Origin of the sequence: Streptomyces sp. NPDC056160, assembly GCF_042268205.1 — a bacterium.
Classification (GTDB): domain Bacteria; phylum Actinomycetota; class Actinomycetes; order Streptomycetales; family Streptomycetaceae; genus Streptomyces.
On the sequence record NZ_JBHJUW010000022.1, the window covers coordinates 1 to 84,843 of the forward strand.

An 84,843-nucleotide genomic window follows, 5' to 3' on the forward strand; every position below is an offset into this window, starting at 1 on the left:
ACCGGGGCCGGGGGTTATCGGTGTGCCCCCGGGGTGCGGGCGGGGGCTCGGACCGACGGGGGGGCCCCGGGGGCGCCCACCCCCCGGGGCCCACCCGTGTCACCACCGTCCTGGCGAGGTCACGCCGCGTTCTCCGCGCGGGCGACCAGGTCCAGGGCGATGTCCGTGATCATGTCCTCCTGTCCGCCGACCATGCCGCGGCGCCCGGCCTCGACAAGGATGCTGCGGGTGTCCAGGCCGTAGCGCGCGGCAGCGGCCTCGGCGTGGCGCAGGAAGCTGGAGTACACGCCGGCGTAGCCCAGGCTGAGGGTCTCGCGGTCGACGCGGACCTCGCGGTCCTGCAGGGGGCGGACGATGTCATCGGCGGCGTCCATCAGCGGGAACAGCTCGCAGCCGTGCTTCCAGCCCATCAGGTCCGCCACCGCGATGAAGGCCTCCAGCGGGCAGTTGCCCGCTCCGGCGCCCTGACCGGCAAGGGACGCGTCCACGCGCCGGACGCCCTCCTCCACCGCGACGACGGAGTTGGCCACTCCGAGGGCGAGGTTGTGGTGGGCGTGGATGCCCAGTTCCGTGGCCGGGTCGAGGACGTCGCGGTATGCGCGGAGGCGGTCCCGGACGCCGTCCATGGTCAGGCGGCCGCCGGAGTCGGTGACGTACACGCAGGTGGCGCCGTAGGACTGCATCAGCTTGGCCTGACGGGCGAGTTCGGCGGGCTCGGCCATGTGGGACATCATCAGGAACCCGGCGACGTCCATGCCCAGCTCGCGGGCGGCGGCGATGTGCTGGGCGGAGATGTCGGCCTCGGTGCAGTGGGTGGCGACGCGCACCGAGCGGATGCCGAGCGCGTACGCCTGCTTGAGGTCGTGGAGGGTGCCGATGCCGGGCAGCAGCAGCGTGGTCGGCACCGCGTGGCGGGTGGCGTCGACGACGGCCTCGATCCACTCCCAGTCGGTGTGGGCGCCGACGCCGTAGTTGATGCTGGAACCGGACAGGCCGTCGCCGTGGGCGATCTCGACCGCGGCCACCCCGGCGGCGTCCAGGGCCGCGGCGATGGTGCGGGCCTGCTCGACGGTGTAGCGGTGCCGGACGGCGTGCATGCCGTCGCGCAGGGTGACGTCCTGGATGTACAGGGCGGGCGGGGTGGCGGAGGTGCCGTTGGTCTCCGTCGCGGTCATCGTGCGGCCCCCTCGGTGGAGCGGTGTGCGGCCATGCGCTCCGCGAGACGCAGCGCGGCCGAGGTCATGATGTCGAGATTTCCGGCGTAGGCCGGAAGGTAGTGGGCGGCGCCCTCGACCTCGAGGAACACCGACACCTTCAGCGCGCCGGCACCGGCGGCCTCGGCGGGCAGCAGGGACCGCAGCGGATCGTCGTCCCCCACCCGGTCGAACTGCACCTTTTGCTTCAGCCGGTAGCCGGGCACGTACGCCTGGACGCGGCCGACCATCTCCTCGATGGAGGCCGTGACCGCCTCGGTGTCGCAGTCGGAGACCAGGCAGTGCACGGTGTCGCGCATGATCAGCGGCGGCTCGGCGGGGTTGAGGATGATGATCGCCTTGCCGCGGGCGGCGCCGCCGACCTGCTCGATCGCCGAGGAGGTGGTCTCGGTGAACTCGTCGATGTTCGCCCGGGTGCCGGGGCCCGCGGAACGGGAGGAGATCGAGGCGACGATCTCACCGTAGTGCACGGGGGTGACGGCGCTGACCGCGGCGACGATCGGGATCGTGGCCTGGCCGCCGCAGGTGACCATGTTGACGTTCGGCGCGTCCAGATGCGCGTCGCCGTTGACGGGCGGGACGACGTAGGGGCCGACGGCCGCCGGTGTGAGGTCGATCAGCGTACGGCCGAGGGGGCGCAGCACCTCCTCGTGGCGCTGGTGGGCGCCGGCGGAGGTCGCGTCGAAGACGATCTCCACGTCCTTGAACTCGTCCATCGCCACCAGGCCGTCGATTCCCTCGTGGGTGGTGGCCACCTTCAGACGGCGGGCGCGGGCCAGACCGTCCGAGGCCGGGTCGATGCCGGCCATCACGGCGATCTCCAGGGTCTCGGAGAGCCGCAGCATCTTGATCATCAGGTCGGTGCCGATGTTGCCAGACCCGATGACCGCCACCTTGGTCCGGGCGTTCGTTCCGCTGCTCACGCGTGGTCTCCTTCTGCTCCTTCGGCGGCGAACCCGACCCGTACGGCGCCCAGGTTCGAGATACGGGCTTCGAACACGTCGCCCGGGGCCGCCACGGCCATCGGGCCCAGGGCCCCGGTCAGCACCAGGTCGCCGGCCCGCAACGGGTCGCCCATGCCGGCGAGGGCCGAGGCCAGCCAGGCGGCGGCGTTGAGGGGGCTGCCGAGGCAGTCGGCGCCGGTGCCCTCGGAGGCCACCTCGCCGTTGCGGGTCATCGTCATCCGTACGGAGCGGAGGTTGACCGCGCTCAGCGGCACCGGCGAGCCGCCCAGGACGTACAGCCCGCAGGAGGCGTTGTCCGCGACGGTGTCGGTGATGGAGATGTCCCAGTCCTTCACCCGGCTGTCGACGATCTCCAGGGCGGGAAGGGCGAAGTCGACGGCGCGCAGCACGTCGACGACGGTGCACTCGCGGTGCGGCAGGTCGCTGCCGAGCACGAGCGCGACTTCCGCCTCCACCTTCGGCTGCAGCAGCCGCCCGGCAGGCACCGCGCCGTCCTCGGGCACGGCCATGTCCGCGAACAGCGCGCCGAAGTCCGGCTGGTCCACGCCGAGCTGCTGCTGGACGGCCCGGGACGTCAGGCCGATCTTGCGGCCGACGATCCGGCGTCCGGCGGCCTGGCCGCGCTGGACGTTCAGGCGCTGCACGATGTAGGCGGTCTCGATGTCGCCGTCGTCGAAGAGCGTGCGCACCGGCGGGCAGGCGGTCCCGGTGCGGGCGGCCTCCGCCAGCGCGTCGGCGGCCTTGACCACCGCCGGTGGGACGGCGTCCGGCGGGACGCGGTCGGGGACGGTCGGCACGGGCTACCTCCAGAGAACGGGTAAGGGGGCGGACGTGGGCTTTCGATGCCCTGTGGCGTCTTCCGGTATAGACACCGGGTCCCCGCTGCGCCAATGTTTGTTCCGTGACACGGAACAACGCTGGCGGCAGCATGCTCGAAAAGGCTGCGCTGATCCTCGAATGCTTCCGCTCGACCGGCGGTCCTTACCGTCTGTCGGAACTTTCGGAACGCACGGCCCTGCCCAAGCCGACGGTGCACCGCCTGGCGGCGGACCTCGTGCGCCTGGGGTGGCTGGAGCGCTCGGGCGCTCACTACCGGCTCGGCGCGAAGCTGTTCGAGCTCGGCTCGCTGGTACCGCGCCGCCGCGATCTGCGCGAGGCGGCCCTGCCCTTCCTGCAGGATCTCTTCGAGGCAACCCGCGAGACCATCCACCTCGGGGTCCGCGAGGGCCTGGAGGTCGTCTACCTCGAGCGCATCCACGGCCACGACGCTCTGCAACTGCCCTCCCGCATCGGCGGCAGCCTGCCCCTGACCTGCACCGCGGTGGGCAAGGCGCTGCTGGCCTTCTCCGGGACCGAGCTGACCGAGGAGGTGCTGTCGGGGCCGCTGCCGAGCCTCACCCCGTACTCGATCAACGACCCGGCACGGCTGCGCATGGCACTGGAGAAGACCCAGGTGTCGGGCCTGGCCTACGAGGAGCAGGAGGCCGCACCGGGCGTGAGCTGCATCGCGGCCCCGGTGTTCGCGGGCGGCACGGCCGTGGCGGCCCTCTCGGTGGCGGTGCCCCGCTCGCGTTTCCGCCCCGCCCAACTGGCTCCGGCGGTACGGACGGCCGCCCTGGGCCTGTCCCGCGTCCTGCGCGGAGGCATCTGACTGCGGCCCGCTCACGGCCGGCTGCTCAGGCCGGCTCTGCCGGGAAAGCGCGCGGACGGCCAGTACGAACGCCGGTTCCCGGGTCCTCTCGGGTCAACGCGACGGCATTGAAGGGCCGGGTACGCTGTCGGCCATGCGGGTAAAGGCTGCGGCATGATCGACGGTCTCGAACGGGCCGTGCGGATGCTGGATCTCTTCTCTTCCGACGCTCCCGAGTGGACGGTCAGCGACGTGTGCCGCGCACTCGACCTGCCCAAGACGACCGTCTGGGACTACATGCAGAGCATGGCCGCTCTCGGTCTTCTGCGTCGCACGGGGCGCGGCCGCTACCGGCTCGGGTGGCACTCCTTCCAGCTGGGACTCCGCGCGCGGATGACCTCGGAGATCTCCGGTCCGGCCTGGTCGGAGATGCGCGCCCTGGTCGACACTCACCACGAGACGGTTCAGCTGGCGTCCCGCTACCGCAGCGAGGTCGTCTACCTGGAGAAGATCGCACCCTCCACCGGGGTCCGAGTCAACGCGACGCGCGTGGGCGAACGGCTCCCGGCGCACTGCACAGCGGTCGGCAAGGTGCTGCTGGCCTATCTCTCCCCTCGTGAGCTCCGAACCCTCTACGGCGAGCCGCGGCCCCTCACCGATCGTTCCATCAGCTCGTTCTCGGTGCTGGAGACGGAACTGTCCTCGGTTCGTGAGCGCGGGTACGCGTGGGACGTCGAGGAAGCCGTCGAGGGCATGTGCTGTGTCGCCGCACCGATCAGCAACCGGCACGGCGACGTGTCGTGGGCGCTGAGTCTGAGCTTCCTCGAGTACCGGCTGCCCACCCACGGGGAGGAGTACGCCCGCGCCGTGGTCGAGGCGGCTCGGCGGCTCTCCGAGCACGCACCGTGACTCGCCCCGCCGAGCCGGCCGCCTGCTGAGAGACGGCGCATCGGCGGCTGTTCGGCTGAGCCGAACAACGCGTTGTCGGCAGATGTGAGCCGGGTTACGGTCGCGGAAACACCGCCCCCCTCGTGGATCCCAGGCTTGGTCCGCACTGGCCGCGCTATCCACGCAAGCCGTAATTGCGCCGAAGCGCTCCATGTTCTCCAGTGCGACCCCGGTTCAATGCAATGGAGCTTTCCCGATGACGAACGTAAGCAACAAGGCGAGTCGACGGATCGGAATCGACATCGGAGGTACTTTCACCGATCTCTTCGTGATCGAAGGGAACGGCGAGTCTCGCATCTACAAGTCCCCGACCACCCCGCACGACCCTTCCGTCGGCCTGCTGAACGGGTTGACCAAAGCGGCCGACAGCTTCGGTGAGTCGTTGGAGGACTTTCTCGGCGGGGTGGCCACGATCGTGCACGGCACGACGATCGCGACCAACGCCGTCCTGACTCGTCAGGGGGCGAAGACGGGCTTCGTCACGACGCACGGCTTCCGTGACCTGCTGAACATGCGCCGCGGCATCCGGGAGCGTCAGAACGACTCCAAGTACGCGCCCCCGGTTCCGCTCGTCCCCCGGGATCTCATCGCCACGGTCCGCGAACGCATCGACGTGTCCGGCAACGAGATCACCGCGCTGAACGAGGAGGACGTGCGTGCGGCAGCGCGTCAATTCCGCGAGCAGGGCGTCGAGGCGGTCGCGGTCTCCTATCTGTGGTCCTTCCTGGATGCCGCTCACGAACAGCGCACCGCGGAAATCCTGCGCGAGGAACTCCCCGGCGTCTTCGTTACGATATCCAGCGATGTCGTGCCCCAGATCCGCGCCTACGAGCGACACAGCACCACGGTCCTGAACGCCTTCGTGGGACCGAAGCTGCAGAATTACCTGGCGAATATCAAGCAGCAGCTGGCGGACCGCGGATTCGGCGGAACCCTGCTCATCGTGCAGTCCAACGGCGGTGTGATGTCGCCCGAGATCGCCAGTGAGTCGGCGGTCAACGCCCTCATGTCCGGTCCGGCGGCCGCGCCGGGGGCGGCCCTGCAGTACGCCCGTCGGCACGGCTCCGAGGACGTCATCGCCGTCGACATGGGAGGCACGAGTTTCGACGTCGCGCTGGTGCGTGGCGGCGAGTCGCTGCTGACCAGCGACAGCGAGATCGGCGGATACCGCGTTGCCCTGCCCATGCTGGACATCCACACCGTGGGTGCGGGCGGCGGCTCGCTGGTGTGGGTGGACTCGGGCGGCATCCTCCGGGTCGGTCCGCAGAGCGCCACCGCCAACCCGGGTCCCGCCTGCTACGGCCGCGGTGGTGTGAACCCCACGACCACCGATGCGGACCTCCTCATGGGCTACCTGAACCCGGACATGTTCGGGGACGGTGCGTTCACCCTGGACGTGAAAGCGTCCCGTACGGCCGTCGAGGAGAAGGTCGCCAAGCCGCTCGGCCTGTCGGTCACCGAAGCGGTCGAGGGCATCTACCGCGTGGTGAACGCGACCATGGCCGAAGCCGTCAGCGCCGTCTCGGTCAAGCGCGGTATCGACCCCCGGGAGTTCACCATGGTGGTCGCCGGCGGCGCCGGCCCGATCCACGCCGTGCCGATCGCGCAGGAACTCGGGATCAACCGCATCGTCGTCCCCCGCGAGTCGTCGGTGTTCTGCGCCGTCGGCACCCTTCTGACCGACCTCAAGCACCTGTACGCGCGCACCTTCGTCTCGGACGTGGACTCCCTGGATCTGGGCCGGGTCAGCGAGCTGTACCGGGAGATGCGGGACGAAGCCGTCGAGACGCTCCGCTCGGAGAACGTGACGGACGACGCGATCGACCTGGTCTTCAGCGCCGACGTGCGGTACATCGGCCAGTTCACCGAGATCGAGGTCCCGGTGACCTTCAACGGGGAACTCACCCGGGAGGCGCTCAAGCAGCTGGTCATCGACTTCGAGGAGAGGCACGAGGCCCTCAACGGCTACTCCATGCCGGGGCAGGCCACCGAGCTGATCAACGTGCGCCTGACCGCGCTGGGCCGCACCGCCAAGCCCGCCCTGAAGGACTACGCCTCCGCGGGCGAGGACCCCTCCGCCGCGCGCAAGGGCACCCGTGAGGCGATCTTCTCCGGGTCGCCCGTCCAGACCGACGTCTACGACGGCCTCGCCCTGCGCCGTGACAACCGCATCCTGGGCCCCGCGATCATCGAACAGCCCACCACCACCGTCGTCCTCATCGAGGGCTACGTCATGACAGTGGACGCGCAGGGCAACTACGTCATCGAGCCGGCGAAGTGACCGGACTGAAGGGAATTCGTACGATGGCACAGACGCACCCCACGTCCAATCCCATTCTCGTGGCCGTGATCGGCAGCGCCCTGGACGGCATCACCAGCGAGATGGGCCAGACTATGCTGCGCACGTCGCGCTCGCCGATTTTCGTGGAAGCCCGCGACTTCGCGACTTCCCTCTTCGCCGCAGACGGCCGGCTGCTCGCCCAGACCCACTACATTCCCGTCATCGGCGGGGCGACGCCGTTCGCCCTGCGCGCCATCGCGGAGTTCTTCGGCGACGACGTGAACGACGGCGACATCTTCATCCACAACGACCCGTTCAACGGCGGCTCGCACCTGCCGGACATCACCATCGCCCGGCCGGTCTTCTGGGACGGCGAGCTCGTCTTCTGGGCGACGACCAAGGGGCACAACGTCGACGTCGGCGGCGGCGGTGTCGTCGGGTTCAACCCCAAAGCCCAGGACGTCCTGGAGGAGGGTATCCGCATCCCCCCTGCCCGCGTCGTCGAGAAGGGCCGGCTGCGGCGTGACACTTGGGAGCTCATCCTCTCCAACGTGCGGATGCGCGCCCTGGTGGAGAGCGTGCTCAACTGCCAGATCGGCGCCACCGCGATCGGCGAGCGGCGGCTGAAGGCACTCCTGGAGAAGTACGGACGGCAGACCATCAGCGAGGCCACCGACGAGCTGCTGCAGGCGAGCGCACGCCAGGTCCGCGCCGCGATCGCCGAGATACCCGACGGCGAGTACAGCGCCGACTCCCTGATCGACAACGACGGCATCGACAAGGACCGGTCCTACCGGATCGCCCTGACGGTCAAGGTCGACGGCGAGCACCTCACCTTCGATTTCAGCGACAGCGACGAGCAGGCCAAGGGCTTCATCAACAGCACGATCGCCAACACCGTCTCCTCGGCCCACCTGGCCCTGTTCGGCTGCATCGACCCGGACATCCGCTACAACGCCGGTGCGATCGAACCGATCGACGTCATCGCCCCCGCCGGCTCCATCACGCATCCCGACGACCCGGCGCCCGTCGCCGCGTGCACCGTCCCGACCTGTGAGGCCATCGCCTCAGCGGTCTGGGTGGCTCTCTCCCAGGCCATTCCCAACCGCGCCCACGCCGGCTGGGCCCGCTGGTGCACGCCCGCCACGATGGGGACGAACCCCCGCACCGGGCGTCACTTCGGCGACCTGCACTTCCTGGGCAAGGGCGGCAGCGGTGCCACCGAGGGCTTCGACGGCTGGGACCACCTCTCCCCCTCGAACACCCTGGGCGGACTGCGCACTCCGGACCCCGAGCTGCACGAGCTGGACACGCCGTACCTGCTGGAGGAGCTCGAGTACCTGCCCGACAGCGCCGGCGCCGGCCAGTGGCGCGGCGGTCTCGGCGTGCGTTACCGGTGGCGGATCCTGGCCGACGACATCGCCTGCGCCACCTACGGCAGCGGCTTCATGCCGGAGACCGCGCCCGTGGGCCTGCTCGGCGGCAAGCCCGGCATCGTCCAGAGCCTCACGCTGACCCGCGCCGGCGCCGAGCCGGTCGAGGTCGACTCCAACTCGTTCTACACCCTCAACAAGGGCGATGTCTTCGAGGTCATCGCGAGCGGTGGCGGCGGCTTCGGCGACCCGCATCTGCGTCCCGCCGAGCTGGTGTTGCGCGACGTCCGGGAAGGCGTGGTCTCGATCGACGCGGCCCGCACCGACTACGGCGTCGACATCGACCCGGACACCCTGGAGATCCGTCAGGACGAGACCCGGGCACTGCGCGCCGCGGGCTGACCACCGCACCCCATCCTCCTTTCGAGCAGCAAAGGAAGTCTCACCATGGCCAACATCAGCCTCGCCGTGGCCGCGAGCCACGCTCCGGGCCTGGTCGGCATGTTCGATCAGGCTCCCCGAGAGTCACAACAGGTGGTCAGCTCCGCCTACGGTTCGCTGGCACGGCAGATCCGTGAGGCCGATCTCGATCTGATCATCATGGTGGCCAACGACCACATGGCGAACAATCGGATCCGCGAATACCCGGATTTCATCGTCGGCATGGCACCCGAACACCGCGGCCCGGCCGAATTCTTCAAGGACTGGCTGGCGTGCGGCGAATACGCCGTTCCGGGTCGCCCGGACATCGCCGAAAAGATCTTCAACGGTCTGAACCGGCGGGGCGTGCATGTCTCCGCGACCCGCGAGAACCTCAACTTCGACGACAACATCTCGGTTCCGGTGGTGAAGACCGAGATCGAGGCCAGCGGCGTTCCGATCATCCCCATCCTTCAGAACGTCACCGTCCCCCCCTTCCCCGATCAGCACCGCTGCTATGAGATCGGTCAGCAGCTGGCCGGTCTCATCGAGAACGATCTGCCGTCCGACCTGCGCGTCGGCCTCTTCGCCACCGGCGGCATGAGCCACGAGCCCGGAGGTGTCCGGGACTTCTGGATCGACGAGGACTTCGACAACTGGTTCCTCGGCCTGCTCGGCAACGGAGACCACGACAAGGTCCTGGCCGAGGTCACCCTGCAGCGGCTGGAGGAGGCCGGCAGCGGCGGCACCGGAGAGCTGCTCAGCTGGATCCTCGTCATGGGAGCGATCGGCGAGCGGCCCTGCAACGTCCTCGGCTACACCGCCTGGGACAAGTGGCGCTGCGGCATCGGTGCCGTCAGCTGGGACATGACCTCGGCGCCCGCCGGACGCTGAAGAGGAGATCGCCATGAGTCTGCAAAGCATCAACCGAGCCTTGGTCTCTCACGATCTGGTGCAGGACCTCAAGTGGAACGCCGACCTGCGCCAGGAGTTCGAGAAGGACGAGTCGTCCGTACTCGACCGCTACGACCTGACCCCGGCCGAACGCACCGCCATCGAGGAACGGGACTTCCGTACCCTCTATGACCTCGGGTTCCACCCCTACCTCGGGGCACAGTTCGCCCGGATCCTCTTCGCCAACAACAAGTCCGGCGCCACCAGCGCTGTCCAGCATCTGCTGGCCTCGATCCGTCAGGAACGGGTGCCGGACCGCAGCGAAGCGAGCGACGCGTGACCCGCAGCTCCGCCTGCCCGGCCCCGGCTGACTCGCCGGGGCCGGGGGGCCGCGTCCACGACCTGCCTGCCGCACCGGACACCGTTCGAGTCGGGGTGATCGATCCGGCCGCGCCGTCGGTGCTCACGGTCGACCCCGGTGACGAGGTCACCCTGTCGACCTGGGGGCACTGGGGCGACCGGGTAACGCCGGAGACCGTCATGGAGGACTTCCCGGCCCTCCGAGCGGCCTTCCCGGACGCTCTCGGTCCCCACTCCCTCACCGGCCCCATCCATGTGCGCGGAGCGCGTCCCGGCGACACCTTGGTGGTGGACGTGCTGGCGCTCACACCCGCAGCACACGGATTCAACCTGGTGGTGGCCCAGCCCCGGGGCAGTGGCGTGCTCCGCGACCGGTTCCCCGCCGGAATGATCCGCCACTTCCAGCTGGACCGCAGCACCATGACCACCACCCTCGGTGGCAAGGTGAGCGTGCCCCTCAAGCCGTTCCTCGGCATCATGGGGGTGGCGCCGGCCGACGACGGTCCGCGGAGCACGGTGGAGCCCGGCTGCTTCGGCGGCAACATGGACCTGTCCGAACTCGTCGTCGGCTCCCGTCTCAGGCTGCCCGTCTTCCGGGACGGCGCCGGCTTCTACTGCGGTGACGGCCACGCTGTCCAAGGGGACGGCGAAGTGAACCAGACGGCCATCGAAACCGGCATGGACCATGTCCGGTTGCGGTTCACGGTGGAACCGGGGGCGCGGCTGCGCACTCCCCGGGCCGAGACCGGGACTCATTTCATCTCCACCGGTTTCGGGACGAACCTCGAGGCCGCCGCCCATGACGCGGTGGACGATCTGGTGAACTGGCTGGCCGAGGAAGGACTCGATCCGGACGAGGCCTACAGCCTCTGCTCCATCGCTGCGAATGTCCGCGTGACCCAGATGGTGAACAACGTCGTGGGCGTGCACGCCGTCATCGAGAAGCTCACCCGCCGGCCATGACCGCCGCCCCGGCCGGTGCAGGACAGCACAGTGAAAGGAATGCCGATGACCGGCATCGATATCCCCGAATACCGGACCAACGCCTTCTTCGGTCTCGAAGACAAGTGGTTGCCCACCGCTGACGGCGAGCTCACCCACTACCACGAGCTCGGCGAAGGGACCCCGATCCTCTACCTGCACGGCTCGGGGACCGGCGTCACCGCCGCCGCGAACTGGTGGCTGAACCTGCCTCACCTCGCAGAACAGGGGCGTTGCATCGCCATCGACTCCATCGGCTACGGCCAGAGTGTCGTGAAACCGGGCACCGCGTACGGGATCCGGGAGTGGGGCCGGCACGCGTTGCGCGTCCTGGACGCGTTGGGCATCGACAAAACCTGGATCGTCGGCAATTCGATCGGCGGCTGGGTCGCCCTGCAACTCGCCATCGACGCACCCGAACGTCTCCTGGGCATCGTCTCGATGGGCACCGGAGGCGCGAAGAAGACCGCGGCGCTGGCCGGCCACGCCAAGCCCGAACTGTCGCCGGCCGGCATCCGCCGCACCCTGGAGCAGTTCGTCGTGGACAAGGACCTGGTCACCGACGAACTGGTCAACCTGCGCTACCAGGCGGCCCTGAACGACAGCGCGTCGAGCCGACTGCAGGAGGTCGTCGCAGCCCGCGACCGAGACAGGGACGTGCTGCCGCTCGACCTCGACGCGCTCTCGAAGCTGGAGATGCCCGTGCTGCTGATCCACGGGATGCAGGACGTGGTCATCCCGGTCTCGCGGACCTGGGAACTCCTGAACACCATCCCGAACGCCGACGCACACCTCTTCAGCCAGTGCGGCCACTGGTCCCAGGTCGAACGCGCCGAGGAGTTCAACGAGGTGGTCGGTCAGTACCTCCGCAGGCACGCGGGCCGCTGATCGCAGCGTGCGCTCCACATCGCCCTGCCTGCCCCGCCCGACAGGGCGAGTCGAATCCGTTGGTTCATCGCACGTCCGTGCGGGACATCAGCCTGTGTCCGACCACGGGCTGATCGCTGCCGGGCCCACGACGAGAGGCGCTTGCCGACCCGGGGTGATGGAGTTCCGACGCTTCCATGGCCCTCGAGCGGCACAGCACCTCTCGTGTGCGATTCTCCCACGCCCCAGCTACTCCCCGTCGCCTGCTTCACCCCGTCCTCTCTGCACCGGGAGCAGTCATGTGTGAGCTGGAAGTCTCCGATATCGAAAGCAGTCATTCACCGGCCGTGGTGGAGCGGCGACGCCTCCTGCGGGGCGCCGGCGGAACCCTGGCGGTGGCCGGCCTGCTGGGAGCGGGCCTGGCCACGCCGGCGTCCGCCGCGCCACTGCGGTCCGCCAAGCGGGCCGACGCGGAGCTGATCCCCCTGGGCACCCAGGCCGGGCCCCGGTGGAGCCCGACCGTACGGGCATCGCGACTGCGCTGGTCGTCGACGGCGCGACATACCTGATCGACTGCGGCCGCGGCTCCACGACCCAGTACATGCGGGCCGGCCTGAGGTTCGACGACCTCAGGGCCATCTTCCTCACCCACCTGCACGCCGACCACGTGGCCGACTACTACAACTTCTTCCTGCTGGCCGGGGGACTGCCGAACAGCCGCAACGACGTCATCACGACCCCGGTCCCCGTCTACGGGCCCGGCCCCGCCGGGGCCCTGCCGGCCAAGTTCGGCGGCGGCCAGGCACCCAGGTTTCCGCACGTCTGGCCCCATCGGCTCCGCTACAGCTTTTCGATGAGGACCCTCGAATGTCACCGGGTACTACCGGCAAGCCGCGAAACTCGTGCGGGACACCGACGCAGACGCCGCTCTCGTCTTCTGCCTCACCAAGGCCGACCCACCGCTCGTGCTGCGCGATTTGCTCAGTCACTCAACAGTTTTGACCACGGAAGCGTACCTCCGCCGCCTGGGCACTACCCGCATCTACCGGCAGGCATACGATGGCGCCTGGGGCAGCCGCCGGCCTGACCGACGAGGCCGCGGCCGACCGCGAAGCGGACGCCGAGTTCACCGATGACATTCAGGACGGGGACCTCTGATGCCGACCATGCTCATCGACGAACCACTCGGCATCACCTGCGTGTTCAGCAACAGCACGACATTCCCTCGGGAACTCCACCACGGTTCACCTTGACCTGACGAGCCGAGGCCAGTAGTCGAACGAGGTCTGTTGACCTTACGCAGCCCGGTTGGCGACACAAGCACGTGCGCACCGAGCAGCGGACACCGGCCGCTACCTCATCGAGCGGGGGCTGCAGCTCGGCCGGTCCAAGGACGACCCCTCACCGTGCGGTCGCGATATGGTGATGCAGAGTGTGCAAGTCGCATGCAGACAGAGGAGCGGCATGGTTACTCGGGCGACCGACGCGGGGACGAACCAGAGTGTGGAACGAGCCGTCGCGGTGCTGCGCGCGCTGGATTCGGGGCGGGTCGAGCTGCGGGTGTCCGACGTCGCCGAACTGACCGGGCTGGGTTCCTCCACGGCGTCCCGGCTGCTGTCCACCCTGGAGCGGCTCGACATGGTCGAGCGGGATCCGGTGAGCAGTCTGTACCGGCTGAGCCTCGGCACGCTGCCGCTCGCCGCGACCGCCGTCAACCGGCATCCGGTCCACCGCGCGGCGCGCATGGTGCTGCAGGAGCTGGCCGCGCGGACGGGGCTCGGCGCGAATGTCGCCGTGCGCCGCGGGGACGTGCTGATGTTCCTGTGCAATTTCGAGGGGGCGCGTGCCCCGAAGTCGTACACGCAGGCCGGGCACACCGCGCCGCTGCACGCCACGGGTATCGGCAAGTGCCTGCTGTCCGGGCTGTCTCCCGAGGAGCGGCGCAAGCTGCTGGCCGAACCGCTCGAGGCGCACACGGAGTTCACCACCGTCAGCCACGACCTGCTCGACGAGGAGCTCGCGGCCGTGCGCCGGAGCGGGTACGCCGTCGAGGCCGAGGAACGGGCGCTGGGCCGGGCCTCGCTTGCCGCGCCGGTGCGCGACGCGTCGGGCGAGTTGGTCGCCGCGATCTCGCTGTGGGGGCCGACGTCCGTGCTCGGCGGGCAGGCCGCGCAGGGGGTTCCCGAGGCGCGGACGGCGCTGGCGCGTGAGGTGATCGAGGCGGCGGACGTCGTCAGCCAGGCGCTGGGCGCCGTGTGAATCGGCCCGGCCGGCCCGTCAGCGGAGTGGCCGGCCGGGTCGGGGACTTACTCCCCGTACGCCTTCAACGCGACGACGTGGGCGTGCCGGGCGCCGTGCGTCGCGTCCACCCTCAGCCGCAGGGCGCTCGTGCGTACCGGGGTGTCCGGGCGGTGGATGCGGTGGCGGCGGCGGTTGCCGGTCACGGCCAGCAGGGTGTGCCAGGTGCCGTCGGGTGCGAGGGCCTGGATGCGGTAGTCGCGGACGAGTTCCGGCATGACCTCGAACGGGGTGCGGTGGCGGTGCAGGTTGTTGAGGTACTCGTCGACGTCGTCGTCGAACACCACGCGTACTTCGGCCAGTTGCTGCTCGTGGTCCCAGTCCAGGCGCAACCATTCGTCGGCCCGCTCGGGGTCGGTCAGCGGCTGTGAGGACCACATCTGGGGGCCTGCGTAGGGGCGTTGGAAACCGCCGACGGCCCGTTCGGGGGTGAAGGCGCGGGTCTCGGGGGCGGTCCGGAAGCAGAACGTGTGGCGGCGCAGCCCGCGGGCCTGCCATTCCAGGACCAGCTGACCCTCCTCCTCGGGGATGTCATGGTCGACGGCCGCGTCACCGTCGGCCTTGCGGCGCAGGGCGAGGACGCCGTCGACGCGTTCGGGGAGCAGGACCAGCGCGGTTTCGGGGCAGGCGCGGACGATCAGGACGGCGTTGCCGGGGGTGTCCGGGCGGTGGTCGAGGCGGGCGGTGACCCAGTGGGGGCCGCCCGGCGGGACCGTCACGGTGGTGGTGGACAGGTGGTCGACCGGGACGGCGTTCTCGGGGCGCCCTGTGCCCCACAGTTCCACCGTGAGGTCCCGGCGGTCGTCGAGGGCGCCGTGGACGAGCAGGTCAACCGTGTCGAGTGCGGGGTCCACCGGCAGTAGGAGGGCGAGGTCGCGGGTGAGCGGGTACGGCTCGCCGGGCGTGGCCGGTGTCGGCTCGGCGGCGAGGCGGTTCAGGTGGGAGGAGGCGCTGACGCGGGCTGCGCGGGCGAGGTCGGCGGGGTCGTCGTCGCGTATGCCGATGACCGAGGCGTCCTGCTTGAGCAGCGTGCGGCGTACCTTCTCGGGGTGCTTGTGGGCCAGCTCTCGCGCGGTCAGGCCTTCGGTGACGCAGAGCGCGGCGGCGGTCCCGGCGGCCTCGCCGAGCGTGGCGCAGGTCGCCATCACGCGGGTGGCGCCGAAAGCGATGTGGGTGGCGGAGATGTTGCGGCCGGCGAACAGCAGGTTGGTGACGTTCGCCGAGTACAGACAGCGCAGCGGGATGTGGAAGACGCCGTCTGCGTAGCGCTGGCGCGCGCCGGGCTCGTCGGCGTACATGCCCTGGACGGGGTGGAGGTCCACGGACCAGCCGCCGAAGGCGACCCGGTCCTCGAACGGCCGCTGCTGAAGGATGTCCTGCTGGGTCAGGACGTAGTCGCCGACGAAGCGCCGGTACTCACGCTTGCCGGGGATGCTGCCGACCCATTCCAGGGTGAGGTTCGCGGCGTCGGGGAACTCACCCGAGTTCTTGATGTGGTCCCAGATGCCCATGACGACGGCCTGGAGTTCGTCGCGGATGCGCTCGTTGTCGTGGACGGTGTCGAGCTCGCCGCCCCATTCGATCCACCAGTAGTCGCAGCCGTTGTCGCCGGTGCGCAGGACGCGGTTGCGCAGGATCGGCGTGGCCGACAGGTCCTTGGCGTGGGCGGGCGGTACGAACTTGACCGGGCGGCCCGCGTCCTTGGTGTGGAAGAGGATCGTCGAGCCGAGCAGCGCCTCGTCGGCCTCTTGAGGGGCCCAGGGCTCGTCGTGCTCGGAGCGTGCCTCGCGGCCGGTGCGGTGGCGGGCGCCCGCGAGATGGCCGAGCAGGCCGTCGCCGGTGCAGTCGAGGAACTGGCGTGCGTGGAAGGTGATGCGGCGTTCCGATCCCATCATCCAGCCGGTGCATGAGTGCACCTCGCGTGCATCATACGGGCCGCTGGCGTCGACCTCGCGGACGTCGGTGTTCAGGTACAGGTCTAGGAGCGGTTCGGCGAGGACCGTGTCGAGGACGACCTGGTCCCAGTAGTACGGGTTGCCTTCGGGGTTGCGGTACTGGTTCTCGGTATAGAGCTCGCCCATGATGCCGCTCTCGCGCGCCCACCGGTGCACCCCGTGTGCGGTGGCCCCGCACACCCATACGCGCACTTCGCTGCTGGCGTTCCCGCCCAGGACGGGCCGGTTGTGGACCAGGGCGACGCGGCGCCCGAGCCGGGCGGCGGCGACGGCCGCGCACGTTCCCGCGAGTCCGCCGCCGATAACGGCGATGTCATAGTGGGCCTCTTCTTCCCGCACGGTGCGGCCTCCTCGATGTGTGACGCTCGGATGCAACCATGAACGTACATCACATGCATATGGTGCAAGCTCAGTTCAGCCAATGGGATCTGCTGTAAGTTCGCGCCGCAGCGAAGGGCGAACAGCGGCCCCCGCGTGCCGGACAGAGCCGCGCAGAAGGCAGGGTGAGCGAGATGACCGACGAGACGACGCAGTACAGAGCACGTCCTCGCGACGCGGAGGGCGCCGGCGACACAAGCCAAGCGGTCGATGCCGCCGGGCTGCGCAAGGTCCTGGTGGCCGCGGGGCTCGGCCACTTCGTCGAGTGGTTCGACTTCGGTATCTACGGCACCCTCGCGGTGATCCTGGCCCACCACTTCTTCCCCTCGGGCGATCCGCAGGTCGAGCTCCTCTCCACCTTCGCCGTGTTCGGCGCCGGATTCGTCATGCGTCCGCTCGGCGGCCTGTTCTTCGGTTCGCTCGGCGACCGGATAGGACGCCAGCGCACTCTGGCGATCGTCCTCCTCGCCACCTCGGCCTCCACGCTCGCGATGGGCCTGCTGCCCGTACACGCGACGGTGGGCGCGCTCGCCCCCGCACTGCTCGTCCTGTGCCGGATCCTCCAGGGGTTCGCGGCGGGCGGCGAGAGCGCCGGCGCGACCACGCTGCTCGCCGAGTACGCCCCCGAACGCCGGCGCGGCTTCGTCACCTCCTGGATCGACGCCTCCGGCTTCGCCGCGTTCGTCGCGGGCTCCGGCATCGTGCTGCTGCTGTCGGCCGCGCTGCCCGGTGACGCGATGGACGACTGGGGCTGGCGGCTGCCGTTCCTGCTGGCCGCGCCGCTCGGCATCGCCGGTGTGTATCTGCGTACGCGCCTGGAGGACAGCCCTGAGTTCCGCAAGCTCAAGAGCGAGGGCAACCAGTCCCGTTCACCACTGCGGGAGAGCTTCGCCACCGCCCGCACGGCGATGCTGCTGTGCACCGGGTTCATGCTCGTCAAGGCCGTCGGCCACTGGGCGCTGCAGACCTTCATGCCGGGTTATCTGCAGACCACGCTGGAGTTCAGCCGCGTCCAGGCCTTCGCCGTCACCACCGCGGGTCTGTTCGTGGTGGCCGTCGCGGTGCCGTTCATGGGCGCGCTCTCGGACCGGATCGGCCGCAAGCCGCTGCTGATCGCGGGCTGCGCCGGGTTCGTGCTGCTGTCCTGGCCGGCGTTCTGGCTGCTCAGCGTCGGCAACGCGCCACTCGCCGCGATAGCCGTGATCGTGCTCGGCCTGTGCATCGCCGCCTTCGACGGCGCCATCTCCGCGGCGCTCGCCGAACTCTTCCCCACCCGCGTGCGCTACGGCGCCATGGCCGTCTCCTACAACATCGCCACGGCCCTCTTCGGCGGCATGACCCCGTACTTCGCGACCTGGCTGATCGGCGCCAGCGGGTACGACCTCTCCCCCGCCTTCTACCTGATGGTCGTCGCCCTCGTCTCCGGCACCGTCGTGCTGCGGGCCCGCGAGACCGCGCCGCTGCGGCCCGCCGCCTGACGCTCCCACCACGTCCCCGAAGGAGTCACCCATGCGAAACGTCGGCGCCCGCGCGTTCACCACGTCTGCCGCGGCCCTCACCGCCGCGGTCACTTTCACCGCGACCGCCCAGGCCACCACCGCGACGACCGTGGTGGAGAAGGTCCCGTACACCATGGACTCGTCGAACCAGGCGGCCTGGTGGACCCCGGCGGCCACCTACAAGGGCAACGGCGAGTACACGTACTTCGCGTTCAACGAGCCCGGCACGACCGAGTCCACGCACCGTCCGGCCGTCGCCCGCCGCGCCCCGGACGGCACCTGGAGCCGGTTCCCGCTGCTCAGGAGTGACGGAACGCAGGCCGAGTTCACCGACGACAACGGCCACAACCAGCCCTCCGTCGCCCGCGACGGCAGCGGCCGGCTGCATGTCTTTACATCCATGCACTGCGACACATGGCGCTACTTCCGCTCCGACGCCGCCGGCGGCTCCCTGACCGATCACGCCGACGAGCTGCCCGACCAGGGCGCCGGCATCACCTACCCCGTGCTGACGACCGCCCCCGACGGCGACCTGTACCTGGCCGCTCGGGTGGGCTGCGCCGCGGACCAGCGCCCCGGCAAGCTCTACCACTGGGACAACGCCACCGCGACGTGGAGCGTGGTCGCCACCTTCGGTTCCGCCCTGAACCGTGCCGTCTACCCCGACGACCTCCAGGTCGACGCCGCCGGCCGCATCCATCTCCTGTACGAGTGGTCCAAGGCCCCCGCGTCCGCCTTCCGCCACCAGCTCTCCTACCTCCGCTACGACCCGGCCACCGGGGAGTTCACGGACCATACCGGTGCCGCCGTCACCGTGCCCACGACCCCCGACACCTCGGACGTCCTCCAGAGCCTGACCACCGGCGAGGAGTGGAGCACCGACAACGCCGGGTACACCGGGCCCGCGGTGCAGGGCGCCAAACTGACCCTCGACGGCTCGACGCCCAAGGTCGCCTTCCGCTACCGCTCGGCCGACAGCGCGGGCGACTTCCGCGTGTACTACGCGTACCCGAGCGGCGGCCGCTGGGCGCGGCAGACCGTGTACGCGGGCGGCCAGACCACCGCCGCCATCGGCATCACCTGGGACGGGACGGAGGGCAAGCGCGTCTACTACGTGACCGCCGCGGGAGTGGACCGCGTCTTCGCGGCGACCGAGGCCGGCGGCACCTGGACGCCGGCCTCGGTCACGCCGGGCCTGACTGCGGACCGACTCGCGGTGCAGCGGGACGCGGACGGGCAGGACGTGCTCTATCTGCCGGACACCGCACACGACTCCCTCTACTACGCCCGCCGTTGAGGTCGGGGCCGGTCCGGGGCGGCGTGTTCACGGCACGCCGCCCCGCCGTCCAGCGGGCTCGCGCTCTCGCGGGCCGGGCCGCCTCAGGTCGCAGGCCTGCTCGCCAGATACTCCTCCAGGCCCTCGTCCGTGAGCGGGTAGTAGTCGGACAGGCGCCCGCCCTCGTCGAGTCGGCGGCGTGCGAACGCCTCGCGGTCCTGGTGCAGCAGCGCGTCGTCGGCCAGCGCAATCGCGCTGTGCTGCGGCACCACGACCGCGCCGTCCTCGTCGGCCACGATGAGATCGCCCGGGGTGACCAGCGTCCCGCCCACCCCGACCGGCACATTGAACGCGGAGGGGAACAGCTCCGTCTGCGAGGCGTAGTGCGGTGTGACGCCCGTGCACCAGATCGGCACACCGAGGGCCCTGACCCGGGCCGCGTCCCGCACCCGCCCGTCGACCACGATGCCCGCGCCGCCTCGCAGCTTGAAGTAGCGCACCAGCATGTCGCCGAGGCAGCCGGTGAAGTGGCTGCCGTGGGCCGACACCACCAGCACGTCGCCCGGCCGGATGGACTCCAGCACGCCCCACAGCGCGGTGTCGCGCTCGGCGTCCTCCTGCTCCGCCCCGTTGAACACGTCCTCCCGGCGCGGCAGGAACTGCAGGGTCACGGCGCCGCCGGTGACCTTGACGTCCGGCTCCCGGTGCAGCGGCACGGGGCCGTCGATGAACGTCCGGGTGATGCCCATCTGATGTAGCTTCGCGCAGGCCGTCGCCGCGCTCACGTCCTCGAGCGCCTCCACCATGCGCGCGGTCGGCCGTGCGAAGGACGCGGTGTGCACCGGCGCCCTCATCGACTCGTAGATCCGGGTCTCCCCCGTCGACGGCGTTCCTCGATCCCTGCTCGGGTTCATTCACTTGCCTCTCCGCGCGCTCCCCGCACGCAACGCCAGTGACAGCATCGCCTATCGATGGTAGATAACAGCCACTCGATTAGTGATGTCAATGTCATCAGGAGTCCTCTGTGCCCTCCCTTCCGCCCTCGCCCTCCGTACCCCTCGCACCCGCCGACTGGTTCGAGGCCGCACGCTTCGGGCTGTTCGTCCACTTCGGCCTCTACAGCCTCGCGGCGCGGCACGAGTGGGTGCGCAGCCGTGAGGCCATGTCCCAGCAGGCGTACGACCGTTACCTCGAGCACTTCGACCCGGACCTCTTCGACGCCCGGCAGCTGGCGCGTGCAGCGCGCAGGGCGGGGATGCGCTACGCCGTACTGACCGCGAAGCACCACGACGGCTTCTGCCTCTTCGACTCGGCACACACCGACTACACGTCGGCGCGTGCGGCGGGCCGGGACCTGGTGGCCGAGTTCGGCGACGCGATGCGCGCCGAGGGGCTGCGCGTCGGCCTGTACTACTCGCTTCTGGACTGGCACCACCCGGACTTCCCCGTGGACCAGCACCATCCGCTGCGCGGCACCGGAGCCGCCGGCGATCCGCGGGACCTGGCGCGCTACCGGTCGTATCTGCGGTCACAGGTACGGGAGTTGCTCACCGGGTACGGACCCGTCGACCTGCTCTTCTTCGACTTCTCGTATCCCGGGATGGGCCCCGAGGAGTGGGGTGCGCGCGAACTGCTGGCCATGGTCCGCACGTTGGCGCCCGGCGTTCTCGTCAACGACCGGCTCGGCACCCCCGGCGACTACGTGACGCCCGAGCAGTACCAGCCCGACCGCCCCGTGAAGCGGGACGGCGTCCCGGTGATGTGGGAGGCCTGCCACACCCTCAACGGCTCCTGGGGCTACGACCGCGACAACCACGACCACAAGGACCCCGCGCTGCTGGTGCGGATGCTGGTGGAGTCGGTCGCGTGCGGCGGCAATCTGCTGCTCAACGTCGGGCCCACCGGCCGTGGCGCGCTGGATCCGCGGGCGCTGGACACCCTGCGGGCGATCGGCGAGTGGACCCGGCTGCACGGGCGGGCGGTGCACGGCGCGGGACCGAGCCCGTACCAGGCACCCGCGAACGCCCTCTACACGCAGTCAGGGCGCCGCCTCTACCTGCATCTGCTCGCCTGGCCGCTGCGCCACGTCCATCTGCCCGGGCTCGCCGGCCGGGTGCGCTACGCCCAACTCCTGCACGACGGCTCGGAGATCGGCTTCCAGGAGATCGACGGGGCGCGGCACGAGCACAACAACCTGGCTCCTCCGGGCCGGCCGACGGGCACGCTCACCCTGACGCTCCCGGTGGCGCGGCCCGATGTGCTGCTGCCGGTGGTCGAACTGTTCCTCGACGAGGACCAGGGAAAGCGGTTGTGGCAGCACTCTTGAACATGCGAGGGCGCCCCCCATAGCATCAGTAATCGATAGACGATTACTGGGCTCGCCCGGCAGCCGCATCCCACATCCCGCGCCCCCCTTCCTTCGGTCCCCTCGTGTAGCTCGCCACGAGCTCCGCCCGGACATCAGCCATCGATTATTCACGACTACGCAATGGAGCGTGTCCCATGAGAGCAATGTCGCGCCGGACCTGTGCGCTCGCCGTGGCTCCGCTGGTGATGGCGTCCGCCGTCGCCTGCGGCAGCGGGTCCGGCCAGGCCGCGGAGGGCACGACCCTCCGCGTCATCGTGAACATCACGCCGAACCTGACGGAGAAGTACTGGAACGACCTCTTCGCGAGGTACGAGAAGGCGCACCCCGGCGTGACGGTCAAGCTCGAACTGACCGGCACGGTCGCGGCGGACGCGAAGCTGCGCCAGGACCTGGCCGCCGGCGATCCGCCGGACGTCGCGCAGCAGATCACGCCGACGGCCGAGACCGCGCAGCTCTTCGCCGACCTGTCCGACCAGTCCTGGACCGTGAAGACGCCGCTGGCCGACCAGTACGCGATCGGCGGCAAGCGCTACGTGGCCGGTGTGGGCGAGCAGATCCAGTCGCTCGTCTTCTACAACAAGGCCGCCTTCAAGAAGGCGGGGGTGGACGCCGGTGCGATCCGGACCATGAAGCAGCTCACTGCGGCCATGGGCGAGTTGAAGGACTCCGGCTACAAGCCCTTGCAGACCGCCGGGCAGTGGGTCACCGGGGGACAGTTCTCGATGATGGCCGACGCGGGCGTGCTCACCGCCGACCCGAAGTGGACGGCCGAGCGCAACAAGGGCAAGGGATCCTTCGCCGACAGCGGCTATCTGCCCTATCTCCAGTACTACAAGGGCTGGATCGACGAGGGCTACCTCGACAAGAGCGCGCTCGGCCTCACCTACGCAGACGGCCAGACGGCGTTCCTGAACGGCAAGTCGGCGATGTACATCATGGGGTCGTTCTTCGTGCCCGCCGCGGACGCCGCGAAGAAGAGCGACGACATCGGCGTGTTCACGATGCCGACCGACGGGGCGTACCCGTCGGGCCAGTTCGGCAACATCTCCAACCCGTACGTCGTGGTGAACAAGTCGCGCCACAAGGCCGAGGCCATTTCGTTCGTCAAGTGGGCGACCACCGACCCGGAGGCCATCAGGAGCCAGCTCGCCTCCGACGGAAATCTGCGCGGCGGCTTCACGTACCCGATGTCGGCCCTGGGGACGTCGGTTCAGAAGATCCTGGACAAGGCTCCGTCGGTGATCGTGAAGTCCGGTGCGAACCAGCCGGTCGCCGGGTTCAGCGACGAGCTCAACAAGCAGATCCAGTCCCTGTACACGGGCGCCTCCGCCAAGGCCGTCGCCGACGGATTGGACAAGTGGTGGAACTCGCAGATCTGAGCGGGGCCCAGCGGCGCGGGAGGCGCCGGGCCCGGCTGCGGGAGACGGCCGTCTCCTTCGGGATGATGGGCCCGGCCGTCCTGCTCTACACGGTGATGACGGTCGTGCCGGTCGGGGTCGCCGGGTATCTCAGCCTCAGCGACTGGGACGGGTTCTCGACGGCCGCGTTCATCGGGCTCGACAACTACAAGCACCTTTTCGACGACCCGAGTTCCACGGATGCCTGGTACGTCACGGCACTCGTCGCGACGGTCGGAACGGTGATGATGGTGGGCCTCGGGCTCGTGTACGCGCTCGCGCTCAAGGCCAAGTCGCGCGCAAACTCCTTCTTCCGGGCCGTCGCCTACTTCCCCCACGTGATCAGCGCGCTGATCCTCGGCTACCTGTGGGCGGCGATCCTCGGCACGAACGGCGCGATCAACAACACCCTCGCAAAGTTCGGCATCGCGCCGGTCGGCTTCCTCTTCGACGAGAAGTTCGCGCTGATCTCGCTGATCGCCGTCATCGTGTGGGCCGGATTCGGCTTCAACGTCGTCCTGTTCGTGGCGGCACTGCAGACCGTACCGGCCGAGCTGCTCGAGGCGGCCGCGATCGACGGGGCGAGCAGGCGGCAGACCGACCTGCGGGTGGTCATCCCGATGATCGCGCCCGTGGTGACTATGGCGACGGTGCTGAACCTGGTGGGGCTCATCCGCGCGTACGACATCGTGGTGAGCCTGACCGGTGGCGGTCCGGCCGGGTCCACACAGACGTTCACGTATCTCATTCTCGCCCGGTCCTTCGAGGGCACCAAGGTCGGCTACGCGACCGCGCAGGCGGTGTTCCTGATGGTGGTGTCCGCCGTGCTCGCCCTCCTCGTGACGGCGCTGCGCAATCGTCAGGACCAGGCCGCGACAGGTGGTTGAGGAGCCGGTGGTGGTGGTAGTAGAGGCCAAGCCCGACGTCAGGACGACGACCGGGCCGGCGCACAGCGCCGACGGCAAGCGCGGCGCCGGGCGCAAGGAGGCGCGCTCGCCCGTGCGTTGGGTACTGCTCGGTGGGCTGTTCGTCGTGATGACAGTGCCGATCTATCTGCTCGTCGTGAACGCTTTCAAGTCGCAGCAGGACATCCTCGACAACCCGTTCTCGATCCCGCTCCGCAAGCTGACCTTCGCGCACATGTCGGCGGCGATCAGCAGCCAGCAGTACAACGTGATCGGCGGGTACGGCTTCACGCTGTTCCTCGTCGTGGCCGTGGACGTGCTGTGCGTCCTGCTTGCGGGCCCGGCGGCGTACGTGATCGCGCGCAGCCTCAAGCGGCGTACGCAGCTGGTGCTGCTGTACTTCCTGGCCGGGACGTTCATCCCGGGTGCCGCGTTGATCATTCCGGTGATCTACGTGCTGCGCGAGGTCGGCCTGGCCAACACGGTGACCGGTCTGGTCGCGCACGACGTGGCGTCCACGCTGCCGGTGAGCGTCTTCTTGTTCGTGGGGTTCATCCGCACCATCCCGGTGGACATCGACCATGCGGCGACGATCGACGGCGCGGGCCGCTACCGGACGTTCTGGACCGTCGTCTTCCCCCTGATGCGTCCGGCGGTCGTCACGGTCCTGATCCTCAACTCGATCGGGATCTGGAACGACTTCGTCTCCCCGCAGATCCTGCTCAGCCCGTCCTCCGGGCACTACACGGTGACGACGGCGATCTACGCCGGCATCAGCCAGTACTCGACGGACCTCACGAAGGTTTTCCCCAACCTTCTGCTCGCCATCGCGCCGGTAGTCGTCTTCTTCATCTACATGCAGCGCCACATCATCAGTGGGCTCACGGTGGGTGCCGTGAAGGGCTGACCTCCGCGTTGTCCGTCGACCTCAGAAGAAAGGATCACGGAGTGTCCAGGAGATGGAGACATCTGTCCGCGGCCGCCCTGCTCACTGCGCTGACAGTGGTCGTGGCCGGTCATCCGGCGGCGGCCCATCCGCCCAGGTCCCAGGCGGGCCGGACCTACTACGTCGGCCCGTACGGCGACGATGCCAACGCCGGCACCGACGCCACGTACCCCTTCCGGCACATCCAGAAGTGCGCGGACATCATGGTGCCCGGCGACACGTGCGAGATCGTCGCGGGCTCGTACGAGGAGACTGTGGTCCCGGCCCGGTCCGGCACCGCCGAGCTGCCGATCACGTACAAGGCCGCGGTGGGCGCCGACGTCACGGTGAACGGGGCCTCGCGGTTGACCGGCTTCGACCCGGTCACCGCAGCCGACGTCACCGGGATCGCTAAGAGTGATCCGTACGCCGCCGGCTCGCAGTTCAGCGACGCGGTGGCGGCCGGGCACATCTACAGCACCGACGTGGACCTCGGCTCGGACGTGTCGACGGTCCAGGTGTTCACCGACAAGAAGATGGACATAGAGGCCCAATGGCCTTATCCAGGACTGGACTTGCTGGGACCCACGCTTCAGTACGCCGGTGCGGGCAGTGCGAACGCCACGATCTCCGACGCGGCCCTGACCCGCCCCGCGGGGTACTGGGACGGCGCACGTGCCCTCACCGGCTACTGGTACATCTCGGCCACCGGCACCGTGAAGAGTTCGGCGGTCGGCTCGGTGACCCTCGACGTGGCGCCGCCGTGCGTCCACAAGGTCGTACCGAACGAGACCCGGTACTCCCTCTCCGGGAGGATCGGTGAACTCGCACACCCTGGCGAGTGGTTCTACGACCCGACGGTCAGGAAGCTGTACGTGTACGGGGACGACGACCCGGACAGCCACCGGGTGGAGGCCAAGCGGCGCACCCTGGGCTTCGACCTGACGAACACCAGCCACACGAAGGTGTCGGGCATCAAGCTCTTCGCCACGACCGTGCAGACGGGCGCGACGAGCACGGGCGTGACACTGGACGGCATCAAGGGCCAGTACCTGTCGCACTACACGGACATCACGCGCGGTGCGACGGACTGCGGCACGACGGTGACGCGGGGCGTCGCGGACACGGGCCTGATCATCAACGGCACCCACAACAGGGTGATCAACAGTGATCTGTCGCTGAGCGCGGGCAACGGCATCGCGCTGCGCGGCCAGAACAATACGGCCACCGACAACGTGATCCACGATGTCGACTACATGGGCACGTACGCGGCCGGCATCGCCGTGCAAGGCAACAGCCAGACGGTCACCCACAACACGATCTCGCGGGTCGGCCGCAGCGGCATCAACCTGCAGTGGAACACCATGGAGGGGCTCGAACCCGGCAAGGACGTGATCGCGTACAACGACATCTCGGGGTACGCGCGGCTCAGCCTCGACGTCGCCGCGATCTACACCTGCTGCAGCGCGTACATGATGGGCTCGTCCGTCGACCACAACGTGCTGCACGACCCGGATCCGAGCACCGAGTCGTCGACGTTCGGCATCTCGGGCATCTACGCCGACAACGGGCAGAGCGACCTGGTCATCGCGAACAACGTGGGCTGGGGCAACCGCGAGGGCACGGTGATGCTCAACGGGCTCGGGACCGGGTCGCATGACAACCTGGTAGCCAACAACACCGGCGGGATGACCCTCTTCTACGTCAAGGAGCCGGGGCAGTCGACCGGCACGAAGATATACAACAACATCGGGACGATCCGGGGGCTGAGCGGCGCGACCGACGGGGGGCTCGTGCTGTCCGACAACCTGCCCCCGGACGTCGATCCGCTGTTCGTCGACGCGGCGGCGTACGACTACCGGCTGTCGGCCGACTCCCCGGCACGCAACGCGGCGATCGCACTGCCCGGCATCAACGACGGATCGACCGATCCGGTGCCGAGCCTGGGCGCGTACCAGTACGGGGCGCCCCGGTGGACCGCGGGAGCCCGCGGTTAGCCCGACCACAAGGCCGAGGCCCGAGCCGGGATGTGCGGCTCGGGCCTCGGTTGTCATGCTGTCGGGGGTCAGGGCTTCTTGGCCGCGGCCTTCCGCGGCTTCTTCGCCGCCCCGGCCGCCCTGGGCGCCCTCTTCGTGCGGGCGTCCGGGACCGGACCGCGGCCGGCGGCGTGGTCGGCGAACGCCGCGGCCGCCTTCCCGGCGTCGCCGGAACGCAGCAGTTCGACCAGGCGGCCGTGCTCGTCGGCCATCGCGCTCCAGTCGCCCTGGAAGAGCGGGTCCGAGATGGCGCGCAGGGTCCGCAGGCTGGGCTCGATGACCTCCCACATGCGGGCCAGGAACGGGTTGCCCGCGATCTGGCTGACCAGCGTGTGGAACTCGATGTCGGCGTCCCGGAACCGGCTCACGTCGTGCGCCGCGACCGCGGCGTGCATCCGGTCCACCAGCGCGTCGAGCTCACGCAGATGGTCGTCGGTGAGGTGCTCGGTGGCGAGCTGGGCGGCCAGCCGCTCCAGCGGTTCGCGCACCTGGCGGGCGTACTCGGCGTCCTGCGAGGAGATCTCGACGACGAAGTGCCCGCGGCGCGGGACGTGCATGAGCAGGCCCTCGCGGGCGAGCCGCTTGACCGCCTCGCGCACCGGGGCCTGGCTCACGCCGAGGCGCCGCGCGATCTCCGACTCGACCACGCGCTCGTTCGGCGCGAGGTCGCCGTCCACGACGGCCTGGCGCAGCAGGTCGTACACCTGGTCGGAGATCAGGGTCTTGCGGAAGCGGTCCTTGTTGGTGACCAGCGTGGAGACGAATCCAGCCGACGCATTCGATGCCATGAGTTCCCAATCGTGCGACGGGGCGAGCCAGTTGTGCCATGATACGCGCTCATCGTCTATCGATGGTGTCCGCCAGCCGCTTCGCGAGCCAGTCCAGCTTGACGACCTCGTGGGCTGGGCCGCCGCCTTCGTGGTCGTTGAAGGGGTACGCGCGGATCTGCTTGTCCGCTTGGGCCGGAACGCGCTCGGCACTGTAGTGGTTGAAGGCCGCGTACACGGTGGACGGCGGGCAGATGTGGTCCATCAGGCCGGCCGAGAACAGGGCCGGCGCGGTGGCCCTGCGGGCCAGGCTGACGCCGTCGAAGTAGGCCATCGTGCGGGCGACCGTGGCCGCATGCTCCCGGTGCAGTTTCACGAACTGCGCGACCTCGACGTACGGCGGGCGGTCGGTGAGCGTGGTGGCGCGCGGGAAGTGGCACAGGAACGGCACGTCCGGCATGACGCCGACGAGGTCGGGCACCAAGCCCGCCGCGGCGAGCGCGATGCCGCCGCCCTGGCTGGTGCCGGTGACGACGACGCGCGCCGGGTCGACGGCGGGGTGGGTGCGCACGGCGGCAACGGCGCGGACCGCGTCGGTGTAGAGGCGCCGGTAGTAGTAGCGGTGCGGGTCGAGGACACCGCGGGTGAGGAAGCCGGGGGCCGCTATGTCGCCGGTGGCCGGGTCGGGGTCGGGGGTCTCGGCTCCCTGGCCGCGGGTGTCCATGACGAAGTGGGCGTATCCGGCGCAGGCCCACAGCCGCTTCTCGTGCGGGGCGCCCCGGCCGCTGCCGTACCCCAGGTACTCCACGACGGCGGGCAGCGGGCCGGTGCGGGTCACCGGCAGGTGCAGCCAGCCGCGCACCGGATGCCCGCCGTATCCGGCGAAGGTCACGTCGAAGGTGTCGATCGTGGCCAGCCCGTTGTGGACGGGGTCGAACGTGGCGGCGGTGGCGAACTGCTCGTGCTCGGCGAGGGTGCCCTGCCAGAACCCGTCGAAGTCGGCGGGCTCCGGCAAGTCGGGGTGGTATCTCTCGAGCTCGTCCAGGGGCAGGTCGAAGAAAGCCATGGAGCGTCTCCGCGGAGTCGGGGCCGGCCGGGCCGGGCCGGAGCAGTCGGTCATCGCCTATCGATCATCGAGGGAATCGAAGCAGGGTGCTTCGCGGCGTGTCAACCACGCAGCCCGTACACCCGCACGGCGTTCGTGTGCAGGACGTCCTCCCGCTGCCGCGCCGTGAGGTGGGCGAGGCCGAGCCGTGACAGGGCCAGCGAGTCGGCGCGGCTCCCGCGGGGCAGGCAGATCGGCCAGTCGGATCCGATCAGGCAGCGCTGCGGGCCGACGGTGTCCACGACGCGGCGGACCAGGGCCGCGACCCGTTCGTGCGGGACGCCGTGCTGCTGGGTCAGCAGGCCGGAGATCTTCACGACGACGTTCGGCGCCGCGGCGGCCCCGTCGAGGTCCGCGTACCACTCCCCCGGGTCCGTGCGCAGGTTCGGCAGGTTGCCGAGGTGGTCGACGACGACGGTGAGCGCCGGATGCCGGGCGGCCACGTCGGCGGCGGTGCGCAACGCACCTGTCAGGAGGTTGAGTTCGAGGACGACACCGGCGTCGGCGAGGACGGGGAGCAGGGCGCGGGCGTTTGCGGGGGTGTCCGTCCAGCGCGGCCCGCCGAGCCGCATCCCGTTGGGGCGCGGCTCGCCCGGCTCCAGCAGGGCGCGCAGCCGGTGCGGGCCGGCGTCGGCGTGGGCGTGCAGGTTCGCGACGTGTCCCGCAACGAGGTCCGGCCGCAGCAGCCGCGCCTCGCGCAGGGCGCGTGTCTCGCCGGCGTCGCCCCGGGAGGCCTCGACGAGGATCGCCCCGGACAGGTCCAGGTCCGTCCCCGAGGCGGCCAGGTCGTCCGTGCTGAAGGTCCGGTGGTGGTCGCTGTCGCGGCGGATCCAGGGGAATCCCAGGGCCGGGTCCCACAGGTGGACATGGCAGTCGATCACGGTCGGCAGCCTCCTCGGGGGCCGTTCCGGAGTGGCTCCGGAGTATTGACACGTCGGCTGGCGCCAGTGAGTCTAACCATCGGCTATCGATGGGCGATTGCGAGGGGTGGGTGCACGTGAGGCACGGGACCGAGCAGAGCGGCGCTGGCGGACACAGTGGAAGCGGTGCGTCGATGAGGGCCGCGGCCGGGCCCTGCCCGCGCCTGCAAGCTGACCGCCCCATCGCGGACGTCCCCCGATGGGCCACGCTGGAGCGGGAGTTGTTCGCGCTCCAGGACAAGGCGTGGCGGGTGTTCGCCGACCGGTACACCGAGGGCGACGGACGCCTCGTGTTCCGCGACACGCTGGGCCAGGGCCTGGACGGCCGCGACGGCGTGGACGACTTCTACGAGCCCTTCTTCAACTGGCCGACGCTGTACGTCCTCGGCGGCAGCACGGAGCTGCTGGCCGCGGCGCGCCGCCACTGGCACGGGGTGAGCGCGCAGCTCACCGAGATGGGCATGCTGCAAGGAGGCCTGGAGCGCGGCTACGACTGGTTCCACCAGGGCGAGGGGCTGCTGCTGTTCTACGGGCTGTGCCTGGCCGATCCGGGCGATGCCCAACTGCGCGAACTGGCCCGCGCCTTCGCCGACTTCTACCTTCCGGGCGGCCCGAACTACGACACTGAGCACCGGGTGATCCGGGCGCCGCACAACGGGTCGGCGGGCCCCCGTTGGGGGTTCAGCGACGAGGACGCGTACTTCCCGTGGAGCCTCGCTCTGCGCCCCTACGGCCTGCCGCTCGACGGGATGCCGGACGTGACGTCCTTCGACGAGCTGGCGGCGTCCCCCGAGCGGGCCCGCGCCTACGGCCGTGCGATGTGGGACCGGATGGGCCGCGGCGACACGATCGTGAACCTGGCGGCGACCGGGCTCGCCACCAACGCCTTTCTGCTCGGCGGCGGTCCGCACTACGCGGACTGGGTGGCCGAGTACGCCGGCGTCTGGCTCGAGCGGCTCGCCGGGCACGACGCCGTACCGGACAACGCCGGGCTGAGCGGGCAGGTCGGCGAGTACCTGGACGGCCGGTGGTACGGCGGGCACTACGGATGGTCGTGGCCGCACGGGCTGTCCCCGGTCGCCAGCGGCACCCTGGTCGGCGCGTCCAACGCCACTCTGCTGACCGGCGACGCGGCCTACCTGGACCTGGCCCGCAACCCGCTGGACGCGGTGCTGCGCCGAGCCGAGCATCGCGGCGCGGACGAGCGGGGCACGCTCGGCGAACGCTGGGACCCCCATCTTGCGGCGATGACCGCCGACCGCACCCTGATGGTCCCGCAGCGCCACAACGACTCCGGCTGGTTCGACTTCACCGTCATGCCGGGGCAACTCCCGCTGTCCCTGTGGCACTTCAGTCGGGCGGAGGCGGACCGGGAGCGGATCGAGGCGCTGCGGGCCGGCTCGCGCTGGGACTGGACGACGGTGCACACCCAGCGCATCAAGGACGAGGCGGGGCACGAGGAGCCCTGGTACGAGTTCCTGCAGGGCCGCAATCCGGACTTCCCCGAACGGATGCTGCGCAGCGCGCTCGCCTCGTGCCAGGAGCGGCTCGACGCCATCGCCGGGGACCCGGTGGACCCGGCCGTCGGGCCGGACGTCCTCGGCATCCACCACTGGCAGCACCTCAATCCGGTGCTGACCGAGGCACTGCTGCAGCTGACCACCGGCTCTCCGCAGGTCCTCTACAACGGCGGACTCGCCCACCTTCATCTGCGCTACCACGACGCCGAGGAACGGCGCCCGGGGCTGCCGCCGGATGTCGCCGCGCTCGTCACGGACATCCGTCCGGACCACACGGTCGCGGAGCTGGTCAACCTGGGCGACGCGGCGCGCTCGGTGGTCGTGCAGGCGGGCTCCTTCGCCGAACACGTCGTACACACCGTCCGCGTCGACGACGGGCCCGCGCACAAGGTGGACGGCCCGTACTGCCGTGTGGAACTGCCCGGCCGCACGCGGGTGCGGCTGACGCTGACCATGACCCTGCGGGCCGGCCGGCCCGCGTACAATTCCCCCTGGCAGGAGGCGCGATGACCGCGTCCACGACCGGCCGGGCCGCGTCCCGGACGCCCTTCGCCCTCCCCCGCATCGGCATCGGGACCGCGCCGCTGGGCGGGCTGTTCGAGGAGGTGTCCGAGCAGGACGCCGCCGCCACACTGCGCACCGCTGCCGAGGCAGGGATCAGCTACTTCGACACCGCGCCGCGCTACGGGCACGGCCAGGCCGAGGAGCGCCTCGGCCGGCTGCTGGCGCCGGCCGGGATCACCGAGCCGGTCATCTCCACGAAGGCCGGGTGGCTGCTGCGCCCCGGTCCCGGCGGTGCGCCGGGCGAGGTCGTCGCGGACTGGACGGAGGCCGGGATCCGCCGGTCCCTGGAGTCGAGCCTGGCCCGGCTGGGCCGGTCCTCGGTCGACGTCCTGTACCTGCACGACCCGGACGACTACCCGGAGGAGGTCAGGCGCACGGCCTATCCGACGGTGCGCAAGCTGCGTGACGAGGGGCTGGTGCGCGCGATCGGGTTCGGCATGAACCACAGCGCGCCCCTGGCCGCGTACGTGGCCGCGTTCGAGGTGGACGTCGTTCTGATCGCGGGCCGGTTCTCGCTGCTCGACCACGAGGCACTGTCGACGTTGCTGCCGCTGTGCGCGCGGACCGGGACGGCGGTGGTCGTGGGCGGCGTCTTCAACACCGGTCTGCTTGCGGACCCGTCGCCCGACGCGATGTTCAACTACCGTCCGGTTCCACGGCGGGAACTGGCTCGGGCGCAGGAGTGCCGGGCGCTGTGCGACGGGTTCGGGGTGCCCTTGTCCGCGGCCGCGGTCCAGTTCCCGTTCCTGCACCCGGCGGTCGGCTCGGTGGTCGTCGGCTGCCGCTCCGCGGCCGAGGCGAGCGCGAACGCGGCGGCTGCACGCTTCCCCGTCCCGGACGAGCTGTGGCGGCGGCTGGCCGACGCCGGGTTCGTGCCGCGGTCGCTGCTGGAGGGCTGAGGCGGGCGGAGCTCTCCCCGCCCGCTCCGGGGTCCAGCACCAACCAGCCCCAGGCATACGGCAGAACAAGCCACGTCGACTGCACACCGGAGCGGACCGGCCGCAGGCCGTCGTGTGCACGTCGACCGAGAGTGCCGTCGGGGTTCTGGAGAAGGCGCAGGAGCTCGGGCTGAGCGTCCCGCACGATCTGAAGCTCGCCGTCTTGTATCCGTCAATAGGACTCGGCGACGACGAAGCCGGCTGCCGTATCGATGTCATCCAGCAGGACGTCGAGGGAGACGCCACGCCACCGGGTGGCGAACTTGGACCAGCGGGTGACGCAGTGGATGTGCACCGTGGGTTCCTGTTGCGGCAGGTTCATCATCTCGTCCCACGTCCACGAACGCTGTCGTCCGGTCTCGTCGGTGACGGTGAAGGACCACTGTGCGGTATCCGGGTGCGGGGTCGGTCCGGCGGACAGCACGGGGAAGGACTCCGTCGGATACTGGCCGGGCGGAAGACGTCCCTCGAAGGCGTGGGTCCGGCCCCGGAATCCCGGTGAGAAGCCTGTCATCTCGCCGCTCCTCCTCCTGCTCGGTACGCGCCGGACGGCTTCGCTGCGGCCACGGCGCGGAGACCGGGGGAAACATGTGGGGTATCGGCGGCGGCCCCGGCAGCGTCGCTGGACCACCGGGCTTCGAGGGCGCCGAGCCGTCAGGAGCGGTCAGTCCGCTGGTTTTGGTGTGGGCCGGCCCCGGCCGGGGGTGCGGTGACGCTTCCGGCCGGGCGCGGCAGCCTGCGTCAGCTGTTCAGTGCCTGACGGAGGGCGGCGGTGGTCTTGGCGACGGCGTCCTTGGTGGACGGTGTGTCGCGCAGGGCGTTGAGCATCATGAAGTCGTGCACGGTGTGCGGGTAGTCCAGGTGCTGGACGTTGACGCCGGCGGCGCGCAGCTTGCCGATGTAGGTCTTGGCTCCGTTGAGCAGGACGTCGGAGTCGGTGACGACGAGTGCGGGGGGCAGGCCGCGCAGTTGTGCGGTGGTGGCCTTGTTGGGCGAGGCCAGGGGGTTGTTGCGGTCGGCGGTGCTGGGTGCGTACTTGTCCCAGAACCATTCCATGTTGGCGCGGGTGAGCCAGCAGTTCTCCTGGAACCGTTTGTAGGAGGTGGTGTCGAAGTTGGCGTCGGTGACGGGGTACAGGAGGACCTGCCGGCGGAACTTCACTCCGCCGCGCTGCTTGGCCATCATGGTGACGGCGGCGGTCATGTCGCCGCCGACGGAGTCGCCGGCGACGGCGAGTCGGTTACCGTCGATGCCGATCTCCTTGCCGTGTTCGGCGACCCACTTGGAGGCGGTGTAGGCCTGCTCGATGGCGACGGGGAAGCGGGCTTCGGGGGAGGGCGTGTAGTTGACGAAGACGACCGCCGCGTGGGCTCCGTTGGCGAGCTGACGCACCAGGCGGTCGTGGGTTTTGGCGTTGCCGAGTACCCAGCCGCCGCCGTGGATGTAGACGAGGCCGGGAAGCGTTCCCTTGACTCCGGCGGGACGGACGATGCGCAGGGACACCTGTCCGGTCGGCCCGCCCTTGATCGTCTTCTCGGTGATGTCCGCGGGAAGCTCGGGCACGGGTTGGGCCTGGAGCTTGTTCAGGACCTCGCGGGCCTGCGCGGGGGTCTGCTCGAACAGCGGCTTGCCGCCCTGGTGGGCGAGCTGGTTGAGGAAGGACTGGGTGGTGCGGTCGAGCGAGACGGACGGCATTCCGCAGGGGACGTTTCCGTTGGACGTGTCGCCGTCGCTCGTGCCGCCGCCGGTGATGAGGGAGGCCGGAAGGGCGGACGCGGCGCCGGACGCGGCGCAGTAGCCGGTCAGGACCGCGCCTGCGGCCACGGACGCCGCCACGGCGGACAGGGTCCTGCGGCGGGCGTGTCCGTCGGTTGCACGCATCAACTTCTCCTTTTGGATGAACTTTCCCCCTCCGCATACCGTTGCGGGCCGTCCCCTCCACCGCCCGGCAACCGTGCCGTTCAGGTGACCGGAGGCCTCTGTCGGAGTGACAGCCGGCTCGAAACGGTTTGGGACACCTTCGGAGTGGCTCGCACCCCGTAGTGGACGTACGGCTCTCCCGTCGGCAGGGTGTAGAACATCACCGGCGTCCAGAACTTCCCGCCCGGTTCTCGGAACAGGAACAGCGTGTCCGAGACCGGCACCAGGTCGAACGCCTGTGTCTTCTTCGGCATGAGTTCCGCCAGAGCGCCGGTGGTGGTGTGCACCAGGCGCAGCCCGTTCGGGCCCTCCGTCACCTCTGCATGGACGCCGGCCCGTTCGTAAACGCCGAGGTGCCGGCTCACGTCCACCGTGACCGGGGTCGCCGGCGGTTCGAGCGGGCGCGGCATGGCCACGTCGGCGAGTTCGGCGAAGATTTCCCGGTACAGCTCCACATACAGGTCTCGGGCGTGGCCGCCATTCGTCAGCAGAGTGACCGCGAGGCCCTGGTCCGGCAGCAGCCGCAGGAACGCGGACTGGCCGATCGTGTTGCCGTCGTGGCCGATCACGCGGTGGCCGTTCCAGTCGTCGCGGATCCAGCCGAGACCCCACGAATCGCCAAGGGTGCGCGGGTCCGGCACCTCAGCCTGCTTCTCCGCCATGGCCGCGGCCGATTCTTCCGACAGGATCCGCGAGCCGTCCGCGGTCAGACCGCCGGTGAGGTGCAGTCGGGCGAACGCGAGCACGTCCGCGCTCCGGGCAGTGATCAGACCGGCCGGACCGGCCGAGCGCGGCAACTGCCAGGTCGACGCCGGCTCCGGATCGGCGTCGTCCGAGGCGATGTGGCCGACCGCGGCGCGGAACAGCAACGCCTCCTCCGGCAGCGTGACGGTGTGCGTGAGTCCGAGCGGAGCGAACAGCTTCTCCCGCATGGCGGCATCCCAGGTCTTCCCGGTGAGCTTCTCGATCACCCGTCCCATGAGGACGAAACCCGAGTTGCAGTACGAGAACGTGACGCCGAGCGGGTGGTTCTGCGCGGCGTCTTCCAGCAGGTCCACATACTTCTCGACACAGTCGTCGCCGCGGCCGGTGTCGGTGAAGATGTCGCCGTCGATGCCGCTGGTGTGGGTCAGCAGGTGCCGCGTGGTGACGCGCTTGGCCACCTCGGGATCCGCCAGCCGCAACTCCGGCAGCACGTCGGTCACCGGCGCGTCGAGGTCGAGCAGACCCTCGTCGACCAGCTGCATCACCACCGTCGACGTCCATACCTTGGAAATCGAGCCGATCTGGAACAGCGAGTCCTCGGTGACTTCGACTCCGGTGGTCGTGCTCAGCACGCCGTGCGTCGCGAGCACCTCCTCGCCGGTCTCGACACGCAGAATCCCCAGCGACGCACCGGGAACGCGGTGCTTGCGCGCCAGCTCCGCCAGCCGACGGCTCCAGTGCGCGGCCTCGATCGGCACCCGCGAAACCCCGCCGACCGCACCCGCGTACTGCTCCACCCACTCGACGACGCGCCGGTTGTAGTCGACGCGGTGCGAGGGCGGACCGTCCAGAATGAACAGATGCGAGCCGCCGGGGTAGAGCACCAGCCTCGACGGCACATCGCGCTCGCGCAGCGCGGTGAACCACTGCTCCGCCTGCCCGACCGGGCACCGGATGTCCTCGGCGCCCTGCAGAATCAGCGTCGGCGTGCGGACCTGCTCGGCCTTCGAGTACGGGGACGACCTCTCGTAGCTGCTCGTCGAAACGCCGCAGAACTCGTTGACCGCAAGGAAATGCCCGCCGTCGGAGGTACCGGCCAAGCTGGTCAGATCGCTGACCACACCACCGGCGACGGCGGCGGCGAAGCGGTCGTCCCGGCTGGTCAGATAGCAGGTCATGAAGCCGCCGTAGCTGTACCCGGTGACGGCGAGCCGGTCCGGGTCGGCCAGGCCCTCGGCCACGAGCTGGTCGATCGGCTCCAGGAAATCAGCGGCGTCCGCCTGGCCCCACGCGCCGACCGTGGCGGTGTAGAACGCTTCGCCGTAACCGTCGCTGGCACGCGGGTTGAGCAGCAGCACCGCCCAGCCGCGCTCGGCAAGCGCCTGGTGGTAGAGGTGAATCGAGTCCGCGGCACCGTTCCAGGCGTTGTGCGGACCGCCGTGGATGTCGATCAGCAGCGGCTGCGCGCCGGTGCGCTCGGGGTCGCGGATCAGCCAGCCTTGCACGATCGTGCCGTCGCTGATGGTGAACTCCCGCGCCTGACGGGAGAACAGTTCCGCTTCGGACACTGCCGCACCATGCTGTGTGCGCACGTCGAGCGAACCCGTGGCGCGGTCGAGCACCACGATCTCGCCGAACGAATCGGCCGTGGCCAGCACGACCGCTGCCCGGTCGCCGACCAGGCTCACTCCGGACACCACGTTGTCGGCGCCGGTCAGCACCGGGCGCGGTTCCCCGCCGGCCAGGTCGGCTTCGTACAGATGGGTGCACCCGCGGTCGCGGATCGCGAACAACACGGCGTCCCCCGCCGCGGTGACCTGTGGCAGCACGCCCGGATAACCAGCGCCGCCGGGCATCACGTTACGGTCGAGGGAAGCGGCCAGGTCGACCGGTTCGCCGCCCTCCAGCGGGACCCGTATCAGGCCGAGGTGCCCGGTGGCCGTGTCGGTGCGGCCGACCACCAGCAGCGCCGTGCCGTCGGCGGTCCAGCTGACCGTGCCCGCCATGCCCTCAGCGGAACCGACCAGCTTCGGTTCGGACTTCCGTTCGGTGACGTCGAGCACGTAAGCGGCGGACCGGAGGGTGAGGTCGGCGTCGTCGTCCTGTGCCGCGGCGAACGCCACGTGCGTGCCGTCGGGCGACCACGCGGGTTCGCCCGCGTGCCAGTCGCCGAAGGTGAGCTGCCGGACTGCGCCAGTGGCGACATCGAGGACGTGCAGATGGCTACGGAGAGTCTTCAGCAGGCCGGGCCCGTCGGACTTGTAGTTCAGCCGCTCGACCACGATCGGCACGTTCGCCGCGGGGGCCGCGGCGGGCGCGGCGAGATCGGTCGCCGCGGAGAAGGCGATCTGACTGCCGTCCGGGCTCCACACCGGTGCGCCCGCGCCGAGCGGAAGCCTGGTGATCTGCTCGGCTTCGCCGCCGTCCGCCGGGAGGAACCACACCTGCGGCGGACCGTCCTGAGCGCGCAGGAACGCGAGCCGGGAGCCGTCCGGAGCCCACTTCGGTGCTGCGTCGGCGTTTCCACCGGTGAGCTGCCGGGCCTCGCCCGACTCCGTGGCCACCGTCCAGAGCGCGTCGACGTTGCGGTCCTCGTCCCGGTCCGCGGTCCGGAGCACGTAGACGACCCGGCTGCCGTCCGGCGCAAGCGCGGGCTGGCTGGGCGCGGCGAGGTCGTACAGGTCTTCGATGGCGAGACGGCGGGTCATCCGCTGGCTCCTTCGGAGATCACGGGCTCGTGGCCCTCGGATTCGCTGAAGTGGCAGGCCGCGGCGTGTCGCCGGGGCGCGGCGTCCTCGGCCGGATCGGCGCGAAGACAGATGTCGCGGTCGGTGCGCACGAGCGGGCCGACCGGGCAGCGCGGGTGGTACCGGCACCCGGCGGGCGGGTCGTGCTGGTCCGGCGTTTCCGCGTCCGCGGTCGCGCTCGGTTCGAGGTCGAACAGCGACTTGTGCGCCGAGGGGGCGGCGTCGAGCAGGTCGCGGGTGTAGGGATGCTGCGGATCGGTGAGCACCTGCTCCGCCGGACCGGCCTCGACGATCCGGCCGAGGTACATCACCGCGACGATGTCGCTGAGATAGCGCACGACGGCGAGGTTGTGCGAGATGAACAGCATCGACAGGTCGAGCTGCCGCTGCACCGACCGCACCAGATTGAGCACCGCGCCCTGCACCGAAACGTCGAGCGCGGAGGTGATCTCGTCGGCGATCAGCGCCTGCGGCCGCCCGGCGAGCGCGCGGGCGAGCGCCACGCGCTGGCGCTGCCCGCCGGACATCTCCCCGGGCAGTTGCCCGGCACGGTCCGGATCAAGATTCACCAGTTCCAGCAGCCGCGCCACTTCCGCCCGCCGAGCCGCCTTGCTGCCCCGCGGCATCGCTTCGGTGATCGACTCGCCGATGGTCATCCTCGGGTTGAGCGACGCATACGGATCCTGGAACACCATCTGCAGCGGGCGGCGGCGCGGCAGCTTGCGCACATCCACTCCACCGAGCAGCACCCGGCCCGCGCTCACCGGCGACAACCCGACCGCTGCCCGGGCGAGCGTCGACTTGCCCGAACCGGACTCGCCGACCAGGCCGACGACCTGGCCCGCGGGAACGGTGAGGGAAACCCCGTCCACCGCGGTGAGTCCGCGCCGTCCGCCGTACCGCACGCTGACGGAATCGAAAACCAGCTCGCTCATTCCACGCCTCCCGCCACGACGACGGCACCCGCTGCTTGCGGCATCGCCTCATCCGGATGCCAGCACGCCACCCGATGCTCCGGCGCGATCACGGTCAGTTCCGGGTCTCGCGTGCGGCACTGGTCCGTCGCCGCCGGGCAGCGGTCGGCGAACGCGCAGCCGGCCGGCATCCGGTGCGGTTCCGGGGGGCGGCCCGGGATCACCGCGAGCGGCGCGTCCGGGTCGGTGTCCAGGTCGAGCGTCGTGGCCAGCAGCGCCCGCGTGTACGGGTGCCGCGGCCGGATCTCCGGACCGGCGGCAGGCAGGTCCTCCACGATCCGCCCGGCGTACATCACCAGGACCCGTTCGCACGTCTGGGAAACGACCGCGATGTCGTGGCTGATCAGGATGATCGCTGTGCCGCGTTCGGCGCGCGTCCGCGCCAGCAACCGGAGCAACTGCCGCTGCACGGTCACGTCCAGCGCCGTCGTCGGCTCGTCCGCGATGATCAGCCTCGGGTCGCCCATCAGGCCCATGCCGATCATCGCGCGCTGGCGCATGCCGCCGGAGAACTCGTGCGGGTACTGCCGCGCCCGCCGCTGCGCCGCCGGGATGCGCACGGCGCGCAGCCGGTCGACCGCCCGCGCGAGCGCCTGGGTCCGCGAAAGCCCCTGGTGCTGTTCGGAGACCTCGGCGAGCTGCTTGCCGATCCGGCGGGTCGGGTTGAAAGACGTCATCGGGTCCTGGAACACCATCGCCAGCGACGTGCCGAGCAGCGGCCGCAGTTCGCGTTCCGGCGTGGTGAGCACCGGCGTACCGGCGAAATCCAGCCGGTCGGCGGTCACCGAACCGGGCGCTTCGATCAGCCTTGACACCGCGAGTCCGGTCAGGCTCTTGCCCGAACCCGATTCGCCGACGACGCCGATCGCCTCGCCCGCCCGCACTGTGAAGCTCACGCCGCGCACCGGCACCGTCCAGCCGGACGGCTGCGGGAAGGCGACTTCCAGGTTCTCGACCACCAGCACGGTGTCGTCCATCGCCGCTGCCGGATCCACTGTGGACTTTCGGACCGGCCGGGGGACCAGCCGCGGCAGCCGGGTCCGGACGCCGATCACGCCGGCGATCGTCTCACCGAACAGGTTGAACGCGAGCCCCGCGACGACCACCGCGACACCGGGTGCGAGCGCCGCCGCCGGGTTGACGTAAATGCCGTTGAGGCCTTCGTTGAGCAGCCGGCCCCAGTCGTAGTCCGGGGCCTGCACACCGATGCCGAGGAAGGACAGCCCGGAAAAGGCCAGCAGCGCACCGCCCGCGCCGATGGTGGCGTTGATCGCCAGCGGCTCGCCGATGTTGGGCAGGATGTGCCGGTACAGCAACCGGATCCGGCCCACTCCCGCTACCTGTGCCGCCGACACGAAGTCCCGGCCGGCCACCGACGCGGACAAGGTCTGCGTCAGCCGCGCGAACTGCGGAGCCAGTGCGAATCCGATCGCCATGACCGCGCCTCGTGTGCCCACGCCGAAGATCACCGCGAAGAACAGCACCAGCAGCAGCCCGGGGAACGCGACCGCGATGTTCACCGCCGTCGCCAGCAGCCTTCCGAGCGGACGCGGCAGCACCGTCGGCAGCATGCCGAGCACGAGTCCCGTCGCCACGCCGATCACGGTGGCGATCAGCGCCAGCAGCACCGAAAGCCGGGACGCCACCAGCACCCGGTAGAAGATGTCACGACCCAGTTCGTCGGTGCCGACCCAGTGCTGCGCAGACGGACCCTGGCCGATCGCGTTCGTGTCGACCGCCGAAGCCGCGTCCTGCCACAGGATCGGGCCCAGCACCGCGACCGCGAGGGCCAGCAGAAGCAGGGCGGCCGCGAACCCGCCCAAGGGGGTGCGCAGGGCCGCGAGCCACTGCGCTCCGCGCCGTTTCTTCATCTCAGTTCTCCCGGATCGTCGAACGCGGATCGAGGACCGCCAGCAGCAGGTCCACCACGAGGTTCACCAGCAGCACGCCGACGCCGTACACGAGCACGATCCCCTGCACCAGCGGGTAGTCCTTCTGCAGGATGGACTGCGAGATCGTCGAGCCGAGGCCCGGCCAGGCGAAGACGTTCTCCACCAGCACGGTGCCCGCGACCATGGAGACGAGCATGAGCCCGCCGAGCGTCAGCGTCGCGGTGAGCGCGTTCGGCAGTGCGTGCCGCAGGTGGACCAGCCGGGCAGGCAGCCGCTTCGCTCGCGCGGTGCGGATGAAGTCGTTGCCCAGTACGGAAAGCATCTCCACCCGGACGATCCGGGAGAGCGTCGACGCAGGGCCGAGCGCCAGCGCGACGATCGGGAGGACCAGCGAGCCCGCGCCCTCGTGCCCGGCCACCGGGAACCAGCCCAGTTGCACCGCGAAGAACGCCACCAGCGCCACCGCGACCAGGAACTCCGGGATCGCGGCGAACAGCACGGTCGTCGAGGTGAAGGCCAGTTCGCTGCCACGGCGGCGGCCGCCGCGGGTCAGCACGGCGAAGGTCAGGCCGAGCGGGATCGCGAGGGCGATGACCACCACGAAGGCGGGCAACGCCAGCTGCAAGGTCGCGGGCAGCCGGGTGGCGATGATGTCGCCGACCGGTTGCCCGCTCAGCATCGACGTGCCGAAGTCGCCGCTGAACAGCCCGCCGAAGTAGTCCAGGTACTGCTGCCACAGCGGACGGTCCAGCCCGAGCGCGACGCGGCGGGCGTTCACCAGCTCGGCCGGCGCGGTCAGGCCGAGCGCCGCGCGCACGGGGTCGCCCGGGATGAGCTGGATCATCAGGAACGCCATCGTCACCAGCACCCACAGCGACACGACGAACCGTCCGAGGCGGCGGGCGGCGAAGGCCAGCCAGGGGCTCACCTTCGGGCCCTCGACGGCGCTCGCGCCGGTCATCAGGAGTACATCCGGATGGAGGACGGCTTGAGGTAGCCGTTCGCGATCTCGAACCGGGCGTTGTTCCCGAAGGTCGGGAGCACCGAGTTCGCGAACCGCACGACGTCCTGCCTCTCGAACAGTGCCGATTCAGCGGCCAGCCAGTCCGTGCAGCCCGCTGTGCCGGCCTGCGAAGCCGCCTTGGCGACCAGCGAGTCGTACGTGGCGTTCTTGATGTGCGCGAAGTTCGTGCCCTGCGGGGGCTCTGCGCCGGACACGAACGGGATCAGCTGGCTCGGCAGGGTCAGTCCGAGCGGCGCCATCGAGATGTCCCACTCGCCGGTGGCGAACAGTGCCTGGCTCAGACCCGGGCTGTCGACCCCCTTGAGCGTGACGTCGATGCCGGCGTCCTTCCAGCCCTGCTGCATCAGCTCGGCGCCAGGGGCCATGGTCGGGCCCAGCTGCGTGCCGTAGACGGCGGTGAGCGCGAGGCGCTTCCCGTCCTTGACCCGGATGCCGTCCGGACCCGGCTTCCAGCCTGCCGCGTCGAGCGCGGCCTTGGCTGCGGCGGCGTCGAAGCCGGGGATCTTCCCGGTGACCGAATCGCCGTCGCACGGCGGGGGATTGCCGGTGACCATGCCCTTGACCGGGGCGCTGCCGTCCCGGGTCAGCACCTTCCGGACCTGAGCGAGGTCGAGCGCCTGGACCAGCGCGCGGCGCATGGCCTGGTCGGCGCCGAACCGGCCGGGCGCCTGGTTGAAGAACAGCTCCCCGAACGGAGCCGTGAGGTCGGTGTGGAACAGCCGCTGCGCCCGCAGCCGCTGCTGGTCCTGCCCGGTGACCGAGGCGCCGTTGACCTCGCCGGACAGCAGCAGGTTCGACGTCGTCGTCATGTTCGGGATGACCCGGATGACCACCTTGTCCGGCAGGCCCGGCTGCTTCGAGTCGAACTGGCCGGGACCCCACGTGTAGTCCTTGCGCCGCGTCAGCGTGTAGTGGTCGTTCGGGACGATCTCGGACACAGTGAACATGCCGGTGCCGTTCTCGCCCTTGGCCAGCGTCTTGCGGTCGGCCAGCCCCTTCGCGCAGACGATCGGCACGTTGACGAGGTTGCGGAGCAGGAACGCGTCCGGCGCCCCGCTGGTGACCTTGACCGTGCCCGCGGCCTCGTCGGCGACCGCCTCCGTGCCCGCCTTCACCGTGACGCCCGCGATCGGCGACTTGTTCGCCGGGTCGCCGACGAAGTTGATGCTCCCGGCCACGTCCTTCGCGGTCAGCGGGGTGCCGTCTGCGCAGGTGATGCCCTTGCGCAGGGTGAAGGACGCGCTGGTCGTGGAGGCTTGCCACTTCTCCGCGATCGCCGGCTGTGGCTGCCCCTTCGTGTCGAGGCCGATCAGGCCGTCGTAGAGGAACTGGTCGACGCCGCGGGCGATCGAAAGCACGGTGATCGCCGGGTCGAGCGTTCCCGGATCCGAGGAGATGGCATAGGTGAAGGTCTTGCCGTCGGTCAGTCTCTGATTCGCGGTCCGGTCCTGCCCGGATTGCGCTGATTGCCCGCACGCGCTCACGGTCAAGGCCACCACGCCCACCATCACGGCGGTGAGCCGAGCAGTTTTCATGGGGTTTCCTCAAAGAAAGTCGGGCGGTCCGGGAGGACCGGGTGTGGCTGATGGGGTGTTCGCCGTCGATGGCTCCTGTCTCCAGGGGAATGGCCGCCCGGTCCTGCGGGACGCTCCGGCTTGCTGATCGAGAACTGCGGGCATCGCCGGTTGAGGACCTGTCGGCGGAGGGTTCCCGGGCCGCGGAAGTGCTGATCACGGAGGAACGGGGCAATACGTGTGACCGGGCATCACACGCGGATACGGGGCCGGCACCGATGCCGGCAAGGGCCACCACTGGGCGGTGGCGGTCAAGGCCGACGGCATACGCTGTTCCCGAGGAAGGTGATCAACAACGAGCCCGGATCCCGACGCTGATCGACACCGCCCGGCAGAAGGCCGACGAGGTGCGGTGGGTGGTGGGCACCTCCGGCCAGGCCTCCGCCCTGCCGCCGGCCCTGCCCATCGCGCACGGTCAGGAGGTCGTCGACGTGCCCGGCCCCGTCGTCAACCGATGGCCGGCGCTTGCCGCGGTGAGGACGAGGCCGATGCCAAGGCCGCCCTGGTCATCGCCGACCGGGGCCGGCTCGTCAACCGCCCGCGTGACCTGCTTGCCGCCGCGCTGGAACGGGCCTTCGGCTACTCCGCGGCCAAGGCCCGGTTGTCATGCTGACCGAATACCAGGCCCCGGCTGCTCTGTCGCAGGATCGTCGTCAGGCGCTGACCATCTGGCTGGAACGCCGCCGCTCCGCGACTCCGGCCGTCGCACCGGCGACCACCACCGGCCCGAACGCCACAACCGGTGCCTGCACTGGTTGTTGTCCGTGTCCGTACAGTCCGCCATGATGCGACCGGGCCCGTCGAGGGGCTGGTACTTCGAGAAACGCGCCCAGGGCCTGATCCACACCCAGGCACTGCTCGCACTCGCCCACCGCCGTGGCGGCGTGCTGCGGGCGATCGTGCGGGACAAGAGGCGGTTCACCTCCGCCCCGCCGGTCACGCAGACGGCTTGACACGATCATCGGGGTTCTCCCAGCGAGTCGCGCACTGCGCGTGGAGGTGGTCGACGGCCAGCCGGGCGGCGGCGCCGATGGACGCGTCGACCGCGGGAAGACGGTCTTCGAGGGAGCGGGCGCGGGTGAACACCGCGACCGCGAACCGGCGGCCGTCCCCCAAGGCCACCACTCCCGCTTCGTTGCGGACGCCGGGCAGCGTCCCGGTCTTCGCCGCGATCCGCACCCCGGACGGGAATCCGGACGACAGCCGGTGCGGCCAGACCTGCTGGGCCATGGTCGTGCGGACGCGTTCGCAGGCTTCGGGTTCGCCTGCCCGATCGGTCCAGATCGCGTCGAGCAGCGCAGTCGTCTCGCGCGGCGTCGACGAGGTCGTGCGTCGCGGGTCGAGCACCGAGAGCTTCAGTATCTGCTCCGGCGTGGCCTCGCCCAGCAGCGCTTCGAGGTCGGAGTCCGGGGTCCCCCCGAGGTCCGCCACGACGGATGCGAACAGGTCCTCGCAGCAACCGATCAGCCGGGTGCGGGCCAGCCCGAGGTCGGCCAGCACCCGGTCCACCGCTTCCTGGCCCACGCGGTGGAACACCAGGTCGGTCGCGGCGTTGTCGCTCATCGTGAGCATGAAGTGCGCGAGGTCGCGCCAGCTCATCTCGACGTCGTCGGCGCAGCCCGCGGTGCCGATACCGCCGATCCGGTACCGCGCGGTCACCAACGTCCGCTCGGTCTCGTCGATCCGTCCCGCCACGACTTCGCGGGCGTAGGCGACGGCCACCGCAATCTTGAACACCGACGCCAGCACCACCGGGTCGTCGCCGCCCGCCGACACGTCGGGTCCGTTCGGCACGCCGACTTCCCGAGCGTGCAGGAACCCTTCCGCGCCGGCTTCGGCGAAGACGGCCTCGATCTGTTCGCGGATCTCGCTCACCGGGACACCCGTCGGTCGGCGCGGCCGGTGTGGAGGAACTGGGCGCGGCCGGTGCCGTCGTCGCCGACGAACGCGTGTGCCATATAGACACCCGGGACCTGCGGGACCTCGGCGACGAACGCGTCGCCGAGGTAGGGCAGCAGTTCCTCCTTCGCCGGAGGTGCGCCGCTGAGCTCGGCGAAGATCCCCTTCGGTGTGCGCTCCATCCACAGTTTGCCGTCTTCCGCGGTAACGACGGTATCGGCGACCATCGACGAGTACTCGCCCACGTACCGGGACAGGTCGGCCTGGGCGGCCGCGGGGTTCGGCTCCGGCAGTGCCGGGAGCTTGACACCGGCCAGTTCGTCAAGCAGCTTTCCCAGGACTTCCTGGTAGACGTGCAGCGGCTGCCCGCCGTTGGTGAGCAACGCGACCGCGACGTTTCGCTCCGGCACCACGCGCAGGAAGGCCGACTGGCCGATGGTGCCGCCGTCGTGGCCGATCACCTGGCCGCCCTCCCAGTCGAAGAGCATCCAACCGAGGCCCCAGTGGTCGGCCATGATGCCGAGCGGGGGCACCTCCACCTGCGGCTCGCGCATCGCGGCCGGCGACTCCGGCGACAGCACCTGTGTGCCGTCGTCGGCCTTGCCGTCGTTCAGGTGCATTCTGACGAAGGTCAGCAGGTCCCGCGGGCGCATCGCGAGCGTCGAACCGGCCGGGGCGTTCGAGCGGGTCAGCGCCCAGGTCGGCGCAGGCACCGGCTCCTCGCCCGGCTTCGGGGCGACGTGGCCGATCGCGGCGCGGTAGCGGATCGCGTCGTAGGGCCCAGTTGCTGCGTGGGTCAGGCCGAGTGGCACGACGAGGTGGTCGCGCACGCAGTCGTCCCAGCACTTGCCGCGCAGCACCTCGATGATGCGGCCGAGTACGCAGTAGCCGGCGTTGTTGTACGAGAACCGCTCGCCCGGCGAAAAAAGCTGCGGCACGTCGGACAGCGTGGCGATGAGCTTCTCCACCGCGTCGTCGCCAGGCCCGGTGTCGGTGAAGATGTCGCCCTCGAAGCCGGCGGTGTGGCAGGTCAGCTGCCGGACGGTGATCGCGGCCGCGGCCTCGTCGTCGCCGAGCGCGAACTCCGGCAGGTAGTCGCGCACCGGCCGGTCGAGGTCGAGGCGGCCCTCGTCGACCAGTTGCGTGATCAGGGTGGTCGTCCACACCTTGGTGATCGACCCGATCTGGAACAGCGAGTCCACAGTGGACTCCACCCCGGTGGCCTTGTTCAGGACGCCCGCCGCGTGGTCGATCACCTCTCCGTCGGCGAGCACCGCGATCGCGGCGCCGGGGACCTGATGCTGGGCCAGCACAGCGGCGAAGTTCTCCTGGAGCCAAGTCTCTATCTCGTGAATTTTCGACATGTGCACCTTCTGTCCGGGTCAGGGTGGTCCGGCGTTTCCGGAATGCTAGGTCGGTGGCCTACGTCACTTGTTCGTCCGGACCGAGGAGAGCGCGGGGAAAGTTCCTCCGCCCAGACGAATCAGGCCATGCGCAGCGACTCCACTGCCGTCGCCGCGGCGAAACCGATGAATGCGTCGCGCTCGGGAGCCGGGAACGGGCGTCCTCGGCGCGGGTGTACACGACGACCGAGTACCGGCCGCCGTCCGGGTACTCGACCACGACGACCTCATCGCGCACAGCGGGCAGCGTCGTGCCCGTCCTGCCGCTGGTGCGCATCTCGTCGTCGGGAACCCGGACCGCAGTCGGTGCGGCCGGACCTGCGGTTCCAGCCGGCGCCGGACGTCCGCGCACGCCCCGGGCCCAGCGCGATCGGGACCTTGAACACCGACGCGGGAACGACCGGAACGTCCTCGCCGATCCCGATGCTGCGGGTGCCGTCGGCCATGGCGGCGTGCAGCCGGGCCTCGACCCCGACCTCTTTCGCGAGGCGGGCAGCCCTCCGTGCTGTGCACGTTCCTTCGCCGGAGAGTGCCGTCATGGCGCCCACGGCGAGGGGCGGAAGAGCACGAACACCGCGGAGGTCTTTCGAGCCCGGGGAACAACCGCGCGGGCGGTCAGGCCTCTTCGACCGGAACGGCTTTCCCCTCTCGCGGCAGCAAATGCAGTTGCACCATCGCCGTGAACCGGTCTCCCGGGTCGTCGAGATCGATTCCGCCGACCTCGACGAGCCGGCGCAACCGGTACCGGAACGTGCTCGGATGCACGTACGCGGCGGCCGACGCGGCGCCGATGTCGCCGAAAGAATCGAGCCAGCACCGCAGCGTGTGCACGAGCTGCGACTGGTGTTTCGTGTCGTAGGCCAGCAGCCTCGCGATCGGCCCGGTCGCGACATCGCCGCGTGTCGCGGAGAGGTCCGCCAATTCGAGCAGCAGCGCTTCGATGTGCGCGTCCTCGGCGGTGATCACTCGTTTTGCGCCGCCGTTGGTGAGCAACACGCGCAACGCGCGGTCGGCCCCGTCGCGGGACGCGCGCAGGCCCGAGCCGTCGAGCGCGAGCGGTCCGACGCCGATTGCGGCGCCGGCCCGGCGGCCCGTGCGTTCCAGGAAGGTCGACGCGACGCGCACCGAGCGTTCGCGGCAATCGCCGTGATTCCCGGCCATCGGGACGATGCCGTACGCGACATCGCCGACCAGCGCTACCGCCGACCGGGGCTGGACGGCGCTGAGGTGCATGGCGAACGCGTCGGCGACTCGCTGGCGTTCCGCGACGAGCCGGAGGTCGTCGTCGGGGCCCTCGAGGAGTCCCATGGCGAGCACGATGGTGGGCTGCCCCAGCAATCCGAGGCGCGCGATGGCTTCCGGCGCGCCGGGGCCGCCTTCGAGCGCGGTGCTCACCAGATCGGCCCGCAACCGGCGCTCGACATCGGCCCCAGCGCGCAGCCGAAGCATGTGCAGCGCGACGATCTTCGAGGCGTCGACCAACGCCGCGGTACGTTCCTCGCTGAGCTCGTTGTCGACTGCGGCCCAGATCGAACCGAGGACCTCGTCACCGGCTCGGACCGCGACCGCGACCCTGGGCATGGCGATGTTCTCGTCGTAGCCGTCCGGGCAGACGTAAACCGGCCAGTGGTTCCGGTAAAGGCGTTCGAAAACGCCTTCCTTCTCCAGCTGGCGGGTGAACCGTTCGGGCACCTGGCGGCCGAGAATCGTTTCGACGCGGGAAGGATCGGCCTCGTCCTGGCGGCCGGAGAAGGCGAGCACGCGCGAGTTGCGGTCCTCGATGGTGACCGGCGCGTCCAGCAGCGCGGCGATCGCGTTGGCGAGCGCGAACAGATCACCGGACGGCATCCCGCCGAGCGTCTGCGGGGAGACATCGCCGACGTCGCCCTCGGCGAGCAACGTGCGGAGCATCGCGGCGAGCTGCGCCCACGACGCCGCGCTGGCCAGCCCGAGCAGCGCGACCCCGGTGGAGTCGGCCGCCTGGACCAGCTCCGCCGACGCGGGGACGGGCGACCGCACGACCAGCGCGGCCGCCCCCCGTTCGCCGACGGTGTGCAGCAGCTTCGCGATCTCGTCGGTCTCGCGCACGCCGACCCCGAGGACGACCGCCTCGGCGGGGAACTCGGCGTCGTCGTGCGGATCGTGGATCACCACGCCGCTGAGGTGCCGCGGGGTGACACGCCCGACGGCGACCGGTTCGAGGAGCACGTCCCCGAGGGCTTCGAGGACGCGACCCAGACTCGTGTGCGGTTTGCTCGGCACGGGTGTCAGCACTCCCCGAAGGTAGATCCGGCCCCGGTCCAACCGGTTGGTTCGATCCGGCCAAATCTATCGGCGGAATTCGTGCCAGGCTACGAACCGATCCACACCTTCGCGGTGGTCACCTCGTCGAGCAGCTCCGGAATCGGCGCCACGCCGAGGCCCGGACCGGTCGGCACCGGCAGGTGCCCGTCGGACAGCACGAACGGCTCGGTGATGTCCCTCTGGTAGAACCGGTCGGACGCGGAGGTGTCCCCGGGAAGCGTGAAGCCCGGCAGCGAGGCGAGCGCGACGTTCGCCGCCCGGCCGAGGCCGGTCTCGATCATCCCGCCGCACCACACCGGAACCGCGTGCGCGGCGCACACGTCGTGCACCCGCCGCGCTTCGAGGTAACCACCGACCCGACCCGGCTTGATGTTCACGATCTGGACCGCGCCCAGCTTGATCGCGTCCGCCGCCGCGCGCGCCGACACGATCGATTCGTCCAGGCAGATCGGCGTCTTGATCCGGCGCGCCAGTTCGGCGTGGCCGAGGACGTCCTCCTCTTCCAGCGGCTGCTCGATCAGCAACAGGCTGAACGGATCGAGGCGGGCCAACTGCGGCGCATCGCCCAGGGTGTAGGCGGTGTTGGCGTCCACCTGCAGCAACACGTCGTCGCCGAAGCGTTCGCGGACCGCGCGCACCGGCTCGACGTCCCAGCCCGGTTCGATCTTCAGCTTGATCCGCACGTAGCCGTCGTCCAGGTACCCGTCCACGACGTCGAGCAACTGCGGGATCGTGTCCATGATGCCGACCGAAACACCGCACGGCACGGTGTCCCGCACCGACCCCAGCTCGGCCGCGAAGGACCGCTCGCTCGCGCGGAGTTCGGCGTCGAGCACCGCCATCTCGAGCGCGCCCTTCGCCATCCGGTGGCCCTTGAACCTGGCCAGCAACGGCGTCACCTTCGCCGCGGTCACGTCCTCCGCGGCCAGCAGCGCCGGGACGAGGTAGTGGCGCAGCACGTGCTCGGCACCGTCGTTGTACTCCGACGAGTACAGCGGGCCGGCCATCGTCACGCACTCGCCCCAGCCCTCGCCCGTCGGCGTCACCGCCCGCAGCAGCAGGAGATCGCGCACGGACTGAGTGCCGAACGAAGTCCGGAACGGGGCGACGAGCGGCATCTGCACCCGGCGCAGTTCCACACCGCTGAGTTTCACTGCTCCTCCTTGGAAATCACGTAGAAGCCGGCCCGGTCGAAGCCGGTCACCCGGCCCCCGGCGGACATCAGTCCGCCGAGCGTTTCGCGCAGCGCGGCCCGCCACGCGGCTGCCTTGCCGGGATCGGTGCCGCGCAAGCCTTCGATGTCCGCCGGGACGGCGACGACCACCACCGGGGCATCTGCCGAGCCCGTCGCCGGGCCGCCGTCGGCGTCCACCGAGAGCGCCACGGCGGCGCCCCGCGCGAGCAGGGCTTTCGCATCGGTCCGGATGGGCTCGCCGAACGCGGCGGCCCGCACTGCCGTGCCACCCAGGTCCCAGGACACCATGAGCCGGTCGGTGTCGCCCGAACCGTTGATGCCGTCCGCCATCGGCCCGTAGAAGTCGCGCAGGTACAGCACCGGGAGCGCACCGAGCTTGCCAAGGTTGAAATAGGCGTTGCGGCGCACCAGCGGATCGAACGTCCACTTGATGGCCGAGACGTCCTGCGTCAATGCCCAGCCACGCTGGTGCAATTTCAGCGCATATCCGATTCCGCGGCCCGCACCGGTCTTGGCGACTCCGGCGATGTGACTGTGCAGACTTCCTTTTCCGGGATTTCCGAAAAATCCGACGCACGCGCCGAGCAGTTCGCCGTCCGAAAACGCGCCGGCCACGTAGTTCCCGGCCGCCGACAGCGCGCGCAGCAGCTCCGTGGTCACCGGCCGGGTGCCCGGCGCCGACCGCCAGATGGCCTCGAAGAGTACTCCGACCGCGGTCAGTTCGGCGATCTCGGTGATCTCCCGTACCTCGACCCCCGACGCGGTGGCCGCCGCCCGCGCGGCCGCCACCGCCTCGTCGCAGGTTTCCGATGTGACCGGCTGTTCCGCATTCATCGCAAGATTCGTCACCGGATGCTCCTTTCCCGGCTTACCCCGGAGAGTCACTGTCGGGCTCGACCAGAATTGGCCGGCGGATTCGTCAGAATCGACGGACTCACCTTCGCCAACACGTTTTCCACCAGCGCGAACAGCAATGTGGTCCGCCACGGCAACTCTTCGATCAGGACATGTTCGTGATCCGCGTGCGCCCCGCCGCCGACCGCGCCGAGACCGTCGAGAGTCGGCACTCCCAGCCCCGCGGTGTAGTTGCCGTCCGAAGCACCGCCGACGTTCGCCTCGGTGAGTTTCGGCAGCCCCATGTCCGCGGACAATTCCCGCGCCAGTGCGAACAACGCGGCCGAAGAAGCGGCATCCAGCGGCGGACGGTTGATCCCGCCGCTGATCCGCACCTGTGCTTTTGCCAGCACCGGCTGCAACGCCCGCACCGCACGGTCGACGCGGAGCTGTTCCTCCTCGTCCCACACCCGCACGTCGACCTCGACCACGGCCGCCGCCGGCACGGTATTGACCGTCGTGCCGGCTGACAGCACTGTCGGCACCACGCTGGTCCCGCGCTCCGGATCGGCGAGCGCGGCGACCGCGAGCACCTGGTGCGCGATCTCGATCCCGGCGTTGATCCCGTTCTCCGGTTCGAGCCCGGCGTGCGCGGCACGGCCGGTCACCTCGATCCGGTAGTGGGAAACGCCTTTGCGCCGGGTCTTGAGCGCGCCGCCGTCCGCCGAAGCCTCCAGCACGAACGCTGCCTCGCAGCCGCGGGCCTCTTCCTCGATCAGCCCTCGCGACGACGGCGAGCCCAGTTCCTCGTCGCCGGTGACCAGAATGGACAATCCGGCCCGGCGCGGCAATGCCGCCGCCGCATGAAGCGCCATCACGACGCCGGCCTTCATGTCGAAGCAGCCCGGCCCCCGCAAGACCCCGTCTGCCACGGAAAACGGGTGCGTTTCCAGGGAACCCATCGGCCAGACCGTGTCGTGGTGGCCCAGCAGCAGCACACGCGCGGGACCGTCGCCGAACCGCCAGCGCAGGTGCGTCCGGCCGTCGAGGACGATCCGCTCCGGCTCCACGCCGAGCAAGGCCTTGCCGAGGTCCGCCAGCACCTCGGCGCTGTGCGCCACCGCGTCGAGGTCGGACGACGGGGATTCGCAGCGCACCAATGTCTCGATGTCGGTGAGCAGAGCTTCCAAGCTGAATTCCATCATCGCGGCTCCCCCCGCAGCGGCCGGCCAGGGTACGCGTCGGTGAGCAGCTGCCCGTCGCGGACCACCGGGGTCCCCGCGACGAACAGGTGCCGGACGCCGACCGAGGGCCGGGTCGAATCGAAGTACGTGGCCGTGTCGGTGAGGGTGGCGGGGTCGAGGACGACGATGTCCGCGTCCGCGCCGACGTTCAGCCTGCCCTTGGTCCGCGCTCCGGGCGCGACCTCGTCGAGCACCCGCGCGGGCAGGTAGGAGCAGCGCCGGAACGCCTCCAGCCAGGTCCACACCCCGGCCTCGCGCACCATCAGCCGCAGCGACTTGGAGAACGTACCCGCCGTGCGCGGGTGCGTCGCACCGCCAGGGGGCAGCGGCCATTGGGTGGACTCGTTGCCGGCGCCAGGCCAGTACACCGGCATGGCGTCGCTCGCGACGATCGCATCCGGGAAGGCGAGCGTCCGGTGCAGCAGGTCCCGGTCCTTCGGGTTCTCCTCGTCGAGGAACTCGAGGATGCACGGCGCGCCCGGGTCCTCGGCGCGGACCTGCAACAGCCGGGCCTCGTCTGCGATCCGCTCGCCGGTCTCCAGCATCAGGACGCGCGTCGGGCCGAGGCCCTTCATCTTGAGCCGCTCGGGCGAAAGGAAGGCCGCTCCGACGCCGGTGCTGCCCGCGCCGTAGGGATAGGCCTCGACCGTCACCCGCGACCCGGCCGAACGGCCCGACTCCAGCGCGGCGAGCACCCGGTCGACGTGCCGTCCGGACGTGCTGTTGACGTGACAGTGGTGCATCGCGGCACCGGTCTCGGCCGCGACGATCGCGATCTCCTGCGACCCGTCGACCGGCGTGGCCGGGTCCATCTCGACCAGCTCGCGGACGTGCGTGTACGTGGGCGCTTCGGCCTGCTTGGCCAGCTTTGCCAACGCCAGGAACTCGGCCGGATCGCTGGCCGGGGCGTACCCGAGCAGCACGCCGACGCCGAGCGCACCCGCCGCCAGCTCACACTCCACAAGGGACAGCCAGGCGGCCAGTTCGGCCTTCGAGGAGGACCGCTGCCAGGCCGGTTCGCCGAGCACGGCCAGCCCGGTGTTGATATTCGCGTCCGGTTCGACGCCGACGAGCACCTTGGCCCGCGCGGAGCCCCAGGAAGCCGAGAAGCCGTAGTGCAGCGGACGTCCCGCCGCGGCCGCCTCGGCGTAGGCCCGTTCGACGGGCATCATCCCGGCTTCCAGATCGAGCGCCGTCGTGACGCCGTCCATCGCCTGCAGCCGCTGGCCCGCGATGGAGTGCACGTGGCTGTGCAGATCGATGAACCCGGGCCCGACGATGTAGCCGGTGACATCGATTTCGACCTGGTCGTCGCCGGCCGGCAGCCCTGGTCCGACGGCGATGACCTCGCCGTCGCAGACCAGCACGTCAGCCGTGCCGTCAAAGCCCGTAGCCGGGTCGATGACGCGACCGCCCCGCAACAGTGTCCGCATGCTTCGCCTCCTAGCCTCGCTGCTGGCGACCCTAGAAGGTTTGCCGTGCGGTCCGTTCGTCTTGCGCGACGAATACGGGACGGCAGATCCATCCGAGTACACGAACCTGAACGCCTCCACCGGTTCGCCGGCGGCCCAGGACGCCGGATACGGCGACGCCGCAGCGTTCCGGCACGGGGTGCGGGCCCGCGGCCTGAAATACGCGGTGGGGCTCTCCACCACACTGTCGGCCCAGCCCGGCGACGCGGCGCCCGTGAACGATCCGTACTCCGGGCACCCCAGCGCCGACCCGACCAAGCACAACTCAGGTCCTCTCTTCCGGATCTCGCTGGACGCGCAACGCCGGGTATCCCTGCCCTAACCCCTAGGGGTCGCAAGGGCCGCGCGCTGAACCGACGAGCCCGGAAGACAGTGAGGCCGCGCTGAGCGGGCCGACGCGTCGATCTGGCCCGCCACCGCCACTCCCGAGGAACTCGCCGCCACAAGAACCTGGCCACCGGTCGGGCGCTCGCCCCGCGCCGCTCCACCCGTACCACCGCATCCGACACGGCCGGACCACTGCATGGGCCGCTCACATGGGCCCTGCTCTCCGCGTGGAGTGCGGACGGTGGCGGGCAGTCAACTGAGCGGCGAGGCAGCGACGTTGACTTCCGTCCGCCGGTGCGGACGGTCGCGAGGAGCGGCAGCCCTGCCGGTGGGGTGCGCGACAAGGCCGGCGTCGTCACCCACCCCGGCGGATGCCGGAACGCGGCAACCGTGTCACCCGATCCCGCCCGGGCGCCGACGACACGGCGATCGGCCGCGCCGTCGACGCCGCGGCCCTTTGTGCCATCGGCTCGCTGCGGGCCGGGGTGTCCGCGGCGTGACGGCCGGCAGGTGGCCGATCGGCCGTCTACCCGGAGCGATGAACGACAAGGGGCAGGACCTCAGCAGGAGGTCGTTGCGTCGTCGTACGGCACAAGTTGGATCACGAGCCCATCCCCGCGCCGTACGAGGTACGAGTGGGGTGGAACAGAGACTGGAGGCGATCCGAGACACTGATTCTGCACAGAGGACTGGCATGGCTCTACGAGGCGGACGAACGATTTCCGTACTGACGGTCGGCGCGGCGACGGCCGTGATGGCAGGGCTCACCCCGGCGACGGCGTTCGCGGCGAAGGATCCGCTCCAGCAGTACGCGCAGCAGAAAATCCGTTGGGAGCGCTGCGATGCGAGCGGACCGGCGGCGTTCGAGTGCGCGAAGGTGAAGGTTCCGCTGGACTACAGCCACCCCGGGGGCCGGAAGATCGACCTGGCGATGTCGCGGATCAAGGCGGGCAGTGCGAAGAAGCGGCACGGCGTGCTGCTGATGAATCCCGGGGGCCCGGGCGTTCCGGGGCTGACCATGCCCGTGGAGATGGAGCCCCTGCTGTCGGCGGAGGTACGAGAACGGTTCGACCTGGTCGGCTTCGACCCGCGCGGGGTCGGGCAGAGCTCGCCGATCGGTTGCGACCTGACGGGCGACGAACAGACCTTCCAGCACCCCTACACCGCAAAGACGTTCGCGAAGGACGTGGCCCGAGCCCGGACAGTGGCCGACAAATGCTGGGCCAAGGCGGGGGACGTGCTGCCGCACATCACCACCCGCAACACGGCACGGGACATGGACGTCGTCCGGGCGGCACTGGGAGAGAGGAAGATCTCCTACTTCGGGTACTCGTACGGCACGTACCTGGGCGCCGTCTACACGCAGATGTTCCCCCGGCATTCGGACCGGTTCGTGCTCGACAGCGCGCTCGATCCGGCGCTCGCGTGGCGAGGGATGTTCCGGGGGTGGTCGGCGGGGGCCGAACTCGCCTTCACCCGGTGGACCGAGTGGGCCGCCGCGCGCGACGCCACGTACGGGCTCGGTACGACCCCGGCGGAGGTCCGCAAGACGTACGGGGAGCTCATCGCCCACGCCGACCGCACGCCCGTCCCGACGAAGGGCGGGGCGCTCAGCGGCGCCGACATCCGTGCGCAGTACGGTGCGTTCGTCCATCTCACGACCGTCACCCCGTGGATCGTCGCGTTGAAGACCGCGGCCGCCGGCGGACCGCCCGCGCCGGCCACGCCTACCGCGTCGGCGGTGCCCGACTCCGTCCCGGTCCGGTCCGCCGAAGCGGGGGCGGCAACGTTCGGTGCGGACGTTCCGGCGGACAACCAGTCCGCCGCCGTGTGGGCCGTCTTCTGCGGCGACACCCGCAGCTGGCCGCGCAACCCCGAGCAGTACCGCCGCGACGCGATCCGAGACCGAGCCGAGTACCCGCTGGCCGGCGACCTGGGGGCCAACATTCAGCCGTGCGCGTTCTGGAAGTCGGCGAGGAGCGAGCCGGCCACCGTGGTGAGCAACGACGTCAACGCGCTGATCGTGCAGAACCAGTGGGACCCGCAGGCGACGCTGGCCATGGCGCAGGGCATGCGGCGGGCGCTGCACGGTGCGCGGATGGTCACGGTGGCCGGCGGTGAGGGCCACGGCGTGGTGGTGGCCGGCCCGTCCTGTGCGGACGCCGGCGTCACGCGGTACCTGACCACGGGCCGGCTGCCCGCGAAGGACCTGACCTGCGGCGGCTAGCTGTTGTGTAAGTGCTGGTCACAGCCACTCGTTGACGGCTTCGACCAGCACGGTCGCTTCGTGGCGGACAACAGCCAGGCGCGGCCCTGCCCGCGCTGACCGGCAGGGAGCGGGGTGAATGTGCGGGCGGGTCACGCTACTCGGGGCACGCGGAAGCCGGCCGCGCGGAGCTTCTGTTCGGTCAGTGCGGTCAGGCGGGCCGAGATGGGGGCCTGTGCCTCGCCGTGGTTGTTGATGAGCCGGTAGCGGGCGGCGGCGGTGGCCCAGGCCCGCATGGGGCCGCTGGCATCGAGGAGTTCGGGGTGGGCGAGGTAGTGGTCGGCCAGGGCTGCCGCGAGTTCCTCGATGCGCGGGTCGTCGGGGTCCCAGCTCTCGGCCTCCCAGCCGCGCTGGGTCAGCTCGACGTAGGCGGGGTCGGCCAGGCGGGTCTCCTGGACGGCCAGGAAACCGTCGAAGCCGGCCGGGATCAGCGCCTTGGCGAGGACCAGCGCCTCGCGCTGCGTGGCGACGTACTCGGCGGCGAAGCCGAGGGCGCGCATGCGGTCCAGGAGGGCGCAGGCCCGGTCGGGCAGCAGGGCCCGGTCGCCGTCAGCGAGCCGACGCAGCGTTTCGAGTCGAGCGGTCAACTCTGCTATGTGGCCGACGAGTTGACGCTCAACGTCGGCGAGCGCGGCGGTGAACTTCGCGCCGTTGGCAGCCAGCAGGGGCGCGGTGTCGGCGAGCGGCACTCCGGCGGTGGCGAGGGTGCGCACCTGCACCAGGCGCAGCAGGTCGGCCGAGCCGTAGCGCCGGTAGCCGGAGCTGTCGCGCTCCGGCTCTGCGACGAGCCCCAGCTTGTGGTAGTGCCGCACCGTCTTCACGGTGACGCCGACGAAGGCCGCGGCCTGCCCGATCGTGACTCCGTTGCTCATGTGCCCAGTGTGCCGAACACCTCCTCGACGAGTTGCTGTTGGGCCTTCTGGAAGGGTGCGGCGAGCGACAGGCCGGGGTCGTCGACGTAGTTGAGCCCGGCGGTCAGTGTCGTGGTCCCGTCGGCCGAGGCGTACATCAGGGCCGCCGAGCCGCCCTGGCCGCCGTTGTGGTGGTAGACGGTGCGGCCCCCGCCCAGGTCCTGAGCGAAGATCCCCAGGCCGTAGCCGATGGTCTGCTCCGGAGTGCGCATCTCGGCCAGCAGTCCCTCCGGCAGCAGCAGGCCGCCCATGAGTGCGCAGAAGTACGTGTGCAGGTCCGCGGTGGTGGAGATCATGTCGCCGCCGGCGCCGACCCAGGACGGGTTCTGCCGGGTGATGTCGATCGTGCGCTCCACCCCTGCGTCGTCGTAGCGGTAGTAGCTGTGGTTGTGGGGGGCCGGGAGTTCGGGGGACGCGCCCGGCGCCAGGGTGCCGGTCAGGTGCAGCGGTTCGAGGATGCGTTGCCGCAGTTCCTCGGCGAACGAGCGGCCGGTGAGCTCTTCCACCAGCAGCCGGGCGATCACGTAGTTGGTGTTGGCGTAGCTCCAGCCTGCCCCCGGCTCGAACCGGGCCGGCCTGGCGAGCGAGAACCGGACCAGTTCTGCCGGTTCGTAGGTGTGGAAGCGCAGGTCCACCCACTCCTTGCCCTGCCAGGGGATGCCGGCGGCGACCGTCCCGTCCTCGTAGTACTCCCCGGTGTGGTTGAAGATCCCGCTGGTGTGCTGGAGCAGCATCCGTACGGTGATGCGGCGGTCGAGGCCGAGCTGCGGCAGCTGGTCGGCGACCGGGGTGTCCAGGCCGGTCCGGCCCTCGGCCACCAGCATCAGCACTGTCGTCGCGACGAAGTTCTTGGTGGTGCTGCCGATCCGGAAGTGCGCGTCCGTCAACGGGCGCTGTGTGCCGCCAAGTTCACGGCATCCGGCGCTGCCTGCCCATGCGCCGCGCTCGTCGTCGACCCGCAGCTGCACCCCGAGGATCCCGGACGCCGCGATCTCCTCGATCGCCTTCTGCAGTTCCGGCCGGTCCGGGCCCCAGGAGGTGGGATTGCTGGACATGGTGCGCCTCCGCGTCGTGTGTGCCCCGCTCGGTGCCGGGCCGTTGCGGAGAGCCTGCACCCTGACCTCGGGTCAACCTCAACTGTGGCGTACGTCACGGAAAATGGGTGTGCCCTGGACCGGCGTCGTGTTCAGGCGGCGGCGAAAGGCACGTACGAGGGGGTCGGTGGTGCCGAAGCCGCACACCGACACGATGCGGTCGAGGGTGGCGCCGGAGGACGCAGTCGCCCCCACCCACCCCGAGGACGACCGGGAGCAGCTGCGCGCGGTGCAGGAGGGCCGCCGCTCTCCGCTCGCCCCTCCGTGCACGGAACCCCGCCTGCGGAGTCCTGCTGCGGGGTGCGTCCCTGCGCACCCGGACCCGTGGTCGCACCGGGTGCAGAGGGGGGCCAGATGCAGAGGGGGTCGTCAGGGCCACCGGCGGAACCAGCCGCGGGCCACCGCGGCCCTCGTGACCCGTCGCTTTGTGTCCGCGACGGGTCACGAGGGCCGTGGCCGTGTTCCGCTCTGCGGGTCACGGTGTACCCGGACGTACCTGATGAGGCCCAGGTGCCGCGAACACGCCCGCCGGCGGCTGGAAGGGGGGTCTGTCCCGACGGGAGCGAAGAACGACTTCGGCCGTCTCTCCCCGCACACTCGTCTTCGAGGCGACCCGCTCGTCGAAGACCTCCTGCCGGAGCCGCGGTACGGGGCGAAGGCGTTCGCCGACGCCTGCCACCGGGCCGGGACCTCCGATCCACGGGTGCGGTCGGCACCTCCGCGGACAACGCCGCCGCCAGTCGTCGTCACGTCACGGGCCATGTGCGGGGCAGCGGGTGCCGGTTGTAGTCACGCCGTCGTCGGGAGGCAGGGGCCGGGGCCCTTCAGGGTGCGGTGGATGGGGGCGGTCGCTGTGTGGCGGAGGCCGGGGAGGGCGGCGACCGACTCGGTGAGGTAGCGGTAGAAGTGCTGGGCGGTCATCGCGTCGATGCTGGCGTAGAGGTTCGCCGTGCCCGTCGTGACGGTGGCGTACGCGACTTCGGGGCGTGCGGCGAGTGCCGTTCCCGCCTCGGCGAGGCGGGACGGGACGGGACGGGTCGATCTCCAGCCAGAGGGCGGCCCGGAAATGCTGCCGGAAGGTGTCCGGGTGGTACTCGACGTCGAAGTACAGGGCGCCGACCGACCTGAGTTCGGTGATGCGGCGGCGCACGGTGGAGGGGGACAGACCGGTCGCGGCGGCCAGGTCTGCGGTTGCGGCCCTGCCGTCCCGGGCCAGCAGGTCGAGCAGTTGCCGGTCGCTCTCGTCCAGGGGCACCGGTGGGGTGGCGTCCGTGGCCCGGGCCGGTGCGTCAGTGGAGCGAGCGCGACGACCTGTGCGGGCGTCAGCGGGCCGAGCTTGTTGATCGGGCCCAGGTCCTGGCCGAAGAAGACGTGCAGTGAGCAGTGCGCCGACAAGTCCACCACCTCTGGCGTGCGCGGCAGCATCTGCAGAAGCGGGGACTGCTGCGGCCCGGGGCCATGGGTGCGTACCTGGCAGGGGATCTCGGTGCCGCCCGAACCCAGGTTGACCCAGGTGGTGTCCGTGCGCCGTGCCATCGCCTTCCCCAGGGAGAGCGCGGCGTGCGGCGCGCACCGTACGCGGACGAACCAGACGGAATCCCCCAGCCGTAGGGGATCGGTCAGGCTCAGGACCCGGAGTTTCCCAGCGGACCGCATCCGGGCCCAGCGGCGCGCGGCGGTCTGGTCGGAAACCCCGAGGACGTCGGCGATCTCCCTGAACGAAGCCCGCCCGTTGATCTGGAGCGCGTGCACGAGCCCCAGCTCCTCGTCCGACAAGCTGCGGTACGTATGGCCGGGAGTGTCGGGATGGGGCGTCATGGCCTCCCTCATGTCGGATCCGAGCATGCCGAGCGCTGTGGCTCACGACTCCGCCTGGGCGGGCTCAAGGCTCTTTCGCGGGGCCAGTCACCGGGCCGCTCGGTCCGGCCCGGTTCGTTCGCCGCGGCCCGGTCGCGGTCGCGGTCGGGACTGGATCCCGGAACGTCTGCTCGATCCCGAACGGAGAAACCGCCATGCGCAAGTGGTGGCCCCTGACGGCGGTGTGCCTGGGCGCCTTCATCCTGCTGGTGGATGTGACGATCGTGAATGTCGCGCTGCCCAGCATGGCTGCCGACCTCGGCGCTTCCTTCACCTCGCTGCAATGAGTGATCGACGGCTGTGCCCTGGCGCTCGCCGCCCTGCTCCTGGCCTCCGGTTCCCTCGCGGGCCGCTTCGGCCACCGGCGTTCCTACGTCCGGGCGTCTTCGGCCTGGCCTCGCTCGTGTGCGGCGACGCCCCCAGCGCGGAGGTGCTGATCGCCGCCCGCGTGGTGCAGGACGTCGGCGGCGCCGCGATGTTCGCCACCGCCCCGCCCTGCTGCTCGCCTCCTACCAGGGCAGGGACCGGGGTACGGCCTTCGGCGTGTGAGGCGCGGCCAACGGGGCCGCCGCAGCCGCGGGGCCGCTACTCGGCGGGCTGCTCACCGAGCGCTTCAGCTGGCCGACGATCTTCTGGGTCAACCTGCCGATCGCCGCTGCCGCCATCGCCACGACCCCGCGGGTGGTGCGTGCCGACCGGCCCGCCGGCCAGTCCACCGGGTCGCCCGGCCACGGTGCGCGGCTCAGCGGGGCCCGGGCACGCGTCGACGTCCCCGGCGCGGCGGCCTTCACCGTCACCGCGGCCACACTCACCTACGGGCTCATCCGCGGTGGGGAGGCGGGCTGGGCCTCGGCCGAGGCCCTGGCGGCCTTCGCCGTCACCGCCTCGGCACTGCTCGCGTTCGTGGTGATCGAGCACCGCACGCTGGAGGAGACCGACCAGGTCCTGGCCGCACTGGAAGGGCGCGACGTGCCGCCGCACATCGGCTTCCAGCGCCGCTTCGACTCCGGGTACCAAGCGGTGCGCGAAGCCGTCACCGACGGCCGGCTGGGCTGGACGCACACCCTGCGGGCGTGCACGTCCGACCCGACACCCCCGCCCCCCGGCTAATCCCCGGACCGGGCGGCATCTTCCACGACTGCTCCGTCCACGACTACGACATGGTCCGCTGGGTGACGGGCCGCGAGGTCACCCAGGTCTACGCCACCGGCGCCAACCGCGGTGCGGCGTTCTCCTCCGACGCCGCTGACGTCGACACCGCCGTCAGCGTCCTCACCCTCGACGACGGCACCCTCGCCACCTGTACGGCCACTCGCTACAACGGCGCGGGCTACGACGTCCGCATGGAGGTGTGCGGTTCCCGGGGCACGACGGTCGCCGGACTCGCCGAAGAGACCCCGCCGACCTCGGCGGAGGGAGCGGCCTGGCCCACCGGCACCGCGCACCCCGGCTTCATGGAACGCTTCCTCGACGCCTATCGCGCCGAACTCGCCGCGTTCACCGAGGTCGTGGCCGGCGTCCGCCCCAGTCCTTGTACCGGTCAGGACGCCCGCGCCGCCCTCGCCGTCGCGGAGGCCGCCACCCGTTCGCGGGCCGAGGGCCGCCCTGTCCCCGTCCCGGCGCCCACGCCGGCACCCGCCCGCGGTTCCCGGCAGGCCTGAGCGGCAGGGACGGGCGGTCGACGGCTGGTGCGGGCGCCCAGGCGCTCCGGCGACCCGGCAGACGAGGGGCGGCGGGCCCGGACCATGATCAACGAACGCGCCGGTCCCAAGGCCGGCGACCCGCCAGGCCCGATCCGCAGGACGGCACGGAAGCGGTCATGGACAACCGCACAAGCATCGATGCCGAACGGCGGGCCCGGATCGCCGAAGGCCACGACTTCGGCCTCATGAGCGTCAACGGCCCGCCCCGCGCCGGTCCAAGCCGATCACCCCCGGCCGACACCTCATCCTCCACTGGACTTCCCCGGCGTTGCCGCTCCTTGAGGAGGGCCGGCCCACTGACGATGCCCCACCGTACGAAGGCCGGGACGGGGGCGGGGCCGTGACCGGAGGTTGCGCGGGTTCCTGGCGCGCGTGTCCGCCCCGCCCCCGACTGCAACACACCTACCCCGAAATGCCTTCTGGACGCATTCGCCCGATGCCGCCTGCGGTCGCCCGCGGACGAACTGGCAGGGCCCGGCCGTCTTCTCGGCCGGGCCCTGCCAGGGTGTGGGCGGTGTCAGGTCACCATCGGTACCAGCGGCCGCGGCCGCCGCCTGCGTTGGTGGAGCGCATCACGAAGCCGAGCAGCCACACCACCAGGACGATCAGCGCCACCCACCACAGGATCTTGAGGGCGAAGCCGGCGCCGAAAAGGATGAGCGCGAGAAGCAGGACAAGCAAAAGGGGAACCATCGTTATCTACCTCCTGACCTCCGATTGCCCTGCATTGCTGTGCGCATTCCTCGCCAGTTCCTTTGTTTGCGGGGGGAAGGCTGGGGCACGAGCCGGTTACCGCGAAAGCGAACGGACACTTCGAGGAGGCTGTCTTTCATGAGTGCCGGCGAGAAAGCCAAGGCGAAGACCGAACAGGCCGAGGGCAAGGCCAAAGAGGCCGTGGGCAGCGCCCTCGGCAACGACCGCATGACAGCCGAGGGGCAGGCCGAGAAGAGCACCGGCGACGCCCGCGACGCCAAGGAGAAGGCCAAGGACGTGTTCAAACACTGACGTCCTCAGCCCTCAGTTCTCAAAAACGCCCCACGAGATGAGGGGAGCCTTCCTGCCGCAGAAGGCTCCCCTCATCTCTGTCGTCACGGGCAAAGCCGATACGTGCCACCGCTCACCCTCGACTCCGACGAGCGCGCCGAACTGGAGCGGCGGGTCCGCGAGTCGCCACCGACCTCGTGCCAGACCTGGACGAAGACGTCGGGAAGGTCGGGTATCCGCTGGACGACCAGGAACCGGTCGTCCTCACCGCCGATGCGACGCACCAGGTCGGCCAGTTCCCCGGGGGGACACGCGGACGTGCCGCTCCCCGTTCTCCGTCTTCACCACGATCTCGAGCATGCGCAGACTCCGGCACGCCCCACTGACAACGCGTCGGCCCGGCGGCGGACGGGGGTGCCCGTCCGGGCTGCGGCGATCACGCGGGGGCTGTCTGGACAGATCCACTTCCGGTGGGTAGACATGCACCGGAGGCTCCGGGTGGACACGTTGCCGCTGGTCGGCGACCCGTCCATCGGGAGCTTTGCGCTTCCTTAGGTCGACCCACGTCAAGTCAGCCACGTCGCTCCGCTTCCGGCCCGGTTCGAATCATCCGAGGAACCCATGAACACCCACCGTTTCAGATCCGCCCGTCTGCTCACAGCGATGACCGCCCTTTCTGCCGCGTCCCTCGCCCTGAGCGCCCCGGACGTCCAGGCGGCCACGGGAGCCGTTGTCTCCGGCGCCGCCCACGGCTATGCCGCGCAGCTCACCATCGGTGACAGCACCCGCGGCTGCTCCGGGACGCTGATCGACCCCGAATGGGTGCTCACCGCGGCGAGTTGCTTCGTCGACGATCCCGCCGCCGGCCTGACCGTCCCCCCGGGTCCCCCGCAGCTCAAGACAGTGGTACGGGTCGGTGCCGCCGACCTCACCACCGGGCAGGTGGAGTCACGCGAGGTGGTGCAGCTCGTGCCGCGCACCGACCGCGATCTGGTGATGGCCAAGCTGGCCCAGCCGGTCACCGACGTCACACCGGTGCCTGTGGCCTCCACCGCCCCGAGTGAGGGCGAGAGCCTGCTGGCCCTGGGTTACGGCCGGACCGCGGACACCTGGGTGCCCGACCGTCTGCACTCGGGGGCGTTCGCCGTGGCGGCCACCGATGCCACGACGGTGTCCCTGACCAGCGACGGCGGAGCGCTGTGCAAGGGGGACAGCGGCGGCCCCGCGCTGCGCGACGCCGGTGGCCGCTTCGAACTCGTCGCCGTCAACAGCGCTTCCTGGCAAGGCGGTTGCCTCGGCTCGACGGAGACCCGGACCGGCGCCGTGGAGACACGGCTGGACGACATCCGCTCCTGGATCCAGCAGGTACGGCTGCTCCCCCAGCGGTACACGGTCGCCTCGGGTGACTTCAACGGCGACGGCAGGGAGGACGTGGCGGCCCTCTACGACAACGGCTCGTCCGTGGACGGTGGCAACCGGACCTCGCTCTACACGTTCTACGCCACCGCTGACGGTTTCGAGTCCCCGGTCCGCAGCTGGATCAGCTCCGCCGGTTTCACCTGGGCCGCGAGCCGGCTGGTCGCGGGTGACTACAACGGCGACGGCAAGGACGACGTCGCTGTCTTCTACGACGGCGGCCAGAGCTCGGACGGCTCGTACGTCTCGTCCGTGTACACGTTCACCAGTACGGGTAAGGGCTTTCGCGCCCCGGTGAAGAACTGGACGAGCCCCGGCAGTTTCACCTGGGCCAAGAGCCTGCCGACCTCCGGCGACTACAACGGGGACGGCAAGGACGACATCGCCGTCCTCTACGACGGCGGCCAGAGCAGCGACGGCAAGAACACCACCCTCGTCTTCACCCTCGCCAGCAACGGCACCGCCTTCACCGCCACCAAGACCTGGACCAGTTCGGGCAGTTTCACCTGGGCCAAGAGCCTGCCGACGTCGGGCGACTACAACGGCGACGGCAAGGACGACATCTCCATCGTCTACGACGGCGGCCAGAGCAGCGACGGCAAGAACACCACCCTCGTCTTCACCCTCACCGGCAACGGCACCGCCTTCACCGCCACCAAGACGTGGACCAGCCCCGGCAACTTCGAATGGGCCAAGAGCCGGCCGACCTCCGGCGACTACGACGGCGACGGCAAGGACGACATCGCCGTCCTCTACGACGGCGGCCAGAGCAGCGACGGGAAGAACGTGTCCATGCTGTTCACGTTGACCAGCAGTGGCGGCGGGTTCACCTCCTCCAAGGTGTGGACCAGTTCGGGCGGCTTCTCCTGGGGCGCCGCGCTCCCCGGCTCGGGTGACTGCAACGGCGACGGCAAGGACGACGTCACCGTCTACTACGACAAGGGGCGGACCGACGACGGTCGGCAGCACAACGCGCTGTTCCTCTTCCGCAGCACCGGCACCACGCTCCAGGCACCCGTGACGTCCTGGAGCGGCGCCATCATCTGACGACCTGAGCGGGGGGCCACCACCACGGCATCCGGCAGGTCGCCAGTGTCCTCCGGGGCGGAACCGACCGCGCCGGCCCGAGCCCGCTCACCGAGCAGCACCGCTGTGGCACCGCTTCGTCGCCGGGCCCGCATGGCGAGGCGGGGCACCGCCCTGCGACGCGTCGACCGGAACACATCGTCCTGCGAGATGTTGGTGCGACCGAACGATCCGCACATCCCGGCCGTACGCGGCCGAAGAGACGAAGACTTGCAGGACGTGCCGCCGCAACCGGCCGACAGGGGCGGCGGCAGTCACCGACTGGAGCCGCATGCCCGCCCGCCGGAGCCTCGCCGTCGCCCTTGCCGCCCTCGCCGTCGCGATGGCAGGCGGCTGCTCGGACCAAAGGGGCCGCGAGGGGACGGCCACCGATGCGGGAAGCACGGAAGCCCCGCGCCACCCGAGTCCCTCTGCCGTTCCCAGATGGGACGGCAAAGCAGAACAGGAGGACGCGCTCCGGGCTGCCACACAGGCTCTGAACGCCTCGGAGACCGAGGGAGCCGCGCGTGTCGACGAGGGGCTGGCGAGCCTGCCGCAGGGTCTGGACAAGACCTTCACCGCCGGGGGACGGCCGCACACACTCGACGTCGCCTGTCAGGCTCCAGGCCCTCGCTCGATCACACTGACCCTCGGCCGGGGCACCGCGAAGAGCGAGTGGGAGGTGAGGTGCGGAGACCGTGAGGCGGACCAGTTCAACATCCCCGCCGGCGCTCGCTTCACGGCGCGCGTCGCCCGGACAGGGCCTGATGCCGATGGCCTGGTGCTGTGGCGGCTCAGCGCCGTGCACCCCGATGACGTGGACGGATGCGAGGACGACATCGAGGGGTGCGAGGACTGACCGGTGCCCGCCCTGCCGAAGGCCCGGCACGGCCGCCGGCCCCACGGTGCGCGATCGCCGATCAGGTGTCCGGCGCGCTCCGCCCCCCTGGGCAGTGTCCGCCCGCGTGCGTCGGCGGTGCGGGGAACTGACGTCGGCTCAGCTCCGTCGGCAACCTGCCCGGCACACCCGCCCCCGCCTGCCGACACGCTTCAGGAAGCGGACTGGTCGTGCCAGCGGGAGGGCTGATGCATGTGGCGGTCCTGTCCCGCGCCGCGTCCGGCTACCGCCGTGGCGATGCCGAGGACGGCCATGACGGTGAGCGGAAGCGTCCAGCTGTGCGTGGTGTCGTGCAGGAAGCCGAGGAGGAGGGGCCCGGCCGCCGCGACGAGGTAGCCGATGGACTGTGCCGTGTCCGCCAGCGCGGCGGCTTTGCCGGAACTGCCGGCGCGCTGGCTCTGGAAGGTCAGCGCGAGGACGAGGCACGCACCGGCGCCGACTCCGAGCAGGGTGCACGCGAGGACGGACAGCGCGGGGGCGGCGACCAGGACCGTGGACCTGTCCGCCACGAGGACCGAGGCACCGCGGGGAACTTCTCGCGCAGCAGGTCGATGGCGCGCTGGGACTCCGTGCCGGGCAGGGCGAGACCCGTGGTGTTCGTGCTCGTGGTGCTGACGGCGGCGGCACCGACGGCGCCCAGGACGAGAGCCCACGGGAGGATCGCAAGTCCGCGTCGCCGGAAGGCGAGGCGGCCGATCCCGTGGAGCAGAGTGGCCATGAGGCGTGCAACTTTCGTGCTCGGTCAGTCGTAGGGGGTTGCTCGGAATTGCTTGGTGTGACCGCGTCCGGCCGTCGCAGGGCGCCGGTGCTCAGGAGGCACGGCGGTTCGGGTCGTCCGGCCTCTCGTGCGGGACGGGCGTGACGGCAGCCGCGTACCGGTCGCCAGAAAGGCGGTCGCCGGCGGAGGCGATGCCGGCCGGTGTCCGCGGCGCCGTCATCCGGCCGGGCTGTCCGAGGGCTGGGACTTGCCGAGCATCTGGCAGGTGGCCGCTTCGACGAGGGCCTTGTTCGTGGTTGCGGCCTTCTCCTCCTTGATGCCGAAGTTCGTGCTCGTCAGGACGGCGACGCTGCGCCGGCCGCTCGCGTCGGTGTAGATCTCGCTGGAGTAGCCGGGCAGGCCGCCGGTGTGCCCCCAGACGGTGCCGCAGGTGGTGTCCACCCGCATCAGACCCAGTCCGTAGCCACCGCCCTCCTCGGGAGCGGCGACCGTGGTGCGCATCTGCTTCAGCTGGGCCTTCGGCAGCAGCGTGCCGGAGTTCAGCGCGGTGAGGAAGGTCTGCCAGTCCCGCGCGGTGGAGACCATGCCGCCTGCCGCCCAGGACCAGCTCGGGTCGATGGCGGAGGTGTCGATGTTGTCCCCGGAACGCTCGGGACCGGCGAACCCGACGCCTTCGGGCAGGTCGACGGTCTTGGAGAGGATGGCCTTCAAGCGCTCGGCGTCCGGCTCGTAACCGGTGACGTGCTGCTTCCCGGTGGTCTCGTCGGTGTCCCAGTCGCCGTTCGTGGCGAGGTACGAGTCCTTCATGCCGAGCGGCCCGGTGATCTTCTTCTTGATCAGCTCGGCCAGGCCGCTCCCGGTGGCCTTCTCGAGAATCAGCCCCAACGCCTCGTAATTGGCGTTGCTGTACGAGTACGTCTTTCCGGGCTCGGCCGGCGGGTCCTGTTCGGGCGTGATGGCGAGCAGTTCCTGCGGCGTCCAGGTGCGCTTCTCCTGACCGGTGAGGGAGGGCAGGAACTCCGGGGTCAGCAGGAAGTCTCCCAGGCCGCTGGTGTGGTTGAGCAGCATCCGTACGGTGATGTGCTCGCCGCCCTTGACCAGTCCGGGCAGCCACTTCTCGACTGTGTCGCCGAGGCCGATCCTCTTCTCGGCGACCTGTTGCAGGACGAGGGTGGCGGTGACCGTCTTGGTGTTGGACCCGATCCGGAACCGGTCGCCGACGGCGAGGCGGTGGTCGTCCTTCGTCCAGGCGGCCTGCCGGGCGATCTCGACGGGCTTCCCGTCGCCGGAGTCGACGCGGACGATGACGCCCAGGGAGCCGGTGTCCGCCGCCTTCTGCGCGAGGCCGGCCAGGCGCTCGGCGGCCGCTGTGTTCGCCGCGCTCCGCCCGGCCGTCGGCCCGGCCCCGCCCGACCCCGCATCCGAGCAGCTCACGAGCGCGGCGCCCATGCAGGTCGCCAACGCCATGGTCAGCACCCCCCGACGGATACGGTGACGGCGGGACGGCGTACGTGCGGACATGGCAAGTTCCCTTTCAGCGCATGACAGTTGCTGCGTGCGCAGAGGGACCTGACAGTCACTCGTCGAGCGGCCGTTCGGCGGGTCCCGCGCACAACAGCCATTCAGTCAGCGGAGCGCACCCGGTACATCGCTCGTTGGCGGGCTTCCCACCGGCGCGGGGTCACTCCAAGGAATGACCCGCGGTACCCGGCGTCTCGCCGCCCTGGCCGCCCGCCGGGGGCGCGTCAGGTCAGGGTGCTTCTGGCCAGCACCGCCGCCTGCGCCCTGCTCTGGCAGCCGGTCTTGGTGAGGACGCGACTGACGTGCGTCTTCACCGTGTGCAAACTCACCACGAGCCGTTCGGCGATCTCGGCGTTGCTCAGGCCGTCCCGGATCAGACGCAGTACGTCGATCTCCCGCTCGGTGAGGTCCCTCAGCCGGGCCAGCTCCTGCTCGTCGGGGCGGCGCCGGCCGTTGAGATGGCCCTCGATGATCCGCCGGGTCACCGCGGGGCTCAGCGCGCTGTGCCCGGCCGCCGCGGCACGCACGGCCCCGGTCAGCTCCTCGTACGAACTGTTCTTCAGCAGGAAGCCGGACGCCCCGGCCGCCAGCGCGTCGTCGACGTACTCGTCCAGATCGAACGTCGTCAGCATGAGCACCCGGCTGCGCCCCGGCCCGAGCAGTCTCCGGCGGCCCAGCTCGGCCAGCGCCCACAGGCCGTTGCGGCGCGGCATGCGGATGTCCATCAGCAGCACGTCCGGCCGCAGCCGCGCGCACGCCTCGACGGCTTCCTCGCCGTCGTCCGCGGTCCCCGTCACGGTGATGTCCGGCTGGCTGTCCAGGATCGCGCTCAGTCCGGCGCGGATGACCGGCTCGTCGTCCACGACGAGCACGCTGATCTGCTCAGACATCCGCGCGCTCCAACGGCATCGTGGCCACGACGCGGAAGCCGCCGTCCCCGGTCGGGCCCGCGGTGAGTTCGCCGTCCAGTGCCCCCACCCGTTCCTCCATGCTGACCAGGCCGAGCCCGATGCCCGCGCCGGCCGGGGCCTGCCGCACCCCGCGGCCGTTCACGATCTCACACCGCAGCTCTCCCCCATCTTTGCCACGGACGGTCACCTGGGCGGGCGCTCCGGGCGCATGCCGACGGGCGTTGACCAGTGCCTCCTGCACGACGCGGTATACCACCAGCTGGACCGGCCCCGGCACGGACTCCGGCGCGACGTCCATCGTCAGCCCGACCGTCCCTCCCGCGGCACGGTGGCTGTCCAGCAACGCGTCCAGCTCACCGAGGTCCGGCACGGGCTGGAGCGGGACGCCGTCCTCGGGGTCGCGCAGCATCCGCAGCAGGTCACGCAGCTCGCCGCTGCTCTGCCGGCCCGCCGCCGCGAGGCCGTCGGCCTGGGCACGGGCCCAGTCGGGCAGCTCGCCGCCGCGGGCCCGCAGCGTCTCCGCATGCACGACGAGCAGGGTCAGCGAGTGCGCGACCACGTCGTGCATCTCACCCGCGATCCTTGTCCGCTCGCGTTGTGTGGCCTGTGCCGCCTCCAGGACCTGTGCCCGGCGCGCGTCGGCCGCCCGCCGCTCGGCCGCGGCCAGCAGTTCCTGCCGGGTCCGCGCGGCGAACCCCATCGCCCACGCCAGCGGCATCGGGGCCAGCGCGGCGAGGACGTCCAGACCGCCCTGGAAGTCACCGGAGTCGGTCGTCATCCGGTTCAGCCACAGGCCGGCCACGCTCAGCACGATGCCGCCGAGGACCGCCGACACGGTCCGCCTCCCGCTCGCGCCGTGGTTGCCCAGGTTGTAGAGCAGCACCGCCAGCGGCAGGAAGACCAGCGGCGACAGCTTGGCTCCCGCGCCCGCACTCCCCACCAGCGCCGCCAGAAGGGACCCGAAACCCACGACGAAAGCGGTGGCCGGCAGCCGCCGCCGCAGCAGCAGAACCACCACGCCCACCGCCTCGTACACCGTGAGCGACGCCCAGGCCGGCCCGGAGGTGTCCACGTACGGCTGCGACAGCAGCGCCGGCACAAACGTCAGTACGACCAGCCCGGCATCGGCACCCCACCCGGGCCACCTGCCGTCCATCACTCTCATCCGCCCGACACTATGACCTCGCACGCGGCTCTTCATCCCTCCAAGGAGCCACTCGCACGCCAGCGTGGCCCGACCCGCCTCAGTCGTGGACGGGTTCGCGTGCCAGAGCGTCGACGATCTGATGATGGTGGCCCGCTTCCGATGGGTGGCCAGCGGCGACCTCTCCACGGTGGGGCAGGCGTTGCGGGAGCACGCAGGCGTCTCCCTGCTCGGCGACGGTTGCGATCAGTGAGCCCAAGAACACCCCGCCGGGCACCGCATTTCCGTCTCCGGTCGCATGGTGCTCCGCATGGACCCACCCCGCTCCCCGCGGCGCTGGGGCGGGCTCTGACAACCTGGGTCAGGCCCACGTCCGGCCCGCCGCCCCTCTGTCGGGCCAGCGGCAGTACAGGGCCTCGCCCTCCGGCGGCTCCCACGCGCTGAGAACGACGAGCGGGCGGCCACAGCGGCGGGCCTCGGCCACGGCGCGGCGCAGCGCGGCCAGGCTCGCGGGTGATCCGCTGACGCCGACGACGATCCGACAGGGGCGGCGCGAGACGGTCGTCCACCCGGGGCGGCGTGGGCCGCGCGCGGAGCAGCAGGGCGGTCTGTTCCGGGTTGGAGTCCGCGGCCTCCCGGCCGGCGTAGAAGCTGAGCAGGGGCAGCACGCGCTGGAGTGCGGCCCGCAGGTCTGGGATGGCTGCTACCGCGACCGGGTGCGCGCCGCGCGAGCCGGGTCAAAGTGGGCGGGAGGCTCGCGCTCAGCGAGGGCGGTTCCTGGAGATTGCGGCCAGGGCTTCCTGGACGGTGGTGAAGTTCTCGGTGCCTGCCTGCGTCAGGTCGACCAGGGATTCCGAATTGCCGGACGCTTTTACGAACATCACGCCACGGGAGGGGTGGTACACGCCGGCCCTGTAGTGGCCGCGGTGGACGTCGCTGGGGATGACCTCACCCACCGCCTGGCGGGTCGTGGTGTCGACGGCGTAGTAGCAGCCGGTTCCGTCACCGCGGTCCACTGCGATCAGCTGTCCCATTCCGGCCCTCCCCCAAGTCGCGGTTCCTCCTGAAAGTACGTCGGACGAACCAGCGCGGCTCGGAGGAGACTTGATGGGCCAGTCTACTTCTGACGTGAGCCACAGCACCCCCCTCGATGTCACTTCTCGGAGGGGCTCAGAAGGAACTTCCACTTTCCTGATCACGATCCGGGCACCCCAACGCGCAGGCTGGGAGTTCGAGGCCCGGCGGACCGCTACTGCGCGGCGGGCGCGCTCACTTGGCCTGCACTGCTCCCTGGGCCCACTGCTCAAAGGTCGTCGTCTCGATGCCCAGCGCGTGGGCCATTTCCGGACGGGCCGGTGCCGGGTAGGTGTCCATCCGCCGCTGCGACTTCGCCAGTTCCGGCATGACCCCCCATTCGACAGCCTGCTCCGGGCTGCTAGGCAGTTCGATCGGCGTCGCCCGTACGGAGTTGAGTATCTCGACCGCGCGGCGCATGGACAGTACGTCTCCCGCGAGTTCCAGCACGACCTCGTGGAAGCGTTGCGGGTCCGCAACCGCCGCGAGCGTGGCCGTACCGATGTCCTGGACAGCGACCCATGGGCGTGCGACGTCGAGGTCGTTGACGACCGTCATTCGGTTCGAGGTGAAACCCGCGAACCAGATCGACGGCTGTCGCAGGTTCTCCATGAAGCCGGAGGGCCGCAGGATGGTCCAGGTGGCGAAGCCCGCCTCGCGCACCACCCGCTCGGCCTCGATCTTGCTGCGCCAGTAGTGGGCCGGGAAGGCTCCCCAGCGTTCCTCGTCGAAGGCCCCAGGATCGTCGATGCCGGCACCCGACACCGAGGAGTGCACGATCTGCTCGATCCCCGCCTCCCGGCTCACCGTCACCAGGTTGCGGGCACGTTGCACCTCGAAGTCGGCCATCAGGTTCGCGAAGTTCGCGGTCTCCATGGAGAACACCGCGGTCGCCCCGGCCGCCGCTTCCTTGAGGGAGGCGGGGTCGTCGAGGTCGCCGCGCACCAGAGTCGCTCCCGCTGCGGCCAGCCGGACAGCGGCCTCGGACGACGGGTCCCGGACCAGCGCCCGGACCGGCCGCCCCGCGTCGAGCAGCGCGCGGGCGACCGCGCCCCCCTGGTTGCCGGTCGCCCCGGTCACCAACACCGGATGGGTTGTCATGGCACTTCCCTCTCGCCAGTCAAACGGGGTGGCCCCCCGTTTGTGCCTCGAAATATATGGGGTGGCCCCCCGATTGTCGAGAGGAGGTTAGGATCGGCGCGATGACAAGCCAGCAGATCCCGCAGCGCGCCGACTGGCGGCGCAATCGCGAGCGCCTGCTCGCCGCTGCCGCCGAGGTCGTGGCGCGGGATGGTGCCTCCGCCTCGCTGGAGGAGATCGCCCGGCGGGCCGGGCTCGGCTCGGCGACCTTGCACCGGCACTTCCGCTCCCGCGAGGCCTTGCTGACCGCGGTCTTCCATGAGGGTGTCGAGCGTCTGGCGGCACGCGGCCGGGAACTCAACGAGACAGCGGGCGGCGGCCTGGCGGTCTGGCTGGAGGAGCTGACCCGCTACACCGCCACTACTCGCGGGCTGGCCGTCTCCCTGCGGCCCACCGCGGACGACAGCGGCTGCCACGGCATGTTGGCAGACGTCGCCGCCGAGCTGGCGGCAACCGCGGTGAGGGCCGGCCGACTGCGTCCCGAGATCACGGTCGACGACCTGCTCGCCCTGGCCAACGGCATTGCCATCCGAGCCGAGGACGATCCGGAGTTGGCCTCCCGCCTCCTGCGGATGGCCATCAGCGGAGTGGAACCACGGACATAGTCCCGGCTTCGTTGGCACCTGCCCGTAATGGCGATGACGGCAAGCCGTCAGGTCCACAGCCGACCGACTTCGAGTTCCATGGCGGCGCGACGACGGCGCGCAGCGCGGCGACGGTCGGGTCCGCCGGCGGATCGGTGGGCGGTGGCGGCGGGGCGGTGCGGACGTCGCGGACGGCCTGGCGGACCACGGCGCGCACCGTGGCGGTGTCGAGGGCCTGGAGGCTGCTGTGGGCGAGCGTGGCGAGGCGGCGGATGATCAAGCTCCGCGACGACGTCCGCGCGGCTGGAGACGGCGATCAGGGCGCGCTGGGACAGGCCGTAGTCGAGCGCGGCTGCGGCGGCCGGGCCGGTGTCTCGCGTGCGAGACGTCTCGGTCCGGCGGTGACCGCGCCGTGGATCGCGGCCAGGGCGCGGGCGACGTCCAGGAGCCGGTACGCCTGGGCGCGGCTGATGCCGAACTCCGCGTCGCAGTACGACTCCCAGCTGCTGTGCCCGAGCGGGAGCCAGATGCGGGCGGCGTGCGCGTCGCACACCCGGGCGGCGAGCACCGCCACGGAGCGCCGGACGTCGTCCATCGCCTCTCGCAGCCCGGCCGTCATCTCCCGGGCGCGGGCCTCGGTCGGTAGCGGCCGCGCCGGCTCGGCGCCGTACTCCTGGTCCTCGTGCTGCTCGCCCACGACTCCATCGTCCTCCGCATCGGCGGGCGGCACCAAGGCGTGCGGGAGCACCGGCGCGAGCTCCGTCTCACACCCTCACAGTTCACCTCGTCCACTTGGGAAAACGGACGTGCGAGCGTCCGCGGCCGTGTGCTGATCCGCACCCGGGAAGCTTGCCCGCGGCGGCCTCCGGCATGGATCAGCGCGGCGCAAGCACGGCCAGGCCTCATGTGGTGCCGCAGCCCTCACCTGCGGTCATCCTGATCCGACGTACGATGTCTCGGAGTGGCATCAAAGTCGGGGCGGAGGAACACGTGGCTCGATGGGAACCTGACGCACAGGCGCGCCTGCAGAACGCAGCGCTGGAACTGGTCACTCGGCAGGGATTCGAGCGGACGACGGCAGCGGAGATCGCGGAAGCTGTCGGACTGAATCGCCGGACTTTCTTCCGGCATTTCCCCGACAAAAGGGATGTTTTCTTCGCCGGTCAGGACCAGATCGAAGCCGATCTGGTCGCCGGGGTGACCGAGGCGCCCCCCGGTGAGTCACCGATGGGGCTCGTCGGGCTGGCACTGGCCCGCGCGGCCGACACCTTCGCGCATCTGCCGAGAGAGCAGGCGCGGGCGCGCCAGGCGATCATCGATGCGGAGCCGGCGTTGCTGGAGCGAGAGCGCCAGAAGTTCGCCGTCCTCGCCCGCAGCGTCGGCGACGCGATGCGGGAACGGGGCGTCGCCGACCTCGCGGCCACCCTCGCGGCCGAGTCCGGCGTCCTCGTCTTCAGGACGGCGTTCACGCAGTGGCTGGCCGACGGCGAGTCGCGGTCTCTGCCGCTGATCATCACCGAGACAACGGCCGCGCTACGTGCACTCAACGTCACGCACTAGCCATGTCTCTCAGAGACATAAATCACGCTGACGGCTATGTTCATGGCGCACTGCTCCCGCTATGTTGATGTCACTGGGAGACATCAACCGTGGAGGACGGCGACATGAAACGCATCCAGTACCACGAGTACGGCGGCCCCGAAGTCATGCGACTGGAGGAGTTCCAGCCGGCTCGGCCCGGCAGGGGCGAGGTCCTGGTCCGTGTCAAAGCGGCGGCCCTCAACCCGATGGACATCGGCATCCGCCAGGGCAGGCTGAAAATGGTCACTGGCCGCAAGTTCCCTCGAGCACTCGGGCACGACTTCGCGGGCATCGTCGAGGTGGTCGGCGACGGTGTCACCCAGGTTCGCCCCGGTGACGAGGTCATCGGGGCGGCGAGCATCAAGGCGGCCGGGGCGTTCGCCGAGATGGTTCTCGTCGAGGAGAAGTCGGTCGTGCGGAAGCCGAGGAACCTGTCATGGGATGAGGCCGCCGCACTCCCGACGCCCGCCATCACCGCGTACCTGGCACTGGCAAAGAAAGGCCAGTTGAAGGCTGGGCAGTCTGTCTTCGTCGCCGGCGCGCTCGGCGGGGTCGGCCGGTCGGCCGTCCAACTCGCCATGATGATGGGTGCCTCGGTCGGCGGCAGCTGCCGTGACACCGCCGTTCAGGAGGCTCACGACCTCGGTCTCTCTCCGATCGTCGAGTTCGACTTCGATTCGAGCCGCTACGCCCGGCGGTTCGACGTCATCCTCGACACCTCTGGCCAGTTGCCGCTCAAATCGGCTAAAACGATGGTCAAGCCCGGCGGCCACATCGTCGACATCCGGCCCGCGCCGGCGAAATTCGTGCGAGCCGCCCTGCCAGGGCCCTACGAGGTGCTGGTCGCCAACCCGGACCGGGCCGATGCCGAGCAGATTGTGCGGGCCGCCGAACAGGGAGTCCTTCGGATTCCGATCGCCGGCGTGGTGCCGCTCGGCAGTGCCGTCCCAGCCCTTGCAGAGTTCGAGCGCCGCACCGGTTCCAAAGGCGGCAAGCTCATCATCACAACCTGAGTTGGCCCCGAGTTTCTGTTCAAGGCCGACCAGGACCCCTCCAACTGGCTTCCCCCGGCGGTCGGCTACCGCCGCACCTACGTCACCGACTGGATCGCCGACAGGACCCGCTGGAGTCTGACCATCGACAGTCCCGAACAGACCGCACCGGCCGAGGTCCTCGAACAGTGCCCGGACGCCCCGATCACCGTCACTCTCGCCCGGTAGACGGGGCGGGGGCGCCCCGGCGCGATACCTCGGCGCCCCGGTCCGAGCGGACCGGATTGGCAGGCACTGTGTCCGCACGCTCCCCCGGCGTGTATGCCGGCCAGGAACGGCGCTCCGCCATGGCCGTACCCCGCCCGGTCCGGCCCGCCAGCGGTCTATGCGCTGCGGGGCCGGCGGCCGGACGGCTTCTTCCCGGCTTTGCCGGCTGTCTGTTTCTTCGCGGTCTTCTTCGGCGGGCGCATCTCGTGCACGACCGCCTCCCCCTTGCCCTCGCCGCGGCTGTGCCGGGCGCGGGCCACAGACTCGTTCAGCGCGGCCATCAGGTCCAGCACCTGGCTCGGCTCAGCCTCCGGCTCGGACGCTTCGGCCGGCTCACGATGCTCGCGCTTGGCCTCGATGATCTGCTCCCGGGCCGCGGTGCGGGTCAGGCGGGTGGTGCCGGGCTCAGTGGTGCCGCACTGGGAGGAAGGACTCACCCCGGCAGTTCTCGCGCCGGACTACCAGCGGATCACGGACGTGCTGGCTGGCGGGATGCCCGGGGAGGCGATGGACTGCCGTCAACTCGCGGCCGCGATGGGGCTCGCGCCAATCCCGGCGAAGGTGGAAGGAGTGCGGTCGAAAGCCAAGCGACTGGCCGCGCGGGGCTGGCTGGCCCACGGGCGCTCTGCATCCGGGCCGTGCCCGAATACGTCATGACAACCGGCCGGGTGTGGTTCGCTGCTGGGGTGACTCAGGACTTGGAGATCGTCGCATTCGAATCCGCCGAGGCATTCCAGGCATGGCTCGGCGAGAACCACGCCGTCTCGCCCGGCATCTGGCTCAAGCTTCGCAAAAAGGGCCCCGGAATCGTCGCGCTGGACTACGCCCAGGCGCTCGACGTGACACTCTGCTATGGCTGGATCGACGGCCAGAAGGCCAAGTTCGACGACCAGTGGTGGCTCCAGCGGTTCACCCCGCGCAAGCCGCACAGCAAGTGGTCCAAGGTCAACCGGGACAAGGCGGCCGCCCTGATCGAGCAGGGCCGGATGCATCCCCCGGGGCAGGCCGAAGTCCACAGCGCCAAGGCAGACGGCCGCTGGGAGGCAGCCTACGACGGCGCGAAGACCGCCACGGTGCCGGACGACCTCAGGGCGGCCCTGACCGCCGACCCGGCCGCAGCGAAGTTCTTCGAGACACTGGACCGGCAGAACCGCTACGCGATCCTGTACAGGGTCCAAGACGCCAAGAAGCCCGAGACCCGGGCGCGCCGGATTGAGAAGTACGTAGCGATGCTGGCGAAGGGCGAGAAACTGTACCCGTAGTCACGACAGAGGGGCCGCAGCCGGGCAGTGCCCCAGGGGCCCGGCGCGCCTGCGGCCCCGGCAGCAGCCACCGGGCGCGCCCTCACTGAGCGTAACGAAACGTCAGGGGACCTGAGCAGGCACACTGCTCAGAGGCGGTCCCAGACCAGCACGATCGGCGCTTTGACGAGCTGGTGGACGCCGTCGACCAGCGCGATGAAGTCGCGCTCGCCCATGCTGCGGCGCTTGCCCCGGCCCGCCGGGTGGGTGCGCAGGCGGTGGCACAGCCGCATCCGGGAACCCGGCCGCATGGCGATCGGCCCGGCCACCGACAGGCGTCCCGAGCGGCGCCCGCTGACCGTCACGACCGGGGTACGGCCGCGTCGGCCCCAGGTGCGTCCCTGGGGCGGCCGGCGGGTGAACCCGGCTTCGTCCTCGAAGCAGATGTAACCTCCGCAGACCGCCCGGGCTGTTTCACCTCCGCCCAGGTCGCCTCCTTCCAGAGGGTGACGGCCTGCTCGTCGCGCTCGGCGACCCGCCGCGCGGGGACCTGCGGGCTGAAGCCGAGCCGGTGCATCAGCCGAGTGGCACCCGAGACGCTGTAGGAGACGTGGAACGGGCCTTGACCCGGAATCTTGGACACGGGCTGTGCGGCTTGGGCCAGGGTAGTTGATGTTGTGTCGAGTGCTCTCTCGTAGGTGATGGGACTCCGTTGTCCGAGGTGGGAATGACGACGTCGGGTGTTGTAGCGGTTGAGCCGGCGGAACGCGTCGGTGCGGGCCTCGCGTTCGCTGGACCAGTGCTTTCGGCCCTGAAGAATCTCTCGTTTGAACATCGCGTTGAAGGACTCAGCGAGCGCGTTGTCCGCCGAGCTGCCGATCGCGCTCATGGACTGGCGGACGCCGGCCTGGCGGCAGACATCGGCGAAGGCCCGGCTGGTGTACTGGGCGAGTTCAATCAGTCGTTGCAACACCGGCCTGTGGCAACGAGCGTAGCTGCTCTTCAACCTCTCCGCCCACAGGGGCGCGGACATCCGCCGCGGGGCGAAGAGGAACAAGGTCGAGCTGTGCTTCACCCCGACCTACGCTTCGTGGGCGAACCCGATCGAGGCGCATTTCGGACCGCTGAGGCAGTTCACCATCGCCAACCCGAACTGTCCCAACCACACCGTGCAGACCCGGGCCCTGCACGCCCACCTGCGCTGGCGCGACGCCAACGCCCGCCACCCGGATGTCCTGGCAGCCGAACGCAAGGAACGCGCCCGCATCCGCAGCGAAAAGGGCATCCGCTGGGGCGGACGCCCCTTCGTCACTGACGCGATCGGCGAACCGGTGCGGTCAGAACGCTAGTTAGAGGGCGTCGATGTTCCCGATGAATTCGAGAATGGCCTTCGCCAACTCCGCGGGGGCCTCCATCGCGGCATAGTGACCCACACCGTCGAGTGACACCGAGCTCACTTCGTTTGCTGCGGCCTGGGACATGGTGCCAACCGTGAAGGAACCTCCGCCCGCGCCGACCGCGAGTACAGGCACCGTCAGGCCGTGCGTGGCGGCAAGAGCCTTGATCTCGGGTCCCTCCCCCAGCATCGACCGGTAGAGGCCGATCGCTCCGCGCCAGCCGTCGGGGCGCGAATAAGTACGGGCGAACTCCTCGACGTCGGTGTCGGTAATGGCTCCTGGGGTCGCGTTCAGGGCGCGGAATGCGAACTGTCCCAGAAATTCCCGCTCGCGGCCGGCCAGGAGCATCTCGGGGATGCCGGGTGCGGCGAGGAAACCGATGTGCCAGGCGCCGCCGTGGGTGACGTCGGCCAGCATCTCGAGGCCGAATCCGGGCAGACCCATCTCGATCGCGGTGAGACTACGTACGTTTTGCGGGTGGGTGGCCGCCAGGCGGAAGACAGTCGCTCCGCTGATGTCCTGCCCGGTCAGGTGGACCGGGCCGACGTCGAGCTGTTCGATGAGAAGGTGCAGGTCCTCGGCCGAGGTCTTGCTGTCGTACTCGCCCGGCCCGTTGCTGGAGTCCCCGAAGCCGCGCAGGTCGACGGCGAAGACTCGGTGGCTCTCCGCGAGGAGCGGGATGATCTTGTGAAAAGTCCACCAGCTCTCAGGAAACCCGTGGACCAGAAGGACTGGCGATCCACTGGTTCCCGCCGCTGCGTAGTGCAACCGAGTTCCGTTGACCTCTACGAGGTGGTGGGAGATCCCCGCAAGCGTGGGACCCGGGTGTGTGACGTCCATCGTTCTCCCCAATTCGACAACCAGGTTGTCCATGACAATAGACAACTTGGTTGTCGATGTCCAATCCGTGTCCGCGTAGTCTTCTTCCATGTCACGATCTGGCGCTGATCTCGCACTGCTCCTGCTCGGAGGTTTTCGCTCGCTGGTCAATGCCGCGACCGCCGAGCTGGCCCGCCGCGGCTACGAGGACGTGCGTCCTGTCCATGACTTCGCCATGCGAGCCATCGCCGCCGGCGCGGACAACGCTTCAGAACTCGGGCGGCGCCTGTCGGTCTCCAAGCAGGCGGCAGCGAAAACCATCACGGTGCTGCAGGAGCGCGGATACGTGGCACGAGACACGGACCCCCTCGACGCCCGCCGCAAGCGCCTGCACGTCACCCCACTCGGCTACGAAGTGCTACGAGAAGGCGAATCGATCTTCGACGAGTTGCGCGATCAATGGAGACAGCAGATCGGTTCCAGCGAGCTCGCGACCCTCGAGACACACCTGGCGGACCTGGTTGGCGCTCAGCCGGTGCGCCCTGACGCACCGAGCTGGATCGTGCAAGACCTCGGTGAGCCGGTCTGACCCTCTTCCCGTCCAGGGCGGGGCCTGCCCTGGAGTGTCGGTGCTGTCGAGGATTCCATCCCTCCCGATTCGGAGAACCCTCAATACGGCCGCCCACAGGCAGTCGAGAAGGACTCACTCCCGCACCAGCTGGGCGATCACGGGCACTCGGTTCCCGCCGGCCGAGGCCAGCAACATCATCGTCCGCCGATAGCGCACCGAGCTGGTGCTGCCCCGGCGCACAATAGGCTGCAGCTTCTGCCCTTCCTGATCGGTCAGTCTTCACCACGCTGGTACTCGTCTTCGTCGACCTTCTGCACGTGTCGCTTCGATCCGGAGACCGCGGCGCTTATCCGGCCCACCGCGCGCAGGTGCCCGCGGTCCGGATGCCGGGTGACGAGCTCCACTTCGAAGATCCGTACCTGTTCGGGCGGCTTGTAGAGGGTGGCGTTGGTGTAGGTCCGGAACGGCTCGAAGAAGTTGCTGATGATCGTCAGGTTGAGAGGCATGCCGGGCCCTTCGGGCGGTGTGTCACGGGGTGGTGCCCGAAGATCACCATCCGGCGGGGCACGGCGCGAGATTTCGCGAATCCGGCCCCCCAGGCTCTCAGATGGCCACTCCAGTAAGTGACGTGACAACGTCGACGCCGGCCACAGCGGTGATGCCGGCCCAGTATGGGAAGTCCCACTCCTCCGCACGGGGGGCCTCCCACCGCGGTTCGGGCTGGCCCGGGACGCCGAGCACGATGACCAGCAACTGGCCCGAAGTCGGTCATGCCGAGGGTGTTCCTCCCGGGGCAGCAGCCGGGCGATGTCCACGCCGTGCATGATCCGGTCCTGCCGGACGCCCCTGCCCCGCCAGGGATGAAATCCAGCCGTTCGACGAGCCCCTCCGGCCCGCTTGGCCACGGGCGGACCCAGGAGAACAGGAAGACATATCAGCATATCCCAAGGCCGCACATTGACCGGAAAGCGCCTTTTTTCGCATTGCACCCGTAGGGATCATGGACGGGAATTGTGTCAGACGCCTTGAATTCCTATTGTGGCTTTTTCCGGTTTTCCGGCGGTGCGGGGGATCATCGTGACGAATGAAGGCACCGAATTCGCAGGACAAAGCGCAGCGGCAGCCGCCTTCGAGCGGCATTCCATGATCGCGCCGGAGCGGACCGCGGTCCTGTATCAGGGGACCGCGATCCGTTATGCGGAGCTGAACCGGCGGGCCGAGGCGATCGCCGCGCGCCTGGCGGCCGCCGGGGCCGGCCCCTCGACGCTGGTGGCGCTGGTCCTGCCACGCGATCCCGACCTCGTCGCCACCCTGTGTGCGGTGCTGAAACTGGGTGCCGTGTGCCTTCCCGCCGACCCCCGCTCCCCGACCGGGCGACTGTGCGAGATCCTCGCCGGCACGGCTCCCGATGTCCTCGTCACCACCCGTGCCGCCGCTCCTGAATTCATCGGCGACGCAACCGTCTGTTTCCTGGACGACGAGCCGCAGGCACCCCCCGTTGTCCCGTCGCGCCGCACCGCACGGACCGTGCCGGGAAGCGCCTACATGCTTTATGCGGCACCCCCTGATGGAAACACCGGTAATTCGGCAGTCTCCTACGCCGATTTGGCGCGTTATATCGACGATCCGGGCGGCGGGGTTCCGGCCGGGGCGGAGCTTGTCCACCTGATCGTGCCGCTCCTGTCCGGCAATCGTCTTGTGATGGACACGGACGAGGTCGCACACCGGCCGGTCACCCATGAGGCGCCACGCGATGTGGTGGAGGAGGCCGTGGCGCAGGTCTGGTGCGCCGTGCTGGGCGTGGACCGGGTCGGCGTGCGGGACCGCTTCTTCGACCTGGGCGGCAAGTCGCTGCTGGCAGTCCAGGTGGTGGCGCGCCTGCGGAAGCTGCTCGGCGTCGAGCTGCCGCTGCGGGCCCTGTTCGACGCGCCGACGGTCGAGGAGCTGGCCGCCTGGGTGCGGGCCGAACAGGCGGACGGTCAGGAGGACCGCGAGGAGCCGGCGTTCGGGCCGGTGGACCGGAGTGGGGCGCTGCCACTGTCGTTCGCGCAGCAACGCCTCTGGTTCCTGAGCCGGTTGATGCCCGACAGCGCCTTCTACACGATGTGCGACGCCTTCCGCGTACGGGGACGGCTCGACCTGGACGCGCTCCAGCGGGCACTGCGGATGCTGGTCGCACGGCATGAGACGCTGCGGACGGCGTTCGTCGAGCGGGACGGTGTGCCGTACCAGGTCATCGATGCCGCGGACGGCCCGGGCGCGCGGCGTGCGGCTGCCCTGACGCGGGTCGATCTGACATCGCTGCCGGCCTCCGAGCGGGAGGAGCCGGCGCGCAGGCTGGTGGCGGCGGAGGCGCAGACCCCGTTCCGGCTGGAGGACGGCGCGCTGCTGCGTGTGGTGGTGGCCCGGCTGGCGGACGACGAGCATCTGCTGGTGGTCACCATGCACCACATCGTCTCCGACGCATGGTCCGTCGGGGTGCTCGTCGAGGAACTCGGCCGGCTGTACCGCGAGTGCGTCACGGGCACCCCCGCCGGACTTCCTCCACTCGACGTCCAGTACGCCGACTTCGCCGTGTGGCAGCGGGACTGGATGAGCGGCGCGGTGCAGGAGGATCAGCTCGCGTACTGGAAGCGGGCTCTGGACGGCGCGCCCTCGGTGCTGCGGCTGCCCTTGGATCATCCGCGTCCCGCCGTCCAGTCCGAGCGGGGCGAGACGGTCGAGTTCGCACTGCCCGATGCGCTGGTCACCGCTCTGGAGGAGCTGGGCCGGGAGCAGGGCGTCACCTTGTTCATGACGCTGCTCGGCGCCTTCCAGGTCCTGCTGGCGCGGCATGCCGGGCACGAGGACGTCGTGGTCGGTGTGCCGGCGGCGGGGCGCACCCGCACCGAGACGGAACCCCTGATCGGTTTTTTCGTCAACACACTTCCCCTGCGCGTGACCTGTTCCCCCGGCCTGTCCTTCCGGGAACTGCTGGAGCAGGTTCGTGAGGCCGCACTGGGTGCCTTCGCCCATCAGGACCTGCCTTTCGAGGCCCTGGTCGAGACGCTCGCACCCGAGCGCGACCTCAGCTACAACCCCCTCGTCCAGGTCACCTTCCAGCTGCTGAGCACGCCGGCGGCGCGGCCGGGGCTGCCCGGGGCGGAGGTGGAGCGGTACCCGGTCCGCGAGTCCGTCTCGCAGTTCGACCTGTCCTTGGACATCAAGCGGACGGACGACGGATCTTACCGGGGGATCCTGAACTACTGCCCCGATCTGTTCGACCGTCCCCGTATGGACGTGCTGGTCGGCCACTATCTGACGCTGCTCGGGGCCGCTGCCGCGGACCCGGGCCACCCGATCGGCGAGCTGCCGCTGTCCGGCGAGGCCGAACGGCACATGCTCCTTGGCCGGTCCGGGCGAGCGGAGGAGGTGCTCGGCGGGCCGGGCAGCGTCCCGGAGCGGTTCGCGGACGTGGTGCGGGCGACGCCGGACGCGCCCGCTCTGGCGTACGGGGACACGACACTCACGTTCGCCGAGCTGGACGCTCAGGTGGCATCGCTGGCACGGACGTTGGCCGGCCTCGGGATCACCGCCGAGACGCCGGTCGCGGTGTGCCTGCCGCGCTCCGCCGACAGCGTCGTGGCCCTGCTGGCCGTGATGCGGGCGGGTGGCGTCTACGTGCCCCTGGACCCGGAGTGGCCCGCCGACCGCACCGCCTACGTCCTGGACGACACCGGGGCCCCCGTCGTCATCACCCGCGACCTGCCCGCAGGCCCCGGCCGCGTCCACATCGACCCGCGGCAGCCCGTGGCCGACGGTCCGGTGCCCGCGCCGCATGTCCGCGCCGACCAGGCCGCCTACATCATCTACACCTCCGGCTCGACGGGCGCGCCGAAGGGTGTCGCCGTCCAGCACCGCTCCGTGGACCAGCTCGTCAGTACTCTGCAGACCACCTTCCTCGGCCACGACCCGTATCCTGCCGGCGTCGGCGCCGACGGCGTGCCGCGCCAGGGCAGGAAGCAGCGCGTTACCCTCACCGCGCCCTTCACGTTCGACGCGTCCGTGGAGCAGCTGAGCTGGATGCTGGCCGGACACGAGCTGTTCATCGTGCCCGAGGACGTGCGCCGCGACCCCTCGGCCCTGGTCCGGTTCGTCCGGGAGCACCGGATCGACGTCATCGACACGACGTCGTCGCAGCTCGAACTCCTGCTGGACAGTAGGCTTCTGGAGGGATCATGGGCGCCGTCCATGGTCATGGTGGGCGGTGAGGCGGTCTCGCCGTCGCTGTGGCAGGCGCTGCGCAGCCAGCGGCGTACTCGCGCCTTCAACCTCTACGGCCCCACCGAAGCGACGGTCGACGCCACCTGCCACGACCTGTCCCGCCCCGTCGACATCCCCGTCATCGGCAC

Annotated in this window: 73 protein-coding genes and 9 pseudogenes; 37 read left to right on the forward strand and 45 right to left on the reverse strand. The window is 70.3% G+C overall.

The window, feature by feature from the left end; translation table 11 throughout:
* Window positions 1–119: 119 nt before the first annotated feature.
* The 3 genes from dmpG to ACFC02_RS10760 are packed head-to-tail and all read right to left on the reverse strand — an operon-like array spanning window position 120 to window position 2,976.
* A complete protein-coding gene (gene dmpG / locus ACFC02_RS10750) occupies window positions 120–1,175 on the reverse strand; it encodes a 4-hydroxy-2-oxovalerate aldolase (protein ID WP_376355116.1) in 1,056 nt (351 codons plus the stop codon).
* Complete coding sequence (locus ACFC02_RS10755; protein ID WP_376355118.1) at window positions 1,172–2,137, reverse strand: acetaldehyde dehydrogenase (acetylating); 966 nt, start codon at window positions 2,135–2,137, stop codon at window positions 1,172–1,174. The genes dmpG and ACFC02_RS10755 overlap by 4 nt, the downstream gene beginning before the upstream one ends.
* Window positions 2,134–2,976 carry a 2-keto-4-pentenoate hydratase gene (locus tag ACFC02_RS10760; RefSeq protein ID WP_376355120.1) on the reverse strand — a complete coding sequence of 281 codons (843 nt, stop codon included), beginning with the start codon at window positions 2,974–2,976 and terminating at the stop codon, window positions 2,134–2,136. Before ACFC02_RS10760 ends, ACFC02_RS10755 begins: the two co-directional genes overlap by 4 nt.
* 131 nt (window positions 2,977–3,107) lie before the next feature.
* Here ACFC02_RS10760 and ACFC02_RS10765 point away from each other — a divergent pair, with 131 nt between their 5' ends.
* The 11 genes from ACFC02_RS10765 to ACFC02_RS10815 all read left to right on the forward strand — a co-directional run bounded on the left by ACFC02_RS10765 (window position 3,108) and on the right by ACFC02_RS10815 (window position 14,192).
* The gene (locus tag ACFC02_RS10765) at window positions 3,108–3,830 is read left to right on the forward strand and encodes an IclR family transcriptional regulator (protein WP_376355122.1); all 723 of its coding nucleotides are present in this window, start codon (window positions 3,108–3,110) and stop codon (window positions 3,828–3,830) included.
* A 153-nt stretch (window positions 3,831–3,983) separates the two neighbouring features.
* A complete protein-coding gene (locus ACFC02_RS10770; protein ID WP_376355124.1) occupies window positions 3,984–4,718 on the forward strand; it encodes an IclR family transcriptional regulator in 735 nt (244 codons plus the stop codon).
* Between the two features lie 235 nt (window positions 4,719–4,953).
* On the forward strand, window positions 4,954–7,038 hold the full coding sequence (locus ACFC02_RS10775) for a hydantoinase/oxoprolinase family protein (protein ID WP_376355126.1): 2,085 nt from the start codon (window positions 4,954–4,956) through the stop codon (window positions 7,036–7,038).
* Between the two features lie 23 nt (window positions 7,039–7,061).
* Window positions 7,062–8,813 carry a hydantoinase B/oxoprolinase family protein gene (locus ACFC02_RS10780; protein WP_376355128.1) on the forward strand — a complete coding sequence of 584 codons (1,752 nt, stop codon included), beginning with the start codon at window positions 7,062–7,064 and terminating at the stop codon, window positions 8,811–8,813.
* 45 nt (window positions 8,814–8,858) lie between these two features.
* Window positions 8,859–9,725, forward strand: coding sequence for a hypothetical protein (locus tag ACFC02_RS10785; protein WP_376355130.1), 867 nt, complete (start codon window positions 8,859–8,861; stop codon window positions 9,723–9,725).
* A 13-nt stretch (window positions 9,726–9,738) separates the two neighbouring features.
* Window positions 9,739–10,065 carry an extradiol ring-cleavage dioxygenase gene (locus ACFC02_RS10790; RefSeq protein ID WP_376355132.1) on the forward strand — a complete coding sequence of 109 codons (327 nt, stop codon included), beginning with the start codon at window positions 9,739–9,741 and terminating at the stop codon, window positions 10,063–10,065.
* 95 nt (window positions 10,066–10,160) lie between these two features.
* The gene (locus ACFC02_RS10795; RefSeq protein WP_376355134.1) at window positions 10,161–11,048 is read left to right on the forward strand and encodes an acetamidase/formamidase family protein; all 888 of its coding nucleotides are present in this window, start codon (window positions 10,161–10,163) and stop codon (window positions 11,046–11,048) included.
* A gap of 45 nt (window positions 11,049–11,093) precedes the next feature.
* The gene (locus ACFC02_RS10800) at window positions 11,094–11,954 is read left to right on the forward strand and encodes an alpha/beta fold hydrolase (RefSeq protein WP_376355136.1); all 861 of its coding nucleotides are present in this window, start codon (window positions 11,094–11,096) and stop codon (window positions 11,952–11,954) included.
* A gap of 278 nt (window positions 11,955–12,232) precedes the next feature.
* Entirely contained in the window at window positions 12,233–12,502 is a 270-nt protein-coding gene (locus ACFC02_RS10805) for a hypothetical protein (RefSeq protein WP_376355138.1), read from the forward strand.
* Window positions 12,503–12,534: 32 nt separating this feature from the next.
* Window positions 12,535–13,020, forward strand: a complete 486-nt coding sequence (locus ACFC02_RS10810) for a hypothetical protein (protein ID WP_376355241.1) — start codon at window positions 12,535–12,537, stop codon at window positions 13,018–13,020.
* Window positions 13,021–13,397: 377 nt separating this feature from the next.
* Window positions 13,398–14,192 (forward strand): IclR family transcriptional regulator, encoded by a 795-nt coding sequence (locus ACFC02_RS10815; RefSeq protein WP_376355140.1) that lies wholly within the window; start codon window positions 13,398–13,400, stop codon window positions 14,190–14,192.
* Between the two features lie 47 nt (window positions 14,193–14,239).
* Here ACFC02_RS10815 and ACFC02_RS10820 read toward each other — a convergent pair whose 3' ends face one another.
* Window positions 14,240–16,525: an FAD-dependent oxidoreductase gene (locus ACFC02_RS10820; protein WP_376355142.1), complete on the reverse strand. Its 2,286-nt coding sequence runs from the start codon at window positions 16,523–16,525 to the stop codon at window positions 14,240–14,242.
* A 173-nt stretch (window positions 16,526–16,698) separates the two neighbouring features.
* Between ACFC02_RS10820 and ACFC02_RS10825 the strand changes: the two genes are divergently transcribed.
* Together ACFC02_RS10825 and ACFC02_RS10830 are read left to right on the forward strand one after the other, a co-directional pair.
* A complete protein-coding gene (locus ACFC02_RS10825; RefSeq protein WP_376355243.1) occupies window positions 16,699–18,042 on the forward strand; it encodes an MFS transporter in 1,344 nt (447 codons plus the stop codon).
* A 31-nt stretch (window positions 18,043–18,073) separates the two neighbouring features.
* Window positions 18,074–19,360, forward strand: a complete 1,287-nt coding sequence (locus ACFC02_RS10830) for a BNR-4 repeat-containing protein (RefSeq protein WP_376355144.1) — start codon at window positions 18,074–18,076, stop codon at window positions 19,358–19,360.
* Window positions 19,361–19,443: 83 nt separating this feature from the next.
* Here ACFC02_RS10830 and ACFC02_RS10835 read toward each other — a convergent pair whose 3' ends face one another.
* A complete protein-coding gene (locus tag ACFC02_RS10835) occupies window positions 19,444–20,253 on the reverse strand; it encodes a ribonuclease activity regulator RraA (RefSeq protein ID WP_376355146.1) in 810 nt (269 codons plus the stop codon).
* A gap of 110 nt (window positions 20,254–20,363) precedes the next feature.
* Here ACFC02_RS10835 and ACFC02_RS10840 point away from each other — a divergent pair, with 110 nt between their 5' ends.
* The 5 genes from ACFC02_RS10840 to ACFC02_RS10860 all read left to right on the forward strand — a co-directional run bounded on the left by ACFC02_RS10840 (window position 20,364) and on the right by ACFC02_RS10860 (window position 26,931).
* On the forward strand, window positions 20,364–21,665 hold the full coding sequence (locus ACFC02_RS10840; protein ID WP_376355148.1) for an alpha-L-fucosidase: 1,302 nt from the start codon (window positions 20,364–20,366) through the stop codon (window positions 21,663–21,665).
* 176 nt (window positions 21,666–21,841) lie between these two features.
* Window positions 21,842–23,086 (forward strand): ABC transporter substrate-binding protein, encoded by a 1,245-nt coding sequence (locus ACFC02_RS10845; protein WP_376355150.1) that lies wholly within the window; start codon window positions 21,842–21,844, stop codon window positions 23,084–23,086.
* Window positions 23,065–23,991 carry a carbohydrate ABC transporter permease gene (locus ACFC02_RS10850; protein ID WP_376355152.1) on the forward strand — a complete coding sequence of 309 codons (927 nt, stop codon included), beginning with the start codon at window positions 23,065–23,067 and terminating at the stop codon, window positions 23,989–23,991. Before ACFC02_RS10845 ends, ACFC02_RS10850 begins: the two co-directional genes overlap by 22 nt.
* Before the next feature lie 10 nt (window positions 23,992–24,001).
* Window positions 24,002–24,916 (forward strand): carbohydrate ABC transporter permease, encoded by a 915-nt coding sequence (locus tag ACFC02_RS10855; protein ID WP_376355154.1) that lies wholly within the window; start codon window positions 24,002–24,004, stop codon window positions 24,914–24,916.
* A 41-nt stretch (window positions 24,917–24,957) separates the two neighbouring features.
* Window positions 24,958–26,931: a right-handed parallel beta-helix repeat-containing protein gene (locus ACFC02_RS10860; protein WP_376355156.1), complete on the forward strand. Its 1,974-nt coding sequence runs from the start codon at window positions 24,958–24,960 to the stop codon at window positions 26,929–26,931.
* Between the two features lie 68 nt (window positions 26,932–26,999).
* Here the strand turns inward: ACFC02_RS10860 and ACFC02_RS10865 are convergent, their stop codons facing one another.
* The 3 genes from ACFC02_RS10865 to ACFC02_RS10875 form a co-directional block, all read right to left on the reverse strand.
* On the reverse strand, window positions 27,000–27,758 hold the full coding sequence (locus ACFC02_RS10865) for a GntR family transcriptional regulator (protein ID WP_376355158.1): 759 nt from the start codon (window positions 27,756–27,758) through the stop codon (window positions 27,000–27,002).
* 49 nt (window positions 27,759–27,807) lie between these two features.
* On the reverse strand, window positions 27,808–28,803 hold the full coding sequence (locus ACFC02_RS10870) for an acetylxylan esterase (protein ID WP_376355160.1): 996 nt from the start codon (window positions 28,801–28,803) through the stop codon (window positions 27,808–27,810).
* 101 nt (window positions 28,804–28,904) lie between these two features.
* Window positions 28,905–29,723 carry an amidohydrolase family protein gene (locus tag ACFC02_RS10875; protein ID WP_376355162.1) on the reverse strand — a complete coding sequence of 273 codons (819 nt, stop codon included), beginning with the start codon at window positions 29,721–29,723 and terminating at the stop codon, window positions 28,905–28,907.
* 173 nt (window positions 29,724–29,896) lie between these two features.
* Here ACFC02_RS10875 and ACFC02_RS10880 point away from each other — a divergent pair, with 173 nt between their 5' ends.
* The 3 genes and pseudogenes from ACFC02_RS10880 to ACFC02_RS10890 form a co-directional block, all read left to right on the forward strand.
* Window positions 29,897–31,792, forward strand: coding sequence for a hypothetical protein (locus tag ACFC02_RS10880; protein ID WP_376355164.1), 1,896 nt, complete (start codon window positions 29,897–29,899; stop codon window positions 31,790–31,792).
* Window positions 31,789–32,745, forward strand: coding sequence for an aldo/keto reductase (locus tag ACFC02_RS10885; protein ID WP_376355166.1), 957 nt, complete (start codon window positions 31,789–31,791; stop codon window positions 32,743–32,745). The genes ACFC02_RS10880 and ACFC02_RS10885 overlap by 4 nt, the downstream gene beginning before the upstream one ends.
* 79 nt (window positions 32,746–32,824) lie before the next feature.
* Window positions 32,825–32,932: pseudogene (locus ACFC02_RS10890) on the forward strand (substrate-binding domain-containing protein); the annotation flags it as partial.
* Between the two features lie 24 nt (window positions 32,933–32,956).
* On the opposite strand, the gene ACFC02_RS10895 reads toward ACFC02_RS10890, so the two are convergent.
* From ACFC02_RS10895 to ACFC02_RS10925, 7 genes are all read right to left on the reverse strand, one after another.
* Window positions 32,957–33,298, reverse strand: coding sequence for a molybdopterin-dependent oxidoreductase (locus tag ACFC02_RS10895; RefSeq protein ID WP_376355168.1), 342 nt, complete (start codon window positions 33,296–33,298; stop codon window positions 32,957–32,959).
* 227 nt (window positions 33,299–33,525) lie between these two features.
* Window positions 33,526–34,665 (reverse strand): alpha/beta hydrolase, encoded by a 1,140-nt coding sequence (locus tag ACFC02_RS10900; protein ID WP_376355170.1) that lies wholly within the window; start codon window positions 34,663–34,665, stop codon window positions 33,526–33,528.
* 80 nt (window positions 34,666–34,745) lie between these two features.
* Window positions 34,746–38,117, reverse strand: coding sequence for a serine hydrolase (locus ACFC02_RS10905; RefSeq protein ID WP_376355172.1), 3,372 nt, complete (start codon window positions 38,115–38,117; stop codon window positions 34,746–34,748).
* The gene (locus ACFC02_RS10910; RefSeq protein WP_376355174.1) at window positions 38,114–39,091 is read right to left on the reverse strand and encodes an ABC transporter ATP-binding protein; all 978 of its coding nucleotides are present in this window, start codon (window positions 39,089–39,091) and stop codon (window positions 38,114–38,116) included. The genes ACFC02_RS10905 and ACFC02_RS10910 overlap by 4 nt, the downstream gene beginning before the upstream one ends.
* Entirely contained in the window at window positions 39,088–41,001 is a 1,914-nt protein-coding gene (locus tag ACFC02_RS10915) for a dipeptide/oligopeptide/nickel ABC transporter permease/ATP-binding protein (protein WP_376355176.1), read from the reverse strand. Before ACFC02_RS10915 ends, ACFC02_RS10910 begins: the two co-directional genes overlap by 4 nt.
* Window position 41,002: 1 nt before the next feature.
* Complete coding sequence (locus ACFC02_RS10920; protein ID WP_376355178.1) at window positions 41,003–41,983, reverse strand: ABC transporter permease; 981 nt, start codon at window positions 41,981–41,983, stop codon at window positions 41,003–41,005.
* Window positions 41,983–43,581, reverse strand: coding sequence for an ABC transporter substrate-binding protein (locus tag ACFC02_RS10925; protein WP_376355180.1), 1,599 nt, complete (start codon window positions 43,579–43,581; stop codon window positions 41,983–41,985). The genes ACFC02_RS10920 and ACFC02_RS10925 overlap by 1 nt, the downstream gene beginning before the upstream one ends.
* A 229-nt stretch (window positions 43,582–43,810) precedes the next feature.
* On the opposite strand from ACFC02_RS10925, the pseudogene ACFC02_RS10930 reads away from it, so the two are divergent.
* Window positions 43,811–44,573 (forward strand): annotated as a pseudogene (locus ACFC02_RS10930) (transposase).
* Here ACFC02_RS10930 and ACFC02_RS10935 read toward each other — a convergent pair.
* The 7 genes from ACFC02_RS10935 to ACFC02_RS10965 form a co-directional block, all read right to left on the reverse strand.
* Window positions 44,557–45,495 (reverse strand): serine hydrolase, encoded by a 939-nt coding sequence (locus ACFC02_RS10935; RefSeq protein ID WP_376355182.1) that lies wholly within the window; start codon window positions 45,493–45,495, stop codon window positions 44,557–44,559. The pseudogene ACFC02_RS10930 and the gene ACFC02_RS10935 sit on opposite strands and share 17 nt — an antisense overlap.
* Window positions 45,492–46,883 carry a serine hydrolase domain-containing protein gene (locus ACFC02_RS10940; protein WP_376355184.1) on the reverse strand — a complete coding sequence of 464 codons (1,392 nt, stop codon included), beginning with the start codon at window positions 46,881–46,883 and terminating at the stop codon, window positions 45,492–45,494. The genes ACFC02_RS10935 and ACFC02_RS10940 overlap by 4 nt, the downstream gene beginning before the upstream one ends.
* 654 nt (window positions 46,884–47,537) lie before the next feature.
* A complete protein-coding gene (locus ACFC02_RS10945) occupies window positions 47,538–49,196 on the reverse strand; it encodes a PucR family transcriptional regulator (RefSeq protein WP_376355185.1) in 1,659 nt (552 codons plus the stop codon).
* Window positions 49,197–49,273: 77 nt separating this feature from the next.
* Window positions 49,274–50,380: an o-succinylbenzoate synthase gene (gene menC, locus ACFC02_RS10950; protein ID WP_376355186.1), complete on the reverse strand. Its 1,107-nt coding sequence runs from the start codon at window positions 50,378–50,380 to the stop codon at window positions 49,274–49,276.
* Window positions 50,377–51,270 (reverse strand): GNAT family N-acetyltransferase, encoded by an 894-nt coding sequence (locus ACFC02_RS10955; RefSeq protein WP_376355188.1) that lies wholly within the window; start codon window positions 51,268–51,270, stop codon window positions 50,377–50,379. The genes menC and ACFC02_RS10955 overlap by 4 nt, the downstream gene beginning before the upstream one ends.
* Window positions 51,271–51,302: 32 nt before the next feature.
* Complete coding sequence (locus tag ACFC02_RS10960; RefSeq protein WP_376355190.1) at window positions 51,303–52,460, reverse strand: M20 family metallopeptidase; 1,158 nt, start codon at window positions 52,458–52,460, stop codon at window positions 51,303–51,305.
* Window positions 52,457–53,932: an amidohydrolase family protein gene (locus ACFC02_RS10965; RefSeq protein WP_376355192.1), complete on the reverse strand. Its 1,476-nt coding sequence runs from the start codon at window positions 53,930–53,932 to the stop codon at window positions 52,457–52,459. Before ACFC02_RS10965 ends, ACFC02_RS10960 begins: the two co-directional genes overlap by 4 nt.
* 61 nt (window positions 53,933–53,993) lie before the next feature.
* Here ACFC02_RS10965 and ACFC02_RS10970 point away from each other — a divergent pair, with 61 nt between their 5' ends.
* Together ACFC02_RS10970 and ACFC02_RS10975 are read left to right on the forward strand one after the other, a co-directional pair.
* Window positions 53,994–54,293 carry a transposase gene (locus tag ACFC02_RS10970; RefSeq protein WP_376355194.1) on the forward strand — a complete coding sequence of 100 codons (300 nt, stop codon included), beginning with the start codon at window positions 53,994–53,996 and terminating at the stop codon, window positions 54,291–54,293.
* A gap of 699 nt (window positions 54,294–54,992) precedes the next feature.
* Complete coding sequence (locus ACFC02_RS10975; protein ID WP_376355196.1) at window positions 54,993–56,525, forward strand: alpha/beta hydrolase; 1,533 nt, start codon at window positions 54,993–54,995, stop codon at window positions 56,523–56,525.
* Between the two features lie 131 nt (window positions 56,526–56,656).
* Here ACFC02_RS10975 and ACFC02_RS10980 read toward each other — a convergent pair whose 3' ends face one another.
* The 6 genes and pseudogenes from ACFC02_RS10980 to ACFC02_RS11005 all read right to left on the reverse strand — a co-directional run.
* Complete coding sequence (locus ACFC02_RS10980) at window positions 56,657–57,436, reverse strand: MerR family transcriptional regulator (protein WP_376355198.1); 780 nt, start codon at window positions 57,434–57,436, stop codon at window positions 56,657–56,659.
* On the reverse strand, window positions 57,433–58,530 hold the full coding sequence (locus ACFC02_RS10985; RefSeq protein ID WP_376355200.1) for a serine hydrolase domain-containing protein: 1,098 nt from the start codon (window positions 58,528–58,530) through the stop codon (window positions 57,433–57,435). The genes ACFC02_RS10980 and ACFC02_RS10985 overlap by 4 nt, the downstream gene beginning before the upstream one ends.
* A 78-nt stretch (window positions 58,531–58,608) precedes the next feature.
* Window positions 58,609–58,749 (reverse strand): annotated as a pseudogene (locus ACFC02_RS10990) (AraC family transcriptional regulator); the annotation flags it as partial.
* A gap of 609 nt (window positions 58,750–59,358) precedes the next feature.
* A complete protein-coding gene (locus ACFC02_RS10995; RefSeq protein WP_376355245.1) occupies window positions 59,359–59,637 on the reverse strand; it encodes an Lrp/AsnC ligand binding domain-containing protein in 279 nt (92 codons plus the stop codon).
* 91 nt (window positions 59,638–59,728) lie between these two features.
* A pseudogene (locus tag ACFC02_RS11000) lies at window positions 59,729–60,142 on the reverse strand (AsnC family transcriptional regulator); the annotation flags it as partial.
* 89 nt (window positions 60,143–60,231) lie between these two features.
* A pseudogene (locus ACFC02_RS11005) lies at window positions 60,232–60,414 on the reverse strand (AsnC family protein); the annotation flags it as partial.
* 167 nt (window positions 60,415–60,581) lie between these two features.
* On the opposite strand from ACFC02_RS11005, the gene ACFC02_RS11010 reads away from it, so the two are divergent.
* Window positions 60,582–60,713, forward strand: a complete 132-nt coding sequence (locus ACFC02_RS11010) for a hypothetical protein (RefSeq protein ID WP_376355202.1) — start codon at window positions 60,582–60,584, stop codon at window positions 60,711–60,713.
* A 310-nt stretch (window positions 60,714–61,023) separates the two neighbouring features.
* A pseudogene (locus ACFC02_RS11015) lies at window positions 61,024–62,087 on the forward strand (Gfo/Idh/MocA family oxidoreductase).
* A gap of 564 nt (window positions 62,088–62,651) precedes the next feature.
* Here ACFC02_RS11015 and ACFC02_RS11020 read toward each other — a convergent pair.
* Window positions 62,652–62,822 (reverse strand): hypothetical protein, encoded by a 171-nt coding sequence (locus ACFC02_RS11020; protein WP_027758556.1) that lies wholly within the window; start codon window positions 62,820–62,822, stop codon window positions 62,652–62,654.
* A 138-nt stretch (window positions 62,823–62,960) separates the two neighbouring features.
* Between ACFC02_RS11020 and ACFC02_RS11025 the strand changes: the two genes are divergently transcribed.
* Window positions 62,961–63,134 (forward strand): CsbD family protein, encoded by a 174-nt coding sequence (locus ACFC02_RS11025; RefSeq protein ID WP_376355204.1) that lies wholly within the window; start codon window positions 62,961–62,963, stop codon window positions 63,132–63,134.
* Between the two features lie 83 nt (window positions 63,135–63,217).
* Here the strand turns inward: ACFC02_RS11025 and ACFC02_RS11030 are convergent, their stop codons facing one another.
* Window positions 63,218–63,397 (reverse strand): hypothetical protein, encoded by a 180-nt coding sequence (locus ACFC02_RS11030; protein WP_376355255.1) that lies wholly within the window; start codon window positions 63,395–63,397, stop codon window positions 63,218–63,220.
* Window positions 63,398–63,776: 379 nt separating this feature from the next.
* Between ACFC02_RS11030 and ACFC02_RS11035 the strand changes: the two genes are divergently transcribed.
* The gene (locus ACFC02_RS11035; RefSeq protein ID WP_376355206.1) at window positions 63,777–65,576 is read left to right on the forward strand and encodes an FG-GAP-like repeat-containing protein; all 1,800 of its coding nucleotides are present in this window, start codon (window positions 63,777–63,779) and stop codon (window positions 65,574–65,576) included.
* A gap of 310 nt (window positions 65,577–65,886) precedes the next feature.
* Window positions 65,887–66,453, forward strand: coding sequence for a hypothetical protein (locus tag ACFC02_RS11040; protein ID WP_376355208.1), 567 nt, complete (start codon window positions 65,887–65,889; stop codon window positions 66,451–66,453).
* 191 nt (window positions 66,454–66,644) lie between these two features.
* Here ACFC02_RS11040 and ACFC02_RS11045 read toward each other — a convergent pair whose 3' ends face one another.
* From ACFC02_RS11045 to ACFC02_RS11060, 4 genes are all read right to left on the reverse strand, one after another.
* Window positions 66,645–67,001, reverse strand: a complete 357-nt coding sequence (locus tag ACFC02_RS11045) for a hypothetical protein (RefSeq protein WP_376355210.1) — start codon at window positions 66,999–67,001, stop codon at window positions 66,645–66,647.
* A 425-nt stretch (window positions 67,002–67,426) separates the two neighbouring features.
* Window positions 67,427–68,677: a serine hydrolase domain-containing protein gene (locus ACFC02_RS11050; RefSeq protein ID WP_376355212.1), complete on the reverse strand. Its 1,251-nt coding sequence runs from the start codon at window positions 68,675–68,677 to the stop codon at window positions 67,427–67,429.
* 278 nt (window positions 68,678–68,955) lie between these two features.
* Complete coding sequence (locus tag ACFC02_RS11055) at window positions 68,956–69,621, reverse strand: response regulator (protein ID WP_376355214.1); 666 nt, start codon at window positions 69,619–69,621, stop codon at window positions 68,956–68,958.
* A complete protein-coding gene (locus ACFC02_RS11060) occupies window positions 69,614–70,798 on the reverse strand; it encodes a sensor histidine kinase (protein WP_376355247.1) in 1,185 nt (394 codons plus the stop codon). Before ACFC02_RS11060 ends, ACFC02_RS11055 begins: the two co-directional genes overlap by 8 nt.
* 94 nt (window positions 70,799–70,892) lie before the next feature.
* Here ACFC02_RS11060 and ACFC02_RS11065 point away from each other — a divergent pair, with 94 nt between their 5' ends.
* The gene (locus ACFC02_RS11065; RefSeq protein ID WP_376355216.1) at window positions 70,893–71,039 is read left to right on the forward strand and encodes a hypothetical protein; all 147 of its coding nucleotides are present in this window, start codon (window positions 70,893–70,895) and stop codon (window positions 71,037–71,039) included.
* Between the two features lie 108 nt (window positions 71,040–71,147).
* Here ACFC02_RS11065 and ACFC02_RS11070 read toward each other — a convergent pair whose 3' ends face one another.
* The 3 genes from ACFC02_RS11070 to ACFC02_RS11080 form a co-directional block, all read right to left on the reverse strand.
* Window positions 71,148–71,324: a universal stress protein gene (locus tag ACFC02_RS11070; protein ID WP_376355249.1), complete on the reverse strand. Its 177-nt coding sequence runs from the start codon at window positions 71,322–71,324 to the stop codon at window positions 71,148–71,150.
* 223 nt (window positions 71,325–71,547) lie between these two features.
* A complete protein-coding gene (locus ACFC02_RS11075) occupies window positions 71,548–71,820 on the reverse strand; it encodes a hypothetical protein (RefSeq protein ID WP_376355218.1) in 273 nt (90 codons plus the stop codon).
* A gap of 235 nt (window positions 71,821–72,055) precedes the next feature.
* Window positions 72,056–72,961 (reverse strand): NmrA family NAD(P)-binding protein, encoded by a 906-nt coding sequence (locus ACFC02_RS11080; RefSeq protein ID WP_376355220.1) that lies wholly within the window; start codon window positions 72,959–72,961, stop codon window positions 72,056–72,058.
* Between the two features lie 101 nt (window positions 72,962–73,062).
* Here ACFC02_RS11080 and ACFC02_RS11085 point away from each other — a divergent pair, with 101 nt between their 5' ends.
* A complete protein-coding gene (locus ACFC02_RS11085; protein WP_376355222.1) occupies window positions 73,063–73,605 on the forward strand; it encodes a TetR/AcrR family transcriptional regulator in 543 nt (180 codons plus the stop codon).
* Window positions 73,606–73,900: 295 nt separating this feature from the next.
* Here the strand turns inward: ACFC02_RS11085 and ACFC02_RS11090 are convergent, their stop codons facing one another.
* The gene (locus ACFC02_RS11090; protein ID WP_376355224.1) at window positions 73,901–74,281 is read right to left on the reverse strand and encodes a hypothetical protein; all 381 of its coding nucleotides are present in this window, start codon (window positions 74,279–74,281) and stop codon (window positions 73,901–73,903) included.
* A 293-nt stretch (window positions 74,282–74,574) separates the two neighbouring features.
* Here ACFC02_RS11090 and ACFC02_RS11095 point away from each other — a divergent pair, with 293 nt between their 5' ends.
* On the forward strand, window positions 74,575–75,144 hold the full coding sequence (locus tag ACFC02_RS11095) for a TetR family transcriptional regulator (protein WP_376355226.1): 570 nt from the start codon (window positions 74,575–74,577) through the stop codon (window positions 75,142–75,144).
* A 104-nt stretch (window positions 75,145–75,248) separates the two neighbouring features.
* Entirely contained in the window at window positions 75,249–76,178 is a 930-nt protein-coding gene (locus ACFC02_RS11100; protein WP_376355228.1) for an NADP-dependent oxidoreductase, read from the forward strand.
* 362 nt (window positions 76,179–76,540) lie between these two features.
* On the opposite strand, the gene ACFC02_RS11105 is transcribed toward ACFC02_RS11100, so the two are convergent.
* Window positions 76,541–76,861, reverse strand: coding sequence for a hypothetical protein (locus ACFC02_RS11105; protein WP_376355230.1), 321 nt, complete (start codon window positions 76,859–76,861; stop codon window positions 76,541–76,543).
* A 216-nt stretch (window positions 76,862–77,077) separates the two neighbouring features.
* Here ACFC02_RS11105 and ACFC02_RS11110 point away from each other — a divergent pair, with 216 nt between their 5' ends.
* Window positions 77,078–77,686, forward strand: a complete 609-nt coding sequence (locus ACFC02_RS11110) for a YdeI family protein (RefSeq protein ID WP_376355251.1) — start codon at window positions 77,078–77,080, stop codon at window positions 77,684–77,686.
* 128 nt (window positions 77,687–77,814) lie between these two features.
* Here ACFC02_RS11110 and ACFC02_RS11115 read toward each other — a convergent pair whose 3' ends face one another.
* The 3 genes and pseudogenes from ACFC02_RS11115 to ACFC02_RS11125 all read right to left on the reverse strand — a co-directional run.
* Window positions 77,815–78,030 carry a hypothetical protein gene (locus ACFC02_RS11115; protein WP_376355232.1) on the reverse strand — a complete coding sequence of 72 codons (216 nt, stop codon included), beginning with the start codon at window positions 78,028–78,030 and terminating at the stop codon, window positions 77,815–77,817.
* Entirely contained in the window at window positions 78,027–78,308 is a 282-nt protein-coding gene (locus ACFC02_RS11120; RefSeq protein ID WP_376355253.1) for a winged helix-turn-helix domain-containing protein, read from the reverse strand. Before ACFC02_RS11120 ends, ACFC02_RS11115 begins: the two co-directional genes overlap by 4 nt.
* Window positions 78,309–78,314: 6 nt before the next feature.
* Window positions 78,315–78,614, reverse strand: a pseudogene (locus ACFC02_RS11125) (integrase core domain-containing protein); the annotation flags it as partial.
* Between the two features lie 46 nt (window positions 78,615–78,660).
* Between ACFC02_RS11125 and ACFC02_RS11130 the strand changes: the two are divergent.
* Window positions 78,661–79,014, forward strand: a pseudogene (locus ACFC02_RS11130) (IS630 family transposase); the annotation flags it as partial.
* Here ACFC02_RS11130 and ACFC02_RS11135 read toward each other — a convergent pair.
* Window positions 79,015–79,992: an alpha/beta fold hydrolase gene (locus ACFC02_RS11135; protein ID WP_376355233.1), complete on the reverse strand. Its 978-nt coding sequence runs from the start codon at window positions 79,990–79,992 to the stop codon at window positions 79,015–79,017. It abuts the pseudogene before it with no gap.
* On the opposite strand from ACFC02_RS11135, the gene ACFC02_RS11140 reads away from it, so the two are divergent.
* A complete protein-coding gene (locus ACFC02_RS11140) occupies window positions 79,991–80,470 on the forward strand; it encodes a MarR family winged helix-turn-helix transcriptional regulator (RefSeq protein ID WP_376355235.1) in 480 nt (159 codons plus the stop codon). The genes ACFC02_RS11135 and ACFC02_RS11140 overlap by 2 nt on opposite strands.
* Before the next feature lie 120 nt (window positions 80,471–80,590).
* On the opposite strand, the pseudogene ACFC02_RS11145 reads toward ACFC02_RS11140, so the two are convergent.
* Both ACFC02_RS11145 and ACFC02_RS11150 read right to left on the reverse strand, forming a co-directional pair.
* Window positions 80,591–80,728: pseudogene (locus ACFC02_RS11145) on the reverse strand (IS630 family transposase); the annotation flags it as partial.
* Entirely contained in the window at window positions 80,725–80,958 is a 234-nt protein-coding gene (locus ACFC02_RS11150) for a hypothetical protein (protein WP_376355237.1), read from the reverse strand. The gene ACFC02_RS11150 and the pseudogene ACFC02_RS11145, both read right to left, overlap by 4 nt.
* Before the next feature lie 637 nt (window positions 80,959–81,595).
* Here ACFC02_RS11150 and ACFC02_RS11155 point away from each other — a divergent pair.
* Window positions 81,596–84,843, forward strand: a 3,248-nt coding sequence (locus ACFC02_RS11155) for a condensation domain-containing protein (protein WP_376355239.1), incomplete at its 3' end; no start/stop codon positions are given.

What these genes read in the sequence shown, in the direction of transcription:
- dmpG (WP_376355116.1), bottom strand. Translation starts at nt 1,175, where the DNA reads ATGACCGCGACGGAGACCAACGGCACCTCCGCCACCCCGCCCGCCCTG.
- ACFC02_RS10765 (WP_376355122.1), top strand. Translation starts at nt 3,108, where the DNA reads ATGCTCGAAAAGGCTGCGCTGATCCTCGAATGCTTCCGCTCGACCGGC.
- ACFC02_RS10770 (WP_376355124.1), top strand. Translation starts at nt 3,984, where the DNA reads ATGATCGACGGTCTCGAACGGGCCGTGCGGATGCTGGATCTCTTCTCT.
- ACFC02_RS10775 (WP_376355126.1), top strand. Translation starts at nt 4,954, where the DNA reads ATGACGAACGTAAGCAACAAGGCGAGTCGACGGATCGGAATCGACATC.
- ACFC02_RS10780 (WP_376355128.1), top strand. Translation starts at nt 7,062, where the DNA reads ATGGCACAGACGCACCCCACGTCCAATCCCATTCTCGTGGCCGTGATC.
- ACFC02_RS10785 (WP_376355130.1), top strand. Translation starts at nt 8,859, where the DNA reads ATGGCCAACATCAGCCTCGCCGTGGCCGCGAGCCACGCTCCGGGCCTG.
- ACFC02_RS10790 (WP_376355132.1), top strand. Translation starts at nt 9,739, where the DNA reads ATGAGTCTGCAAAGCATCAACCGAGCCTTGGTCTCTCACGATCTGGTG.
- ACFC02_RS10800 (WP_376355136.1), top strand. Translation starts at nt 11,094, where the DNA reads ATGACCGGCATCGATATCCCCGAATACCGGACCAACGCCTTCTTCGGT.
- ACFC02_RS10805 (WP_376355138.1), top strand. Translation starts at nt 12,233, where the DNA reads ATGTGTGAGCTGGAAGTCTCCGATATCGAAAGCAGTCATTCACCGGCC.
- ACFC02_RS10810 (WP_376355241.1), top strand. Translation starts at nt 12,535, where the DNA reads ATGCGGGCCGGCCTGAGGTTCGACGACCTCAGGGCCATCTTCCTCACC.
- ACFC02_RS10815 (WP_376355140.1), top strand. Translation starts at nt 13,398, where the DNA reads ATGGTTACTCGGGCGACCGACGCGGGGACGAACCAGAGTGTGGAACGA.
- ACFC02_RS10825 (WP_376355243.1), top strand. Translation starts at nt 16,699, where the DNA reads ATGACCGACGAGACGACGCAGTACAGAGCACGTCCTCGCGACGCGGAG.
- ACFC02_RS10830 (WP_376355144.1), top strand. Translation starts at nt 18,074, where the DNA reads ATGCGAAACGTCGGCGCCCGCGCGTTCACCACGTCTGCCGCGGCCCTC.
- ACFC02_RS10835 (WP_376355146.1), bottom strand. Translation starts at nt 20,253, where the DNA reads ATGAACCCGAGCAGGGATCGAGGAACGCCGTCGACGGGGGAGACCCGG.
- ACFC02_RS10845 (WP_376355150.1), top strand. Translation starts at nt 21,842, where the DNA reads ATGAGAGCAATGTCGCGCCGGACCTGTGCGCTCGCCGTGGCTCCGCTG.
- ACFC02_RS10865 (WP_376355158.1), bottom strand. Translation starts at nt 27,758, where the DNA reads ATGGCATCGAATGCGTCGGCTGGATTCGTCTCCACGCTGGTCACCAAC.
- ACFC02_RS10870 (WP_376355160.1), bottom strand. Translation starts at nt 28,803, where the DNA reads ATGGCTTTCTTCGACCTGCCCCTGGACGAGCTCGAGAGATACCACCCC.
- ACFC02_RS10880 (WP_376355164.1), top strand. Translation starts at nt 29,897, where the DNA reads ATGAGGGCCGCGGCCGGGCCCTGCCCGCGCCTGCAAGCTGACCGCCCC.
- ACFC02_RS10885 (WP_376355166.1), top strand. Translation starts at nt 31,789, where the DNA reads ATGACCGCGTCCACGACCGGCCGGGCCGCGTCCCGGACGCCCTTCGCC.
- ACFC02_RS10895 (WP_376355168.1), bottom strand. Translation starts at nt 33,298, where the DNA reads ATGACAGGCTTCTCACCGGGATTCCGGGGCCGGACCCACGCCTTCGAG.
- ACFC02_RS10900 (WP_376355170.1), bottom strand. Translation starts at nt 34,665, where the DNA reads ATGCGTGCAACCGACGGACACGCCCGCCGCAGGACCCTGTCCGCCGTG.
- ACFC02_RS10905 (WP_376355172.1), bottom strand. Translation starts at nt 38,117, where the DNA reads ATGACCCGCCGTCTCGCCATCGAAGACCTGTACGACCTCGCCGCGCCC.
- ACFC02_RS10910 (WP_376355174.1), bottom strand. Translation starts at nt 39,091, where the DNA reads ATGAGCGAGCTGGTTTTCGATTCCGTCAGCGTGCGGTACGGCGGACGG.
- ACFC02_RS10915 (WP_376355176.1), bottom strand. Translation starts at nt 41,001, where the DNA reads ATGAAGAAACGGCGCGGAGCGCAGTGGCTCGCGGCCCTGCGCACCCCC.
- ACFC02_RS10920 (WP_376355178.1), bottom strand. Translation starts at nt 41,983, where the DNA reads ATGACCGGCGCGAGCGCCGTCGAGGGCCCGAAGGTGAGCCCCTGGCTG.
- ACFC02_RS10925 (WP_376355180.1), bottom strand. Translation starts at nt 43,581, where the DNA reads ATGAAAACTGCTCGGCTCACCGCCGTGATGGTGGGCGTGGTGGCCTTG.
- ACFC02_RS10940 (WP_376355184.1), bottom strand. Translation starts at nt 46,883, where the DNA reads ATGTCGAAAATTCACGAGATAGAGACTTGGCTCCAGGAGAACTTCGCC.
- ACFC02_RS10960 (WP_376355190.1), bottom strand. Translation starts at nt 52,460, where the DNA reads ATGATGGAATTCAGCTTGGAAGCTCTGCTCACCGACATCGAGACATTG.
- ACFC02_RS10965 (WP_376355192.1), bottom strand. Translation starts at nt 53,932, where the DNA reads ATGCGGACACTGTTGCGGGGCGGTCGCGTCATCGACCCGGCTACGGGC.
- ACFC02_RS10975 (WP_376355196.1), top strand. Translation starts at nt 54,993, where the DNA reads ATGGCTCTACGAGGCGGACGAACGATTTCCGTACTGACGGTCGGCGCG.
- ACFC02_RS10980 (WP_376355198.1), bottom strand. Translation starts at nt 57,436, where the DNA reads ATGAGCAACGGAGTCACGATCGGGCAGGCCGCGGCCTTCGTCGGCGTC.
- ACFC02_RS10985 (WP_376355200.1), bottom strand. Translation starts at nt 58,530, where the DNA reads ATGTCCAGCAATCCCACCTCCTGGGGCCCGGACCGGCCGGAACTGCAG.
- ACFC02_RS11010 (WP_376355202.1), top strand. Translation starts at nt 60,582, where the DNA reads ATGCGCAAGTGGTGGCCCCTGACGGCGGTGTGCCTGGGCGCCTTCATC.
- ACFC02_RS11020 (WP_027758556.1), bottom strand. Translation starts at nt 62,822, where the DNA reads ATGGTTCCCCTTTTGCTTGTCCTGCTTCTCGCGCTCATCCTTTTCGGC.
- ACFC02_RS11025 (WP_376355204.1), top strand. Translation starts at nt 62,961, where the DNA reads ATGAGTGCCGGCGAGAAAGCCAAGGCGAAGACCGAACAGGCCGAGGGC.
- ACFC02_RS11035 (WP_376355206.1), top strand. Translation starts at nt 63,777, where the DNA reads ATGACCGCCCTTTCTGCCGCGTCCCTCGCCCTGAGCGCCCCGGACGTC.
- ACFC02_RS11040 (WP_376355208.1), top strand. Translation starts at nt 65,887, where the DNA reads ATGCCCGCCCGCCGGAGCCTCGCCGTCGCCCTTGCCGCCCTCGCCGTC.
- ACFC02_RS11050 (WP_376355212.1), bottom strand. Translation starts at nt 68,677, where the DNA reads ATGGCGTTGGCGACCTGCATGGGCGCCGCGCTCGTGAGCTGCTCGGAT.
- ACFC02_RS11055 (WP_376355214.1), bottom strand. Translation starts at nt 69,621, where the DNA reads ATGTCTGAGCAGATCAGCGTGCTCGTCGTGGACGACGAGCCGGTCATC.
- ACFC02_RS11060 (WP_376355247.1), bottom strand. Translation starts at nt 70,798, where the DNA reads ATGGACGGCAGGTGGCCCGGGTGGGGTGCCGATGCCGGGCTGGTCGTA.
- ACFC02_RS11075 (WP_376355218.1), bottom strand. Translation starts at nt 71,820, where the DNA reads ATGGGACAGCTGATCGCAGTGGACCGCGGTGACGGAACCGGCTGCTAC.
- ACFC02_RS11080 (WP_376355220.1), bottom strand. Translation starts at nt 72,961, where the DNA reads ATGACAACCCATCCGGTGTTGGTGACCGGGGCGACCGGCAACCAGGGG.
- ACFC02_RS11085 (WP_376355222.1), top strand. Translation starts at nt 73,063, where the DNA reads ATGACAAGCCAGCAGATCCCGCAGCGCGCCGACTGGCGGCGCAATCGC.
- ACFC02_RS11100 (WP_376355228.1), top strand. Translation starts at nt 75,249, where the DNA reads ATGAAACGCATCCAGTACCACGAGTACGGCGGCCCCGAAGTCATGCGA.
- ACFC02_RS11110 (WP_376355251.1), top strand. Translation starts at nt 77,078, where the DNA reads ATGACAACCGGCCGGGTGTGGTTCGCTGCTGGGGTGACTCAGGACTTG.
- ACFC02_RS11140 (WP_376355235.1), top strand. Translation starts at nt 79,991, where the DNA reads ATGTCACGATCTGGCGCTGATCTCGCACTGCTCCTGCTCGGAGGTTTT.
- ACFC02_RS11135 (WP_376355233.1), bottom strand. Translation starts at nt 79,992, where the DNA reads ATGGAAGAAGACTACGCGGACACGGATTGGACATCGACAACCAAGTTG.
- ACFC02_RS11150 (WP_376355237.1), bottom strand. Translation starts at nt 80,958, where the DNA reads ATGCCTCTCAACCTGACGATCATCAGCAACTTCTTCGAGCCGTTCCGG.